This window comes from Flavobacterium cerinum (assembly GCF_024496085.1).
Taxonomy (GTDB): Bacteria; Bacteroidota; Bacteroidia; order Flavobacteriales; family Flavobacteriaceae; genus Flavobacterium; species Flavobacterium cerinum_A.
In genome coordinates, this window is the sequence record NZ_CP101751.1 from 1,153,429 (window position 1) to 1,268,771 (window position 115,343).

At 38.2% G+C, this 115,343-nt stretch carries 104 protein-coding genes, 1 tRNA gene and 1 riboswitch (2 of these 106 only partly in view); of the genes, 58 read left to right on the plus strand and 47 right to left on the minus strand.

Annotated features, from left to right (window positions below; translation table 11 throughout):
* Together NOX80_RS05155 and NOX80_RS05160 are read right to left on the minus strand one after the other, a co-directional pair.
* Positions 1 to 462, minus strand: the 5' end (the start) of a protein-coding gene (locus NOX80_RS05155) for an IS1182 family transposase (RefSeq protein ID WP_256552250.1). Its footprint begins 879 nt before the window's first position; only the first 462 of its 1,341 coding nucleotides appear in the window; the start codon lies at positions 460 to 462; the stop codon falls past the left edge of the window.
* Positions 463 to 579: 117 nt separating this feature from the next.
* On the minus strand, positions 580 to 1,011 hold the full coding sequence (locus NOX80_RS05160) for a tellurite resistance TerB family protein (protein ID WP_256552251.1): 432 nt from the start codon (positions 1,009 to 1,011) through the stop codon (positions 580 to 582).
* Positions 1,012 to 1,160: 149 nt separating this feature from the next.
* On the opposite strand from NOX80_RS05160, the gene NOX80_RS05165 reads away from it, so the two are divergent.
* The 3 genes from NOX80_RS05165 to NOX80_RS05175 all read left to right on the plus strand — a co-directional run bounded on the left by NOX80_RS05165 (position 1,161) and on the right by NOX80_RS05175 (position 3,929).
* Positions 1,161 to 1,754, plus strand: coding sequence for a HupE/UreJ family protein (locus tag NOX80_RS05165; protein ID WP_256552252.1), 594 nt, complete (start codon positions 1,161 to 1,163; stop codon positions 1,752 to 1,754).
* 167 nt (positions 1,755 to 1,921) lie between these two features.
* Entirely contained in the window at positions 1,922 to 2,350 is a 429-nt protein-coding gene (locus NOX80_RS05170) for a deoxycytidylate deaminase (protein WP_256552253.1), read from the plus strand.
* A 1-nt stretch (position 2,351) separates the two neighbouring features.
* On the plus strand, positions 2,352 to 3,929 hold the full coding sequence (locus NOX80_RS05175) for a S41 family peptidase (protein WP_256552254.1): 1,578 nt from the start codon (positions 2,352 to 2,354) through the stop codon (positions 3,927 to 3,929).
* A gap of 21 nt (positions 3,930 to 3,950) precedes the next feature.
* On the opposite strand, the gene NOX80_RS05180 is transcribed toward NOX80_RS05175, so the two are convergent.
* From NOX80_RS05180 to NOX80_RS05190, 3 genes are all read right to left on the minus strand, one after another.
* Positions 3,951 to 4,559, minus strand: coding sequence for an FAD-dependent oxidoreductase (locus tag NOX80_RS05180; protein ID WP_256552255.1), 609 nt, complete (start codon positions 4,557 to 4,559; stop codon positions 3,951 to 3,953).
* 4 nt (positions 4,560 to 4,563) lie between these two features.
* Positions 4,564 to 4,764: a hypothetical protein gene (locus NOX80_RS05185; protein ID WP_256552256.1), complete on the minus strand. Its 201-nt coding sequence runs from the start codon at positions 4,762 to 4,764 to the stop codon at positions 4,564 to 4,566.
* A 61-nt stretch (positions 4,765 to 4,825) separates the two neighbouring features.
* Complete coding sequence (locus NOX80_RS05190) at positions 4,826 to 5,401, minus strand: MarC family protein (protein WP_256552257.1); 576 nt, start codon at positions 5,399 to 5,401, stop codon at positions 4,826 to 4,828.
* A gap of 205 nt (positions 5,402 to 5,606) precedes the next feature.
* Here NOX80_RS05190 and NOX80_RS05195 point away from each other — a divergent pair, with 205 nt between their 5' ends.
* The 6 genes from NOX80_RS05195 (at position 5,607) to NOX80_RS05220 (ending at position 14,790) form a co-directional block, all read left to right on the plus strand.
* Complete coding sequence (locus NOX80_RS05195; protein ID WP_256552258.1) at positions 5,607 to 6,173, plus strand: DUF3109 family protein; 567 nt, start codon at positions 5,607 to 5,609, stop codon at positions 6,171 to 6,173.
* Between the two features lie 231 nt (positions 6,174 to 6,404).
* Positions 6,405 to 7,382 carry a ribonucleotide-diphosphate reductase subunit beta gene (locus NOX80_RS05200; RefSeq protein ID WP_256552259.1) on the plus strand — a complete coding sequence of 326 codons (978 nt, stop codon included), beginning with the start codon at positions 6,405 to 6,407 and terminating at the stop codon, positions 7,380 to 7,382.
* Between the two features lie 95 nt (positions 7,383 to 7,477).
* Positions 7,478 to 9,859 (plus strand): ribonucleoside-diphosphate reductase subunit alpha, encoded by a 2,382-nt coding sequence (locus NOX80_RS05205; protein ID WP_256552260.1) that lies wholly within the window; start codon positions 7,478 to 7,480, stop codon positions 9,857 to 9,859.
* Positions 9,860 to 9,971: 112 nt separating this feature from the next.
* The gene (locus NOX80_RS05210; protein ID WP_256552261.1) at positions 9,972 to 10,682 is read left to right on the plus strand and encodes an AAA family ATPase; all 711 of its coding nucleotides are present in this window, start codon (positions 9,972 to 9,974) and stop codon (positions 10,680 to 10,682) included.
* 31 nt (positions 10,683 to 10,713) lie between these two features.
* A complete protein-coding gene (locus NOX80_RS05215; protein ID WP_256552984.1) occupies positions 10,714 to 12,048 on the plus strand; it encodes a deoxyguanosinetriphosphate triphosphohydrolase in 1,335 nt (444 codons plus the stop codon).
* A gap of 96 nt (positions 12,049 to 12,144) precedes the next feature.
* On the plus strand, positions 12,145 to 14,790 hold the full coding sequence (locus NOX80_RS05220; RefSeq protein ID WP_256552262.1) for a T9SS-dependent M36 family metallopeptidase: 2,646 nt from the start codon (positions 12,145 to 12,147) through the stop codon (positions 14,788 to 14,790).
* A 46-nt stretch (positions 14,791 to 14,836) separates the two neighbouring features.
* On the opposite strand, the gene NOX80_RS05225 is transcribed toward NOX80_RS05220, so the two are convergent.
* Positions 14,837 to 15,787 carry a DUF3078 domain-containing protein gene (locus tag NOX80_RS05225; RefSeq protein ID WP_256552263.1) on the minus strand — a complete coding sequence of 317 codons (951 nt, stop codon included), beginning with the start codon at positions 15,785 to 15,787 and terminating at the stop codon, positions 14,837 to 14,839.
* 47 nt (positions 15,788 to 15,834) lie between these two features.
* Positions 15,835 to 17,604, minus strand: a complete 1,770-nt coding sequence (locus NOX80_RS05230) for a 1-deoxy-D-xylulose-5-phosphate synthase (RefSeq protein ID WP_256552264.1) — start codon at positions 17,602 to 17,604, stop codon at positions 15,835 to 15,837.
* A gap of 38 nt (positions 17,605 to 17,642) precedes the next feature.
* Between NOX80_RS05230 and NOX80_RS05235 the strand changes: the two genes are divergently transcribed.
* Positions 17,643 to 18,083, plus strand: coding sequence for a nucleoside deaminase (locus NOX80_RS05235; RefSeq protein WP_256552265.1), 441 nt, complete (start codon positions 17,643 to 17,645; stop codon positions 18,081 to 18,083).
* A gap of 49 nt (positions 18,084 to 18,132) precedes the next feature.
* Here NOX80_RS05235 and NOX80_RS05240 read toward each other — a convergent pair whose 3' ends face one another.
* Both NOX80_RS05240 and NOX80_RS05245 read right to left on the minus strand, forming a co-directional pair.
* Positions 18,133 to 19,686 (minus strand): Rne/Rng family ribonuclease, encoded by a 1,554-nt coding sequence (locus NOX80_RS05240; RefSeq protein WP_256552266.1) that lies wholly within the window; start codon positions 19,684 to 19,686, stop codon positions 18,133 to 18,135.
* A 345-nt stretch (positions 19,687 to 20,031) separates the two neighbouring features.
* Positions 20,032 to 20,328 carry an HU family DNA-binding protein gene (locus NOX80_RS05245; protein WP_136403768.1) on the minus strand — a complete coding sequence of 99 codons (297 nt, stop codon included), beginning with the start codon at positions 20,326 to 20,328 and terminating at the stop codon, positions 20,032 to 20,034.
* A gap of 132 nt (positions 20,329 to 20,460) precedes the next feature.
* On the opposite strand from NOX80_RS05245, the gene mutY reads away from it, so the two are divergent.
* From mutY to gldD, 4 genes are read left to right on the plus strand one after another with little or no spacing between them, the layout of a single operon-like run.
* On the plus strand, positions 20,461 to 21,510 hold the full coding sequence (mutY, locus tag NOX80_RS05250; RefSeq protein WP_256552267.1) for an A/G-specific adenine glycosylase: 1,050 nt from the start codon (positions 20,461 to 20,463) through the stop codon (positions 21,508 to 21,510).
* 40 nt (positions 21,511 to 21,550) lie between these two features.
* Positions 21,551 to 21,994, plus strand: coding sequence for a single-stranded DNA-binding protein (locus NOX80_RS05255; RefSeq protein WP_256552268.1), 444 nt, complete (start codon positions 21,551 to 21,553; stop codon positions 21,992 to 21,994).
* Between the two features lie 23 nt (positions 21,995 to 22,017).
* Complete coding sequence (gldE, locus tag NOX80_RS05260; RefSeq protein ID WP_256552269.1) at positions 22,018 to 23,316, plus strand: gliding motility-associated protein GldE; 1,299 nt, start codon at positions 22,018 to 22,020, stop codon at positions 23,314 to 23,316.
* Positions 23,309 to 23,881 carry a gliding motility lipoprotein GldD gene (gldD, locus tag NOX80_RS05265; RefSeq protein WP_256552270.1) on the plus strand — a complete coding sequence of 191 codons (573 nt, stop codon included), beginning with the start codon at positions 23,309 to 23,311 and terminating at the stop codon, positions 23,879 to 23,881. Before gldE ends, gldD begins: the two co-directional genes overlap by 8 nt.
* A 46-nt stretch (positions 23,882 to 23,927) precedes the next feature.
* Here gldD and NOX80_RS05270 read toward each other — a convergent pair whose 3' ends face one another.
* Complete coding sequence (locus tag NOX80_RS05270) at positions 23,928 to 24,305, minus strand: heavy-metal-associated domain-containing protein (protein WP_256552271.1); 378 nt, start codon at positions 24,303 to 24,305, stop codon at positions 23,928 to 23,930.
* 118 nt (positions 24,306 to 24,423) lie between these two features.
* On the opposite strand from NOX80_RS05270, the gene NOX80_RS05275 reads away from it, so the two are divergent.
* Positions 24,424 to 25,287, plus strand: a complete 864-nt coding sequence (locus NOX80_RS05275) for a DMT family transporter (protein WP_256552272.1) — start codon at positions 24,424 to 24,426, stop codon at positions 25,285 to 25,287.
* Positions 25,288 to 25,361: 74 nt separating this feature from the next.
* On the opposite strand, the gene NOX80_RS05280 is transcribed toward NOX80_RS05275, so the two are convergent.
* The gene (locus tag NOX80_RS05280) at positions 25,362 to 27,404 is read right to left on the minus strand and encodes a M16 family metallopeptidase (RefSeq protein WP_256552273.1); all 2,043 of its coding nucleotides are present in this window, start codon (positions 27,402 to 27,404) and stop codon (positions 25,362 to 25,364) included.
* Between the two features lie 13 nt (positions 27,405 to 27,417).
* A complete protein-coding gene (locus tag NOX80_RS05285; protein ID WP_256552274.1) occupies positions 27,418 to 28,743 on the minus strand; it encodes a M16 family metallopeptidase in 1,326 nt (441 codons plus the stop codon).
* Between the two features lie 201 nt (positions 28,744 to 28,944).
* Here NOX80_RS05285 and rplU point away from each other — a divergent pair, with 201 nt between their 5' ends.
* Together rplU and rpmA are read left to right on the plus strand one after the other, a co-directional pair.
* Positions 28,945 to 29,307 (plus strand): 50S ribosomal protein L21, encoded by a 363-nt coding sequence (rplU, locus tag NOX80_RS05290; protein ID WP_256552275.1) that lies wholly within the window; start codon positions 28,945 to 28,947, stop codon positions 29,305 to 29,307.
* Positions 29,308 to 29,330: 23 nt separating this feature from the next.
* Positions 29,331 to 29,591 (plus strand): 50S ribosomal protein L27, encoded by a 261-nt coding sequence (gene rpmA, locus NOX80_RS05295; RefSeq protein WP_136403778.1) that lies wholly within the window; start codon positions 29,331 to 29,333, stop codon positions 29,589 to 29,591.
* A gap of 168 nt (positions 29,592 to 29,759) precedes the next feature.
* Here the strand turns inward: rpmA and ahcY are convergent, their stop codons facing one another.
* Positions 29,760 to 31,076 carry an adenosylhomocysteinase gene (gene ahcY / locus NOX80_RS05300; protein WP_256552276.1) on the minus strand — a complete coding sequence of 439 codons (1,317 nt, stop codon included), beginning with the start codon at positions 31,074 to 31,076 and terminating at the stop codon, positions 29,760 to 29,762.
* Between the two features lie 162 nt (positions 31,077 to 31,238).
* Between ahcY and NOX80_RS05305 the strand changes: the two genes are divergently transcribed.
* From NOX80_RS05305 to NOX80_RS05330, 6 genes are all read left to right on the plus strand, one after another.
* Positions 31,239 to 31,880, plus strand: a complete 642-nt coding sequence (locus NOX80_RS05305; RefSeq protein WP_256552277.1) for a 4'-phosphopantetheinyl transferase family protein — start codon at positions 31,239 to 31,241, stop codon at positions 31,878 to 31,880.
* A complete protein-coding gene (locus NOX80_RS05310; RefSeq protein WP_256552278.1) occupies positions 31,881 to 32,600 on the plus strand; it encodes a geranylgeranylglyceryl/heptaprenylglyceryl phosphate synthase in 720 nt (239 codons plus the stop codon).
* Positions 32,601 to 32,602: 2 nt separating this feature from the next.
* Positions 32,603 to 33,226 carry a nicotinamide riboside transporter PnuC gene (gene pnuC / locus NOX80_RS05315; protein WP_256552279.1) on the plus strand — a complete coding sequence of 208 codons (624 nt, stop codon included), beginning with the start codon at positions 32,603 to 32,605 and terminating at the stop codon, positions 33,224 to 33,226.
* Positions 33,187 to 35,274 (plus strand): DUF4301 family protein, encoded by a 2,088-nt coding sequence (locus NOX80_RS05320; RefSeq protein ID WP_256552280.1) that lies wholly within the window; start codon positions 33,187 to 33,189, stop codon positions 35,272 to 35,274. Before pnuC ends, NOX80_RS05320 begins: the two co-directional genes overlap by 40 nt.
* Before the next feature lie 6 nt (positions 35,275 to 35,280).
* The gene (gene arfB / locus NOX80_RS05325; protein ID WP_256552281.1) at positions 35,281 to 35,685 is read left to right on the plus strand and encodes an alternative ribosome rescue aminoacyl-tRNA hydrolase ArfB; all 405 of its coding nucleotides are present in this window, start codon (positions 35,281 to 35,283) and stop codon (positions 35,683 to 35,685) included.
* Between the two features lie 287 nt (positions 35,686 to 35,972).
* The gene (locus NOX80_RS05330; protein WP_256552282.1) at positions 35,973 to 38,177 is read left to right on the plus strand and encodes a TonB-dependent receptor; all 2,205 of its coding nucleotides are present in this window, start codon (positions 35,973 to 35,975) and stop codon (positions 38,175 to 38,177) included.
* Positions 38,178 to 38,250: 73 nt separating this feature from the next.
* Here NOX80_RS05330 and NOX80_RS05335 read toward each other — a convergent pair whose 3' ends face one another.
* Complete coding sequence (locus NOX80_RS05335; protein WP_256552283.1) at positions 38,251 to 38,673, minus strand: Rieske (2Fe-2S) protein; 423 nt, start codon at positions 38,671 to 38,673, stop codon at positions 38,251 to 38,253.
* Positions 38,674 to 38,833: 160 nt separating this feature from the next.
* On the opposite strand from NOX80_RS05335, the gene greA reads away from it, so the two are divergent.
* The 3 genes from greA to NOX80_RS05350 are packed head-to-tail and all read left to right on the plus strand — an operon-like array spanning position 38,834 to position 40,617.
* Entirely contained in the window at positions 38,834 to 39,310 is a 477-nt protein-coding gene (gene greA / locus NOX80_RS05340; protein ID WP_256552284.1) for a transcription elongation factor GreA, read from the plus strand.
* 5 nt (positions 39,311 to 39,315) lie between these two features.
* Positions 39,316 to 39,705 (plus strand): HIT family protein, encoded by a 390-nt coding sequence (locus NOX80_RS05345; RefSeq protein WP_256552285.1) that lies wholly within the window; start codon positions 39,316 to 39,318, stop codon positions 39,703 to 39,705.
* 3 nt (positions 39,706 to 39,708) lie between these two features.
* A complete protein-coding gene (locus NOX80_RS05350; RefSeq protein WP_256552286.1) occupies positions 39,709 to 40,617 on the plus strand; it encodes an SH3 domain-containing protein in 909 nt (302 codons plus the stop codon).
* Here the strand turns inward: NOX80_RS05350 and NOX80_RS05355 are convergent.
* Positions 40,607 to 41,758: a sensor histidine kinase gene (locus tag NOX80_RS05355; RefSeq protein ID WP_256552287.1), complete on the minus strand. Its 1,152-nt coding sequence runs from the start codon at positions 41,756 to 41,758 to the stop codon at positions 40,607 to 40,609. The two genes, NOX80_RS05350 and NOX80_RS05355, sit on opposite strands and share 11 nt — an antisense overlap.
* Before the next feature lie 154 nt (positions 41,759 to 41,912).
* Here NOX80_RS05355 and NOX80_RS05360 point away from each other — a divergent pair, with 154 nt between their 5' ends.
* Genes NOX80_RS05360 through aat form a run of 3 tightly spaced genes read left to right on the plus strand, consistent with a single transcriptional unit; the run spans position 41,913 to position 43,926 of the window.
* Positions 41,913 to 42,788 (plus strand): flavin reductase family protein, encoded by an 876-nt coding sequence (locus tag NOX80_RS05360; protein WP_256552985.1) that lies wholly within the window; start codon positions 41,913 to 41,915, stop codon positions 42,786 to 42,788.
* A 48-nt stretch (positions 42,789 to 42,836) separates the two neighbouring features.
* A complete protein-coding gene (locus NOX80_RS05365; protein WP_256552288.1) occupies positions 42,837 to 43,226 on the plus strand; it encodes a DUF3127 domain-containing protein in 390 nt (129 codons plus the stop codon).
* 49 nt (positions 43,227 to 43,275) lie between these two features.
* Positions 43,276 to 43,926, plus strand: a complete 651-nt coding sequence (aat, locus tag NOX80_RS05370) for a leucyl/phenylalanyl-tRNA--protein transferase (protein ID WP_256552289.1) — start codon at positions 43,276 to 43,278, stop codon at positions 43,924 to 43,926.
* Between the two features lie 22 nt (positions 43,927 to 43,948).
* Here the strand turns inward: aat and NOX80_RS05375 are convergent, their stop codons facing one another.
* The 18 genes from NOX80_RS05375 to NOX80_RS05460 all read right to left on the minus strand — a co-directional run bounded on the left by NOX80_RS05375 (position 43,949) and on the right by NOX80_RS05460 (position 60,580).
* Positions 43,949 to 44,659 (minus strand): HesA/MoeB/ThiF family protein, encoded by a 711-nt coding sequence (locus NOX80_RS05375; RefSeq protein WP_256552290.1) that lies wholly within the window; start codon positions 44,657 to 44,659, stop codon positions 43,949 to 43,951.
* Positions 44,660 to 44,666: 7 nt separating this feature from the next.
* On the minus strand, positions 44,667 to 45,776 hold the full coding sequence (gene thiH, locus NOX80_RS05380; protein ID WP_371926089.1) for a 2-iminoacetate synthase ThiH: 1,110 nt from the start codon (positions 45,774 to 45,776) through the stop codon (positions 44,667 to 44,669).
* Positions 45,777 to 45,792: 16 nt separating this feature from the next.
* A complete protein-coding gene (locus NOX80_RS05385) occupies positions 45,793 to 46,563 on the minus strand; it encodes a thiazole synthase (RefSeq protein WP_256552292.1) in 771 nt (256 codons plus the stop codon).
* Entirely contained in the window at positions 46,550 to 47,182 is a 633-nt protein-coding gene (locus NOX80_RS05390) for a thiamine phosphate synthase (RefSeq protein WP_256552293.1), read from the minus strand. The genes NOX80_RS05385 and NOX80_RS05390 overlap by 14 nt, the downstream gene beginning before the upstream one ends.
* 8 nt (positions 47,183 to 47,190) lie before the next feature.
* On the minus strand, positions 47,191 to 47,793 hold the full coding sequence (locus NOX80_RS05395; RefSeq protein ID WP_256552294.1) for a thiamine phosphate synthase: 603 nt from the start codon (positions 47,791 to 47,793) through the stop codon (positions 47,191 to 47,193).
* 2 nt (positions 47,794 to 47,795) lie between these two features.
* The gene (thiC, locus tag NOX80_RS05400; protein WP_256552295.1) at positions 47,796 to 49,616 is read right to left on the minus strand and encodes a phosphomethylpyrimidine synthase ThiC; all 1,821 of its coding nucleotides are present in this window, start codon (positions 49,614 to 49,616) and stop codon (positions 47,796 to 47,798) included.
* Positions 49,617 to 49,632: 16 nt separating this feature from the next.
* Positions 49,633 to 49,839 carry a sulfur carrier protein ThiS gene (gene thiS / locus NOX80_RS05405; protein WP_256552296.1) on the minus strand — a complete coding sequence of 69 codons (207 nt, stop codon included), beginning with the start codon at positions 49,837 to 49,839 and terminating at the stop codon, positions 49,633 to 49,635.
* Positions 49,840 to 49,888: 49 nt separating this feature from the next.
* Positions 49,889 to 49,987, minus strand: a riboswitch (TPP riboswitch).
* A gap of 66 nt (positions 49,988 to 50,053) precedes the next feature.
* On the minus strand, positions 50,054 to 50,614 hold the full coding sequence (locus NOX80_RS05410) for a DNA-3-methyladenine glycosylase I (protein WP_256552297.1): 561 nt from the start codon (positions 50,612 to 50,614) through the stop codon (positions 50,054 to 50,056).
* Entirely contained in the window at positions 50,604 to 51,269 is a 666-nt protein-coding gene (locus NOX80_RS05415) for a queuosine precursor transporter (protein ID WP_256552298.1), read from the minus strand. The genes NOX80_RS05410 and NOX80_RS05415 overlap by 11 nt, the downstream gene beginning before the upstream one ends.
* 131 nt (positions 51,270 to 51,400) lie before the next feature.
* Positions 51,401 to 52,225 (minus strand): translation elongation factor Ts, encoded by an 825-nt coding sequence (tsf, locus tag NOX80_RS05420; protein WP_256552299.1) that lies wholly within the window; start codon positions 52,223 to 52,225, stop codon positions 51,401 to 51,403.
* Positions 52,226 to 52,330: 105 nt separating this feature from the next.
* Positions 52,331 to 53,098 carry a 30S ribosomal protein S2 gene (gene rpsB / locus NOX80_RS05425; protein WP_256552986.1) on the minus strand — a complete coding sequence of 256 codons (768 nt, stop codon included), beginning with the start codon at positions 53,096 to 53,098 and terminating at the stop codon, positions 52,331 to 52,333.
* 150 nt (positions 53,099 to 53,248) lie between these two features.
* A complete protein-coding gene (rpsI, locus tag NOX80_RS05430) occupies positions 53,249 to 53,635 on the minus strand; it encodes a 30S ribosomal protein S9 (protein WP_256552300.1) in 387 nt (128 codons plus the stop codon).
* Positions 53,635 to 54,090 (minus strand): 50S ribosomal protein L13, encoded by a 456-nt coding sequence (gene rplM / locus NOX80_RS05435; protein WP_256552301.1) that lies wholly within the window; start codon positions 54,088 to 54,090, stop codon positions 53,635 to 53,637. Before rplM ends, rpsI begins: the two co-directional genes overlap by 1 nt.
* 219 nt (positions 54,091 to 54,309) lie before the next feature.
* Positions 54,310 to 55,620, minus strand: coding sequence for a serine hydrolase domain-containing protein (locus NOX80_RS05440; RefSeq protein WP_256552302.1), 1,311 nt, complete (start codon positions 55,618 to 55,620; stop codon positions 54,310 to 54,312).
* 56 nt (positions 55,621 to 55,676) lie between these two features.
* Positions 55,677 to 56,339, minus strand: coding sequence for a methyltransferase (locus tag NOX80_RS05445; RefSeq protein ID WP_256552303.1), 663 nt, complete (start codon positions 56,337 to 56,339; stop codon positions 55,677 to 55,679).
* A complete protein-coding gene (locus tag NOX80_RS05450; RefSeq protein ID WP_256552304.1) occupies positions 56,339 to 57,862 on the minus strand; it encodes a B12-binding domain-containing radical SAM protein in 1,524 nt (507 codons plus the stop codon). The genes NOX80_RS05445 and NOX80_RS05450 overlap by 1 nt, the downstream gene beginning before the upstream one ends.
* Positions 57,849 to 59,024, minus strand: a complete 1,176-nt coding sequence (locus tag NOX80_RS05455; protein WP_256552305.1) for a lipopolysaccharide biosynthesis protein — start codon at positions 59,022 to 59,024, stop codon at positions 57,849 to 57,851. Before NOX80_RS05455 ends, NOX80_RS05450 begins: the two co-directional genes overlap by 14 nt.
* Positions 59,021 to 60,580, minus strand: coding sequence for a glycosyltransferase family 87 protein (locus tag NOX80_RS05460; protein WP_256552306.1), 1,560 nt, complete (start codon positions 60,578 to 60,580; stop codon positions 59,021 to 59,023). Before NOX80_RS05460 ends, NOX80_RS05455 begins: the two co-directional genes overlap by 4 nt.
* A gap of 235 nt (positions 60,581 to 60,815) precedes the next feature.
* Between NOX80_RS05460 and NOX80_RS05465 the strand changes: the two genes are divergently transcribed.
* Positions 60,816 to 61,256, plus strand: coding sequence for a hypothetical protein (locus NOX80_RS05465; protein ID WP_256552307.1), 441 nt, complete (start codon positions 60,816 to 60,818; stop codon positions 61,254 to 61,256).
* A gap of 15 nt (positions 61,257 to 61,271) precedes the next feature.
* Here NOX80_RS05465 and NOX80_RS05470 read toward each other — a convergent pair whose 3' ends face one another.
* The 8 genes from NOX80_RS05470 to polA form a co-directional block, all read right to left on the minus strand.
* Positions 61,272 to 62,018 carry a glycosyltransferase family 2 protein gene (locus NOX80_RS05470; protein WP_256552308.1) on the minus strand — a complete coding sequence of 249 codons (747 nt, stop codon included), beginning with the start codon at positions 62,016 to 62,018 and terminating at the stop codon, positions 61,272 to 61,274.
* Positions 62,019 to 62,020: 2 nt separating this feature from the next.
* Positions 62,021 to 63,139, minus strand: coding sequence for a hypothetical protein (locus NOX80_RS05475; protein WP_256552309.1), 1,119 nt, complete (start codon positions 63,137 to 63,139; stop codon positions 62,021 to 62,023).
* On the minus strand, positions 63,114 to 64,619 hold the full coding sequence (locus tag NOX80_RS05480) for a hypothetical protein (protein ID WP_256552310.1): 1,506 nt from the start codon (positions 64,617 to 64,619) through the stop codon (positions 63,114 to 63,116). The genes NOX80_RS05475 and NOX80_RS05480 overlap by 26 nt, the downstream gene beginning before the upstream one ends.
* 8 nt (positions 64,620 to 64,627) lie before the next feature.
* The gene (locus tag NOX80_RS05485; RefSeq protein WP_256552311.1) at positions 64,628 to 66,013 is read right to left on the minus strand and encodes a B12-binding domain-containing radical SAM protein; all 1,386 of its coding nucleotides are present in this window, start codon (positions 66,011 to 66,013) and stop codon (positions 64,628 to 64,630) included.
* Entirely contained in the window at positions 66,010 to 66,792 is a 783-nt protein-coding gene (locus NOX80_RS05490; RefSeq protein ID WP_256552312.1) for a methyltransferase domain-containing protein, read from the minus strand. The genes NOX80_RS05485 and NOX80_RS05490 overlap by 4 nt, the downstream gene beginning before the upstream one ends.
* Entirely contained in the window at positions 66,789 to 68,246 is a 1,458-nt protein-coding gene (locus NOX80_RS05495; protein ID WP_256552313.1) for a B12-binding domain-containing radical SAM protein, read from the minus strand. Before NOX80_RS05495 ends, NOX80_RS05490 begins: the two co-directional genes overlap by 4 nt.
* On the minus strand, positions 68,239 to 69,147 hold the full coding sequence (locus NOX80_RS05500; RefSeq protein ID WP_256552314.1) for a nucleotidyltransferase domain-containing protein: 909 nt from the start codon (positions 69,145 to 69,147) through the stop codon (positions 68,239 to 68,241). Before NOX80_RS05500 ends, NOX80_RS05495 begins: the two co-directional genes overlap by 8 nt.
* Positions 69,148 to 69,272: 125 nt before the next feature.
* Positions 69,273 to 72,122, minus strand: coding sequence for a DNA polymerase I (gene polA / locus NOX80_RS05505; RefSeq protein WP_256552315.1), 2,850 nt, complete (start codon positions 72,120 to 72,122; stop codon positions 69,273 to 69,275).
* A gap of 135 nt (positions 72,123 to 72,257) precedes the next feature.
* Between polA and NOX80_RS05510 the strand changes: the two genes are divergently transcribed.
* From NOX80_RS05510 to NOX80_RS05520, 3 genes are all read left to right on the plus strand, one after another.
* Positions 72,258 to 72,932: a response regulator transcription factor gene (locus tag NOX80_RS05510; RefSeq protein ID WP_256552316.1), complete on the plus strand. Its 675-nt coding sequence runs from the start codon at positions 72,258 to 72,260 to the stop codon at positions 72,930 to 72,932.
* Positions 72,933 to 72,935: 3 nt separating this feature from the next.
* The gene (locus NOX80_RS05515; protein WP_256552317.1) at positions 72,936 to 74,267 is read left to right on the plus strand and encodes a sensor histidine kinase; all 1,332 of its coding nucleotides are present in this window, start codon (positions 72,936 to 72,938) and stop codon (positions 74,265 to 74,267) included.
* A gap of 99 nt (positions 74,268 to 74,366) precedes the next feature.
* Entirely contained in the window at positions 74,367 to 74,552 is a 186-nt protein-coding gene (locus NOX80_RS05520; protein WP_256552318.1) for a hypothetical protein, read from the plus strand.
* A 63-nt stretch (positions 74,553 to 74,615) separates the two neighbouring features.
* Here NOX80_RS05520 and NOX80_RS05525 read toward each other — a convergent pair whose 3' ends face one another.
* Complete coding sequence (locus NOX80_RS05525; protein WP_256552319.1) at positions 74,616 to 77,216, minus strand: FG-GAP-like repeat-containing protein; 2,601 nt, start codon at positions 77,214 to 77,216, stop codon at positions 74,616 to 74,618.
* A 437-nt stretch (positions 77,217 to 77,653) separates the two neighbouring features.
* Between NOX80_RS05525 and NOX80_RS05530 the strand changes: the two genes are divergently transcribed.
* The 3 genes from NOX80_RS05530 (at position 77,654) to NOX80_RS05540 (ending at position 80,812) form a co-directional block, all read left to right on the plus strand.
* On the plus strand, positions 77,654 to 79,135 hold the full coding sequence (locus NOX80_RS05530; protein ID WP_256552320.1) for a hypothetical protein: 1,482 nt from the start codon (positions 77,654 to 77,656) through the stop codon (positions 79,133 to 79,135).
* Between the two features lie 76 nt (positions 79,136 to 79,211).
* On the plus strand, positions 79,212 to 80,441 hold the full coding sequence (locus NOX80_RS05535) for a metallophosphoesterase (RefSeq protein WP_256552321.1): 1,230 nt from the start codon (positions 79,212 to 79,214) through the stop codon (positions 80,439 to 80,441).
* 74 nt (positions 80,442 to 80,515) lie between these two features.
* On the plus strand, positions 80,516 to 80,812 hold the full coding sequence (locus NOX80_RS05540; protein ID WP_256552322.1) for a thioredoxin family protein: 297 nt from the start codon (positions 80,516 to 80,518) through the stop codon (positions 80,810 to 80,812).
* Here NOX80_RS05540 and NOX80_RS05545 read toward each other — a convergent pair.
* Together NOX80_RS05545 and NOX80_RS05550 are read right to left on the minus strand one after the other, a co-directional pair.
* Positions 80,809 to 81,450: a polysaccharide deacetylase family protein gene (locus NOX80_RS05545; RefSeq protein WP_256552323.1), complete on the minus strand. Its 642-nt coding sequence runs from the start codon at positions 81,448 to 81,450 to the stop codon at positions 80,809 to 80,811. The genes NOX80_RS05540 and NOX80_RS05545 overlap by 4 nt on opposite strands.
* Positions 81,451 to 81,508: 58 nt before the next feature.
* Positions 81,509 to 84,712, minus strand: a complete 3,204-nt coding sequence (locus NOX80_RS05550) for a glycosyltransferase family 117 protein (RefSeq protein ID WP_256552324.1) — start codon at positions 84,710 to 84,712, stop codon at positions 81,509 to 81,511.
* A 166-nt stretch (positions 84,713 to 84,878) separates the two neighbouring features.
* Between NOX80_RS05550 and NOX80_RS05555 the strand changes: the two genes are divergently transcribed.
* The 3 genes from NOX80_RS05555 (at position 84,879) to NOX80_RS05565 (ending at position 86,420) form a co-directional block, all read left to right on the plus strand.
* Positions 84,879 to 84,949 (plus strand) — tRNA-Gln (locus NOX80_RS05555).
* A 176-nt stretch (positions 84,950 to 85,125) separates the two neighbouring features.
* Entirely contained in the window at positions 85,126 to 85,554 is a 429-nt protein-coding gene (locus NOX80_RS05560) for a hypothetical protein (RefSeq protein ID WP_256549711.1), read from the plus strand.
* Between the two features lie 14 nt (positions 85,555 to 85,568).
* A complete protein-coding gene (locus NOX80_RS05565; protein ID WP_256549712.1) occupies positions 85,569 to 86,420 on the plus strand; it encodes an IS3 family transposase in 852 nt (283 codons plus the stop codon).
* A 57-nt stretch (positions 86,421 to 86,477) separates the two neighbouring features.
* Here NOX80_RS05565 and NOX80_RS05570 read toward each other — a convergent pair whose 3' ends face one another.
* Positions 86,478 to 87,302, minus strand: a complete 825-nt coding sequence (locus tag NOX80_RS05570) for a universal stress protein (protein ID WP_256552325.1) — start codon at positions 87,300 to 87,302, stop codon at positions 86,478 to 86,480.
* Between the two features lie 181 nt (positions 87,303 to 87,483).
* Here NOX80_RS05570 and rimP point away from each other — a divergent pair, with 181 nt between their 5' ends.
* From rimP to infB, 3 genes are all read left to right on the plus strand, one after another.
* Positions 87,484 to 87,948: a ribosome assembly cofactor RimP gene (rimP, locus tag NOX80_RS05575; protein ID WP_256552326.1), complete on the plus strand. Its 465-nt coding sequence runs from the start codon at positions 87,484 to 87,486 to the stop codon at positions 87,946 to 87,948.
* Positions 87,949 to 87,961: 13 nt separating this feature from the next.
* Positions 87,962 to 89,206: a transcription termination factor NusA gene (nusA, locus tag NOX80_RS05580; RefSeq protein ID WP_256552327.1), complete on the plus strand. Its 1,245-nt coding sequence runs from the start codon at positions 87,962 to 87,964 to the stop codon at positions 89,204 to 89,206.
* Between the two features lie 62 nt (positions 89,207 to 89,268).
* On the plus strand, positions 89,269 to 92,175 hold the full coding sequence (infB, locus tag NOX80_RS05585; RefSeq protein WP_256552328.1) for a translation initiation factor IF-2: 2,907 nt from the start codon (positions 89,269 to 89,271) through the stop codon (positions 92,173 to 92,175).
* Positions 92,176 to 92,292: 117 nt separating this feature from the next.
* Here the strand turns inward: infB and NOX80_RS05590 are convergent, their stop codons facing one another.
* Positions 92,293 to 92,685 carry an SPOR domain-containing protein gene (locus tag NOX80_RS05590; RefSeq protein ID WP_256552329.1) on the minus strand — a complete coding sequence of 131 codons (393 nt, stop codon included), beginning with the start codon at positions 92,683 to 92,685 and terminating at the stop codon, positions 92,293 to 92,295.
* 216 nt (positions 92,686 to 92,901) lie between these two features.
* Between NOX80_RS05590 and NOX80_RS05595 the strand changes: the two genes are divergently transcribed.
* The 10 genes from NOX80_RS05595 to NOX80_RS05640 all read left to right on the plus strand — a co-directional run bounded on the left by NOX80_RS05595 (position 92,902) and on the right by NOX80_RS05640 (position 108,168).
* A complete protein-coding gene (locus NOX80_RS05595; protein WP_256552330.1) occupies positions 92,902 to 94,179 on the plus strand; it encodes a c-type cytochrome in 1,278 nt (425 codons plus the stop codon).
* A gap of 33 nt (positions 94,180 to 94,212) precedes the next feature.
* Positions 94,213 to 97,269, plus strand: coding sequence for a TAT-variant-translocated molybdopterin oxidoreductase (locus tag NOX80_RS05600; RefSeq protein ID WP_256552331.1), 3,057 nt, complete (start codon positions 94,213 to 94,215; stop codon positions 97,267 to 97,269).
* Between the two features lie 39 nt (positions 97,270 to 97,308).
* Positions 97,309 to 98,715 (plus strand): NrfD/PsrC family molybdoenzyme membrane anchor subunit, encoded by a 1,407-nt coding sequence (nrfD, locus tag NOX80_RS05605; protein ID WP_256552332.1) that lies wholly within the window; start codon positions 97,309 to 97,311, stop codon positions 98,713 to 98,715.
* Positions 98,716 to 98,721: 6 nt separating this feature from the next.
* Complete coding sequence (locus tag NOX80_RS05610) at positions 98,722 to 99,246, plus strand: DUF3341 domain-containing protein (RefSeq protein WP_256552333.1); 525 nt, start codon at positions 98,722 to 98,724, stop codon at positions 99,244 to 99,246.
* Between the two features lie 8 nt (positions 99,247 to 99,254).
* On the plus strand, positions 99,255 to 99,800 hold the full coding sequence (locus NOX80_RS05615; RefSeq protein ID WP_256552334.1) for a c-type cytochrome: 546 nt from the start codon (positions 99,255 to 99,257) through the stop codon (positions 99,798 to 99,800).
* Between the two features lie 28 nt (positions 99,801 to 99,828).
* On the plus strand, positions 99,829 to 101,295 hold the full coding sequence (locus NOX80_RS05620; RefSeq protein ID WP_256552335.1) for a quinol:cytochrome C oxidoreductase: 1,467 nt from the start codon (positions 99,829 to 99,831) through the stop codon (positions 101,293 to 101,295).
* A gap of 19 nt (positions 101,296 to 101,314) precedes the next feature.
* Entirely contained in the window at positions 101,315 to 102,487 is a 1,173-nt protein-coding gene (locus tag NOX80_RS05625; protein WP_256552336.1) for a cytochrome c oxidase subunit II, read from the plus strand.
* A gap of 25 nt (positions 102,488 to 102,512) precedes the next feature.
* Positions 102,513 to 104,309: a cytochrome c oxidase subunit I gene (locus NOX80_RS05630; protein ID WP_256552337.1), complete on the plus strand. Its 1,797-nt coding sequence runs from the start codon at positions 102,513 to 102,515 to the stop codon at positions 104,307 to 104,309.
* Between the two features lie 71 nt (positions 104,310 to 104,380).
* Complete coding sequence (locus tag NOX80_RS05635) at positions 104,381 to 106,249, plus strand: DUF3857 domain-containing protein (protein WP_256552338.1); 1,869 nt, start codon at positions 104,381 to 104,383, stop codon at positions 106,247 to 106,249.
* Positions 106,246 to 108,168, plus strand: coding sequence for a DUF3857 domain-containing protein (locus NOX80_RS05640; protein WP_256552339.1), 1,923 nt, complete (start codon positions 106,246 to 106,248; stop codon positions 108,166 to 108,168). Before NOX80_RS05635 ends, NOX80_RS05640 begins: the two co-directional genes overlap by 4 nt.
* 130 nt (positions 108,169 to 108,298) lie before the next feature.
* On the opposite strand, the gene NOX80_RS05645 is transcribed toward NOX80_RS05640, so the two are convergent.
* The gene (locus NOX80_RS05645) at positions 108,299 to 109,714 is read right to left on the minus strand and encodes an APC family permease (RefSeq protein WP_256552340.1); all 1,416 of its coding nucleotides are present in this window, start codon (positions 109,712 to 109,714) and stop codon (positions 108,299 to 108,301) included.
* 92 nt (positions 109,715 to 109,806) lie between these two features.
* On the opposite strand from NOX80_RS05645, the gene NOX80_RS05650 reads away from it, so the two are divergent.
* The 6 genes from NOX80_RS05650 to ruvA form a co-directional block, all read left to right on the plus strand.
* Positions 109,807 to 110,025, plus strand: a complete 219-nt coding sequence (locus NOX80_RS05650) for a (4Fe-4S)-binding protein (RefSeq protein WP_256552341.1) — start codon at positions 109,807 to 109,809, stop codon at positions 110,023 to 110,025.
* A gap of 1 nt (position 110,026) precedes the next feature.
* On the plus strand, positions 110,027 to 110,311 hold the full coding sequence (locus NOX80_RS05655) for a GNAT family N-acetyltransferase (protein WP_256552342.1): 285 nt from the start codon (positions 110,027 to 110,029) through the stop codon (positions 110,309 to 110,311).
* 42 nt (positions 110,312 to 110,353) lie between these two features.
* Positions 110,354 to 111,376, plus strand: a complete 1,023-nt coding sequence (gene ruvB, locus NOX80_RS05660) for a Holliday junction branch migration DNA helicase RuvB (protein WP_256552343.1) — start codon at positions 110,354 to 110,356, stop codon at positions 111,374 to 111,376.
* A 5-nt stretch (positions 111,377 to 111,381) separates the two neighbouring features.
* Positions 111,382 to 112,308: a tRNA epoxyqueuosine(34) reductase QueG gene (gene queG / locus NOX80_RS05665; RefSeq protein ID WP_256552344.1), complete on the plus strand. Its 927-nt coding sequence runs from the start codon at positions 111,382 to 111,384 to the stop codon at positions 112,306 to 112,308.
* A gap of 164 nt (positions 112,309 to 112,472) precedes the next feature.
* Positions 112,473 to 114,770: an NADP-dependent malic enzyme gene (locus NOX80_RS05670; RefSeq protein WP_256552345.1), complete on the plus strand. Its 2,298-nt coding sequence runs from the start codon at positions 112,473 to 112,475 to the stop codon at positions 114,768 to 114,770.
* 84 nt (positions 114,771 to 114,854) lie between these two features.
* Positions 114,855 to 115,343, plus strand: the 5' portion of a protein-coding gene (gene ruvA / locus NOX80_RS05675) for a Holliday junction branch migration protein RuvA (protein WP_256552346.1). It continues 93 nt past the right edge of the window; the window shows 489 of its 582 coding nt (coding positions 1-489); the start codon lies at positions 114,855 to 114,857; its stop codon lies beyond the right edge, outside the window.

Sequence of the window (115,343 nt, forward strand, 5' to 3'; positions counted from 1 at the left end):
GTTGGCATTGGCTTCTATTTTTGTACCATCGGTAAAAACAGTTTTAAGGCTCACATGTCCCTGGGATTCTAAAAGCAATACAACCTGGGTAAAGATGCTGCGTACCTCATCTTTAAGGCGTTCACTCCTAAAGCGGTTTATAGTATTATGGTCAGGACGGCTCATACCGCTTAACCACATAAAATGGATATTCTGCTTCAAGGCTTCCTCAAGCCTGCGGCTGGAAAAAATATTGCACAAATAACCATAAACCAACACTTTAAGAAGCATGCGGGGATGGTAACTGGAAGTGCCGCCTGGTTTGTAATTCTTAATAAGGCACTCCAAATCAAGACCGTCAATCACATCGGAAACGGTTCTTACTGGATGGTTGAGTTCTATCAGCTCCTCTAAACTCGGAGGAAGTAGAAAATTTTGCTTGGGATTGTAATCTTTAAAGACTACTTTTGATTTATTATACACACCGCAAGTTAACAAACTTGCAAAATATAGGGAGCTCTCGGGCTCCCTTATTTGTATAAAAAAATTGAGGCTGCCTCACTTTTGAGACAGCCCCCTTTTTATTACGGTATAACCGAATTATTTGTTCATGTTTTGCATTTCGTATACAAAAGTGTCTAAATCTACATTTAAAACCAATAACGAAAAGGCTTTGTCAACAATATAAGAAGCATTGCTCGGTGTGAAACCTAATGCTAATACAAAACGCATCAGAATTTCTTTTTGTTTCGGGCCTAATACGTGATCAGCATATACCATACGGGATAAATCATATAAACGCTCTATACGTTGCGTATGTAAATACGGAGGATTGATCGGGTATTTTAACGGATTCTCCAAAATCTCTTCGTACTCTTCTTTTGAAATCTCCAACTGAATAGCCAGTTTGTCTAAGAAGTTTTTTTCTTCCTGAGTCAGGTCACCGTCTGCAAGAGCAACTCTTACAATAGCTGAGAAATGACCTTTATTACGAGCTTTGAATTCGCTATCAAATAATTCTGAAAATGACATATTTTTTTACAATTAATAGTGTTGTGAAGGTACAAATATACTTTATTTCCCATCCTGTTAAAACAAAATGACAGCTTTTGTTGCCGGAGATCATAAATATCAAAAATAATTGTAAGTTTGGATTCCCAAGTCAAATTAAAAGAAATATTATGTCAGAATTTTGGATATACTTTAATATCGGTCTGCGACATGTGCTCGATATCAATGCCTATGATCATGTACTTTTCCTAATCGCCCTTGTGGTTCCTTATGCTTTTAAGGATTGGAAAAGAGTATTGCTGCTTGTAACATTGTTTACTGGAGGTCATACCTTATCGTTACTGCTTTCAGTTTACGGAATTGTATATATCAAAGCAAACCTGGTCGAATTCCTGATTCCGATCACGATTCTGGTAACCGCCTTATTTCATTTGTTTACAGCCGGTAAATCATCCAAAAACGAAAGTGTCAGCTTTGTGGCTTTTGTAACGTTATTTTTTGGGATTATCCACGGATTGGGCTTTTCAAACTACTTTAAAACGATACTACCGGGTGGTGCATCCGAAAAATTACTACCCTTACTGGAATTTGCGTTAGGTATCGAAGCGGCACAAATAATCGTTGTGCTGATCGTATTGATACTGTCGTATATTATTCAGACTTTTTTCCGTTTTTCCAAACGCGATTGGACATTAGTGATGTCAGCTTTTGTAATCGGAGTCGTATTACCGATGATCATCGGTAGCGAAATTTGGAACCGGTAAAAAAAATGCTTACCTTTTCAGTATCAGTAGCGAAACGTTTGCGTATTTTTGTATTCCCTATTCCTGCTGTCCGCTATATCTTGTTGAAAAAACAAGGATGTCGCTGCCATCAGGGCTAAAGGGCTGGCCATTGCTTTTTCGGAATGGTCTGATAAACGATACAATTGATGAAAGAACAAAAACGGAATAAATACGATAAAGCCTATCTGAGAATAGCAAAAGAATGGAGTCAGTTGTCGTATTGCAAAAGAAAACAGGTCGGAGCAATTATTGTAAAAGACCGAATGATCATTTCTGATGGTTACAACGGAACACCATCGGGATTTGAAAATTGCTGCGAAGACGAAGAGGGTTATACAAAATGGTATGTATTGCATGCCGAGGCTAATGCAATTTTAAAAGTAGCGCGGTCAACACAATCCTGTGAAGGCGCTACATTATATATAACCTTGTCGCCTTGTAAAGATTGCAGTAAATTAATTCACCAGTCGGGTATAAAAAGAGTGGTGTATTGCGAAGGCTATAAAGACGAAGCCGGACTGGATTTTCTTAGAAAGGCGGGAGTGGAAGTAGAGTATATTGCTGATTTGGAATAATATGAGAATTAAAAAAATATACTTGCCGGTAATTATCACGACGGCGCTTGCCGTGGGTGTGCTTATTGGAGGTTACCTTAACTTTTCTGCGCCAACGGCAACGTTTTCATCGAATGCCAGTAAAAACAAACTGAATAAACTGCTGGATTTTATCAATAATGAATATGTCGATGAGGTGAATACGGATTCGATTGTTGATATTACGGTTAACGGTATTCTGGAAAAACTGGATCCGCACTCGGTTTATATTGCTAAAAATGAATTGGAGTCGGTAGCGCAAAGTATGAAAGGTGACTTTGTCGGCATCGGAGTTAATTTTTATACCTATAAAGATTCGGTTGCGGTTATTAAACCTATTGCCGGAGGTCCTTCTGAAAAAGCGGGTATCAAAGCCGGTGATCGTATTCTGTTTGCCGGAAATACTAAATTATTCGGTAAAAAAATATCCAATGATACACTTTTCTCTAAACTGAAAGGAGAAAGAGGTTCGAAGGTGGAATTGACCGTATTCCGAAAAACGGAAAACAAGAAGTTTAAAGTTAATGTAACCCGCGATTTGATACCGATTAAAAGTGTAGATGTAGCGCTGATGCTTAATGCTAAAACCGGCTATATTAAAATCAATCGATTTGCTGAAACTACCTTTAAAGAATTCCATCAAGGCTTATCGAAACTAAAAGCAGCCGGAATGCAGGAATTGGTTGTCGATGTTCGTAATAACGGTGGAGGTTATATGGAACGGGCGGTTGAAATTGCCGACGAATTTCTAAAGGATAAAGAACAAATCGTTAAAATTAAAAACCGTAAAGGAGTAGAAGATGTTAGTTATGCTACTTCAAAAGGAAGCTTTGAAAACGGGAAACTGTATATTCTGATTGATGAAAACAGTGCTTCGGCCAGTGAAATTCTGGCGGGTGCGATTCAGGATAATGACCGCGGACTTATTGTGGGCAGACGATCATTCGGAAAAGGATTGGTGCAACGGGAAATGCCTTTAGGCGACGGATCTGCGGTGCGTCTGACTGTGGCGCGTTATTATACGCCATCCGGGCGTTCGATTCAAAAACCGTATAACAAAGGATTGGAAGAGTATTACGGTGAGTTTGAAAAGCGTTTTGAAAACGGTGAATTATATGCTTTTGATAGTATTAAAGTTGCGGATAGCTTAAAGTTTAAAACGAAGAAAGGCAAGATTGTTTATGGCGGCGGTGGAATTATTCCGGATATTTTTGTTCCGATGGAAGGAAAACACGGAGATGAAGCGCTAAATATGATTATGCAATCCGGAATTGTAAGCTATTTTGTTTTCGAAGAATTGGATAACGAAAGACAGCAATTTCAGAAATTAACGATTCCGCAAGTGGAAAATAAAGTCAGAAGTACTGATTTTTATTATGATGGTTTCCGTCGACACTTGTCAAAAAGCGGACTGATTTTTAATCTGGAAAAGCATAAAGATAAAGTGAAACAATATCTGGCGGCTGAATTTGTACGGCAGTTGTTTGACGAACAACATTATTATCAGCTTATTTTAAAAGAAGATCCGATGATCAAATCGTTAATGGAAGCAAAAAAATAAGAGAGCATGAAGCTCTCTTTTTTATTTTCGTATACTGTCGTGTGAATGAGTTTCAATACCGTTGTTCCATAAGGTCAGAATATCGGTTGCAACCGATGCGCCGCTTCCGGAAGCTATAGCAAGTTGACTTCTCCATCCGGCAAGTGTTCCCGCTACATAAATTCCGTTTGTTACCAGGTGGTCGTTATTTCGAAGTTGGATGCGGTTCTTTTCCGGTAATGATTTTCGGTGTGGCTCGATATATTGCTCAAGTCCTTCAATCGAAAAAAGATTAGATGATCCGATAGCGACTACAATATTCTGTGTTTTGTAGGAAGACTTGTTTGTGGTCACGGTAAAGTTGCCTTGTTCGCCTTCAACTTTAATTACTTTTTCATCCGGAATTTGTATAATATGAGGGTAAGTTTGGGCAAGGTGAGCTGTACTTTCTGATAAAATTTCAGAACCCAGTTTGCCTGCCGGTATACCGTAAGCATTATTAAAAAGAGCATCTTGTAACGATGAAGCTTTCTGATGCGTAATGATTCCTATTTTTTTATCGGCTACAAAACTTTTTTTCTGGGCAGAACCTAATATAAGGGCACACGAAAGCCCGGCTACTCCGCCACCAATAATTAACACATCAAACATGGTCTTAGTTTCCTTTTGTTTTTTCTTCGATGGCTTTCGACATCTTGAAGATTAATAAAATACAAACAGCGCATAATGAAGCTACGATTCCTATAAGCGCCACTAAACTGTTGCCTTCAAAAAGATTCGAAAAATCCAATAACGTTACGTTAAAAACAATTAACCCTAACGCGGCAGCGATTAGTATGTATGAGAAAATTTTCATTGTAAATAAAAAAAGAACTACGAGTAGTTAAATTATGGCGGTGAAATTAATAAAAATCCGCTTAAACAAACAGACCTTTAACATTAGCCGCAAATAATTTAACAGCAATAGCTAAAAGAACTACTCCAAAAACCTTTCGGATCACGCCTAGTCCGTTTTTCCCTAGTGTTTTTTCTATTCGGGATGAAGATTTAAGAACAAGATATACAATCAAAATGTTGGCAAGGATGCCGAATATAATATTGATCGTTTGGTATTCGGATCGCAACGATAATAATGTTGTCATCGTTCCGGCACCTGCGATTAAAGGAAATGCAATAGGTACAATTGATGCGGTGTTTGGTGCGTCATCTTTATAAAGTGTTATCCCCAGAATCATTTCCAGTGCCAAAAAGAACAATACAAACGATCCGGCCACGGCAAATGAATTGACGTCAATACCGATCAGTTTCAGGATCTCATCACCTACAAATAGAAATGAAATCATGATGACAGCTGCAACAATTGAAGCTTTCTCAGATTGGATATGGCCTACCTTGTTACGTAAGTCAACAATAATCGGAATGCTTCCGAAAATATCGATAACTGCAAATAATACCATTCCTACCGTAAAAATTTCTTTCCAATCGAATCCCATAGCTTGATTTTTTTAAGACTGCAAAATTATATAAAAATATAACAAAAAATCTAAAAATAGGGTTAATTTTTAACGTAAAAATAAAAATGAAGGTGAAGAATGGCTTTTTGTTGCTTATTTGATAATGTTAGGGGTGTTTAGTTGGTATTTTGAAATCCGTATTAATTTGTACCTTTGTGCCCTTAATCAATGAATTCGAAGTATAATGTTTCAGTTAGGGAAAACCATCGTGTCTGAGGAGATTCTTGAAAAAGAATTTGTGTGTAATTTGTCGGCTTGTAAAGGAGCCTGTTGTGTGGATGGTGATGCCGGTGCGCCACTGGATAAAGATGAGGTAGCAATATTGGAGAAGATATATCCGATAGTAAAACCGTTTTTGCGTCCGGAAGGAGTTGCGTCGATAGAAGAACAAGGAACTTCGATTGTCGGATCGGATGGAGATCTTGAAACACCGTTAATTGACGGAGCCGATTGTGCTTATGTTATTTTTGACGGGTCTACTGCGCTTTGCGGAATCGAACAAGCCTATAATCAGGGATTGGTGGACTGGAAAAAACCGGTTTCGTGTCATTTATATCCGATTCGGGTAAAAGATTTCTCGGATTTTGCAGCCGTTAATTATCATAGATGGCATATTTGTGATGATGCCTGTTCGCTGGGAAAAGAACTTGAAGTCCCGGTGTATAAATTTGTAAAAGAAGCTTTGGTTCGGAAGTTTGGTTCCGACTGGTATGCGGAGCTTGAAAAAGTGGCCGAAGAGCTTAAAAAATAAATCGATTCTGTAGATTTATTTAACTTTTTTGTATTTTATAACTATTTGTTTTTCAGTTAAATATATTTTTTAGCAAAGCTTGAAAGAATTTTCTTCGCTTGTTAAAAACTCGCCTTAATTGTGAATAAGTTTGACGGGTACTGTCTTTCTTTTTCCGATTCAAATGGCAATCTTTGTACTGCAGTCTTTGCAGTAAGAATGTGAAATTAATCCTTTAAAAGTCAATATACTATGTCGGTGATAGAACCAATTTTGCAAGAGAATAAAGACCGTTTTGTAATTTTCCCCATTAAGCACCATGATATCTGGAATTGGTATAAAAAAATGGAAGCTAGCTTTTGGACGGCAGAGGAGATTGATTTACATCAGGATTTAACCGATTGGAATACCAAGTTAAGTGATGATGAAAAATATTTCATTAAACACATTTTGGCTTTTTTTGCGGCTTCCGACGGTATCGTAAATGAGAATCTGGCGGAAAACTTCGTGAATGAAGTACAGTATCCGGAAGCGAAATTCTTTTATGGATTCCAAATTATGATGGAGAATATTCATAGTGAAACCTATTCGCTTTTAATTGATACCTACGTGAAAGACGAAGCAGAAAAGAATGAACTGTTTCATGCTATTGATGTGTTTCCGGCAATTAAGAAAAAAGCGGAATGGGCGTTGCGTTGGATCGAATCCGAATCGTTTGCGGAAAGACTAATCGCTTTTGCCGCTGTAGAAGGGATCTTTTTCTCCGGTGCTTTCTGCTCAATCTTCTGGTTGAAAAAAAGAGGTTTGATGCCGGGACTTACATTCTCCAATGAACTTATCTCAAGAGATGAAGGAGTTCACTGTGATTTTGCAGTACACCTACACAATCATCATTTGATCAATAAAGTGCCGATCGCTAGAATTAAGGAAATTATCACGGATGCGCTGAATATCGAAAGAGAATTTATTACGGAATCACTTCCGGTAAGTTTGATCGGAATGAATGCAACGCTGATGACACAATATCTGGAGTTTGTAGCAGATAGATTGTTGGTTGAATTAGGTTGTGAAAAAGTATATAACGCGAGCAATCCGTTTGATTTTATGGACATGATCTCGCTACAGGGAAAAACCAATTTCTTTGAAAAAAGGGTTTCCGAATATCAAAAAGCAGGTGTCTTAAATAAAGATACCGATTCACAAAAAATCAGCTTCGACGCCGATTTTTAATAGACTGTAAGCTCCTTATTTGTTAGGAGATGGATAAGAAACGGAAAGCGTTTCTACAGTGTTTTTTAAATAACAATTTGTAAATTTTCAATAATATGTATGTAGTAAAAAGAGACGGAAGACGTGAGCCTGTAATGTTTGACAAGATTACAGACCGGGTTAGAATTTTATGCTACGGATTAAACGATTTAGTAGATCCGGTAAAAGTAGCCATGCGTGTTATTGAAGGTTTGTATGATGGTGTGACCACATCAGAACTCGATAACTTAGCTGCCGAAACAGCAGCATCAATGACGGTTTCGCACCCGGATTATGCACAATTAGCAGCCCGAATTGCGGTGTCTAATTTGCATAAGAATACCAAAAAATCATTCTCGGAAACGATGACGGACATGGTTAATTACGTCAACCCGAGAACGAATCAGGAATCACCGTTAATCTCGGATGAGGTTTATGAAGTGATTATGGCAAATGCCGAAAGACTGGATTCTACAATTATCTATAATCGCGATTTTAATTACGATTATTTCGGATTTAAAACGTTGGAGCGTTCGTACTTGTTGCGAATCAACGGGCAAATCGTAGAGCGTCCGCAACATATGTTGATGCGTGTTTCCGTTGGAATCCACCTAAATGATATTGAATCGGCTATCGAGACGTATGAATTAATGTCGAAAAAATTCTTTACGCACGCTACGCCAACATTATTTAATGCCGGAACACCAAAACCGCAAATGTCGTCATGTTTCCTTTTAACGATGCAGGATGATAGTATTGACGGTATTTATGATACATTAAAACAAACGGCCAAAATATCACAGTCGGCCGGAGGAATCGGATTATCAATCCATAATGTTCGTGCAACGGGTTCTTATATCCGTGGAACAAACGGGACTTCTAACGGAATCGTACCGATGTTACGTGTGTTTAACGACACGGCACGTTATGTTGATCAAGGAGGAGGAAAGCGTAAAGGAAGCTTTGCGATTTATGTAGAACCTTGGCATGCTGATATTTTTGATTTTCTGGATCTGAGAAAAAACCACGGTAAAGAAGAAATGCGTGCACGTGATCTTTTTTATGCGATGTGGATGAATGACTTGTTTATGAAACGAGTTCAGGAAGATGCACAGTGGACATTAATGTGTCCGAATGAATGTCCGGGACTTTATGATGTTTACGGAGAGGAATTCGACGCACTATATCTTAGTTATGAAAATGCCGGAAAAGGTAGAAAAACGATAAAAGCACGTGAGCTTTGGGAGAAAATTCTGGAATCACAAATTGAAACGGGAACGCCATACATGCTTTATAAAGATGCAGCGAACCGTAAATCAAACCAGAAAAATCTGGGAACTATCCGTTCGTCTAACTTGTGTACGGAAATCATGGAATATACTTCCGCAGATGAAATTGCGGTATGTAATCTGGCTTCAATATCCCTTCCGATGTTTGTGGAAAACGGAGCGTTTAACCACCAACTGCTTTTTGACGTCACAAAACGCGTAACGCGTAACCTTAATAAGGTAATCGATAGAAATTATTACCCGGTTCAGGAAGCTGAAAACTCGAACATGCGTCACCGTCCGGTTGGACTTGGTGTTCAGGGATTGGCTGATGCTTTTATCCTGTTACGCTTACCGTTTACGGGTGATGCTGCTAAACAACTTAACCAGGAAATTTTCGAAACCATGTATTTTGCAGCTGTAACCGCTTCGATGGAAATGGCTAAAGAAGAAGGACCTTATTCCTCTTTTGAAGGTTCACCGATCTCAAAAGGTGAGTTTCAGTACAATCTTTGGGGATTGAATGATGAGGATTTAAGTGGTCGTTGGGATTGGACTTCATTGCGAAAAGAAGTGATGCAAAACGGAGTGCGTAACTCTTTGTTAATGGCACCGATGCCAACTGCTTCTACTTCTCAGATCTTGGGTAATAATGAAGCTTTTGAACCGTATACATCCAATATCTATACCCGTCGTGTGTTATCCGGTGAGTTTATTGTAGTTAATAAGCACCTTTTACAGGATTTGGTTAATCTGGGATTATGGAACGAGAGTCTGAAACAAGAGATCATGCGTGCTAATGGATCTATTCAGGATATCGATATTATACCACAGGATATTAAAGAACTGTATAAAACGGTTTGGGAGATGAGTATGAAAGATATTATCGACATGTCTCGTCAGAGAGGATACTTTATCGATCAGTCGCAATCGCTTAACTTGTTTATGGAAGGAGCAACTTTTGCAAAACTAACATCAATGCACTTCTATGCATGGCAGTCCGGTTTGAAAACGGGAATGTACTATCTTAGAACGAAGAGTGCTGTTGATGCGATCAAGTTCACATTGGATAACGACAAAAAACAGGAAGTACCGGTTAAACAGGAAGAAATTGCTGTTGATGAATTCCGGGCAATGTTAGAACGTTCCAGAAATGCAGAACCGGACGATTGTGAAATGTGCGGATCTTAATTTTAATAAAATAAATTGAAGAATAAGGAACAGCTGCTTTTTAAGTGGCTGTTCTGTTTTTAAAGAAATTGTATTTGTACATTTGTTCTCACCTTAAATAAAACGGTCTATCTTGAGTACTTTATATTTTACAGACAGAAGTAATGTTAACCTGGATGATGTTGTTTTTAATGAAGCGGTTTCGCAGCAAATCAACCAGTTTTTAAAAGAATATCAATATCGGGAAATCCTGGAACAATATGAATTACCGGTAGTGAACAAGATGCTGTTGCACGGGAAAACCGGATGCGGAAAAACCATGACGGCCAAAGCAATCGCTAAAAGGCTGGATAAAAAAATCATTATCGTAAATCTGGCCAGTATCGTATCGTCTAAGTTGGGTGAAACAGCTAAAAATATCGAAGGATTATTTAAAGAAGTCTTGTACGAAAGTGCCGTGCTGTTTTTTGATGAATTTGATTCACTCGGACAAATTCGGGATTACGACAATAAAGACAGTAGTGAAATGAAACGGGTTGTGAATGCTATTTTACAGCTCATTGATAATTTTCCGAAAAAATCGATATTGATTGCCGCAACTAATCAGATTCAGATGATAGACGAAGCCTTAGTACGCCGTTTTGAATTAAAACTCGAATTTACACTGCCGTCCCGTGAGGTTCTGGATAATTATTATACCGCATTACTGTCAAAATATCCGGAAGAATTCTGTAAACTCGAACGAATATATGACGTGTCATTTGCTGAAGCAAAAAATCACGTTTTTAAAGCGGTTAAGAATAATATCATTCAGGCAGAAATTGAAAAACAACAAAATAATTAATCCCGTTCAGGGGAAAAAATAGAATCCTATGATGCATTGGGAGCAATTATTATCGTTAAAAAGACAAGGAGATACCAGTAAACGTTTGCGTAAAGAACAGGATGATACCCGTTTGGGTTTTGAAGTCGATTATGACCGGATCATCTTTTCTTCCGCATTTCGAAGCCTGCAAGATAAAACGCAGGTTATACCTTTATCGAAAACAGACTTTGTTCATACGCGTTTAACGCACAGTCTTGAAGTTTCGGTTGTGGGACGTTCATTAGGGCGTTTGGTCGGAAAAAGAATTCTTGAAAAATACCCTCATTTAAAAGAAGTGCACGGGTTTCATATGAACGATTTCGGAACTATTGTCGCCGCTGCGGCTTTGGCGCATGATATCGGAAATCCGCCTTTCGGACATTCGGGTGAAAAAGCAATAGGTGAATATTTTAAAACCGGAAAAGGGAGTAAATATAAAGAACTGTTGGCGCCAAAAGAATGGCAGGATCTGATCGATTTTGAAGGTAATGCTAATGGTTTCTCAGTGCTAACCGGTTCACGTCCGGGTAACGAAGGCGGACTACGGATTTCATATGCGACTTTAGGTGCTTTTATGAAATACCCGAAAGAAAGTCTTCCGAAAAAACCGACTCCACATATCGCTGATAAAAAGTTTGGCTTCTTTCAGACGGATAAAGTATTTTTTAATGATGTTGCTGCCGAATTGGGACTTATTCCGAATAAAAAAGGAGATGATATCGGATATGAAAGACATCCGTTGGCATTTTTGGTTGAAGCGGCCGATGATATCTGTTATACTATTATTGACTTTGAAGACGGAATCAACCTGGGATTGGTCGACGAAGATTTTGCATTGGAATATTTGGTCAAACTCGTAACGCATACGATGGATCGAAAGAAATACAATACTTTGGTTACTAAGGAAGATCGGATCAGTTACTTGCGCGCTTTGGCGATCAGTAGTTTGATTAATGATGCGGTTAATGTGTTTCTGGAAAATGAAGCGGAAATATTAAGTGGTACTTTTCATTCGGCGTTGATGGATAAAAGCCGATATAAAGCACAGATGGATGATATTATCAAGATCAGTGTTAAAAATATTTACCAGAGTAATGATGTGATTGAAAAGGAGATTATGGGCTATCAGATCATTAATACATTGTTGGATAAATTCTGTACTGCTTATAATAATAAGTTCGAAGGAGTGGCTACAAATTATGATCAATTGATATTAAAATTGCTTCCGGAGAAGTTTGTAACCGAAAAAATGAGTTTGTATGAAAGACTAATGCATATCTGTCATTTTATTTCAATGCTAACTGACGGGAAAGCCTTACAGATTTTTAACATTATTAAGGGTTAAGTGTGATATAATTGATAAGTTTGCAATAATTTTTTGTTAAGTTGAATAAAATTCTAATTTTGTGAAACTTAAATTGAAAAAAGCTAACTTAAAATTATGAAAAAAACTACCCTGTTGATGTTGTTATTGACAAGTGGTGTTGGATTTGCGCAATCTCAAAATGAGCAGATCCAACGTTATTTGGCCGGTAACCATCAAAAGTTAGGCCTTTCCCGACAAGATGTTGCGGATTGGTTTGTAGAAAGTGAGGCGAGTTCTTCGTCAACCAAGATTAATAACTACTACGTAAAACAACGTTATCAAGGGATTGAAATTTTTAACGCTGTTACTAATTTCTCCATTAAAAATGGTGAAGTGATCAATGTAGGAAACCGTTTTGTCGGTAATGTGGCTGCTAAAGTGAATACGGTAGTACCGGTATTGTCGGTTACAGACGGATTTCTGAAGGCGCAATCGCATTTAAAAGTACCGGCTTTCAGTTCGCAAATCGCTACGAGGATCAGTGACAAAGAATTTAAACTGACTAACGGAACCTTAGCGGATGATCCGGTGAGCGCAGAACTGGTTTTTCAAGAAATGGAAGATCAGTCTTTACGTCTGGCTTGGGATTATACTTTCTATACGTCAGATTATAAACATTTATGGAGTGTTCGTATTGATGCCGTAAACGGTAAAATGCTGGAAAACTTTGATTTGGTGTTAACCTGTAACTTTGGTGATTCAAATCATAAAGAACATAACCATTCGGTAAACTTTACAAGTCAGGCTTACAAAGAAGCCAGCTCATTAGCGCAGGTACAATCCGGTTCTTACCGTGTTTATCCTTACAATGTAGAAAGCCCGAACCACGGAAATCGTGAATTACTGGTAACACCGCATAATGCAGTGGCTTCTCCTTACGGATGGCATGATACTAACGGTGTGGCCGGACCGGAGTTTACTATTACCCGCGGAAATAATGCTTGGGCGAAAGAAGATATCGCCGGAAATAACGGAACAGGAACTAGCCCGAACGGTGGTTTAGGAATGGTTTTCGATTTTCCTTATGGCGGTACAGGTGTTCAGCCGTCAACTTATACCAGTGCTGCTACGACGAACTTATTCTATATGAATAATATCATGCACGATATTATGTATCAGTATGGATTTAATGAAATAAACGGAAACTTCCAGCAAAATAACTACGGAAAAGGAGGAACTGTTACATTTAACGGGGATCCTGTTTTAGCCGATGCACAAGATGGTAGCGGTGTTAACAATGCAAATTTTGCCACACCGGTTGACGGTCAGTCGCCGAGAATGCAAATGTTCTTATGGAATGTAGGACCAAGACCTAATCTTTTCCGTATACATTCTCCGGCTTCTCTTGCTGGGGGCTATTTTGCAGTTGAAAATAATTTTACTGCCGGACATGTAGCTGTGCCGATAGCACCGGCTGCTATTACAGCAGATTTAGCATTATTTGATGACGGTATTCCGGATAATAACGACGGATGTACTGCAGCGATAAACGGAGCGCAGTTAAATGGGAAAATTGTATTGATCAGAAGAGGTTCTTGTGATTTCGTAAATAAAGTAATGTTCGCTCAGAATGCAGGAGCTGTCGGTGTTATTATGATTAATAATTTGGAGGAATACATGGTGATGGGAGGATCAAATGCTGCTATTACGATTCCGGCTATATTAGTCAGTCAGTCAGTTGGAAACGCGTTAATTGCCGCGATGCAATCCGGACCGGTTAATGTTAGTTTGACACATGAAACAGTAAACTTTGTTAATTCAGACGGAGACTTTGATAACGGAGTTATTTCACATGAATACGGTCATGGAATTTCATCGCGTTTAACAGGTGGACCTGCTAATGCATCTTGTTTGACTAGTACTGAACAAATGGGAGAAGGATGGTCTGATTTCTTTGCTTATTTATTGCAGATTAAAGCAGGAGATTCTCCTGTAACAGGAAAAGGAATTGCTACTTTCTTAGCAAATCAGCCTACATCAGGTGTTGGAATCCGTCAGTACAAATATTCAACCGATATGGGAATAAACCCGCTTACATATGGTGATACGAACGGTTTGACTTATGTAGATGCTAACGGAAATACACGAATTGATGTGCATGCTGTTGGAACTGTTTGGGCTACGATGCTTTGGGATTTAACTTGGGCTTATATCAATAAATATGGCTATGATCCGAATATTTATACAGGAACGGGAGGAAATAATAAAGTTCTTAGGTTGATCATCGATGCATTAAAATTACAACCGTGTAACCCTTCGTTTGTTTCCGGAAGAGATGCGATTATCGCTGCTGATCAGGCTACAACCGGCGGACAGGATTTTTGTATTATCTGGGATGTTTTTGCAAGAAGAGGTCTTGGGGTTAATGCTTCTGCCGGAATGAATAGCGGAGTATCTGCGATTAATGACCAGGTGGAAGATTTTACAACACCGCCACAAGGTGCAAACTGTACAATGGCTGTTGATTATTTTCAGAATGAAGAAATGATCAAAGTATATCCGAATCCGTCTAACGGACAGTTTAATGTATTTATCGGAAACTATTCCGGAAAAGTTTCATTACAGGTATACGATATCAACGGAAGAAATGTTTACAACCAGAAAGTAGAAGACTTTAACATTGAAAGAACAATTAATCTTAAAGGGCTGCAATCAGGAATGTACATTCTTAAAATTGAAGGTGATAATTTAAATTATACTAAAAAGGTAATATTAAATTAATGCTATATAACAAAAAAAAGGTTCCGAAAGGAACCTTTTTTTTGTTTTAAAATGTGTAACTCAAACCAACGCCTAAGAGTTGTTTGAACTGTATTTTCGGCCCCTGAGTAACCTGTACGCCATCAATCTCTTTTTTAGATTTGATGTCATCGTCATAAACCAGATGGGTTCCGATATTGGCTTTTACATATTCATTTACGACTAAGTCTAACTGCAATTGCCAGTCTACATCAATATTCCCGAAATTATTCAGATAATCGGTATAAAGACTTAACCGGTGATCCAGAAACATATTCTTATAAATTTCGTTTTTCCACTGATTCGTAACCAAAATACCAACTTCTGTACGTGATTTTTTACCGTGTCGAACCAGATTCCCGTTTTCATCATAAACCGCTTTGTCAACTCCGAAAGCACCCTGATCGGCCAGACGTTCATCAAGTACCAAAGTAGTCTTTTGGGTTAACGGTGAAAAATAGGCGTTTAGCTTTTGTTCCTTATTGGAATACTCGGCACCGACTCCCAGAAATAAATAAGCGGGTGCAAAGGCTTTTGAAATAGCCAGATCGGTATTCGGGTAAGCATAACCACTGGTGAACTGTGTGTTAAAGTTCAACTTCGCACTATGATACCAGTTTGAGATACTATCATGACGATATCCGATAGTAGAATTCAATTGAATAGCATCGTCTGTTTTACGAAGCTCGCGCTCTTCTTGTTTATTAACGCCATAGCGAACGATTAATTCGTTTTTCCACATTAGATTGCCCTTTGTGTAGTTTCGTAAAAAAGCGCCCTTTAAAAGCCCTGAAATGGAGTTGTTTCCTCCGACACTCCAATTGATAAATGCAATTTGGCTGAAATCGAGTCCTACGCTGTTTTTCTTGTGCCAGTAGGATGTTGTGTCGGGAACTGTAGTTCTTACTACGTCTTGTGCATTACTTTTTTGAACGAATAGAATAAAAAGTAATCCGAATAGATACGGAGTAATCTTCATGATAAATTTAGTTTTTAATTTTTTTTAGTTTGACAAAAGTGGTTAAATCAGTAACTTGAAAAAAAAGTTACAAGACTATTAACGTCAATTTTGCATTTTTCTTGTTGCTCAAGAACTGTGCCGTGCTCAATGAATTCATCTGGAATGCCCAGTATTTTAACAGTTAATGACCGGTAATGACCTGATACGAATGAAGCAATAGTACTTCCGAAGCCTCCGTTAATCGTTCCGTCTTCAATTGTGATCAGGCTTTCATGTGTACTACAGATGGTGTTCAATAGTGTTATGTCTAATGGTTTTATAAACGGGAAATGATAATGAGAGAATAATTCGGAATTACCGGTTTGTTCTAATGCCTTTATTACATTGTTACCGATAGTTCCGGTTGATAAAATGGCTATTTTGCTTCCTGAAGCGAGTGTTTTTGCTTTTCCGATTTCAATTTTTTCAAAAGGAAGTTGCCAGTTAAGCTGATACCCTCTTCCTCGCGGGTAACGAATGGCTATCGGATGATCAAGACCTAATTGTGCGGTATACATACCGTTTCGAAGTTCCGTTTCGTTTAACGGAGCAAATAGAATAAGGTTTGGAATACAGTTGAGGTAGGCGATGTCAAATACACCCTGATGTGTTGCACCGTCTTCACCCACTAAACCGGCTCTGTCCAAACAGAATATAACCGGTAAATTCTGTAAGGCTACATCGTGAATCACCTGGTCGTAAGCGCGTTGCAGAAAAGTGGAATAAATATTGCAAAATACAATCATTCCTTGTGTAGCCATACCGGCGGCAAGCGTTACGGCATGTTGTTCGGCTATACCGACATCAAAAGCTCGTGACGGTATTGCATCCATCATAAATTTAAGAGAAGAACCTGTTGGCATAGCCGGAGTTATTCCGATGATGCGTTCGTTTTCTCGCGCCAGTTCGACTAGTGTTAAACCGAATACATCCTGAAACTTTGGTGGAAGATTTTCGTCCGGTTTCGTTAAAATTTCTCCGGTTGTTTTGTCAAATTTTCCGGGTGCATGATACCGTACCTGATCTTTTTCGGCAGGTTCAAGACCTTTACCTTTTGTTGTAGTTATATGAAGGAATTTTGGTCCTTTTTTATCTTTTAGTCGGGTTAGTTCTTTGATTAATAATGAAATATCATGACCGTCAACCGGGCCTGAATATTCAAAATTTAACGAACTGATCATATTGTTGTCACGGGGATTTCGTCCGTCTTTTACAGCGGTTAAATAGTCTTTCAGTGCGCCAACGCTCGGGTCGATACCTATCGCATTGTCGTTTAGAATAACCAGTAAATTGGAATCGGTTACACCGGCATGATTTAAACCTTCAAATGCCATTCCGGATGCAATGGAAGCATCGCCAACTACAGCAATATGATGTCTTTCGGGAAATCCTTTTAATTGCGAAGCGATTGCCATTCCTAAAGCGGCAGAAATTGCAGTTGACGAATGGCCTACGCCAAAGGTGTCATAGGAACTTTCACTTCGGTTGGGAAAACCGGAAATTCCGTTTAATTGCCGGTTGGTGTGAAATACAGCGGCTCTTTCAGTTAGGATTTTATGACCATATGCCTGATGTCCGACATCCCAAACCAGTAAATCATCCGGAGTGTTAAAAACATAGTGAAGGGCAATAGTTAATTCGACTACGCCCAGACTAGCGCCCAAATGTCCTCCTTTTGTAGCTACAATGTCAATGATAAAATCACGTAATTCCTGAGCTAAAGCAGGAAGCTGCTCAGCCGGTAATTTGCGTAAATCAGTGGGAGATAGTATGTTTGATAAGAGTTTCGCTGACATAGTGCAAAGGTACAATTTGAAATTGTATTTTTGTTTCTATGGAAAACATTTTCACGGACGAATATTTTATGAAGAAAGCACTCCATGAAGCGGAGATTGCTTTTGAAAAAGGAGAAATTCCTGTTGGAGCGGTAGTAGTAATCGATAACCGGGTAATTGCGCGGAGTCATAATCTGACGGAGTTGCTAAACGATGTAACGGCACATGCTGAAATGCAGGCAATAACGGCCGCAGCGAATTTTCTTGGCGGGAAATACCTGAAAGATTGTACGCTTTATGTGACATTGGAGCCGTGTCAGATGTGTGCCGGAGCGCTTTATTGGAGCCAGGTTTCAAAAGTGGTTTTTGGAGCCGGAGATGATCATAGGGGGTATCGTAAAATGGGAGCACAGTTGCATCCGAAAACAATTGTGGTTAACGGGGTTATGGAAAATGAATGTGCTGCTTTGATGAAAACCTTTTTTCAGAAAAGACGATAAGTTACGGGTATAAAAAAACCGCTCCGTTTCACAACGAGCGGTTTTGAATTTATTTGATTTCACTTCCTTCTTTATCGAAAAAGTGATATTCTAAGTACGTGTAAGCGTCACGAGGTATAACTTTCACCCATTTTTTATGTTCAAAAAACCATTTTGAACGTAATGATGGAAAACCTTTAGTTATATACGCAGCCACAAAAGGATGCGCATTCAGGACCACTTTTTTATGATCCTTAAAAATTCTTTCTAGATCAGCCGATATTTTATCAATAATAAGAATAGGAGCTTCAATTTCCCCGTTTTCATTGTTCGGGTTTTCTTCTCTTGTTTTGATATTTACTTCTGGTCTGACTCTTTGTCTAGTAATTTGAATTAATCCAAATTTGCTAGGAGGCAAGATTTTATGTTTTGCTTTGTCATCGCTCATTTCCTCGCGTAAGAAATCATAGAGTACTTTACGGTTATCAGGATTTGACATATCGATAAAATCGACAACAATAATACCGCCCATATCTCTTAATCGTAATTGTCGGGCTATTTCGGCCGCAGCAATCAGATTCACTTCAAGGGCTGTGTCTTCCTGGTTTTGCGCTTTGTTGGAGCGGTTACCGCTGTTAACGTCAATTACGTGTAAAGCTTCGGTGTGTTCTATGATTAAATAAGCTCCTTTGCTCATAGAAACCGTTCTTCCAAATGACGTTTTGATTTGTCGCTCTATATTGTATTTCTCAAAAAGAGGTAATTCTCTCGATTGATAATGCTTAACAATAGATACTTTAGCAGGAGCTATTTCTTGCAAATACTCCTTCGTTTGATAATACAGATCCTCATCATCAATATGAATACCGGTAAAGGTATCATTAAATACATCTCGTAATATGGATGACGCTCTGTTGAGTTCACCTAATATTTTTGAAGGATGATGAGCTGTGGGGATTCGCTTACACATTGCTGTCCATTTGTCCAGCAAGTTTTGTAAGTCTTTGTCAAGTTCAGCTACTTTTTTGCCTTCTGCTACTGTTCTGACAATAACACCAAATCCTTTTGGTTTGATAGATTGAACCAAACGTTTCAGTCGGTCTTTTTCTTCTTTTGATTCAATCTTTTGTGAGATGGAAATCCGGTCCGAAAAAGGAACTAAAACTACATATCGTCCGGCCAGAGAAAGTTCTGAACTTATTCGGGGGCCTTTTGTGGATATGGGTTCTTTAACTACTTGAACTAAAATTGATTGATTGGCACTTAACACGTCGGAAATAGCGCCGTCTTTATCAATTTCAGGTTCAAAAGGAAAGTTTTTTAGGGAGAAATCTTTTATTTTACCTGCGCTTACAAGTTTAATGAATTTCATCAGAGAAGATAGATTCGGGCCTAAATCATGATAATGTAAAAAGGCATCTTTTTCGAAACCTACATTTACAAAGGCCGCATTCAATCCTGCAACGGGTTTTCGGATTTTGGCAATAAAAATATCACCTACCTGAAAACCGCTTTTTTCACCTTCTTCCCGATGCAATTCAATTAGTTTTCCATCTTTTAATAAGGCAAAATCTACCGCTTCTGAACTGGATCGGATAATTAATTCCTTGTTCACTTGGTACATTTTTATCCGTACATTAATAGTGAATACCCAAATACGGGTTATTAGTGTACAGATGGATTAAACATTAAATTTACAGGTTTTACCCGGGAAATCATAGCGTCCGGAAGTCAAATGCAGGAACTACACTATTAAATTGTAGTAAAAAACTTTCTGATTTGATCCGGTTTTTATGATTTCAATTTCAATGAACTTTAAACTTTAAAAAGAAAAAAGTAGTTTTAAACTACTTTTTCTTCTTATGACGGTTAGCTCTCGCTCTTTTTTTACGTTTGTGAGTTGCTACCTTATGTCTTTTTCTTTTTTTACCACTTGGCATAAATTGTAGTGTTTAGAGTGATTAATAAATTAGTTAACTTTTACTTCAGTATTCGTTTTCACGCCATCAACAAAAACTTTTGCTGGTTTGAAAGCCGGGATGTTGTGGGCAGGAATCTTAATTGTAGTGTTTTTAGAGATATTTCTACCAGTTTTTTCTGCTCTGGTTTTGATGATAAAGCTACCAAAACCTCTTAAGTATACGTTGTCACCAGTTTCTAATGAGTTTTTTACTTCGTCCATAAAAGACTCAACTGTTGCTTGTACATCTCCTTTTTCTAGACCCAATTTTTCGGAAATTTTCGCTACGATGTCTGCTTTCGTCATTTTCTTTCGTATTTATATTGATGTGTAATTTTTTGAGTTTGCAAATATAGCAATTAAAAATACAATATTTCAACCTTAATCAATTAAAATTTAATTACATAAAGTTTTATTTTTGTCTCTTAATTTTTTATAATGAATTTTTCTAACTCGTTAATCCAGTGGTATTTGCAGTCTAAGCGCGATTTGCCATGGCGAAAAACGACCAATCCTTACCTTATATGGCTGTCTGAAATCATGTTGCAACAAACGCGAGTTGCGCAGGGTTTGCCGTATTTTTTAACATTTGTTGATGCTTTTCCAACCGTATTCGATCTGGCTCAGGCTGACGAAGAAAAAGTTTTGAAACTTTGGCAGGGATTAGGGTATTATTCGAGGGCTCGCAACCTTCATGCTACAGCTCAGTATATTGCTTTTGAAAGAAATGGTGAATTCCCTGAAAATTATGACGGCCTTTTAAAGTTAAAAGGAGTAGGGGAATATACCGCTGCTGCCATTGCTTCGATTGCTTATGGTGAGCCGGTGCCGGTGGTGGATGGAAATGTGTTTCGGGTTTTGGCGCGTTATTTTGATGTGGAAACGGATATTTCGCTCCCTGTTGCTAAAAAGGAGTTTTGGGCATTGGCGGCAGAATTGTTGCCGGTTGATAAAGCTTCGTTGTTTAATCAGGCTATGATGGAATTCGGAGCGCTGCAATGTGTGCCTAAAAATCCGGATTGTACTATATGTGTGCTGAATGATGGCTGTGCGGCACTTCAGAAAAAGAAAATAGCAAGTCTTCCGGTTAAACTGAAAAAAACGAAAGTTACAAACCGATATCTGAATTATATTATATTGAAAGATGTTGAAGGAAGGACGAAAGTACAGAAACGAGAGGATAAAGGAATCTGGTATGGCTTATATGAATTTCCGCTGATCGAAACGAAGTTGGATGCTGCTCAGGAATTGTTACCGGAACTGATTGTACGGCTTGATGGGATTGCGGAGAAAAGCAAGTTGGAAAATGTGCGGCTTTTAAACAGGGAAGTGGTTGTGCATAAATTGTCGCATCAGCATTTGCATATTCATTTCTGGGAATTGAAAATCGATAAAAAGTTACCGGATGGACTATCTTTTGATGAAATTGAAAAGCTTCCGTTTCCGATTGTGATATATAATTTTATCACAGAGTATGTGAAAAAATAAATAGAATTAGTATATTTGAGATAATAAATAGGTACGAGCCATGAACGGAACGGTAAATAAAGTTATGTTGATCGGGCATTTAGGAGATGATGTCAAAATGCATTATTTCGAAGGAGGAAATTGCATCGGGCGTTTTCCTTTGGCAACTAACGAAGTCTATATTAACAAGACTACAAACGAAAGAATCACCTCTACAGAATGGCATAATCTTGTTGTGCGGAACAAAGCCGCTGAGATTTGCGAAAAATACCTTTCAAAAGGGGATAAGATTTATGTGGAAGGCCGTATTAAATCCAGACAATGGCAAGCCGAAGACGGAACAACAAAGTATACCACAGAAATTCAGGTTACTGAGTTTACCTTTTTAACGACCAAAAAGGAAATTGAAAATAATAAACAAGGTTTTCCTCCTTCAGGCGATACTCCTAAACCTTCTTTTGAATCGCCGGGCGCATCAATGCAAAATGATGATATGCCGTTTTAATTGTTTAACTAATTTTATTTGATTTGGACCCAGGCCCCGTCAGTTTAATAAGTACAATAGATTTTAACCTTATTTTTTTAATAATAGGAATACTTTTCCTGTTACTTTGTTCTGCACTGATATCCGGTGCGGAAACTGCGCTCTTCTCACTTAGCAAAAAAGACGTTGAAAGTCTGGAAACATTCGACAATGTCAGAGGGAAACAAATCAGAAGATTACTGGAAGCACCTAAAAAGTTGTCAATGACTTTTTTAGTGGCTAATAACTTTTCTAATATTGCAGTTGTTGTGCTTTTCTCATATCTCGGTGAAAGAATTTTCTCCGAGTCAATGGCGATCAGTACAAAAATCCTACTCGAAATTGCACTTGTAACGCTATTGATTCTTTTCTTCGGAGAAGTATTGCCTAAAATGTATGCTACCCGAAACAATATCAAATTTGCCAAAGGTGTTAGTCAATTGGTTGTTTTTTTGGATAAATTGTTGACTCCGGTTAGCATTCCGTTGCGAAAAATTATTATTTACCTGCATAAAAAAATGGGTAGAGAAAAAGAGAATTTTTCCGTGGATCAATTATCGCAGGCACTGGAAATGACAGACTATGGCGATACAACAAAAGAAGAGCAGAAAATACTGGAAGGAATCGTGAATTTCGGAAATACCGAAGCCCGACAAGTTATGAGTCCGAGAATAGATGTATTTGCATTGGATATTGAAGACTCGTTTTCAGAAGTACTTAGCGAGATTGTAGAAAAGGGATACTCGCGAATTCCTGTTTTTAGAGAACATATCGATCATATTGAAGGTGTTTTATTTGTGAAGGATTTATTGCCTTACATTGATCAGTCAGATTTTGAATGGCAAAAACTACTTCGTGAGCCTTTCTTTGTTCCGGAGAATAAAAAACTGGATAACCTGTTGAAGGAATTTCAGGGAATGAAAAATCATTTGGCTATTGTGGTTGATGAATATGGGGGAACTTCCGGAGTGATCTCATTGGAAGATATCCTGGAGGAAATTGTAGGCGATATCAGTGATGAGTTTGATGATGAAAATATTGTCTATTCGCAGATTGATACTAAAAACTTTTTATTTGAAGGTAAAATTAGTTTAAAGGATTTTTATCGGATAGCTCCGGTAAAAGAAGAGGTTTTTGAAGCTAATAAAGGCGAGTCGGAAACACTGGCCGGATTTATTTTAGAAATTTCGGGAAATTTTCCGAAAAAGCATCAGAAAATAAATTTTGCAGATTGTATATTTACGGTCGAATCGGTGGATAAACGCCGGGTCAAACAAATTAAAGTAACCTTACTTGATGAATAGCCTATTTAGAAATATAACTTTTGCATTGTTAACCGGAGCGGGATTACTGTTTACAGCTTGTAAAGGAGATGTAGTGCCTAAACCGAAAGCGCATTTACGATTGGATTATCCTAAGCCGGAATATATGCCGTTTATGGATGGTTGTGCTTTTACTTTTGATGTTAACCAACGGGTTACAATTACCAAAAAAGGGGAATGTGGTTTTGATATCACGTATCCGAATATGAAAGGAACGATTTATATTGATTATAAGCCGGTAAATAATAATATAGATGTTTTACTGCGTGATGCACAAAAACTGACATATGAACATGTGGTTAAGGCCGATGATATTCAGGAGCAGCCGTTTGTAAATCCAAGAGATAAAGTATATGGAATGTTTTATCAGGTTGGAGGAAATGCGGCTACGAATGCTCAGTTTTATCTGACTGACAGTACCCGGCATTTTGTTGTGGGATCGGTTTACTTTTATACCAAACCTAATTTTGATTCGATACTCCCGGCCGCAAGTTATATTAAAAACGATATGCGGAAGATTATGGAGACATTACAGTGGAAAAAATAAAAAAGCGAACCGTTTGGTTCGCTTTTTTATTGTGACAAGCAGTTTGTTACGCTTTGTTAGCTTCTGATTTCATATGAGAAACTTTATATGTTTTTCCGTCAGCTACACCTTCAACAGTTTGTGTTAATGTAGTTGCTGTTTGCTTGTTTGCATCGAATTCCACAGTAGCCGTTTTGGTTTCAAAATCAACTTTAGCCGATGTTACACCGTCAAGACGTCCCAATTTGTTTTCGATTGTCGCAGCACAACCCATCGCACAGGTCATTCCTTCGATAGTAAAGCTGGCTGTTTCCATTTTAGCAGCAACTTCTTTAGTGTTTTCTGTTGCAACAGTGCCTTCAGTAGTATTCTTCTCTTCTTTTTTACAGCTTACTAATGCGAAAGTTGCAAATGTCAGTACGGCTATTTTTTTAGTGATATTCATAGCGGATGTTTTTTTTTGTTATTAAAAAGCTCTTTTGTAGCGCGTTACAAAATTATAAAAAAATGCACGTTTTCCCGTTTTATTGTTAGACTTTTACGTCTTAAAAAAATACTAAAAAATGACAAAACAGATCAAGTGGATATTGTTAGTCGGGCTTTCTTTAATCTGGGGTAGTTCGTTTATCCTGATCAAGAAGGGACTGATTGGATTAACGCCTTTCCAATTGGGAGGATTAAGGATTTTATTTGCAGCCTTTTTTTTGCTGATCGTTGGCTTTCGAAGTCTTACCAAAATACCGTCGGAGAAATGGAAGTATATAGTTTTAACGGCATTCGTGGGGACTTTTATGCCGGTATTTCTGTTTGCGTTTGCTCAAACGGAAATCAGTAGTGCAACCAGTGCAATTTTAAATTCCCTGACACCTTTAAATACCTTGCTGTTAGGTGCATTTGTATTTGGATTAGAATTTCAACGCAGACAGTTTTTTGGTGTGTTGATCGGGTTGATCGGATGCGTTGTCCTGATTTATTCCGGAGCGAAGAATAACCCGGGACAGAATTATTATTTTGCGATTCTGGTTGTGATTGCCGCAGTTTGCTATGCGATGAATGTAAATTTGATCAAAAAATACCTTTCGGATGTAAATTCACTGAGTATTACAACCGGTAATTTTTTGGTGCTGATGATTCCGGCTTTTGCGGTATTGTTTTGTACCGATTTCTTTCAGGTGATGGATAAAGTTGAGGTGAGGGAATCAGCTATGTATATTGCTGTTTTGGGAGTATTGGGTACCGGTATTGCTAATATTGTGTTCTTTCGGCTAATTCAAATGTCGTCTCCTATTTTTGCTTCTTCGGTAACCTATCTGATTCCGGTTGTTGCTTTTGTTTGGGGCGTATTGGATCATGAAAAGATGGAATTGTTTCAGATAGTCGGAGCGGTGATTATCTTAATCGGAGTTTATTTTTCAGCTCGTAAATAATAAGAGTTATAAAAAAGAAAAGGGGCTGACTCAATTTTGAGAACAGCCCCTTTTTAGTATAGGAAAGCTATTGATTATTGAAAATCAGCAGCGGTTACTCCTTCGTTGATTTTTACGTCAGATGTAGTAAAATCAAGATCCATACCTACATTCATAATCGTTTTGTAAGGAACTTTTATTCCTTTTACTTCTTTATAATCGCTGTAAGAAACCATTTGTGTCATTTTTTGACCACCTCTTTCCATGGTTTTAGATTCGCCGATTTTTAAACCGGTTTTTACATCGTAATATAAAGTCGATTTACCGTTTTCAATAGCGTAAGCATCACTTCCGTTGATGTTTTCGATCGCTTTGATTTTAAGGTCGGTTCTTTTAGCATAAGCTAATTCCGGGAACGCGGCAGCACTTTCTTTTTTCTCTTTGAATTCCTCTGCTGTGTAATCTTTACGCTGTCCTTGTTGAACGGCATAAGCTGATTTGTCATTTATAACCTGTTTAGACATTGACATTCCGGCTACTTTCATTTCCATTAACGATTTGTTATCGGAAGTGTGTTTGCTGATTAATTCTAAAGTTTGTCCCTGAATTGATGCAGTAGCAGTTGTTGCAATCGATTTTACTCCGGCTACAACTTTTTCTCCTCCGATTGCTTTGATATAGTTGTCAAAAACCGTTTTTGCGGTAACTCCGGCAGGAATAGGTTTGTTCACAGTTGGTTTTTCAGCAGGATTTCCGTATTTGTCAAAATAGAAAATAGGAATTTTTAAAGATTCTAATCCTGGTAATACATCAGCTGCTTTTCCAACTACAACTACTCGGGTGTTGTCAGCTAAGAAATATTTGTTCGCTGCATTACGGATATCTTCCGGTGTTACAGCGCTGATGTTTTTGATATAGTTTTCGTAAAAATCCTCAGGTAAATTTTGTGTAGCAGTGTTTACAGCATAACGTGCAATAGTTGTCGGTTTTTCAATTTGCATTACAAAGTTTCCGATGTATTTCGCTTTAGCATTTTTTAGATCTTCAGCAGAAACCAAGTCGGTTTTAATGCGTTTTAATTCGTTGAAAAATTCTACAACAGCACTATCAGTAACAGCATTTCTGACAGAAGCGGAAGAACGGAATTTAGTTACGTATTTTCCTGCTCCGATAGAAGAATAAGCGCCGTAAGTCCATCCGTGTTTTTCACGTAAGTTAAGGAATAGTCTTCCTTCACCACCACCACCAAGAATCTGGTTAGCTAATAATGTAGCGAAGTAGTCTTTATCCGTCATTTTAAGATTAACGGTGTTTACAAGAGCAATTTCTGATTGTACTGCGTTTGGCATGTCTACAAAGTTGATTTGAGAATACTGAACGTTTTTAGGATCAGAATAAGTCAATTGCGGAGCGATCGCTTTTTTCCATGAACCGAAAAGTTTTTCAACTGTCTTCTTTGTTTCTTTTAAGCTTACATCTCCGATAACAACAAGGTAGGCATTACCCGGAACAAAATAGGTATTGTAGTTTAGGATAACATCGTTAAGCGTTACTTTGTTGATGCTTTCTTCACTTAAATATTCTCCGCTTGGGTGAGTTTTTCCGAATGCAAGAACATCTTCTACTCTTGAAGCAACAGCGGTAACACTTTTCTCCTGAGATTTGATTCCCTCTAATAATTTAGCTTTCTCTTTGTCGAATTCCACTTGTGTGAATACAGGGTGTAATGCACCATCGGCCATTAATTCCAGGATTCTGCCGGCATATTTGGATAATCCGCTTGCGCTGGCTCCGTTTGAAGAGAAATTGATGTTAGCACCTAAAAAGTCTACTTCTTCGTTAAAAGCATCTTTAGCGATTTTTTGAGTGCCTTTTCCGATCATGCTGCTGGTTAAATCAGCAACACCTTTTTTGTCGCCTTCAGCATAAGGTGGATTGTCTAATGTTAATGTGTAGGAAACTCTCGGTAATTTATGGTTTTCTACTACCATTACTTTTAATCCGTTTTTCAAAGTAAAGGTTTCCGGCTTTTTAACATTAATTGTTGGCGCCGGCCCCGGTTTTGGTTGAGGTCTGTCTTGTGCTTGCATAGTAATCGATAAAAACAAGCTCGCTGCTATATATATAAATTTTTTCATGATGAATGGCTGCTTAGTTTTGTGCTTTGTCTTTTGCTGGAGTATAATCTAAAATCAAACGTTGGTTCGGATTCAAATATTTCTTGGCCACATCTCTGATTTCTTCACGGGTAATGGAACGGTAAATGTCAATTTCTGTATTAATTAAGTTAACATCACCATAAAGCAGGTAGTAAGAAGCCAGGTTTTCGGCAACACCTTCCAGATTGGAATTGCTGTTTACGTTTTGGTTCTCGAATTTGTTCTGTAATTTTTGGAAATCTTTTTCAGAAATTAATTCTGTTTGTAATTTGGTGATTTCTTCATCCATACCTTTAATAAGGTCAGCAGGAGTATTCGGGCTTAAAGGTAAACCATAGATAAAGTATACACCGTAATCTTCCTGGCTGTAGTTGAAAGCACCGATTTGTAATGCCATCTTTTTCTCGTCGACCATCTTTTTGTACAATCTTGAGCTTTTTCCGTCAGATAAGATAGAAGAAATCATATCCAGTACTCGTGCATCGCGTGTTTTCATAGATGGTGTTCTGTAAGCAGTAACTGCCATCGGGATTTGGATGTTCGGATCTTCGTAAGTAGCGTGAATCGTTTGTGTGATCGGAGCTTCCTCGAATTTCTCACGATTAATTGGAGTTCCTTTTTGGATCGGACCGAAATAACGTTGGATCCAATCTTTCGCCTGAGCAGAATCAAAATCACCGGCAACAACTAAAACAGCATTGTTAGGAATGTAGAATTTTTTGTTGAAAGCTTGAAATTCCTGAAGTGTAGCGGCATCAAGGTGTTCCATTGAACCGATAGGAGCCCAACGGTACGGGTGATTTTTAAAGATGTTCTTTTTAACTTCTGTAAATAAATTACCGTATGGCTGATTGTCTACACGTAACCTTTTTTCTTCTTTAACAACTTCGTTTTGAGTGTCTACACCGATCTGATTGATCACCGGGTGCATTAATCTTTCCGATTCCATCCATAAAGCCAGTTCCAGGTTGTTGGAAGGGAAAACCTCATAGTAATACGTTCTGTCATCAGACGTGTTGGCATTGTTGTTTCCACCGTTGGCTGTTACGATTTTGAACCACTCACCACGAGCGATGTTTTTGGTCCCTTCGAATAAAAGGTGTTCGAAGAAGTGAGCGAATCCCGTTCTGTTCGGGTTTTCATCTTTGGCACCTACGTGGTACATTACAGAAGTAACCACTACCGGAGCCGAAGGATCTTTGTGTAAAATCACATGAAGTCCGTTGTCTAAATTGTATTCTTCAAACGCTACTTTCTGCGCCGAAGCTACGCTGCCAAGCATCAGAAGTGAACTCAAAGCCATTAAAGATTTTTTCATAAAAATTAGTAATTTATTTTTGATAACGATATAGGTGTGCAATTTCGGGAAAATGTTACATTTAATTGATTTGTTTTGTGGAAAATATGCGACTTTTTATTGTCAAAATAATACGTTTCTGTAAAATTAAAGGTATATGGTTGTTTCATAAAGAATTAGTTGTATATTTGCACTCTTAAAAATTAATCAAACATTATTGTTATGTACGCAATCGTAGAGATAGCAGGGCAACAATTCAAAGTAAGCAAAGACCTGAAGGTTTATGTTCACCGTTTGGCTTCTGAAGAAGGAACTAAAGTTACTTTTGACAAAGTTCTTTTATTAGATGACAACGGAAATGTAACTTTAGGCGCCCCAGCTGTAGAAGGTGCTTCAGTAGAAGCCAAAGTGTTAAAACACTTAAAAGGTGATAAAGTTATCGTTTTCAAAAAGAAAAGAAGAAAAGGATACAAAAAGAAAAATGGTCACAGACAATCTTTAACTCAAATTGTAATCGAAGGTATCGTTGCAGGTGGAGCTACAAAGAAAAAAGCGACTAAAAAAGCGGAAGCTACAGAAGAATAATTAACATTAAAAACTAATACGTCATGGCTCACAAGAAAGGTGTCGGTAGTTCCAAGAATGGTAGAGAATCAGAATCGAAACGTTTAGGTGTTAAGATTTTTGGTGGTCAAGCTGCAATTGCTGGAAACATTATCGTAAGACAAAGAGGTTCTAAGCACAATCCGGGAGAAAACGTTTACATGGGTAAAGATCATACTTTACATGCAAAAGTTGACGGAGTGGTGAAGTTCCAGAAAAAAGGTGATAACAAATCTTTCGTTTCTGTAATTCCATTCGAAGCATAAGAATTAACTTCTTACAAAAGAAAATACGAAAAGCCCGTTTCTTAGAAACGGGCTTTTTTGTTGGTATTGCTCTGAAGGACAAATCCAAAATAAACTTGTCAGGTTGGATAAGGTAAAAAAAATGACCTCAAAAAGTTGAGGTCATTTTCGTACAGAATATTTTGGGGATTAATATCTGTAGTATTCCGGTTTGAAAGGTCCTGCAACTTCAACACCGATATAAGCTGCTTGTTCAGCGTTTAAAGTTTCCAGCTCAACTCCTAATTTTGCAAGGTGTAAAGCCGCCACTTTTTCATCAAGGTGTTTTGGTAACATGTAAACCTGATTTTCATATTTGTCACTGTGTTTCCATAATTCGATCTGAGCCAAGGTCTGGTTCGTGAAAGAATTACTCATTACAAAGCTTGGGTGACCTGTAGCGCATCCTAAGTTTACTAAACGTCCTTCTGCTAAGATAATGATGTCTACTCCGTTGATTGTATATTTGTCAACCTGAGGTTTGATTTCAATTTTAGAAGCACCGTGGTTTTTGTTTAACCATGCCATGTCGATTTCGTTGTCAAAGTGACCGATGTTACATACGATGGTCTTGTCTTTCATTTTTTCGAAATGTTTTCCGATAACGATATCTTTATTTCCGGTTGTGGTAATGATGATGTCGGCATTAGCTACAACAGTGTCTAATTTTTTTACTTCATAACCGTCCATTGCAGCTTGTAAAGCACAAATCGGGTCAATTTCAGTAACGGTTACAATAGAACCGGCTCCGCGGAAAGAAGCAGCAGTACCTTTTCCAACATCACCATATCCGCAAACTACAACTCTTTTTCCGGCTAACATAACGTCTGTAGCACGACGGATAGCATCCACAGCACTTTCTTTACATCCGTATTTGTTGTCGAATTTCGATTTAGTAACCGAATCGTTTACGTTGATAGCAGGCATTGGTAATGTTCCGTTTTTAACTCTTTCGTATAAACGGTGTACACCTGTAGTTGTTTCTTCTGACAATCCTTTGATTCCGGGGATTAATTCCGGATAACGGTCAATTACCATATTGGTTAAATCACCACCGTCATCTAAGATCATGTTTAACGGTTGTCTGTCTTCTCCGAAGAATAAGGTCTGCTCAATACACCAGTCAAACTCTTCTTCGTTAAGTCCTTTCCAGGCATAAACCTGTACTCCGGTTGCTGCGATTGCTGCTGCAGCCTGATCCTGAGTAGAGAAAATATTACAAGAACTCCAGGTAACTTCAGCTCCTAAAGCGATTAGTGTTTCAATTAAAACCGCAGTTTGGATTGTCATGTGAAGACATCCTGCAATACGAGCACCTTTTAAAGGCTGCTCCTCTTTATATTCTGCGCGAAGTGCCATTAATCCTGGCATTTCAGCTTCCGCTAATTCAATCTCTTTTCTTCCCCAGGCAGCCAGAGAAATATCTTTCACTTTGTAAGCCACGAAAGGCAATGTTTTTGTGCTCATCTGCTATATTATTTGTAATTACAAAAAATTTAGTGCAAATTTACGGAATTAGTTTTTAAAATTGAAAGGATGACAGGATATTTCGTATTCGCTTAAAAAGCTAACAATTTTGTTATCAGGTAAATAAAAAATAATAGGTTCCATGTCTAAACCTTCGCGATAATGCCCCTTTATAAAACAATAGTAATAGCTCCCGATACCCGGGTTTTAATCTGGAAAATTACGGAGTCACTGGATGAATTATTCCGGGATAAACCGTTAAAAGCTTCTAGTCTGGCAAGGGTTAAAGGGATGAAATCGGAACAGCATCAGAGAGGATTTCTCAGTGTTCGAAACTTATTTGAAGTTTTGGGATATACCGATCTGGACTTATACTATGATGCATTTGGGAAACCGCATCTTAGTGATGGAAAAAATATCTCAATAACGCATTCCTATGATTTTTCGGCAATTATTGTCGGGTCGTATAATGTAGGTATTGATATGGAGTTGCAACGGGAAAAGATCAGCAAGATTGCAGATAAATTTATCGACCCGGAATTTGCTTTTCTGGATAAAACCGCACCGGATTATATTCGGAAGTTAACGGTAATTTGGGGAGCAAAAGAAGCTAAATATAAGATGTGTAATTCCAGAAGCCTTAGTTTTAAAGATAATATGACGGTAAACCCGTTTACAATGGAAGAGAAAAAAGGAACGGCGACTGTAGAAAAAGATAATTTTAAAAAGGAATTCGAATTTTATTTCGAAGAAATTGAAGACTTTACATTGGTCTATGCCTTAGAACAAGATAAATGTGGTTAGATGGGGGAGATTTACAAACAGATAATAACGGCAAAACAACAAGGAAAGCGATTGCTGGCTATTTTACTCGATCCGGATAAAGTCGAAATAGACGAATTGGAAGTACTGGTAGAAAAAATCGCGTTGTCTGAAGCTACTCATATATTTATCGGAGGAAGTCTGTTGTTTGCTAACCGACAGGATACGATTATTACCCTGCTTAAGAATAAATTGACATTGCCGGTATTGTTATTTCCGGGTAGTGCTTCTCATATAACCGATCTGGCTGACGGCATATTGTTTTTGTCCCTTATTTCCGGGAGAAATCCGGATTACCTGATCGGACAGCAGGTTCAGGCAGCTCCGTTACTTAAAAAATCAAAATTAGAAGTGGTATCAACCGGTTATATGTTGGTAGAAAGCGGTAAACAAACAACGGTTTCCTATATCAGCGGAACAACACCAATCCCAAATGATAAGCCGGAGATTGCTTTGGCAACGGCTTTGGCCAGTGAAATGATCGGTCATAAAATGATCTATCTTGAGGCAGGAAGCGGTGCTTTACATCCGGTTCCGTTGGACATGATACGAATGGTTTCGCAAAATATCGATATCCCGCTTATTGTTGGAGGCGGAATACGCTCTAAAGCCTGGATGGATCAGGTGTATGAAGCCGGTGCGACGCTGGTGGTAATCGGAACGGCATTCGAAAAGAATAATGATTTTTTCTCTGATTTGTAATTATGGTAGAGTTTTTTCTAAACGCCTATAAAAATGCTTCGGTACTGCAAATTGTATTGGAATTTATAGCCTTTGTATTTGGAATTGCGAGTGTTTGGTATGCCAAAAAAGAAAATATTTGGGTGTATCCTACCGGACTGATTGCGACTACGATAACGGTCTATTTGCTGTTTCAGGCGGGCTATTTGGGCGATATGATGATTAATCTGTATTTCTCTGTTATGAGTATTTACGGTTGGTATAACTGGGCACGAAAAAGAACAAACGTTGATCAATTGGCTATATCGCGAACAACGTTAACAGAAAAAATTATCGGATTTGTATTGTTTTTCATAACAATTATTATAATTTTCGCAATCTATAATCTCTTTGATTATGAGATAAAACACGAAAACTATGTTGATATAGTGGCGTCAGGGCTATTTTTTACCGGAATGTGGTATATGGCCAATAAAAAAATTGAAAACTGGACGCTCTGGATAATCGGCGACATTATTGCAGTACCGCTTTATGCATATAGGGGGCTAGGGATGTTGTCGTTACAGTATTTAATATTTACAATATTGGCAATATCGGCCTACTTAGAATGGAGAAAGATCTTAAACAGCGATACTCAAAAGTTATAAAAATAACCATGTACGGCCCTGAAAGTACAGGGAAAACAACCTTGTCGAAACAATTGGCCGAACACTTTAAAACCATTTGGATTCCGGAATTTGCAAGGGAATATCTACAACAGAAATGGGATCAGAAACAGGAAATCTGCGATGAGCATGATATGCTTCCGATTGCAATCGGACAGATGAAGTTGGAAAATGAAGCAGTACAAATTGCAAATAAATTGTTGTTCTGTGATACCAATCTTATGGTAACCAAAGTGTTCTCGGAAATCTATTACGGATTTTGTGATGAACTACTGGATGATGCAGCACGGGAACACAATTATGATCTGTTTTTTCTTACGGATGTCGATGTACCTTGGGAGAAAGACGATTTGAGAGATCGCCCTGAAAAGAGAAAAGAAACCTTCGAGATTTTTGAAAAAGCCTTAATTGAAAATAATAAGCCCTATATCATTCTTTCAGGCAATCAGGCGGAACGCTATGAGAAGGCGGTTAAAGCAGTCGAGATGTTACTGAAAGCTAAAAAACTCGGATTTACTTCTGCCGATTTTTTACAGATGTGGCACAGAGGAACAAATATCGAGGATATCGAACGACAATTGACGTTCTTTAATGAGGGTATTGCCAAAATTAATCTTCATAAAATTGCAACGGTTCAGGATGGCATTTGGCATTTTGATCAGGAAAAAGAACAGGAATTGGTGGCCTATTTTGAAGCGCGTAAAGAGCGCTTCTCTATAGAAAAACTGGTTCCGGCTTCAGGAGCGGCCAGTAGAATGTTTAAGTTTTTGGTAGATTTTCTAAATGAATTTAAATTACATGAAGAAACGATCAATGCTTATGTGAACCGGAAAAAAGCATCTGAATTATCTGTGTTTTTGGTTGGAATAGAAAAATTTCCTTTCTATAATTCGGTATTGGAGGAAACAAAATTACAATACGATGGATTTGATCAGTTTTCTCAGGATGAAAAATATTTCCGTTTTATTGAAACGATGTTGTCTCCTGCTAAATTTGATTTTCTAAATAAACCAAAGGGCGTTTTGCCTTTTCATCAGGAAAAAGAAGCGATAACAACACCGATTTATAAGCATCTTAAAGAAGCGGAAGCCTATACTAATGTTAATGGAAAGGCGCATATCCATTTTACGGTATCAGAAGAACATCTGGAAAATTTTCAGGAAGTAGTTTCGAATATTAAAAATAATGTGGAAGTGTCCTATTCGTTTCAGCATAAAGCAACGGATACCTTAGCGGTTAATCTGGATAATATACCGTTCCGATTGGAAGATGATTCGCTTTTCTTTCGTCCGGGAGGACACGGAGCATTAATCCAGAATTTAAATAGATTGAAGAGTGATATTGTGTTTGTTAAAAATATCGACAATGTGTGCTTTAATCATTTTGATGGAATTGTTTATTATAAAAAATTATTAGGCGGTTTATTGATCAGTCTTCAGGAAGAAATTTTTGAAAGTCTGAAGACGATAGAAGCTACAAATGATCCGGGAACACTTCAGAAAATTATCACTTTTGTAACGGAGAAGCTGAATATTGTATTGCCCCGAAATTTTTCAAAATATACATTTGAAAATCAGAAAAGCCAGTTGTTTCAATTGCTAAACCGACCGATACGAATTTGTGGTATGGTGAAGAATGAAGGAGAACCGGGCGGCGGACCATTTTGGGTAACGGGTGAAGAAGGGATGCATTCACTGCAAATCGTCGAATCGTCTCAGGTGGATATGCAAAATAAAAAACAGGCACAGATTCTTAATGTGTCGACTCATTTCAATCCGGTTGATCTGGTTTGCGGTTTAAAAGATTATAAAGGGCAGAAGTTTAAGCTGGACGATTTTGTAGATCATAATACCGGTTTTATAGTACAGAAAACCAAAGGATGTGAAGATATAAAAGCCTATGAATTACCGGGCTTGTGGAATGGAGCAATGTCTAACTGGATCACGGTTTTTGTAGAAGTTCCGCTTTTAACGTTTAATCCGGTAAAAACGGTTAATGATTTACTAAAACCGGCACATCAGCCGCGATAAAATCAAATGAAAAAAGAGATTCTTTTTAGTGAGTTGCGCTATAAAGCTGTTAGAAGTAGCGGAGCAGGAGGGCAGCATGTGAATAAAGTAGCGACTAAAATTCAGCTATTGTTCGATGTGGCTAATTCAGCGGCGTTTACGGAAGAAGAAAAAAGTACCGTAATAAATAAACTGGCTAACCGATTAACGAAAGACGGTGTGTTGCTGCTCAGTTGCGGTGAAAGCAGAAGTCAGTTAAAGAATAAAGAAATCGTAACAGCTCGTTTTCTAATGCTGTTACAACAGGCAATGCAAGTGGATAAAGAACGAAAAGCGACCAAAATTCCACATGCAGCCGTTAAAAAACGTATTCAAAATAAAAGAGTTCAGGCGCAGAAAAAAGAATCGCGGAGAAAACCTAATGTCGATTAAATTGGGAATTCTGTAACCGAATGGAACTTTACTTTGTTGTTTTTAGGATTTTTTCAGTCAAAGTAAATTTTATCTGATTTCTTTTTATAATTTTGTCCTGTCTCAAAGGGGTGCTTATCGCCGGATCTAATCGGGCAATCGAGCTGAGATCATACCCAATGAACCTGGAACAGGTAATGCTGTTTAGGGAAAAAGACATCCGGATTGCAATGCATTCGTGTATGTCGTGGAACATCATTTTTTATTAATCAAGAATAATTACCCCTTTTATTCGTAAAACTTTACGAATGAAAACAGTATTACAATCCGTTGTGGCGTTAGTCTGCCTTCAGCCGGTTATGCTTTTCGCGCAGGAAAAAACCGTTCAGGACACAACTAAAACCAAACAACTGGACGAAGTATTGGTATCGGCAGTACGTGCAGCCGATAAAACTCCGGTTACGTTTAGTAATGTCGGAAAGAAACAATTATCAGAACGAAATCTGGGACAGGATATTCCGGTTCTGATGAATTACCTGCCTTCTGTGGTAACTACTACCGATGCCGGAAATGGTGTCGGCTATACCGGAATCCGGGTGAGAGGTAGCGATGCAACCCGTGTGAATGTGACGATCAACGGTATTCCGTATAACGATTCGGAATCGCAGGGAACTTTTTGGGTGAACATGCCGGATTTTGTTTCCTCTGTAGAAAGTCTTCAGTTACAGCGAGGTGTCGGTACATCAACAAACGGTGCCGGTGCTTTCGGAGCAAGTTTAAATATGCTTACGGATAGCTATTCGGAAAAAGGATATGGAGAAATTGCGAATTCTTTCGGAAGTTTCAACACCCGAAAACATACGGTAAAATTTAGTTCCGGTTTGTTAGGAGATAAGTTCGAATTGGCCGGACGATTGTCTAAAATCAATTCTGATGGTTATATCGATCGCGCTTCTTCAGATCTGAAATCATATTTTCTTCAGGGAACTTATGTCGGAAAGTCGACATTAATTAAAGCGTTGGTTTTTGGTGGATCGGAAAAAACATACCAGTCGTGGAACGGTTTGGATGGTGCAGATTTAAAAGATTTAGGACTGGATGAAAATATGTTGGATAACAATCCGAGGTTTAATGTTTCCGGTTTGTATTTTGATGATAACGGCCAGGTGAAATTCTACGATAATCAAACGGATAATTTTAATCAGGATCATTATCAATTGCACTGGAATGAGAAATGGAGTAATAATTGGTCAACTAATGTTGCATTGCATTATACGAAAGGAAAAGGTTATTACGAAAGTTATAAAAGAAGCGGGAAATTCTCGGAGTTCGGATTGACACCTTTTGTGGAAGGCGGACAAACGATTTCCAGATCGGATTTAATCAATCAGAAATGGCTGGATAACGATTTCTACGGATTTACCTTTTCATCAAATTACAAAGCGGATAATCTGGATGTAATTGTGGGTGGTGGAGCCAATAAGTTTGAAGGCGGACATTTTGGAAAGTTGCTATGGGTGAAAGAAAAAGCGGCTTATGATTACGGTCAGCTTTTTTATGACGACAAAGGAATTAAAACGGATATGAACGTATTCGCGAAAGCGACTTATGATGTTGCAAAAGGATTAAGTCTGTTCGGCGATTTGCAATACCGAAACGTAAACTACAAGGCAAATGCTGTCAAAACGGGATTAGTGGATGATACGTTCCGTTTTTTTAATCCGAAAGCAGGGGTGAATTATGTGCTGAATCCTAAAAACAGTTTCTATTTTTCTTATGCGAAAGCCAGTCGTGAACCTAATCGTAATGACTACGAAGGAAATGTTCCGAAGCCGGAAAAAATGGATGACTATGAGTTGGGATGGCGTTATGCTTCCCGAGTGGCAAAGCTGAATCTGAATGCTTATTACATGAAATATAAGGATCAGTTGGTGTTAACAGGAGCATTAAATGATGTGGGAGAATCCAAAAGAATTAATGTTGATAATAGCTACCGTGTCGGATTGGAATTAGATGCGACGATCTTTATCTCGGAGAAATGGTTGATCCGTCAGAATGCAACGATCAGTCAGAATAAAATTGTAGACTTTACAGCAAATAAAGATGGTGAAATGCATAATTTCGGAACAACGAACATCGCGTTCTCTCCTGATTTTATTGCCGGAAATGCGATTACATGGTTGCCGATGAAAAATCTGCAAGTGAGCTTACTGTCGAAATTTGTTGGTAATCAATATATGGGGAATGTGGACGCTGAAAAATCGATCTTAAAATCGTATTCAGTTTCCGACTTTAATATTATTTACGAAATCAAGCCGAAAAAAATCTTTAAATCAATCGTGATTACCGGATTGGTAAATAATATTTTCAATACAAAATACCAGTCTAACGGCTTCTTCTATACGTATGATGATGATTGGTCAAATCCGAACCAGGTTACGACAATCGAAGGTGTGGGGTATTATCCGCAGGCACGAATTAACTTTATGGGTGGTTTAACACTGAAATTTTAATAGTATAACCTGTCAGATTTAAGAACCTGATGAGGTAATAAAATAGAAAAGGCTGTCTTCAGACAGCCTTTTTTTAATTGTATACTCTAAGCATATCACCGGTTTGTTCTACACGGTATTGCTTCATCGGATATTGTCCGTCACCTATTCCGGTGTATAAACTGTATTTTTTATTGTCGCAGGAACATACGGCATTAATACCTTCTACTTCCATCGTTGAACAGTCACTTAAGGACTGATTAGGACATGCGCGGTCAAAAGCCACGATTCCGGTTCCGGTTTTAAATAGAATAATTCCTCGTATCCCGGCAGCCGGTCCTGAGACATAAGCATAACCGTTTGTAAATCGAAGCGAGCTATAAGCCGGAAGGTTAATGTTGATCGTCATCGAAACCGGATAATTTGGAAGATAAGGGTTATTGTTGTTAACCACACTGTCTTTGCTGCAGCTCCCGATCAAAGCCGTTAAAAACAATAAAAGGATGTATTTTTTCATATAAAATCTGGTAAAACAATTGAAAAACAAATTTAAATTAATTAACTTTGACTTGTGCTATTAAGCATTAATTAAAAACGAAATAAATAAAAAATATATCTTTGTAGACGTAAATCCCGTTTCCGATGGGATTTTTTCTATTTATATAAACGACGAAAATATGAGTAAAGTATCTTATTATACTGCGGAAGGATTAAAGAAATTAAGGGATGAACTGGATCAGTTAAAGAGTGTGGAACGTCCTCGTGCATCACAGGCTATTGCCGAAGCAAGAGATAAAGGAGATTTGTCTGAAAATGCAGAATACGATGCAGCTAAAGAAGCTCAGGGGCTTTTGGAGTTGAAAATTGCTAAAATGGAAGAGGTTTTGGCAAATGCACGTTTAATTGACGAATCACAACTGGATGTTTCGAAAGTATTGGTATTGTCGACGGTAAAAATCAAAAACCAAACCAACGGAATGGAATTGAAATATACTTTGGTAGCTGAAAGTGAAGCTGATTTAAAAACGGGTAAAATCTCAGTTACTTCTCCGATCGGAAAAGGACTTTTAGGAAAATCGGTAGGTGAAATTGCAGAAATCCAGGTGCCAAACGGAACATTAAAATTCGAAATTTTAGAAATCTCAAGAGACTAAATACGATGAGCTCCATTTTTACTAAAATCATAAACGGTGAAATCCCTTGCTATAAAGTAGCGGAGGATGATAATTTCCTGGCATTTCTGGATATTAATCCGAATGCGAAAGGCCATACATTGTGTATTCCGAAAAAGGAAATCAATAAGATTTTCGATATGGAAGAAGAGCATTATCTTGAATTAATGCGTTTCTCCAGAAAAATTGCCAAAGCACTTGAAAAAACAGTTGCTTGTAAAAGAATCGGAATGGCTGTTGTAGGATTGGAAGTGCCACATGTTCACGTTCATTTAATTCCATTACAGGATATGGATGATATGCGTTTTCAACGAAAAACCAGTTTAACACCACAACAGTTTGAAGAGTTGGCGCAAGCTATTGCGGGTAATCTTTAATGAATGAAGCAACTATTTTTTATTTTTCTTTTCCTGATTTCCGGATGTGTATTTGCTCAGGATAATCATAGTGTTTACTGGATTTACGGTAAAAATATCGGTTTTTCTGAAGAGGATAACACGATAGAAAAAGAAGGAATTGTGGGAGTAAAAAATTGTTATGTCCGCGATTTACCGTCTACCTCCGGAAAACTTGTAGATTCCTTACAACTGGGTAATAAAGTAATGGTAAAAAAACGTACCGGCGCTGTCCAGAAAATTAAAGGAATTAATATGGACTGGGTGGAGATTCAATATCGATCCGGAAACGAAACCAAAAAAGGATATTTGTGGTTGGGTTTTCTGGCACTCGATTTTAAAGAATCCGAAGGACTTACTTTTATGACGGTTCTGGAGCGTATCAATACCCGTAAAGAAGAAGATTATGAAAAGCAGGAATTTGTTCTTGCTGCTAAAGTCTTAGATAAGTCGAATGTCCTTTTGGATAGTAAGGAAATCCGAAAAAATATTACGGAGAGTTATTACTACCGACAAGAACTTATGGGGAATTTCGGGCTTCAGAATATTCAAAAGCTATATAGAATTAGTTTTAGTGGTGAAGCTTGTGGTATTCCCACCTATTTCTTTTATTTCGGATGGACCGGAACAAAACTATTACTGATGCCGGAAAAAATGGCAGTAAGTGATGCCGGTGTCTATTATTATTCCGAAAATTTTATTTTCCCGAACGAACCCGGTGGAAAACAAGGCTTTATCTATAAAGTTATAGAAGAAGCGGAAGAGCAGGAAAGTACAAATGATAACGAATCCGTTATGCTCGAAAAATCATGGAAAGAAACCTATAGTTGGGACGGAGAACAGGCCAAACTAATTAAGAAAAGCCTGTTACGTCAGGAATTGGTTAAACAATAGCCTTTTTAAAAGTGATTTGCATCGTGGTGCCTTTTCCGATCTCGGAATGCGCCACTTTTATTTTTCCGTTGTGATATTCCTCTACAATTCTCTTGGTAAGCGATAAACCAAGTCCCCAACCTCTTTTTTTAGTTGTAAACCCGGGATCGAATATACTGTTAAATTGCTTTTTAGGAATGCCACTTCCGGTATCACTCACTTTAATCTTTACAAACCGTTCGGTATCTTCGATTGTGATGTTTAATTTTCCTTTACCCTTCATCGCATCGATTGCGTTTTTTACGAGATTTTCGATTGTCCAACTATGTAAAATCGGATTCATCATAATATGAATCGGATAATCCGGAGCGTGGAAAGTAAACTCAACCTGTTTAGAAGTTCGGGCTTGTAAATATTCAAAAGACTGTTCGGTTTCCTGTATCAGGTCGTGATCTTCCAAAACCGGTTCGGAGCCGATTTTAGAAAAACGGTCGGTAATAGTTTGTAAACGATTAATATCCTTTTCAATTTCAGATACCGTAGTTTCGTCAACATTGTCGGCTTTCATGATTTCTAACCATCCGATTAGTGATGATAAAGGAGTTCCGATCTGATGAGCGGTTTCTTTAGCCATACCGGCCCAAAGTTTATTTTGCGTTGCCATTTTGCTGGCCCGGTAAAAACTGAAAATCATACCGCTAAAAAACAATCCGATTAATACCAAAGCAATCGGATAGAACTTCAACTTGGTCAGTAACGACGAATTGCCGTAATACAAATATTGATTCTGACCGCCTAAATTCATTATAATAGGTTGGTTCTCGGATCGCAATTTATTTAGAAAAGCTCTTGATCGTGCTGAATCGCCACTGATTTCTTTTTCGACATTAATCATGTTTAGAATACTGTCTTTATCAGTCGTCTGGATAATCGGGATAGTTGTATTATTACTCAGAATCTGAAACGGAAGTTCTACTTCTGTATTCTCATCGGCATTGTTTAGGGTTTTGGTCGCCGTAGCCCAAAGTTCCATCTTTAAACGTTCCTCTTCCTTAAACTTCTGAAAAAAAGTATAAGTATTCCATAATATAAAAACCAGAATATTAAAGGAGCCCAGTATAATGACCCAGCGGATGAGGTTACGTCTTTCGGAAAGATTCATGCGTACAGTATTTGCGTTAAAAATAAGGAAAAGATATAAGGGAGCAAAAAGAAGAACGGGAAATGCGAATGAGTTCTAAATTTTCAGGATTAAGTCGCTAATTTGTATTTTTCATTCGGGCTAAAAAAGTATATTTGTGAAAATTTTTAGAACCATGCTTAGTGTCGATCCAAAGGAGTTAAATCCGATGAAATTACAAGCGTATCTGCAAGGTGCTGTTGGCCCGAGACCGATTGCTTTTGCCAGTACAATTGACGAAGACGGAAACCCGAATTTATCACCGTTCAGCTTTTTTAATGTATTTAGTTCGAATCCGCCGATATTGATTTTTTCACCGGCAAGAAGAGTACGTAACAATACGGTAAAGCATACTTTAATCAATGCAGAGCAAACGAAAGAAGTGGTGATCAATATTGTCAATTATCCGATTGTACAACAAGCCTCTTTATCCAGTACCGAGTATGGTGACGGAGTAAATGAATTTCTAAAGTCCGGTTTGACAATGGTGCCGTCAGATGTTGTAAAACCATATCGTGTTGGCGAAAGCCCGGTACAATTTGAATGCAAAGTAAACGATATTGTAAAACTAGGAACGGAAGGCGGAGCCGGAAATCTGATCATTTGTGAAGTGGTGAAAATTCATATCGATGAAGCCATATTAGATGAAAACGGAACAATCGATCAGTATAAAATTGATTTGGTTTCCCGTATGGGCGGAAATTGGTATTCAAGAGCCAATATGGGACTTTTTGAAGTAGAAAAGCCATTAACGACATTAGGAGTTGGAGTGGATGCTATTCCTGATTTTATCAAAGAGAGTCCGGTATTCGATGGTAATGATTTGGGGAAATTAGGTAATGTGGAAGCATTGCCAACCGAAGAAGAGATTGCTATCTTTGTAAAAGAAAATTTTGCGGTTAAAGCGGTTATCAGTGCCGATGACGAAACCAAGAAACACCGGAAAGCAAAAGAACATCTGGATAATAATGAAGTGCTGACCGCCTGGAAAGTGCTTTTATCAAAACAATAAAACGGGTTTATTATAAGCCTCACTATATAAACAATTAATTTTTTTACTATGGAAGTTACAGGGAAAATAAAAGTGATTAACGGAACACAGCAAATCAGTGCCAGTTTTAAAAAGAGAGAGTTAGTTGTAACTACAGAAGAGCAATATCCACAACATATTATGGTTGAGTTTACTCAGGATAAATGTGAATTACTGGATAGTTATAAAGTAGGAGAGCAAGTTAAAGTATCGATAAACCTGAGAGGAAGAGAATGGGTTAACCCACAGGGAGAAGCTAAATATTTCAATACCATTCAGGGATGGAGAATTGAAAGAATGCAGGCAGAAGCTCCGGCAGGTGGCGGATATGCACAACAAATGCCTCCGGTACCGGCTGCAGATGCTTTTGAACCGGCTTCAAGCTTTAACGAAGAAGAGCACGACGATTTACCGTTCTAATCTCATAATAAAATCCTGATTATACGATCAGGATTTATTTTTTTAACCCATGTATTTTTTAACAAGAGAACTTTATTTTCCTCCGGTATCGGAAACGGATTATTCCGGTATATTGGCTGTTGGCGGTGATTTGTCAACGGAAAGGTTATTGTTGGCTTATAACTCCGGAATATTTCCCTGGTTTGAAGACGGTGAACCGATTACCTGGTGGGCACCGGATCCGAGAATGGTGTTGCTTTTCGATGAATTGGTTATTTCTAAAAGCATGCGCAACATTCTAAACCGGAATATTTTTACTGTAACCTTCAATAAGGATTTTCGCAGTGTGATTTCCAATTGTCAGACAATAAAGCGTGAAGGGCAAAACGGTACCTGGATTACTGATGATATGATTGAAGCCTATTGTACGCTTCATGAACTTGGTCATGCGCAATCCGTTGAGGTTTGGCAGGACGATCAGCTTGTCGGCGGATTATATGGCGTGGATCTGGGCCATATTTTTTGTGGCGAAAGTATGTTTTCTAAAGTGTCGAATGCTTCGAAAGTAGCGTTTATTAAGCTTGTCGAATATCTGAAAACGAATAACTATCTGTTACTGGATTGCCAGGTTTATAACGAACATCTGGAAAGCCTCGGGGCATTTGAAGTCGACAGAGAAAGTTTTATGAAAGTATTGAATAAAACACCTGACAGGTTTTAAACATCTGTCAGGCGTATTTATATCAGAAGTTCAGTTTCGTAAACTGCCACGATAGCGTATTAAAAAGTACCAGTTCGTTATGTAAAACCGGTAGTCCTATAATTAGTTTTAGCGTTTCATGTGCCATCATAGTTCCGATGATTCCCGGTAAAGTTCCCATAACGCCATTTAAACTGCAATTAGGTACGTCTTCGGGATTGGGTGGTTCGGGAAATAAGTCCCGTAATTGCTTGCCTTTGTTGTGATTGAAAACAGCAATTTGTCCTTCAAATTTTAAAATACTGCCGTAAATCAAAGGTTTTTTAAGATTGACACAAGTGTCGTTTACCAGATAACGAGTAGTAAAGTTATCACAACCGTCTATAATCACATCAAAATCCTGAATAACGGAAGCGGCGTTGTTAGCGGTTAGCTTTTCATTATAGGTTATGACTTTAATTTCCGGATTGAGTTGCCGGGTAATGTTAGTTGCAATCATCGCTTTCGGCTGATTTAAATCAGCTTCCCGGTATAAAATCTGACGGTGTAGGTTGTGTATTTCCACAAGATCAAAGTCAACTATGCCGATAGTACCAATACCGGCTGTAGCGAGATATTGGAGTATCGGACAACCCAAACCTCCGGCTCCTATTATTAAAACTTTTGCCTCTTTTAATTTTTGCTGACCGGATTCACCGATTTCGGGTAGCATCATCTGTCGGTTATAACGTAAAAAATCCTGTATTGTAATCATCGTATCATTATCTGTAGCTATTGTCCCAGTCTTTCCAGACAGGTTCGTATCCTTTATTACTAATAATTGCGGCTATCACATCGGCCGGACGTTCGTCGCTGGTTTCAAATTGTTCCAACGATTGCGGATCTACAACATAACCGCCGGGATTGGTTTTGGAACTGGCACTCATACTGGTGATACCAATCGGTATGATATTATCCCGGAATTTTTCATTTTCACGTGTAGAGATCGAAAGCTCAAGATCTTCATTCCAAAGTCGGTAAGCGCAAATAAGCTGTGTCAGATCGCGGTCATCCATAATGAAATTCGGTTCGATTATACCTTCGGCCGGACGTAATCGGGGAAAAGAAACGGAAAATTTACTTTTCCAGTACGTGCGTTGTAAATAATCAAGATGTAAGGCATTAAAAAAACTATCGGTACGCCAGTCTTCCAAACCTAAAAGAACACCTAGTCCGATTTTATGAATACCGGCCAAACCGATTCGGTCCGGCGTTTCCAGTCGGAAATCAAAATTGGACTTTTTACCTTTCGGATGATACTGTTTGTAAACATCCCGATGGTAGGTCTCCTGATAAACCAAAACGGAATATACACCGGCTTCATGCAATTGTTTGTATTCCGATTCTGATAACGGTTGTACTTCAACAGAGATATTTGAAAAATCATGCTGTATCTGATCAATTGCTTTTAGGAAATAATCAATGTTTACAGTATAATTGGCTTCACCGGTTACTAATAATACATGATCAAATCCCATGTTTTTTAAAGCAGCGGTTTCATGAGTGATTTCATCACGAGTCAGTGTGCGTCGTTTTAACTTATTGTCGAAACTAAAACCACAGTAGGTACATATATTCTGACATTCGTTGCTTAAATACATTGGAGCGTACATCTGAATGGTTTTTCCGAAGCGCTTTTTGGTCAGTGAATGACTTATTTGTGCCATCTGCTCCAAAAAAGGTTGTGCGGCCGGAGCGAGTAAGACAATAAAATCGTCCAGGTTTCGCTTGTTTTTGGCTAACGAATGTGCTACCTGTTCCGTTGTTGTTCCGTAAATTCTGGATTGAATGGTATTCCAGTCATAGTGCTCAAAAATGGATTGAAAAGACATGTTCATATGGCATTATTTATTCGTGTAAAAAAGAAGTCAAAGGACTGGATGCTATGGCGTTTTTGGTAATCGGTGCGAGTTGTGCTTCGTAAGCTTTTCGTCCTGCAATGACAGCTTCTTTAAAAGCTTCGGCCATTAATTGCGGATTTCCGGCTACCGCAATTGCAGTATTAACCAGAACGGCATCGGCTCCCAGTTCCATCGCTTTTGCAGCATCCGATGGCGCTCCGATTCCGGCATCGACAATCACCGGAACAGTACTCTGTTCGATAATAATCTCCAGAAAGTCCTGTGTTTTTAATCCTTTATTACTTCCGATCGGTGCTCCTAACGGCATTACAGCTGCCGTTCCGACTTCTTCCAGTCTTTTGCATAAAACCGGATCAGCGTGAATATAAGGCAGGATTATAAAACCTAATTTGGCGAGTTCTTCGGTTGCTTTTAATGTTTCAATAGGATCGGGTAACAGGTATTTAGGATCGGGATGGATTTCCAGCTTTAGCCAGTTGGTTTCCATTGCTTCACGGGCCAGTTGAGCGGCAAGAATAGCTTCTTTTGCATTCCGTGCTCCGGATGTATTGGGTAAAAGATGGATGTGATCGTGATTTAGAGCAGTTAAAATAGTGTCCGCTTTTGAATTTAGTTCAACACGTTTTAATGCTACCGTTACCAGTTCACTTTCTGAAGCAAGGATGGCGGATTCCATCTGAGCGGATGAACCGAATTTACCGGTTCCGAGAAATAAACGGGAACGGAACGTTTTATCTGCAATTTTAAGAGGATTCATATAGTTTTTGATTGAGTTGTGTTAGTAGTTGTTTTTGGTTGGAATTATTAGTAATCATACCGGATACGGCTATACCGTGTATCCCGGTTTCAAGTAGAGAATCAATGTCATTAAGAGTAATTCCGCCTATCGCGTAAACCGGAATTGTATAGTCCAGGTCATTTAATAGTTGCATTATAGTGAAGTAACCGTTATGACCCAGAATCGGACTTAACTGCTGTTTGGTGTCGGTAAACCGGAACGGACCTAAGCCGATATAATCACATTTTTCATGATAGCGTTGAAAGACATCTTGTAGTGTATTTGCCGTTCCGCCTATGATTTTTTCTTTTCCCAGGATTAGCCGCGCTTTTGATATGGCCATATCATCCAATCCCAAGTGAACACCGTCGGCATTGATCTCCTTTGCAAGAGCCACATCATCGTTGATAATCAATGTGGCATTGTGTTTTTTACAGCTTTTTTTTGCTGATTCTGCCAGAAGATATCGCTCTTTTTCAGTTCCGTTTTTAAAGCGAACCTGAATCCACTTGCCGCCATTATGCAATACGGATTCAATATGGAAAAGTTGTTCGTTTAGGGTATTCCCCTGTGATATATACTGAAGTTTATTGTGCATACGATTTTTTATTTCAGATTCTTAACGGTGTTAAATTCATCACGGCATTTTTGGAAACTCAATACCGGATCATCACTGTTCCATATCGCGCCTAAAAGTGCGATGTTATCAAAGCCTTTTTTTAGCACTGGTCTGATGTTTGAAGCATCAATTCCGCCTAAAGCGACTAGTTGAGTGTTGTAATTTGTTCGGTTTGCCAAGCTCGTTAAGATGTTTTTTTCTGATTGATAACCGGGTTTGGATATACTTTCAAAAACAGGACTCAAAAAAGCATATTGGTAACGATCGGATAAGTTGTTGTATTCCTCAATAGTATGTGTTCCGGTGGAGTAACACCTGAGAGGTTTTGAAAGCCTGTCAGGTGTGAAAAATATGCGATCTTGCTTGCGAACATGCATGCGGTTAATTCCGAATGCTGTTGTGAGTTCATGATGTTGATGTAATACCAGTTTATCTCGGAACGAAACAGGAAGCCGATCGAGATAATGTTGCATTTCGATTACCGAAAAACCCGGTTTTCGGATATGCAAAAGAGATAAGCCGCCTTGAAACATTTCGGAAATGCAATCAAATTCGTTTGTTACGATATCGGGACTGGTTATTACAATCATGACTACAGGTAAATCTCTTTTCCGCTTTCAATAAACTCTTCCGACTTCTCTAACATTCCTTTTTCCGCAACTTCACGTATTTCCTGTGATATTTTCATAGAGCAGAATTTCGGACCGCACATTGAACAAAAATGCGCTACTTTGGCACCGTCTGCCGGTAAGGTTTCATCGTGGAATTCTCTCGCCGTGTCGGGATCTAAAGCCAGATTGAACTGATCTTCCCAACGGAATTCGAATCGGGCTTTACTTAATGCATTGTCGCGGTATTGTGCGCCGGGATGTCCCTTCGCAAGATCGGCAGCATGAGCCGCAATCTTATAAGTTATCACACCGTCTTTTACGTCTTTTTTATTAGGTAAGCCTAAGTGTTCTTTTGGCGTTACATAGCAAAGCATTGCTGTACCGTACCATCCGATCATGGCTGCACCGATCGCTGAGGTAATATGATCGTAACCGGGAGCAATATCCGTTGTTAAAGGACCTAATGTGTAAAACGGTGCTTCGGCACAATGTTCCAGTTGTTTGTCCATGTTTTCTTTGATCATGTGCATTGGTACATGTCCCGGACCTTCAATAAAGACTTGCACATCATGTTTCCAGGCAATTTTGGTGAGCTCGCCCAGTGTTTCCAGTTCGGCAAATTGGGCAGCATCATTAGCATCGGCAATTGATCCCGGTCGCAAACCGTCTCCAAGTGAAAAAGCAACGTCATAAGCTTTCATGATTTCACAGATCTCCTCAAAATGCGTGTATAAGAAGTTTTCTTTATGATGAAAAAGACACCATTTGGCCATGATTGACCCACCTCGGGATACGATTCCGGTTACACGATTGGCTGTTAGGTGTATATAGCGTAGTAAAACACCGGCATGAATTGTAAAATAAGATACACCTTGTTCGGCTTGCTCAATTAGGGTATCTCTGAAAATTTCCCAAGTCAGATTTTCGGCTACTCCTTTTACTTTTTCTAATGCCTGATAAATCGGTACGGTACCAATCGGAACAGGTGAGTTGCGAATTATCCATTCACGGGTTTCGTGTATGTTTTTTCCGGTTGATAAATCCATGATAGTATCAGCTCCCCAACGACATGCCCATACGGCTTTTTCTACTTCTTCTTCAATGCTGGATGTAACGGCGCTGTTTCCGATATTGGCGTTAATCTTTACCAGGAAGTTTCGACCAACGATCATCGGTTCGCTTTCCGGATGGTTGATGTTATTCGGAATAATAGCTCGTCCGGCTGCAACTTCGCTTCTGACAAACTCCGGGGTAATGTATTTTTTCGGCGTATTAGCACCGAAGCTATTACCGGAATGTTGTTGTTGCATGGCCTGAGTTTGTTCGGCAAGTTGGTCGATACGTTGGTTCTCGCGGATGGCGATATATTCCATTTCGGGTGTGATGATTCCCTTTTTAGCATAATGGAGTTGCGTTACATTGGCTCCGTCTTTTGCACGCTTGGGTTTGTGGAGGTATTCGAATCGTAAATGATCCAGATTAGGGTTATTGAGACGTTCTTTTCCGTAGTCTGAGCTTATGTTGTCCAATGTTTCAACATCTTCACGGTCCAGAATCCATTGTTCGCGTATTCGTGATAATCCTTTTCGTACATCAATAGCTACATCCGGATCGGTATAAGGTCCGCTTGTGTCATAAACGGTTACAGGAGGATTGTGTTCTCTACCGCCATTGGCCAGTTTCGTGTCATGTAAAGCTATTTCGCGCATGGCGACTTTTATCGGATGTATTGTGCCCGATACGTAAATTTTTTTTGAATTCGGGAAAGGGGTTCTCGAAATACTGTGTTTGTTTTCGTTCATTTTATGTAGGGTTGGTTTATCCTCCTTGAGTGGCGGAAATAATCAGAATTTGATCGTTTTGCGTAATGTAACGAGCGTTCCATTCGGTTTTAGGAATAACCGAATTGTTAATGGCAAGCGCAATGCCGTTTTGCTTGTTTGGGAGTTCCCGATCGAGTAGCGCCTGAACCGTAAAACCGGAATCAGGTACTGTACTAATCTGATTGTTGATTGTGATTTCCATTCCTTAAAGTTGTTATATAGGTACGCACTTTAGGAATGGCTACATAATATGAAGTCATCTCACTTTTCCCTCCGCCAGTATGAACTGGATCAGGTTCAAAGGGTAAAATCTCAGCCTATATTGTATATAGACACCCCTAAAGTGAAACAAATGTAGTATTTAATTTTAGAAATCTGTTTGTGGAATTAGTATTTAACATTCCTAACGGATTATGCTAATTTCTTTTCCAGCAGTTTTCGATATGATCGTCTACCATGCCGGTTGCTTGCATATGCGCGTACACAACTGTTGATCCTACAAATTTAAAGCCTCTTTTCTTAAGGTCTTTACTGATCTGATCGGATAGTGGAGTAGTGGCCGGAATGTCCTTTAATGTTTTGTGAGTATTGATTATCGGTCCGCCACCGGTGAATCCCCAGATGTATTCGGAGAAACTGCCGAATTCCTGTTGCACCAGCATAAAAGCCTGAGCATTTGAAACGGCTGCACGTACTTTTAGTTTGTTGCGAATAATCCCCGGATTTTCGAGTAATTCCTGGATTTTATCTTCATTGTATTGTGCTACAATTTTGTAATCGAATTGGTCGAATGCCTCACGGAAGTTTTCTCTTTTTCGAAGTATGGTGATCCAGCTTAATCCGGCCTGAAAGGTTTCCAGAATAAGGAATTCGAATAACTTTTGATCTTCATAAACGGGAACGCCCCATTCTTCATCGTGGTATTTTTCGTATAGCGCATCGTTTTTGCACCATCCGCATCGTTCTTTAGTCTCCATCGGATATCGGGTCTTCTGATAAATATTTTTCAATAATATAATGTCCTAGATAAATCATCGGTGTTAAACAAATAGCAATGATCAACTTGAAAGTATAGCCGGTTGTGGCCATATTAATGTATTCTGCGGTTGTGATTTTGCCTGTCATCCAAAAGGCGATACCGGAAACGATAAAACTGTCGAATAATTGAGAAATTACAGTAGAGCCGGTACTTCTAAGCCAGATCATTTTTTTTCCGGTTTTATTTCGAAGGAACCAGAATATGGACACATCGATTAATTGGGAAACTAAAAAAGCGATAATACTGGCAATCATAATCCATACGCCCTGCCCGAATACAGTTTTAAATTGTTCATCGGTTACAGTACTGATGCCTTTTGCAGCGGGAATTTGTATCGCAACAAAAAGAATGAGTAAGCAGTAAGCAATTAGTCCGGCAGTGATAAACGATAACTTTTTAACGCCGTCACGTCCGAAATGCTCATTGATGAGGTCGGTTGTGATAAATACGACCGGCCACGGAATAATTCCGATACTCATGATAAAAGGGCCTATCTGGATCAGTTTTCCGCCGGTTAATTCGGCTACAACGGCATTGGCTATAAAGATTCCGGCTAATATGATATAAACCAGGTCTCTTTTGGTTTTAAACATTTGGGATAGTATTATTTTGTGATTCCCAAAGTTAATGATTTTGAAGATTGGATGGAGATAAAAATAAAACCCCGGTCATTGACCAGGGTTTTAAAGCCGAATAGGCTATATGTTTTTTCCTGTTGCAGGAATTATGCTAAAGCAGCTCTTTTGAAACCAGTAACTGTTAATGCTCCGTCTACAGATTTTACATATTCTGCAACGCTCATTTTAGGTTCTTTGATATAATCCTGGTTGATTAAAGTATTGTCTTTGAAGAAACGAGCTAATTTTCCTTTAGCGATGTTGTCTAACATAGCCTCAGCTTTTCCTTCCTGACGTAATAAATCTTTAGCGATTTCGATTTCTTTTTCGATGATAGCAGCATCAACACCTTCTTCGTTTAATGCGATAGGAGCCATAGCAGCTGCTTGCATTGCTACGTTTCTTGAAGCTTCTTCAGCACCGTCAACGTTAGCAGATAAAGATACTAATGTAGCGATTTTGTTACCAGCGTGGATGTAAGATCCAACGAAAGCACCTTCTAAACGCTCAAAAGCACCGATTTCGATTTTCTCACCGATAACTCCTGTTTGCTCGATCAATTTGTCAGCAACAGTAATTCCGTTGAAATCAGAAGCTAAAAATTCTTCTTTAGTAGCATAGTTTAACGCCTGGTTAGCTAAGTCTGTAGCTAATTTTACGAAACCTTCATTTTTACCTACGAAGTCAGTCTCACAGTTTAATGAGATAACAACACCAGCAGTTTTGTCAGCGTTAACAATAGCAATAGCAGCTCCTTCAGTAGATTCTCTATCTGAACGGTTAGCAGCAACTTTCTGACCTTTTTTACGTAGGTTTTCGATTGCTAAATCAAAATCTCCATCAGCTTCAACTAAAGCTTTTTTACAATCCATCATACCGGCACCGGTAATTTGTCTTAATTTATTTACGTCTGCAGCAGTAATATTTGCCATTTTGAAAGTGTTTTATTTTTAGGTTAAAAAAATGAAGTCGTTATGTTGATAGTCGCTACAAAAGTAAGCATCCACCAGCACAACGACTTTATCATAATGTTATTTTTATTCTTCAGATGAAGTTGTTGTAGCTTCTGTTTGAGCAGCTGCTACTTCTCCGGCTGGTTGCTCTTCTTTGTCAGATTTTCTGTCAGAAAGTCCTTCAATGATAGCACCGCTTACTAAAGATAAAACTTTGTCGATTGATTTTGAAGCATCATCGTTAGCCGGGATAACATAATCAACCTGACGTGGGTCAGAGTTGGTATCTACCATAGCAAAAACTGGAATGTTTAATTTTTGTGCTTCTTTTACAGCGATATGTTCCGCTTTGATATCCACTACAAACAACGCAGCTGGTAATCGGGTCATGTCAGCAATAGAACCTAAGTTTTTCTCAAGTTTTGCACGAAGACGATCTACCTGTAAACGTTCTTTTTTAGATAATGTCATGAAAGTACCGTCTTTCTTCATTTTATCAATAGAAGCCATTTTTTTAACAGCTTTACGGATAGTTACGAAGTTAGTCAACATACCACCTGGCCATCTTTCAGTGATGAATGGCATGTTAGCAGCTGTAGCTTTTTCAGCAACGATATCTTTTGCTTGTTTTTTGGTAGCTACGAAAAGTACTTTTCTACCGGATGCAGCGATCTTTTTCAAAGCCTCATTAGCTTCTTCGATCTTAGCTGCAGTTTTATATAGATTGATAATGTGAATACCATTACGCTCCATATAGATGTAAGGAGCCATGTTTGGATCCCATTTTCTAGTCATGTGTCCGAAGTGAACACCTGCTTCTAGTAATTCTTTAACTTCTACTTTGTTTGCCATTTTGTAATAGTTTACGTTCTGTTGTATTAGCAATGGGGAAGTAGCGATTTATCAATTTGATATTCTGGTCTTCGCCATTTAGATGCTAAACTAATTCCTACCTCGGCAGGAGAGCAACAAAAACTTAGTTTTTTTAATAAAAAATAAATATTAACGTTTAGAGAATTGGAATCTCTTACGAGCTTTCTTCTGACCGAATTTCTTACGCTCAACCATACGAGGATCTCTTGTTAGTAATCCTTCTGGTTTTAAGATAGCTCTGTTCTCAACTTCTACTTCACACATAGCTCTTGCAATAGCCATACGTACAGCTTCTGCCTGACCTGTTGTTCCTCCACCGTATACATTTACTTTGATGTCAAAATTAGCAGCGTTTTCAGTCATTGCTAACGGTTGCATCACTTTGTACTGTAATGTAGCAGTTGGGAAGTAAGTTGTAAATTCTCTTTTGTTTACCGTGATGTTTCCAGTTCCTTCTGTAACATATACACGAGCAACAGCGGTTTTTCTTCTACCGATTTTGTGAATAACTCCCATTACTTTAGATCGTTTAAGTTAACGGTTTTAGGTTGTTGTGCATCATGTTTGTGCTCAGAACCTACATATACATTTAAATTGCGGAATAATTGTGCTCCTAATTTGTTTTTAGGCAACATTCCTTTTACAGCTTTCTCTACTAATAATGCAGGGTTTTTTTGTTGCATTACTTTAGCAGATAAACTTCTTTGACCACCTGGGTAACCTGTGTGACGGATATAAGTTTTATCCTCCAGTTTGTTACCAGTTAGGTTGATTTTTTCTGCGTTGATAACAATTACGTTATCTCCACAGTCCACGTGCGGTGTATAACTAGTCTTGTATTTACCTCTTAATAGCATGGCTACTTTTGAAGCAAAACGCCCTAAGTTATGACCTTCAGCATCTACAACGATCCACTCTTTTTGAGCAGTTGCCTTGTTAGCTGATACTGTCTTGTAGCTTAAATTGTTCACAATAATTTATTTTAATTAAACATTCCATCCCCAATAAAGGGGTTGCAAAAGTACAAATATTTATTTTAAATACAAATGTCTGCTCAATAATATTTTATTGATTGATAATCAGTTGTGTTATTGTTCATTTTGTAACGATTTAAGTGGTTCGTTATGAAACAATCTTCCTTTTTTTGACGTTTCAATCAATTGTGCCGGTTGTAAATCCGTATTTTGAGCCTATTCTTTGGAGAAATTGAGTTTGCTGTCGCCTTGTTTTAAAAGTAAACCGTTGTTTTTAAAGGTGATTTCTATTCCGGCCGCGTCAAAAGTAAACTCTGTCGGACTTAAAGCTTTTAGCGGAAATGCGCCTTGTCCTGTAGCTTGTCCTGTTAATTCTCCGTTTTCGAGTTTAATTGTAAGTTGTAACGGTACCTGTTTGGAACTGTATACCCCTTCATAGCTTTTCAGTAGCTTTTGATCGACTGCTACGGTTTTCAGATTCGGAAAACGATACGGTATTTTATAATAAATACTCAGGATGCCCATTAGAATTTCATTTTCATTATAATTGTTTCCGTTCACGATAAGGGAAACAGCGATTTTATCACTGGGATGATAAGCGACCATGGATCGGAAATCTTCAATGATTCCGTTATGTCCTAAAAAACGTTTGTCGCTAAACGGAAACTGTAAAAGTCCTTTGCCATAGCCTTTCTCCACTGTGGTCATTTGTGCTAATGATGCAGGCTTGATAATTTTTCCGGTAAAAAGTGCATTGATAAAGGTGGTCAGATCGGAAGCTGTCGATACCAAAGCACCGGCTGCATTGGCTACGCTTAAATCCCAGGAGTCGGTTCTGTTCCATTTGTTGTTACTAAAGCTATAGGAAAAAGCTTCATTCTTACCCGGAGCACCCTTTTTTGGATAATACGTGTTTTTTAAACCGATTTTATTTGTTATTCGAGTTGCTACATTGTCACCATAATTCTTTCCGGTGATCGATTCGATGATATAGCCTAATAACAGGTAATTGGAATTACTGTATTCTGCTCTGGTATCGGGTTCGAAAGTCGGTTGCAATGCTGCTATCCGTTTTAACATGTCGCGTTTGGTTTGCGGCTTTGTTTTATAGGTCTGAAAAGTGTTGTCAGTATAATTGGCAATTCCGCTTTTGTGGTTTAACATCATTCCGATGGTAATGGAACCGGCATTTGGTATCTCCGAATAAAACTTGGATAATTTGGTTTCTAATGTCAGCTTTTTTTCTTCAATTAATTGAAAAATGATCGAAGCAGTAAATGTTTTCGTTATGGATCCGATTCTGTATTTTGTGTCGGCATCAGCAGGTATATTGTTTTCTACATCCGCAAATCCGTAATTCTTTTCAAAAACTGTATTTCCGTTTTCCTGAAGACTTACTGCTCCCATAAATTTGTTGTTATCATACAAGTAAGTCAACAAACTGTCTATTTTGTTGAAACGTGTTTTTTCCTGAGCAACAATTGAAAATGAAAGGAATAAAAATAAAAATAGGATGTTTTTTTTCATGAATTCAAATGTTAGATACTATTGGTAGTATTAATTCCCGAAAGGTACCAATAAATTTATTTTTTTTCAATGATAAAAATAGTGTTCTGTTCGCCGAATACCCGTTCGGAATGAATACTTGTCATTTTGAGATCATTTCGGGTGGCGATTGCACGGATGGAAGTAAGATCACAATCTTCTGAGAGGATCATATACGTTTTGTTGATTGCCGACAAATATTCCGGAAGTTGATGAAAAAGGCGTTCGAAATAATCAAAGTTCTCACCGCAAAACCAGGCTTTCTCTGCTGTATTTTGTGGGTTTTTAGGATAATAAGGCGGATTTATAATGATATAATCGAATGTCCGGTTTTTAAATTCGCTGAAAAGATCGGAATATACGATCGATAGGGAAACATGATTGGCAACGGCATTTTGTTGTAATGCTTCAAGTGCTGTTTCGTTAATGTCGGAAGCGATGACTTGTGCTTCTTTTTGTGCTGCCAGTATGGAGATAATACCGCAACCGCAACCCAGTTCGAGAAAACTTTTGTTTTGCAAAGGCAACGGTTCGATAAATTGCAATAACAATTTGGTGCTGATTGTAATGAAAGGAGGAAATACGCCCGGTTCAACCCGAACACTGATGTTTTTATAACGGTATTTCCGAGGTTTTGATAAGTATAATGCGCTGCCTTTTTTTAGTAGCGGACTGATAATTCGTTGGATTAGCTTTCTCATTACTCGGAATAAAATCCTTCAATTTCAGGTTGGCGGTATCTCCAGATTTTATGCAATGCCTTAATTTCATAAGGATATTGATAAAAACCGGTTTTATAACGCAATCCCGATAGGGTTTGTAATACAGTCCTTTTAAGTCCCCTTATTCTGAAATCGGATACAGTGGGATAGTAGCCGTTTAAAACGGTTTCAAAATTTTTGATGGTATCGATCATATAAGGTTTTAACCACGGTGTGATCGGATTTTTGCGTAAGTCAAAGTTCTCCCAACTCGGTGAAATCCAATCTTCCAGATGTTCCGGAAATGAAAAACCGGCATCCAGTATTTGCTGGTATAATTCGGAACCTTCCGTTGGTACCGGGCTGTATAAATAAATGATAATTTCGGCTTTCGGATTGATTGTTTTAATCTCACGAATAAAATTAATATCCCATACAATCTGATCGTAAACTTCTTTTTCAGTAGCCGCGGGCATACCTAATACAAACGAAAGTTCGGGTACGATATCGACGTTTTTCATTCGCAATACAAAGTCTTTGATCATTTGTCCGGACTGTGTACCGCCTTTGTTCATTTGTTTTAGGATATTGTCGTTTCCGGTTTCGGCGCCTAAAAAAATCATTTTGCAACCGGCTTTGCGCATCAGTCGGAGTTCATCGTCTGAATACATATTGATCGTGTCAATCCGACCTTCGCCCCAATAACTGATATTGTCATTTAAGATCAGTTCCGAAAATTCCAGAACTCTCTTTTTTGAAGTGAAAAAATTGTTGTCGTGGAATTCGATAGCATCGATATTGTACTTTTTCTTGAAATAGTGCACATCTTCATAAATTCTTTTGGCCGACATGCCTTTCCATCGGGCATTATAAATCGGTACAACGGCACAAAAGGAACAGGAAAAAGGACAACCCATGCTGGAATGATAGGAAAGTGTTTTACTTCCCATAAAAGTTTTGGCCAGGTAATTTCGAACCGGGTAAAACTGGTTTAGGTATTCGTACGGAAATTTAGGAAGTGTATCCTGATCCAGTAACGCTTCGGTTGGTGTTTTGGTAATGGTATTGTCCGGTTTTTTATAAATCAGATTTTTGATCAATACGATTTGCTCCGGTTCGTTGTTTTCTAAAGCATTTAAAAGTGCCGGAAATGTATTGTCACCGGGACCATTGATGATATAATCCACATAACCGGAATTCAATGCCACTTTATATTGATTGGAAGCAAAGTAACCGCCCCATATAGTAATGGTTTCCGGATATTGCTCTTTTATTTTTTTTGTAAACGGAATAGCTTGTTTGAGTTGCGGACCGGGCATTACAGTAGATCCGAAATAACCGAATTCGCCCGTCGCCAGATATTTTTCGATGGTTTGCCACGGATCAGTTTCCAGATTACCGTCAACAAATACATAATCGTAAATGCCGTGAATCGAAGCGCCTACCTGTAAGATGGAGTTCGGAATCCGATGCTTACTGTTAGCACTTCTGGGATTGAATAATATGACTTTATTCTTTTTCAAATTTTAATAATGAAGGTTTAACTGTAAGTATTAACTGAACCAATTGCGCTATAGCTGAACCGAATAAGGCCCCGCTCATTCCATAGTTTAAATATACTAATATTGTCGATATAATAGTATTGATCAAAGTTCCTGTCAATAAAATTTTTATCACGGTTTTTTCCCGATGATTTTTAAAGAGTTCTACGATCTTAATTCCATAGACAAATGACGGATAAACATAAAAAAATGCAATGCTGTAAAACCAGAAAGAGAATTGTGTTTTCAGGTAAAAAACAGTTATCAGATGAATGAAAAGTAATCCGATCGGGACTAGAAATAATCCCAATAAAGAGAGCTGCTTCTGAATTTTAGCAACGGTAGTTTTGTTGTTCCGGTAAATATTCTTTGTAAACGGAGCATAAATAAATGCGGCAACCGACATGGCAAAAACCAGTAAACTATTTAGTACCTGATAATTGGCAACAATGGTTCGGTTTTCAAAATAATCGATTATATAAACATCGATTTTTGAGGTGAAAAAACCCAATATCGATAATACAAAAAACGGAAATGCCTGCTTAAAATAAGAGGTGTCCGTTTTCATGTTTTCGGCCGACAGGTATTTCTGGAATAATAGGAAGTAACCGGTTCCGCGGATAAACTGGTAAAAACTATAATTGACCAACAGGGAATAAATTCCGAAATCGTCTTTCAACAGATAAAAAGGGAGTAGGAAAACGAAGAAGCTGGCTGTTTCAATCAGGATAGAAGCGTTGAACTTTTTTTCATAAATAACCAATGCTTCGGTCGAGTGGTTGAAATAACGCCCCAATATCCAGATAAAAATGTAAAATGTATACGAAAGCGGAAACAGCAAAAGACTTCCAATCGTAAATAAAAATACTAGCGGTAAACGGGAGTATAAGATACGGGAATAGTTCTTTTTGATTTTATTCGGCAGCAGGCTAAACAAGCGTAACATATATTCTTTATTGCCCCAGTTGATGACCTGAACGGCAAACAATGTGTACAATAAGATGGAAACAAAGCTGCCCCAGATTTCTTTCTGCGAAAAATGGATTACCAGAAAAGGAATGGCCATGCCAAATACCGATACAATAAGCTGACGTATTGTATTACCGGAAATGTGGGCGATTCTGTTGCGGTTTTTTGTTCTCAATGAATGGTGCTTTTTCGTAACGTATAAAACCCGATACCACGATCGTAATCCGACAAATACAACAAGGTTTGCCGATCTAATACGATTGCTTTTCGCTTATGATCTGATCCGAAAGTTTGCTGTTTGTTGTTGTAAAATATTTGGTTGTTTTGAATAAGGGCTTCCGATTGTTTTACTTCCGGAAGAGGAATGGTTGCGGAATGTTCTCCGTTTTCATCCCGAAAAAAATAACGAAGCTGATCATCGGAAACGGTATAATCATAAATGAGGATGGGACTGTCTTTTGGAAGAATAGGCGTGCTGTTGTCTTTGGTTTGAAGATAAAAGCCACTGATGCCAATCAAAACGGAAAATACCGGAATCCAGATGCTTTTTTTCCACGGAATGCTGTTGCGAATACTGCTGAGATACCACACTGAAAATGCAATAACAAATGCCATTCGCAGATAGGAAACCGGAAAAGTCTTTGTGATCAGTATCGATATTGGGATATTACAGCTTATAAAGAGCAATAACAGAACCATTGTTTTTGCGGGTAATGATCCGGGTTGTTTGACCAGATAAAGAAACGGGAATAACAACAGGATAAAGGTGTACGTACTCCCATAAGGCGACACGAGTATTGCAGCTATAATCCAATAGGAAAAAGCAAATAGTTTATTTTGATCATTCTTAGTGATGCAATAACCGATAAAAAGTAAGCTCAGTTTAAATGCTGTTAACAGTGTTTTAAAAAGCAATGGACTGTCGAATACCGGGTTTTGATTTTCAATCGGATCAAAAATAAAAAGACGTTTAAGGAACATATGAACCGATTGGTAATTGTCGACAAAAGCGGTGGCAATTTCACCGTTGGAAGCTTTTGGAAAAACGTCCCGTAAAAAGAAAATCCATATTTCAATTCCGTTTGTCAAAACGGATAACAGTGTAAAACCGAAACAAAAACCGATAAGTAATAAAGCGGCTTTATAATTTTTTCGGAAGAGAAGAAAAAGAATAAGAATAGCCGGAAATATTTTAATCAGTATAGCAAGGCTCCAAAATAATGCCATTGGCGTGAAGCGTTTTCTTTCGTAAGCGAGCCAGCCTTCGGCCAACAGGAAAAAGAGTAGAAAATACAATTGTCCGAACAACAGGTTGTTTTTTATCGGTATAAAAAAGAGAACGGGAAGGACAATCAGGTAAACGGGCTTGATCGTATAAAAGCGGAAAATCCGACTCAAACTGTATAGAAATAAAACGCAACTGATGAGGTTAAAAACAAGTTTGGCTGTAAATGGGTTTACAAAATGAAACGGATAGAAAAGCAGCGTCAAAAACGGTGTGTTCGGTGCAAAACTGGTAAAAACGGAAGTGTAACCTAGCGTAGCAATCTCCCGGTTAAAAATATCGGGAAAATACAAATCCGATGTAAAATGACCTTCTGAAAAAAAATACCCGCCAAAATAGTAATTCGCAAAATCATGCAAAACAAAACCGGTTGCCTGATAGACGTAAAAACCGCACAGCGCAATTATCGGGAACAAAGGATAATAGGTTTTAAACAGTTGTTTCATAGCTTGAAAATAAAGCAAGGTTTTGAAAGGTATCTTTCAAAGATACGTGAAAACAGCTAATTCGGATACATAACTGCGTTATAGGTTGAACGAAGAAAAAGGATTCCGTGTTTTTTCAATTTTATATTGATAAAAGTATTATTTTTTCCATTTCAAAACTGAAAGAAAAATAATGCTTTTTTAGTATTGCTGGTTTTATTGAATTAATATTGTTTTTAGAATTAATAAAAAAATTATGAACGAAAATTTACTACAGCATACCGAAAAACCCGCAGTGTTGGTATTTTATCTGTCGGAATTCTTTGAAATGTATGGAATGTCGGTTTCAAACGTATCACAAACGGTTTATGATTCCCCTTTCTATATTTATGACCGATCACTCAAAGGGAAAGGGCCGAAATTTGTGGATGAAATAGACATCAGCGATGAAGATTTTCAGGCCGGTTTTGCGATACTTAGTACCATTTGGACCGAATATGTGGCGCCATCGGATACGCCCGGTTTTTCCCGTATTTTTAAAATAACGACAGATGCTGATAGTGATGATTTCTACGTAGAGTCGACTTACGGTTTTGCTCCCGGCTATGATATGAATGCTGCAATTGAGACGATCACGAAGCAAAATTTCGACGTAATCCGATGGGATGAATTTTGGGACGAGGATTTTGAAGAATGATGTCGGAACCGTTTTTTACAATCCGGAAAACAGCTTAAATGAAAACAATCTTGTTTTTTGCAGTGCATAACTCAAAGAGACGCGTAAAACACCCAATCCGTAAACAATACTGCGTTGCAGGTTGATGGAAGAAGCGTCTTCAAAATAATGCGTCGGACAAGATACTTCACCGATACGCGCGTTCTGATAACAACATTGCGCGAGAATTTCATTATCAAATACAAAATCGTCGGAATTGTTTTCAAAAGGAATCTGCTGTAAAACCGAAGCTTTAAAACAACGGTAACCGGTATGGTATTCCGATAATTTCTGGTTCATCATCAGATTCTGAAAAAAGGTCAACAGCCGGTTGGCAATATATTTATAAACCGGCATTCCGTTTTGTAAAGCGCCTTTTCCTAATATTCGGGAACCTAATACAACATCGTATAAATCCGTCACCACCATATTGATCATGGAAGGAATCAGTTTCGGTGTGTATTGGTAATCCGGGTGTAGCATAATGATGATATCCGCATTTAGCTCCAATGCTTTTTTATAGCAGCTTTTCTGATTCGCACCATAACCCTTATTCCGATCGTGTGCAATGATATGACGGATTCCTAGTTTTTGTGCAACGGAAATGGTATCGTCTTTACTGAAATCATCGGTTAGGATAACATCATCCACCAGATCAAAAGGAATTTCGTTATAGGTTCTTTCGATCGTTTTTCCGGCATTGTAAGCAGGAAGTACAACTATTATTTTTTGATTGTTTACCATGGTTAATTCAGATGATTGACTTCGGTTTGTGACTGTTCCCGTACATGATCCGAAACGGTTAAACCCTGAAACGGTGCGCGTGATTCGATATCTTTTCGATGATAAAGATTACCTAAAAAGGGAAATTCATCATAAATGTGTGTCGGTAATCCGGCCAGTCGGTTTTGAACATCAGCCAAAGGAAGATTCCATTCCCGACTTAAACGTTCGGCGGAAGGTTCCATAAACGAAATGTACAATAATTCGGTTAGGGTATGCTGTTGTGTTTGCGAAAAATCGACACCTATTGGAAGGTTGTTTTTTAAGGTGTTATGCGAAGTCCGGAAATCCAAAAGCCGATCCCGGAAATCAGTATACGGCAGGAAACCGTTGTGATTATTCTGAACGGTAAACAACGGCTGAATGGACGATTCATGGCACCACATGCATTTAGCAGGTTTGCCGGCATTGGAATGGGTTGCGTCGGCATTGTTTTTTCGGATACCATTAGCATCAAAAATACCAAATCGAAGTTGTCCGTTTTCCATAAGTTCTATTGTCTCATATTCGAAAACAGTTCCGTCTGCCGGATTAATCTCGGTCGATAAAAACAGTTGATTCAGACCGTTTGGTTCGGAAAACCGGATAATGCGATGTTCTAATGATACTCCGGAATTATCGACATAGCCTTTTTCGGGTTTTAAAGTATATTGATTCATCAGGACATCCAATTGTTCCGGTACGCCGGTAAGCGCATAATAGTGTTCGGAAGCACCTAAAAGTAAGGTTACATAACGTCCTAAATCGATTGTACCCTGTGATTGATATTCCTGTGAGTTTTTTATTTTATCGTGTAACCGATTCAATTGTAATTGTGCTTTTTCGGATAAACCGACAGCTTTCGCGTTAATATAAATCCGATCTCCGTTACTGTAAACACCCGATACATCAGCGGGTAATTTTGCTCCGATATAAGATAAAGCCCATTTTAATCCGATCAATGATTGGTGAATGTCATCATTATCATACGCCTTATTCCATTTTAAAACAACGGAATTATCTTCCTTTACGACCAGATCGGAATAGGAATCGTTAACACAGGCGGTAAGTATCAGACTAAAAACGAGCAATAGTTTTTTCATGCGGTATTGATTTTGCCGAATTGCGGATAACCCGGTAAATATAATAATTGGTATTGCGTACAATACAAGGTTCTAAATGAGTCAGTTTTTTTAAAAGGATAGTAGGATTAGTAGGCTGAGCAAGATTTCGTGCGGATAAAAACAGAAAATCGGCGGTTTTCTGGCTATGCGCTTCCAGTAAAGCAATCAGTTGTTCGTCGGACAGATCGGTTTTACACTGTAATCCCCAGTTACAAAATCCTTGCTGACTATCGGTACAGAGGAAAAAGGGACGTTGTTTCAGATAAGGAGCGATAATGGTACCTTCACAGAATAGAGTAACCGTTTCCAGATCAGACAAACGATGTTGTGTGAGATAGGCGGCAACCTGTTTTCCGGATGAAAACGGTTTTTGGTAATCATAGTAATAAGCCAGTAATCCGCTACAGAATTGAATGAATAACAAAGCGTAAATACTGATTTTTCGGGCAAAATCCACATTGATGTTATTCCGACCAAAACGTACATGATGATGGTCAATCCATAGAGCAGCTATAATAATGATATAGTTGATACCGTAATAACGGGTAGCGCCCAATTGCGTGATAAAGAAAAAACACTGAACACCAAACAGAGCGGTGTAAGTAAAAATAAGTGTGGTTTTTCGTTTGTAAAACAATAATAGCGGAAGCGCATAAAGCAGTAACCCGATGATAGCCGATAATGGTTTACTAAGATTAACCAAAAGATTGGAATTCCAAAAATGAATAGTCCTGAAATCCGGAATGTTAATCAGTCCTTTAAAAAGAGAAATAAAACCTTTACTAAAACGTTCGTGTATTGGTATTTCCTGTATTTGTCCGAAAAAAGAACTGTTTATAGAAGGCCATAATTGTATGAGCAGTAGCGCAAAACCTAAAATAAAAATTGTAAAACCGAGTGAATACCGCAACATCCTTTTTTTGTTTTCATATACGAAAGTGAGCATCAGAGCAAGACTGATTACTGTAAACATCAGGTGAATATTAGCAGAAAGCACCAGAAACAAGGCATAAAGAGGGAATTTTTTTCTTCGCTGATCGTATAAACCTAAAGCCAGAAAGAGGAATAATAATCCCAATATATAATTCCTGCTGATGAGGTTGTATTCAAACAACATAAAATATCCGAAAACAAATAACACTTTAAAGAGTGATGAAAAAGGGGATTTGCGAAGAAAAATACCGACAGTAAGAGTGGATAAAACAATATGAAGCAGTTGCATCCAGAAAGGATTATCGGTAATTCGGGTTAACAGAAACAGCAGGATATTCCAAAGCATCGGATGGCCTTCGTGTTGCATGTTGGTTAGTAATTCGGAAAAAGAATGACTATCGAGAGCCAGTAACCAGTGATGCGCTTCATCAAGCCAGAGTTCATGATGCAGTATGCCCAACAAGCTCATCGCAAAATAGAGCAATACGATAAAAACGAAATTTTTATTTTCAACTGCGTTTATCATGTGTCAATTTATTTACTAATCAACATCAGACCACTGGCCAGAATAGATTTGGTTTTTAACTTTACTATTTTCAGCAAATCCCGGTTGTCCGTTTTGATTCGTTCGCGGTAAAATTCTACTTCATTGACCACTTTACTAACCGCATAATCGTAAAACTTACGGGAATAGGTTCTTTTAAAATCGATCTGACGATCTGTTGAGGTTTCCCAATCCGGTTTTATTGTGATTTTGCTTTCTACTTCATCATATAATGAGGTTCCTTTAATCGGATAAGCAACTGTAATGGTATATTCTGTCGGGTTGGCTTCTTTTAAATATTGTATCGTTTTGTTAATGTCGTCTTCGTTCTCACCCGGATAGCCCACCATAATAAATGTTCCGGTTTCAATTCCCAAGGCGTTTGTTTTCTGAATGGCTTGCTTTACGACTGTTACGTCTACACGGCGATCCATCAGGTCGATAATTTTTTGGGAACCGCTTTCAGCACCGATCCAAATCCGATAACATCCGGCTTCTTTTAAAAGTTGCAGGATGGCATCGTTAAGTCTTTCAGCACGTGTGATACATTCAAACGGAATTTGTGCATTTTGTTCCAGAACTTCTTTGTGGAACTCTGTCAGCCATTTATGACTTACCGTAAATACATCGTCTACAAACCAGATCGTATCCGGTTGATATTGTTTTTTTAATAATGCCATTTCTGCGGCTACCTGTTGGGCCGGTCTCCTACGGTAACTCTGTCCGTATACGGCTGTGCTACACCATTTGCAAGTATAAGGACATCCGCGCTGTGTAGAGATAGTCATCGAGCTTTTACCATGGTTCACTTTCCAGGTTTGCAGGTATTTTTCGATCGGAACGGCGCTGCGATTGGGTAACGGAAGCTCGTCAAGTTCTCTAAACTTTGTTCGTGCGGGTGTTTTGATCAGTTTGCCGTTTTCTAAAAAAGCAATACCGTCAACAGTAGTATGATCTTCTTTTTGAATCAGAGCCCGGTACAATTGATAGGTGGTCTCTTCACCTTCACCGATAATGATAAAATCGGCTCCGGTATTCAGGTAATTGTCACAGTTATAAGTAACATCCGGTCCGCCGAGTATAATTTTCGGAAAACCGTAATGGCTATCTGATTTTAATATTTTAATTAACCGAATCACCTCGATTTTGGTCATCAGATTCGTATATATTGCAATGACTTCCGGCTTCATTTCGGCAATAAATGCCAATTGTTCCTTTTGGGAATAAAACGTACTGTCGTAGACTTCATTCGGAATGTTCCGTTCCAGTAAATAAGCTGAAATATAGAGCAGACCCAATGGCGGATAAGGCTTCATGATCTTGAGCTCTTTCGGATCGTCCGAAATATAATATCCGTGTGTCAGCAGTATACTCATCTCTTTTTTAATGCAATAAAATAATGGTCGGAGTAACGCGAAAGGAATCGAATATTTCGAATTTTATTTTCAAGGAATTCCAGGATTGCAGCCAAACGCTTTTTATCCTTTAAGAAAGGTTCCAGATAAGAGGGCGGTATAAAAAAACCAACAGGGGCTATTCGGGTAACGGTAAAATAGCGTTGTGCCATCCGTTGTATGGCTGCCGGATTGTAATAATAAGTCGGAATAGCTTCACCGTCAATAGTAACGATTACTTTTTGTTGTTTTCTTCGGAATATTTCACGCCATTTTCCTTTGGCTAAAAAATAAACCTGCTCCCATATAGTGTGCTTCGGCATGATTACTAAAAGTAATTGTCCGTTATTTGACAGAAGTTGTCCTGAATTTAGAAAGAAAGCTTCCAGTTCGGTTTCGGAAAGACAATTTAATCCGCCGAAATCAGAAAAAATAACATCAAAATTAGTATCAGGGAAAACAGCGGTAAGGGTATTGATATCGGCCTGACGAAATGTAATCTTTCCGTCCGGATCTTTTTTTCGGGCTACGGAAATCATCTGTTCTGATAAATCGGTAGCGGTTACCTGGTAGCCTTTTTCGGACAGCCAAATCGCATCTTCTCCGGTACCACAGTTAATTTCCAGAATATGATTAACCGGGTTGCTGTTCAGGCAATCCGTTAAATGAGTATAGACTATATCGCGTTGCAATTTGCCAATTACCGTGTGGGTAAAAGTTTGATCATAAACCGGAGCTACTATGTCAAACGGTGCGTTCATGATTGTTGTAATTCTTTTATTTTATAACGGTCGATCTGAACACTGGGTATATAATAACCCAGTTTTGCGATTGCTTTTAGTTTGTTTCCGCTGACCGGTTCCCGAAACAGATTGCGGAGAAAATAAATTCCCTGACTGATACGATATTCTTTATGAACCAGTCGTTGCAGTTTTCGGTAATAGGCCGACGAATAGGTGCCGTGAAACATCATGTCCAGATCGTCTGAATCAGTCCAATTCGATTTTAATTGTAAATCTTCTTTCACCTTATCGTAAAACTTGGTGCCGGGTAGCGGATACGAAACCGATATCCCGATATTATCCGGAAGCAATTCTTTTACCATAGCAATGGTTTTTTGAATATCTTCCTGATTTTCTGTAAGATAACCAAATTGAAGGAAAAAGGCAACTCTTACGTTTTTCTTTTTTAAAAGACGGGTAGCTTCATAAATCTGTGCAACCGTTGTGCCTTTATCCATCGCATCCAGAATTTTTTGCGAGGCACTTTCGGCACCAACCCATACTTCTTCGAGTCCGGAATGCGCCAGTACTGCAATAGTGTCTTCTTTTAGCAGTAAGTCGACCCGGCTTTGAATATAATAACGAATGGATAACTGCTGATCGTCTAACAATTGACCGAATTCCTGAACCCAGTTGGGTTTTAATCCGAAAATATCATCACACATCCAAAAACGGGATACGCCGAATGTAGTTTTCAGATAGGCGATTTGTTGGACAATATAGGCAGGAGAATGGGCATTATAACGATTTCCGTATATCGGTTTGGCACACCAGTTACATTTATACGGGCAACCGCGTGTTGTAGCAATATTAAGTGTAAACGGATAAGGACTTTTTTCCCAGATCGTTTTGTATGATTCGATATCAACCAAATCCCAGGCCGGTAAAGGAAGATCATCCAGGTTTTGAATAACGTTTCGCTTCGGATTGACCTGTATTTGTTGTGTTTCCGGATCAGTATAGATGATCCCGTTTATTCCGTTAACCGGATTTTTATTTTCTAATGTATGAATAAGTTCCAGCAGACTTTCTTCGCCTTCGCCTTTCAGGATATAATTCGCTCCTTTTTCAAGATATTTGGAATAATGATCGGTAGAATCGGAGCTGCAAACAATAACGGTGCAATTATGCTGTTTTCCGATGGCGATCATCTCAAAACAGGCTTCCCGCATTTTGGTCAGACACATTTTGGTCAGATAATTAAACCCGTCATCATAAATGATCAGATAACGAGGTTTTTGAGTAGTTAATTTTGCCGTAATTGTTTTCGGGCTATCCAACAGGTTGGTGTCGAATAAGTCTACAGTATATCCGTTTTCGCGTAATAAAGCCGCAGCATAAAGGGTTCCCAAAGGCGGAAAAGGCGTATGATTGTTCCACTGCTTCGGATCAAGTCTGTAATAATAAGAGTGCGAAAAAAGGATATCAGACATGTTCTTTAGTTAACTGTATACGGTGTGTGGCGTACAAAGCTTCGTATTTCCGGTTCAAAGCATCTATGATCTTTTTCTGGAAATTGGAAGGATGATGTTTCGATACTCTTTTTGAAGATTTGAAAGCAATTGAAAATTCGGAAGCCAGCTTTTTCTCGAATTTTAGTTTCCAAAACCGAAAAGTAGTTGAAAAGGTCAGTTTTTCTATCTGTTTACCAAAAGCACCGGATAAAAAACGTTCCAGTGTTTCGATACTTTTTTTCTTGCTAATGGGTTTAACGGTCGCAATATCTGTCATTATTTTATTCGGAAAAAAGGAGCGAACCCATTGATTGCTTTTATAAAAAGCATCCAGTTTTTCTTTTCCGTATAACGGAATTAAAGTTACGATTTCTGTAGCGGTAAAACGGTTTTTTTCTTCAATTTCAAGATTGTCGGCCGTAATAAAATAATTCATACAGAAATATTTCCTCGAATTAAAAAGAAACAGCTTTTTATAAAGAATCAGGAAAGCCCGGCAGGTCCATAAATGTCCGGGTTTGGTGATGATAAAATAATCGACATCACTATCCTGATCAAAGTAACCTTTAGATAAAGATCCGGATATAGCTACTCCTTCTACAAAAGGAAACCACGAACTAATAAAACGCGCTTTTTCCCGTGCTTTTTCGAGAGCTTTTATGGCATTCTTGTTACCGGTTTCTCTGCGATTAATATGTTCGCTGGTCAGATCAATATGATAATAGCAATCGGTTTTGGTAATAATGCCTTGCTGTAAAGCGGATTCTATTTCGAGATCAAAATCCGTTCTGTTCTCGTGTTCGGAGAAAGAATAGAGTTCGTCTAATTTTAAAGGATGATTAAAAATAGAGAAATAAAGAATCGGCTTTAATATCTTCAAAACAAAAGATTTTGCTATTAATAAAAGGTCAGCTTGGACATTTTAAAATTAGCAAAATCTTTGAATTGATATTAAAATTTTAAAATTATGATACTAAAAAGTATAACAAATTGTTTTTTAAATGATTAGTGAGCTTGAAGCCAGTCTTTTCCGTGACCGAGCTCCACTTCTAATGGCACATCCAGCTTAAAAGCCTGCTCCATTTCGTATTTCACCATCGGTTGAATTTTTTCCAACTCGCTGTTGTGAACATCAAAAACAAGCTCATCGTGTACCTGTAGTAACATTTTACTTTTCCAGTTTTCGGATAACATACGTTTATGAATATTAATCATTGCAATTTTAATGATGTCGGCAGCACTTCCCTGAATAGGAGCGTTAACCGCATTTCGTTCTGCTGCACCTCGTACTACTGCATTAGCCGAATTGATATCTTTCAGATAACGACGGCGCCCCAAAACGGTTTGTACATAACCGTGTTCGCGTGCAAATTCCATCTGTTCCTGAATATAGGCTTTTAATCGCGGATAAGTCTGATAGTAGGTGTCGATTAATTCTTTACTCTCTGATCGGCTTAACGAGGTCTGATTGCTCAACCCGAAAGCAGAAACCCCGTAAATGATTCCGAAGTTTACTGTTTTAGCATGGCTACGTTGTTCGCGGGTTACGGCTTCCAACGGAACATTAAATACTTTGGCTGCTGTAGAAGCGTGAATGTCTTCGTTATTCTGGAATGACTTAATCATATTCGGTTCACCGCTTAATGCTGCAATGATACGAAGTTCAATCTGAGAGTAATCGGCAGAAAGTAACGTGTAGTTTTCATCACGGGCGATAAAGGCTTTACGAATCTGACGTCCTCTTTCGGTACGAATCGGAATATTTTGCAGGTTCGGATTATTGGAACTCAATCGGCCGGTAGCGGCTACTGTTTGCATATAATCCGTGTGAACCCGTTGTGTTACTTTATCAACCTGAGTCGGTAAGGCATCGATATACGTGTTTTTTAACTTAACCAACTGACGCCAGTCCAAAATGCTTTGTACAATTTCATGCTCGTTGGCCAGATAGCTTAACACTTCTTCACCGGTAGCATATTGTCCGGTTTTTGTCTTTTTTTGTTTTGCTCCTCCGATTTTTAATTTCTCAAAAAGGATGTCTCCTAATTGTTTCGGTGAGGCAAGATTGAATTTTTCTCCTGCAATTTCGTAAATTTTGTCTTCAAAAGTTTTGATCTCGCTGTCCATATCTTTGGATAACGATTTCAGAAAATCAACATCTAAACGAATGCCTTCCCGTTCCATATCGGCCAAAACCGTTACTAATGGGATCTCGATATCTTCAAATAATTTTTTGGTACCGGTATTGTCCAGTTTTTGGGAGAATAATTCCTTTAATTGTAGCGTTATGTCTGCATCTTCAACAGCATATTCTTTGATGTCTTCCAAAGCAACATCCCGCATTGACTTCTGGTTTTTTCCTTTTTTACCGATTAAGGTTTCAATCGGTTTAGGTGAATATTTTAAGTAGGTTTCCGACAAAACATCCATATTGTGACGCATATCCGGATTGATCAGGTAATGCGCAATCATCGTATCAAAAAGTTTACCTTTTACCGTGATTCCGTAATTAGCCAGTACTTTCAGGTCGTATTTCAGGTTTTGCCCGATCTTCAGGATGGTTTCATTTTGAAAGAAAGGAAGGAGTTTTTCAAGTAAAACTTTGGCTTCTTCCTGACTTTCCGGAAACGGAACATAAAACCCTTTTCCTTTTTCAAATGAAAACGCAATTCCAACCAGTTCCGCATGCAATGCATCCAGTCCGGTCGTTTCGGTGTCAAAACAAACTTCCTGTTGTTGAAGCAGGTTTTGCACTAATAATCGGATTCCAAGATCACCCTGTACGATCTGATAGTTATGTGCTGTATTTTCTAAAGTGTCATAAAAACCGTTATGTGTGGCGGTTTCTGATTGTGCTTCTTCTCCGAAAAGCGAAAACTGGTCCTCGTTTTTGGCAGTTTTTCGGGTTTTGGAAACTGTTGAAGCAGAAGGTTCAAGGTTATTGGTGTTGATTTCGTCAAATTCGGCTCCGCCGGAGAAAAGTTTATCGAACTGCTCTTTCATTCTACGGAATTCCAATTCCTGGAAGATGGCTTCCGTCTTCTCAACATCCGGTCGGGATAATTCAAAGTCTTTTGCATCAAACTGTACCGGACAATCCAATAATATAGTGGCCAGCGTTTTGGATAAAAGTCCCTTTTCGACATTCGCCTCAATGTTTTCTTTCATTTTTCCTTTTAGCTCGTGTGTGTTGGCTAAAAGGTTTTCCATCGAACCGTATTCTTTTAATAATTTTTTTGCCGTCTTTTCACCTACACCCGGTAGTCCCGGGATATTATCGACAGCATCTCCCATCATTCCCAAAAAGTCGATAACCTGTTCCGGACGTTCGATTTCGAATTTTTCCAAAACCTGCGGTACGCCCCAGATTTCAATATCATTTCCCATACGTGCCGGACGATACATAAAAATATTATCGGATACCAATTGCGCAAAATCCTTATCCGGAGTTACCATATAAACGGTATATCCTTCTTTTTCGGCCTGTTTGGCCAAAGTCCCGATAAGATCATCGGCTTCATAACCGGGTAATTCCATAATCGGAATATGCATGGCTCTCAGAATTTCCTGAATATAAGGAACGGCAATTTTTATAGCTTCCGGTGTTTCATCGCGATTGGCTTTGTATTCCGGGTATAACTGGTTTCTGAGATCACTGCCGCCTTTATCGAAAGCAACAGCCAGATAACCGGGTTTTTCTCTTTTAATAACATCCATCAGGGAATTCATAAAACCCATTACTGCGGAAGTATCTAATCCTTTGGAATTGATTCGGGGGTTTTTAATAAATGCATAATACCCGCGAAAAATCAATGCATAGGCATCAAGGAGAAAAAGGCGTTTTTGTTGTGACATGATATCTGATATTTGAATGTAAAAATAAGGAATCCGATATTGATACGACTTAAATTCGGACGGAAAATTATGCTCCGTTACGTCGGATGATTGTGTTTATTCTGTAAATTTAGTTGATTTTTATCCGGTTACGCTATGAATATTATTATCGTTGAGGATCATGACGAATTGGCCCGGGAAATGGAAACGTTCCTTTCCGGCTCGGGTTATCGATGTAAAGTGAAAAGAAGTTGCCGGGAAACTTTGGAAGAAATCGACCGGAATACATACGATTTGATGTTGCTGGATCTCGGATTACCGGATGGTGACGGACTGGATTTGTTAAATGCCGTTCGGAGAGAACAAAATAAAATGGGCGTAATTGTTATAACGGCAAGAGGGGAACTGGACGACCGGATCAACGGATTTCAACTGGGAGCCGACGATTATCTGACAAAACCTTTTGCCTTAACGGAATTGGGAGCCCGGATTTTTGCCGTGATTCGAAGGATGCATGGTTTTGTTGTGAATGAACTCCGAATTCATGGTTTTACGATTCAGTTGCAGGACTATAAAGTGACGTATGGTGACAAAGCGGTCGGACTTACCAAAAAGGAGTTTGATGTTTTTCAGTATTTGGTTCTTAATAAAAATAGGGTGGTGACCCGTTTACAATTAACTGAACATATATGGGGTGATGTTCTGGAATTAAATTCCGATTCTAATTTTATAGATGTACATGTTCGTAACCTGAGAAAAAAACTGGAACTGCATGAAAAACTGGATTGGTTTGAAACGGTTCGGAATGTCGGTTATCGTATAAACGAATAAGAGATGAAATTCAAACATCAGGTTGCCGTTTTTAGTATTCTTACCCGAATTGTATTGATCGTGGTACTTTGGTTTGTATTACCTGTATTGGTCGAAAAAGTTGTTTTTCGGCATATTACTACCAGCTTGTTGGAAAAGCGGGAAAAATTTATCCGTCATCTCGATAAGGATGAGATCAATGAATTTCTGTCGAATAATGATTTGGACGATACCTACGCCAGTTTCTCGAAATTGCACAGTGAATTTTTACAGTTATCAAGGCTGCCGGACGATAAAGTAACGGAGTTTAAAACCGTTTTTGTGACGGAGCCCAGAATTATTGAGGACGAAGAAAACGAATACCGGATTTTACAGTACTCTTTTAAATATGAAGGAAAATCCTATTTGTTAGAAATCGGGAATAATCTGGCGCAGGTTAAGGATTTGTATTTTGTGATCCGTTTTTTTACCGTTGCCGTTTTGATCGGTTTGATACTATTGACTTTTTTGTTGGAAGCTTTTTATATTGATTATCTGCTTCGCCCGTTCTATAAAATAATTGACCGTAAGATACGACACATTGATGATCCGGAAACGTATAATAACGATACGATAAAGACCCATTCGGACGATTTTAAAGAATTGGATCAGGCATTGGATCAGATGATGGACAGAATGCTGGATGTGTTGCAAAAAGAAAAACAGTTTATCGCTAATGTATCACATGAACTATTAACGCCGATTGCGATTTTGAGAAGTCGGTTTGAGAATCTGTTGCAAAATGAATCGATTGACAATGACGGATTGGAAAAGATTGTCAGTTCACTAAAAACACTCGATAATCTGAAAAAGATTATCAATAATTTACTGTTGATTTCAAAAGTCGAAAACCATAAGTTTCAGGCTGATGAAACGATCGTGTTACAGGAATTACTAAATGAGTTGTTGGGGGAACTGGACGATAGAATTAAAGATAAAGAAATCACGGTTATATCAGAACTGAAACAGCAATACATTTTTAAAGGAAACCGAACACTGATGCATATTTTATTGTTTAATTTATTGGTGAATGCCTTAAAGTATAACAAAGAAGGCGGAAGCATCATTTTTACAGACGGATTCGAAGAAGGAAAATATTGGTTGGCCGTAACTGATACCGGAAAAGGTATTCCGGCAGATATGACAGCTACACTCTTCGATCGTTTTACACGAATCAATTTACAGGTCGAAGGGCAAGGACTAGGTTTGGCTATTGCTAATAGTATTGCGCGCTTTCACAATTGTAATATTACAGTTCGTTCTGTTGAAAATGCCGGAAGTACTTTTACAGTTCATTTTAAATTGCCGGAAAAGTGAATTAAATGTTAAAAAAAGAAAAAGGGCTAAATCTTCATTTTGTCTTCATTTTCAGAGAATAACTTTGACTCATAAATTAATCATTAAAACTTTGAAATCATGAAAAAATTAATGTTAGTTGCTGTGATGGTAGTGTCTACAGCAATGGCTTTCGCTCAAACAGAACCTGCAAAAACTGTTAAAACAAAAAAACATGAACATCATGCTAAAACAGAGGTAAAAGCAGAAGCAAAAAAAGGGGATGCCAAAATGGACAACCAAAAAATGAAAACCGAAAAAAAATAGTTGAAAAATAACAAGAGGCCGGTGATCTACCGGCCTCTTTTATTTCAGATGTTTCCTTACACCTTATTGTTTTACGATTTTTTGAGAGTAAGTTTCTCCGTTTTCGCTTTGTATTTGTATAATATAAATACCGTTAGCCATATTACTCATGTCGATTGTATTCGATTGAGTTGTTATTACTTGTTGACCTAATGCATTAAATAATTTTACTTTGATATCCGTTTGTTCTATTGCAATATTTACTATTGAACGTGTCGGATTCGGATAAACGTTGAATTTTGATTTCTGATTGTTATTTAAGCTTAATGTTGTACCAACTTTCATACAACGAACAGAAGCACCTTGTCCGCGTGGTCCTCCGGCAGAAGGATTGGTTATCGCATTACTGAAATAAAAGTTTTTTGCTCCGCTGGAACTCGTAGTACGGCTCCAGTAATAACCACGTTGTCCGGTAAAGTTAAAGCTTCCGGTAGTATCTCTGTTTCCGCCTACGGTTAATTTCAGATTACTGTCGAATGCTTTTGCCGGTGATGTAATCAATTCTTTCTCTACGATTGATTCCCAATCGGTCTGACTCGGCATTTTCCATCCTTCTCCTAAAGCACGACATGGATCACAACCATCTGTACTGGTTACCTCTGCGGGTGTAGCAGTACTCCAGGTATCGGTTAATTGATTTCCGTTCCACCATGCAGGAGTAGAAACATAATAATTCGGATTTCCGGCACCAATACCGGTTGGATTATTGTTTACCGGTGAAGTCGCTGTGGTTGAAGTACGTAACTGATGTCCGTCATCCCAACGTCCCCACTGGAATAAATCACCAAATGCGGTTTGATCGGTTGATGAGGTTGCAATAGCAGCACTACCTAAGTTTTGCTGAATCCAGATATTTCTGTCGGCTCCTCTAACGGTAGTATAAGTAACCGTTTGACCACGATACGTGAAAGTTACGCATCCTGTAGAACCGATAGCTTCTCCGGGTTCCTGATTGCATCCGCTGCTTGCTACGATTGTAAGAGAATAATCTTCTGTTTGACCGGCTCTTAAAGTCGTATCACAAGCATCATTAATACTGTTCGGCGCATTCGGATTGCTTAACGCTGCAACATTGGTATTCTTAATGATTCGCATTTTAGTTGCGCCGGCCGAGGCATTGGCCGGAATAGTGATATTGGCTGTAATTGTAGTTGCATTGGCCGGATTTGCAGGTGCTAATTGACCAATGTAGAAACTTTCTCCCGGATCATTAAAATTACCGTTTCGGTTTAAATCGATATATACCATTACATCACTAGGGAATGAACTGGATGGTCCTTTTACCGAAATCGGATAGGTTTGTCCTTGTGCTACTGTAGTGCTGATTGCAGTAAAATCTTCATAAACAGGCGTTGCTCCCGATTGAAACGGTGATGTATTATTGATTGTTCCGAAAGTTACATTGGTAATCATGTTACTGTCGGCATTATATTGATAAGCCGGAATACAGTTTTGTACGGAATTATTTGTGTATAATAGGGCTGTAGCAACATCATTTTCCTTATAGCCCATAAGGAAGATATCGGTGTCACCATCATTGTCATAATCAAAAACAAGTGCACGGGACATCGTAACGGGTGTTAATAAATTTGAATTTTCAACATCAATTGAGAAACCACCCGTACCGTTGTTTCGGTATAGTAACGCTTTGTTATCACCATCGGCATTAGATCCTAACGACAGGATATCCAGATGTCCGTCATTGTTGTAATCAACAAAACGAGAGCTGCCGTAATAAGTACCTATAAATTCAGCACCTGTTGGTATAAAATGAGCTGCCCCGTCATTTATATAAGCAGTAAGAACCGGTTCAAATGAGTCACTCATTCCGGATATTAATACATCCTGATGACCGTCACCATTGATGTCGGCTGTGTCAATTGACGAAAAATAAACATTTTGTAAACCGCTGTTGTGTCCGATGAATTCACCGTTCCCTTGATTTAAATAAAATTTAGTTTCCGGAACATAAGCATTGGTGTATCCTGTTACTAAAATGTCCGGAAGACCATCAGAATTGGCATCAAAGACTTTTACAGCGCTAAAGTAAGTTCCGGCAAGCTGAGCTGAAGAAATAGTAAATGTACCGGTATTGCCGGTTTGAAGGTAAATATTCGTCACTTTATCTCCGCTGTCCAACATTCCGTTAACCAGGATGTCCATATGACCATCCTTGTCAAAGTCGGCAATTTCAATAGCCCCGTAAATAGTAGGTTGGATATTGTCTACCGTAACTTTATTAAACGTATTGTTTCCGTTTCCGTAATAAATTTCGAAAACTTGTTCATCGGTATCGGTTCTGTTACCGGTAATAGCAAAATCAAGATGACCATCATTGTTCAGGTCTCCGGTTCCTATAGCGGAGTACATGATCTGAGTAAATGGAGTTGAGTTGACTTGTGTGTATATTCCGTCTTGAATTTGGTACAAAGCGGTATGACCGTCATAGCCCGGTAGTGCACCGGACACCAGAATTTCTTTCTTTCCATCGCCATTAAAGTCGGCTGCGACACAATCACCATAAAAAGCCCCGGTAAAAACGGAGTTACTTGGCGTAAGTAATTGTGCATTACAGTCTACCTGTGCTATAGAAAACAGAGTAAATAGTAAGTATATTTTCTTCATAATAGGTTTGAATAATTTATCAGCAAATATATTTATTTAGATTAAATAAAAATAAATGATTGTTTTTTTTGAATTTATTTGAAGTTTTTAGGAGCTGATGTTTGTGAATGCTGAAAAAATTAACGGAGGAATTATGATTGAAAAAAAAATAGCGATAATAATTTTAGAATGTTGAGATGCTTTGTTTAAAAATAACAACTATGGTATTTAGTGTTATTTTTTAAAGTGTCTGCGTTTTTTGATGGTGTAATAAGCACTGTAATAAGTGACTGCGTTTTTTGATAATTTATCGTAAGTGTTTAAGTTTTAAGAATAATTATTTTTTAATGTTAAATCTGTGTTTTTTTATATGTTAAAGTGGGTTTTTGGTGTTGTTTTTTAGGTGTGCTTGTATTAAATTCAGTTGCAATAAACAACTATCCCAAATTTATCTAGACATGAAAAGAATAACTATTACATTCTTTAGAAGTTTCCTGTTTCTTATATTATGCTTGAATGCGACTTTAAGTAATGCTCAGGTAGGAATAGGAACCACTACGCCAAATGCAAGCTCGCTTTTGGATTTGACCTCTACTTCAAAAGGGCTTTTAACGCCCAGGATGACAACGGCTCAAAGAACTGCTATAACAACTCCTGCAAATGGATTATTGGTGTATGATACGGATAATAAAGCCTACTATTATTATGACTTACCAACAACGACCTGGATTAAAATGCTGAGTGATACAGACCGAAGGCTAAATTTTAAAAGAATTAAATCGACAGATGTGCTGGCGACTGTTCTGGCAGATGAAGCTACTGCCGGCGGTGGAACTACCTATAAGCTAAATGCCAATACACTGTATGAAATTAATGGTGTGATCACATTGGATAAACCAATCGAACTGAACGGAGCTTATTTGGCCGGTTTGGATACAAATGATGACAGGATTGTCCGTACGGGAACGATGTTTACCGGCGCTACAGGCGGGAGTATACGGAACTTGACACTGTCGGCAACAGTAAGAGTTTTTGATCTGAACGGAACAACAAGTCAGAATCTGGTTTTTCGTGATTGTGTGGTTGTAAGCTCCGGAGCTGTGGGTGATATTAAAAATTTCGGTCTGGTATTTTTAAGTATTGTTCAGTTTGTTGGAAATACAACCGGGATTGCCTATGAAAATATTAACCAGCTTTTAATTAGCAATGTGGGTTGGCATGATACCAATTCCGGAACCTTCGAGACTTTTAGAGGTACATTTAATATGTTACAGCGAGCAGGTGGCTTTAGCGTGGTAAATTCCGGAAAAACGGGAATCGATGTGTCATCTAATCCTACAATAACAGGTGATGCGCTTTTAAAAGATGTGGTGTTTTATACAACAGGAACTGCAGGAACTTATGTAAAACGATATACAACGGGTAGTTATACCGGTTTTAATTTCGATAATCGATGGGTGGTGAACAGCTCCGGAATTCCGGTGGAAGGTGATGCGGTTTCAACCGGAAATATTTTCTACGACAGAACATTGACACAATCGGCGACTCCTCTGCCATCAACAACAGGAGTGAAACTGGATATACCGAATACGGCGAATAATAATCTGTATCGCTTTACTTCGTCCAATAACAGGCTGATCTATCAGGGACGAAAATCAAGAATATTTACCGTAAATGCTGCTGTCTCGTTTGGTGATATTACAGGATCTACCAATACTACTTATGTCTTTTATATTATGAAAATTCCCGCAGCCGGAGGAACTTCTGCAGTAACCGCTTCGGAAACTTTTATCGATACCAATGCGGGTTATGTACAGTCTTTTCCGGTTCAGGGAACAGTGATGCTGGACAGTGGTGATTCGATAGAGATATGGGTAAAACGACTTAATGGAGGGAATCAACCTTTTACAGTAAAGTCGTTCAGTGTTTCAATCCGATAAGCTATAGTTAAATTATTGCTAATGGAAATCCGTCGGTATGTGCTTTCTTTGTTACTTTGTCTATTAATTTAATGCGATGCGATTAGTTTTTATAGGCGTAATTTTATTGTTGGTGGAGTTGTATGCTTTTCAGGCATTTCGAACCATAACCAAAGAAAGATGGATATTGATAACGTACCAGGTAGTTAGCCTGGCAATATTTATTTATCTGATTTATTCCTTTTCGCAATTTGACCGAAGTGTAGGACAAACAAAACAAACGTTGTTTACAATGGGATTACTGTTAATAACACTAATCCCAAAACTGCTTATTGCTATTATTTTATTAGCAGAGGATGTTTACCGTTTATTTGCTACTACGATTAATTATTTTACTCAAGCGGATAATATCAAAGAAGCCATCCCGGAAAGGCGGAAGTTTGTAAGCCAGGTCGCACTTATGGTGGCTTTAATTCCTTTTACATCATTGTTATACGGAATGACAAAAGGAAAATATAATTTTAAAGTAATACGACAAACAATATTCTTCCCGGATCTTCCGGATAGTTTTGACGGAACGACCATTACTCAGATTTCGGATGTTCACAGCGGAAGTTTTGATGATCCGGAGAAGATCAGTTATGCGATTGATCTGATTAATGAACAAAAATCGGATATTATTCTGTTTACCGGCGATATTGTGAATACGCATGCCGATGAGATGCATCCGTGGGTGGATACATTTCGTAAAATTGATACACCGGCATTAGGTAAATATTCTGTTTTGGGGAATCATGACTACGGTGAATATATCGACTGGCCTTCGGAAAAAGCAAAAGAAGACAATTTTAAGGCGATTAAAGATTTGCACCGACAAATTGATTTTAAGCTGTTGCTGAACGAGCATGTAAAAATTAAAAAGGGAACAGATGAAATTGCGTTGGTAGGTGTGGAAAACTGGGGCGTTAAATTCAGGCAAGCGGGCGATTTACATAAAGCTTCGGAGGGATTGAGTCAAAAGGACTTTAAAATTCTGATGAGTCATGATCCGTCACATTGGGATGCTGAAGTGAAAAAACACGACAAACATTTTCATCTTACGCTGAGCGGGCATACACATGGCTTGCAGTTTGGAATTGAGATTCCGGGGCTAATTAAATGGAGTCCAATAGAATACGTATACAAACAATGGGCGGGACTTTACGAAGAAATGGGGAAATATATTTATGTGAACCGCGGATTCGGATTTCATGCTTATCCGGGCCGTGTCGGAATATGGCCGGAAATTACAGTTATCGAACTAAAAAAAGGCGAAAAAGTAGCGTAATTCGTTAAAAATGCTACATTTGTATAGATAATTGATCGTATAAAGCTTATTTAAAGATTTTAAACTTGAAAGCTATGTCAAAATTTGGAGAACTTATCAATGCACAAGTACCGGTATTGATCGATTTTTACACTGATTGGAGCGAACCTTCCGTTTCCATGCATCCGGTTATTAGGGATGTTGCGGCTGCGTTAGGAGATAAAGCGAAAGTGATAAAAATTGATGTGGATAAAAACCAGGAACTGGCTGAAGCACTTCGAATAAAAGGTTTGCCGACATTAATGATTTATAAAGAAGGGCAAATGGTATGGCGTCAATCCGGTGAACTGGATGCGAATACAATAATAGCGCTTGTTCAGGAACAATACTAAGGTAATACGTCAAATCGGAAGCCACGTTCTTTTAAACCTTGGATGGCTTTCGGTAATGCGTGTTCAAGGTTTTGAAATGCTTTCTGGCTATCGTGAAATACGATGATACTTCCCTGACGGGCATTTTGAATTACGTTTTGAATACACTCTTCCGGTGTGACGGTTTTGTCATAATCCATACTAATTACATCCCACATAATAATTTGATAGCCTTGCTTCCGTAGTAAACGGGATTGTAATGGCTTTATTTTGCCGTAAGGCGGACGAAATAGTCTGGTGTTTATTTTGCCTTCTGAATGTTTTATAATGGCTTCTTCGCAGCCTTTTGTATTGCGAATGTACTCGTCATTATTTGTTTTCCATCCTTTTAAATGGTTGTAGGTGTGATTGCCGATACGGTGTCCGTGTGCAATTACTTTTTTAAAAATATCCGGATGTTTGTCGATATTGTTTCCGATGCAGAAAAATGTAGCCGGAATAGCATGGCTGTCCAGAATGTTTAATACCCATTCCGTGATTTCAGGAGTCGGACCGTCATCAAAAGTAAGGTATATGGTGTTTTGGGTATTGGGAATATCCCATACCTGATTAAAAAATATCCTTTTGACAATGTTATTGGTTTTTACCCAGAAGCTCATTTATAATCTGTTATAAAAAAGAATATGCCCATGAATCACGGGCATATCTTGTTTTTTATTATTCCATATCTCTACCGAATCGTTCAAACATTTTGTTATAGCTGTTGAACTTCGTTTTATTCGTGTTGAAGAAATCTTTGTCGTATCGCTTCATGATATCTAGTAGCGCACGATAACGTTCAATATCGGTTACGATATCAACATACATATCGTTTTGTTCTGTCGCTTTTAATCCTTTGTAATACGTCAGGTTTTCCTGGTATTTTTTAGAAAGCTTATTCAGGATATCACGTGCTTTTGCTTGTTCGCCTACTTCATAATAACCGGATGCAAACGGTTCTACGAACGTATAGAATCCGAATTGATCGATAGGCATTTTTTTCATAGCCAAATCAATAATGTTTTTAGCCTTGTCTTTTTTGCCTTCTTCAATTAATTTTTCTGTCAGACGAGCCAGATTTGTACGGTATGAAATACTGTTTTTACGGGTTTCAGGATCGTGATAAACTCTCGGATCACCACTATTGCCCCAATCCCATGACATTACAATTTTGTACATTTTTTCTGTGTCGATATAACCCATATCTAATGGACTGCCATCTTTTGGAAGTGGTGTTTTTACCGGAATTAGTTTGTATACCATTCCATCCAATTCCAGGTAATCTTTCATCCAGATATAATCATCATCGCCAAAGCTTCCTCCGGTAAAGTAAATCGGACGTTTCCAATTGTTGTTGTAAACGATATCCAACATCATTAAACGGTGAATGTATAAGGCACTTCCTTTGATCTCAAGGTCAATGTTAGCTACAATCGAATCATTTAAGGCTGGCGTAACAACTTTATTTTTGATTACAGTTTCTTTGTTTACCGGAATGGTAATCTTATTTGTCGGATAGAAATGGATCTTCTGACCGCTTCTCGGGATCGTAAACAAGGTTCTCTCATCATCACTCTTAATGAAATCGATAAATTGTTTGATATCGATTCGCTCTTTGGTTAACTCCTGGAAGAACATATAATCGCGTTTTCCTTTTACATACTGGTCGTGTGTAAATGAAATCGGTAACGGATCAGAATCATATGCTTTTGATTTCATCTGATCGATATACCAGTCTTGCGTTAATAACTGTGTATTTACAATTCTTACGTCAGTTCGGTAACCTTCAATCTCCTGGGCGTACCAAAGCGGGAAGGTATCGTTATCTCCGATAGTAAATAAAATAGCATTCGGTTCGCAGGAATCCAGATACGCTTTAGCCATTGCAACAGCAGTGTAACGATTAGAACGATCATGGTCATCCCAGTTTTCTTTGGCCATTAATACCGGAGCTGCCAGTAGACAAGCTGTGATAACAACCGGGCCGGCTATTTTCGGTTGTAAATATTTTTTAATTCCGTCATAAATTGCATAAACACCGAATCCAAGCCACATGGCGAAAATATAGAACGATCCTACCAATGCATAATCTCGTTCACGTGGTTCAAAAGGACGTTCGTTTAGGAATACTTTTAAGGCTAAACTGGTAAACAGGAATAATACCAATAAAACATAAAAGCTTTTCAGGTCTTTTTTAGCGTGGAAAACCATTCCGATAATTCCTAAAATAAAAGGCAGGAAGAAATAAGTATTACGAGCCTTGTTGTTAAGTACATCAGACGGTAAGTTGTCTTGCGATCCTAAACGGATTTCATCGATAAATTTGATACCGCTGATCCAGTTTCCGTTTTGTGTGTCGTATTTACCTTGTATGTCGTTTTGACGACCGGTAAAGTTCCACATAAGGTAACGCCAGTACATATAACCAAACTGATATTCGAACATGAATTTCATGTTCTCTGCAAAAGATGGTTTTTCTATGATCAGGTATTCACCATATGATTTTAGGAATTTATCATATTCTTCTAATCCTATCTTTCCGCTGCTGAATGCATTACGGAATTCCGAAACAATCTGTACTAATTCATCCTCGTGTGAATATTCCGGATTAATAGTGAATTTTACAGGACTGGTAAATGTCATATAGTTTACCGCATTATCGGTACTCCACATTCTCGGAAGAAAGCCTTTTTGATCGTCACTGGTATTTTGACGGGCATTAACGTAATTGTTTACGATTTTATAAGTACCGGTTTTGTAATCCCGTTCGTAGTTTGGTTTTTCATCCTGATACGGATTCTCTTCATCCAATCCTACATAACCTTCTGTGAAAAGCGGTCCGTAGAATGTTTTTTGTTCACCGTACTGTTCACGGTTATAGTAAGCTAACACCTCGGCAGCATCCGAAGGTCTGTTTTCGTTGATAACAACATTTGCATTGGCACGAATCGGTAACATCAACCAGGTTGAGAAACCAATTAATACGAAAAGTACACAAAGAAGTAAAGTGTTATATAGTGGTTTTTCTTTTTTGCGGGTATAACGTAAACCGAAATAAAAGAAAAGAACAATCAATAAAGCGGCAAATATGGTTCCGGAGTTAAACGGCAATCCTAATGAATTCACCATAAAGATTTCCATTTTTCCGAAAAAGGCAAGGGTGTAAGGTAATAAGAACTTGAAAACGAAAAACAGAATCACAACAATGATAATGTTGGCGATGATAAAGTTTTTAACGGTAACGGTTTTGTAGTTCTTAAAATAATAAAGTAATCCTAATGACGGAATCGTTAATAAAGCCATAAAGTGAACTCCGAATGATAAACCGATCATTAAGGAGATTAATAAAAGCCAACGATTACCACGCGGTTTGTGCATGTCTTCTTCCCAGCGCAATCCAAGCCAGAATAATACGGCAATAAATAAAGAAGCCATGGCGTATACTTCGGCTTCAGTAGCACTAAACCAGAAACTATCGGAAAAAGTAAAAGCTAATGAGCCTACAAATGCACTTCCTAGTACAACAATAGCATTGCTTGCATTGAATTCGGAATAGCTGGAAACAATTTTTTTCAATATTAGGGTCATCGACCAAAACATAAATAAAATGGTGAAGGCACTTGAGAATACCGACATCATATTTACCATCAAGGCAACTTTATGCGGTCCTGTTGCAAACATTGCAAAGAAAGCTCCGATCATCTGGAATAAAGGGGCTCCCGGCGGGTGACCTACTTCCAGTTTAGCTGAAGTTGCAATATATTCACCACAATCCCAGAAACTTAATGACGGTTCTACGGTGAGTGAATAAGTGATTAAGGCGATTGCAAATGTGAACCATCCTAAGATCGTGTTCCACTTTTTGAAATTAAATGTTACCATATAATACCAGTGTATTTTTTTGTGTATTAAATCTTTTACAAAGAAACTATTTTTTTGGAGAAAGAGGACTGAAAATATTTTTTTAATATTTTTTTATCAAAAGCTTGCATTGTAAAAAAATTGTCCTACATTTGCACTCGGAAATCAGAAATGATGCCGGTTTTAGTGACCCATGGTGTAATGGTAACACAGCTGATTTTGGTTCAGTCGTTCTAGGTTCGAGTCCTAGTGGGTCAACAAAAGTCTCTCAATTTTGAGGGACTTTTTTTATTGTGTAAATTGAGTTTTAAAAGAATTAGTTGGCGATTTTTTCGGTCAAAGAGTATAAGAAAAAAACCTCTCGGAAACGGAGAGGTTTTTTATTTGGTGTTGTTGTCTCGTCCTGAAATAACGATACAAAAAAAAGCGTTATTATGGAAAAACAAACCACTTATGTTAAACGTACCCAAAAAGACTACTCCTTAAGTTTAAAGATTCAGATTACAAAGGAAATTGAATCGGGAGAATTGTCAACTTATGCAGCCCAGAAGAAATATGGTATCCAGGCACGGTCCACAGTTGTGAATTGGCTCAGAAAATATGGTAACTTTGATTGGGAGAACCAAACACCATCAAATATGCCAAAGACACCAGAACAACGAATTATGGAGCTTGAAGCCAAGGTAAAACTTTTGGAAAAGCAGAAAGCTCAGCTTGAAAAACAAAACCATATTTCTGATTCTAAAGCTATTATTTTTGATATGATGATAGACCTTGCGGAAAAGGAATACAATATCGATATTCGAAAAAACTTACCTCCCGGACAATCCAATCCTTTAGTCAAAAAAGGCAGGAAAACATAAGTTTTACCTGTGGTTTGTTCGGGATAAACAGGCAGGTTTATTATCGAAGTATTAAGCGCGCTAAATTCAGAAGAACCTTGGCAGAACAGGTTGTAACACTTGTAAAAGAGCAACGTATAGCTCAACCTCGGTTAGGAACACGTAAACTGTATCATATTCTTATAACTGAACTTAAAGCATTAAAAGTAGGCCGAGATAAGTTTTTTTCTATTTTAAAAGCTAATCATTTATTGATACACCCCAAAAGGAGTTATCATCTTACCACATGGTCACACCATCGTTTTAGAAAACATCCTAACTTGATAAAAGAGCTGGATATTACAAGCCCGGAACAAGTGTGGGTATCAGATATCACCTATATTGGAAAACGAGAAAAGCCTTGTTATCTGAGTTTAATAACTGATGCCTATTCAAAAAAGATAATGGGATATGATGTATCTGATTCTCTCAGTACACAAGGCTGTATCAGAGCCTTAAAAATGGCTCGTAAGAATAGGATATTTAAGTCTGAATCATTGATACATCATTCAGACAGGGGAATACAATATTGTTCGGATGAGTATCAGTATTTATTAAAGAAATACAGTCTAAAATGCAGTATGACACAAAACTCAGATCCGTATGAAAACGCAGTGGCTGAAAGAATAAACGGAATATTAAAACAAGAGTTTAGAATTGATACCTATCATCTTGAACTATATTTAATGAAGAAACTCATAGATGAGATTATTAAAAAATATAACCAGATTAGACCACATTGGTCAAACTATATGCTAACACCTAATCAAATGCATTTACAAAGAAGTATTAAAATAAAAACTTATAAAACAAAAAACAGAAGTAACTCGGAAGCTACTTCTGTCTAAAAAAGCTATTTTTACTAGTATTAATCCTGTATCGTTATTTTAGGACTAGTCATGTTCTTATATTTTGAAAGTTACAACGGCGCGTTTGGCATGATTTACTAAATCTTCGCTGATGCTTCCGTTAAAGAAGTGAGCAAGTCCTTTTCTGCCGTGTGTGCTGATACCGATCAGGTCGGCATTAACGCTTTTAGCAAAGTGTAAAATTCCTTTTTCTACGTTTACATCGTTATAGATATGTGTGGAGTAGTTGCTGATGTCAAAAGAGGCGATAAAGTCGGCTATCATTTTTTCGGCAACTGAAGTTGATTTAAAGTTGTTGGGGGTGTTAACCATTAATAAGTGAATTTTAGCATTGAATTCATTGGCGAATTCTACTACTTTTCGGAATGGTTTTTTGGCTTCATCAGTAAAGTCGGAAGCAAATACGAAATTATTAACCTCGAAATTGTCGGCGTCTTTTTTGATTACCAGTACAGGGATTTCAGAATGGCGTACTACTTTTTCAGTATTGGATCCGATGAACATTTCCTTAAAGCCGTTAGCGCCGTGAGAACCCATAATGATCAGGTCGATTTCATTTTTTCCGGTGATATCAAGAATACCGTCAAAAGCTTTTTCAAGTTTGATGATTTGGGTAACGCTGATTCCGGATAATATAGAAGAATTGGCAATTTCGTCAAGTTTTTCTTCAGCCTTTCTTTTGAAGAAGATGATTTCCGGAATATCATGTCCGCTTCCAATAGCATCACTTCCTTCCTGAGGTAATTCAAGCATGTGGAGTAAAACGATTTCTCCGTTGTTTTTTCTGGCAATTTGAGCCGCTACTTTAAGGGCGTATTCTGCGTGATCGGAAAAATCGGTCGGGACTAAAATTTTTTTCATAATAATGGATGTGTGTTTTTTGGTGTTTTATTTGTTATAAATGTCATTTATAAAGATAGGAAATTAAATTACAATACACAATTGATTTTCAATAATTAAAAAAAATATACTATATTTGCGCCGTTATTTATTAATGAACTAAATAATGAGGGGGCAGTAGGTCCCCTCTTTTTATACTAATATGGCATTTAAAGATAAAGTTAGCGCGTTGCTGGATGAGGGGTTGTCTCAAAAGCCGTCTCTTTTTTTAATTGATTTAACAATTACCGATACTTACAAAATTATTGTAACTTTAGACGGTGATAACGGTGTGAATCTTCAGGATTGTATTGATATCAGCCGGGCTATAGAGCATAATCTGGATCGGGAAGAACAGGATTTTTCACTGGAAGTGGCTTCGGCAGGAGCAACCAGTCCGTTGAAAATCCCGAGACAATACAAAAAGAATATCGGAAGAAAACTGAAAGTAACAACCGCAACCGAGAAAATCGAAGCGGAACTAACAGATGCCAATGATGAATTTGTTGTTTTGGAATGGAAAGCCAGAGAACCAAAGCAAATTGGTAAAGGGAAAGAAACAGTACAGAAAAAAGTAGAAATCCCTTATTCGGATATCAAGGAAGCAATTGTTATAATAACATTTTAAATAAAAAGTTTGCATGGAAAATATTGCATTAATCGAATCGTTTTCAGAATTTAAAGACGATAAACTAATCGACAGAGTTACCTTAATGGCAATTTTAGAAGATGTGTTTAGAAATGCATTGAAGAAGAAATATGGTTCGGATGATAACTTCGATATTATTATAAATCCTGACAAAGGGGATATGGAGATCTGGAGAAACCGTGTGGTGGTAGCCGATGGTGAAGTGGAAGATCCTAACTCGGAAATTTCATTGTCAGAGGCTCGTAAAATTGAGCCGGATTTCGAAGTGGGTGAAGAAGTGTCGGAAGAAGTAAAATTAATTCAATTAGGAAGAAGAGCTATTTTAGCATTGCGTCAAAATCTGATTTCTAAAATTCACGAACACGATAATACCAATCTTTATAAGCAATTTAAAGATTTAATTGGCGATATTTACACGGCAGAAGTGCACCACGTTCGTCCGAAAGCTGTTATCCTTGTGGATGATGAAGGAAATGAAATCGTGTTGCCTAAAGAAAAACAGATTCCGTCTGATTTCTTCCGTAAGGGAGATAACGTACGCGGAATCATTGAAAATGTGGAGTTGAAAGGAAACAAACCACAGATCATCATGTCCAGAACATCTGAAAAATTCCTGGAGAAATTATTCGAACAGGAAATTCCGGAAGTTTTCGACGGATTGATCACTGTGAAAAAAGTGGTGCGTATTCCGGGTGAAAAAGCAAAAGTTGCTGTTGATTCGTATGATGACAGAATTGATCCGGTTGGAGCGTGTGTCGGAATGAAAGGATCACGTATTCATGGAATCGTTCGTGAATTAGGTAATGAAAATATTGATGTAATCAATTATACGGCTAATACGCAATTGTATATTACCAGAGCGTTGAGTCCTGCAAAAGTATCTTCTGTTAAAATTGATGAAGAGAACAAATCGGCTGAAGTGTTCCTGAAACTGGAGGAGGTTTCTAAAGCAATCGGTCGTGGCGGACATAATATTAAATTAGCCGGACAGTTAACCGGATATGAATTGGATGTGATCCGTGAAGGAAATGCTCCGGAAGAAGAGGATGATGTTGAATTAACAGAGTTCTCTGATGAGATCGAAGGATGGGTTATCGAGGAGTTTGCTAAAATCGGATTGGATACGGCGAGAAGTATCTTAAATCAGGATGTGGCCGATTTAGTGAGAAGAACTGACCTTGAAGAAGAAACTATTTTGGAAGTTGTCCGAATCTTAAAAGAAGAATTCGAAGATTAAATACAGGAATAGCACAAACTAACAACAACACACACGCATTACGATAATATTAAAAAGATTATATGTCTGAAGAAAGAGTAATAAGAATAAACAAGGTTTTAAGGGAATTAAACATTTCTCTGGATAGGGCTGTGGACTATTTGAAAGAAAAAGGATATACAATTGAATCCAGTCCGAACGCTAAAATTTCTAATGAGGAATATTCTATCTTGTGCGGTCAATTCTCTGCTGATAAAGGAAAAAAAGTGGCTTCTTTGGAGGTGAGTGAGGAAAAGAAAAAGGAAAAAGAAGCGTTGCGGGTGGAAAGAGAGCGAGAGATGGAAGAAAAACGCAAAGAGGAAGAAAAACAACGTCAGGATGTAATTAAAGCGAAAGTCTCGTTATCGGGGCCGAAAGCTGTTGGTAAAATTGACCTGAACCCTAAAAAAACGGAATCTGTTACCGAAAAACCTTCTTCAGAGGTAGAGGAAATTATACCGGCTCCGGAAGTGAAACCGGTCGTGGAGGAAAAAGTTGTTGAGAAAACACCTGAAGTTACTCCGGATCCTGTTCCGGCAGCTGCACCGGTAGCAGCTCCTGTTGTGGCAGAAGAGCCTAAAGAGGTGGTTCCTGAGAAAAAAGTGGAAAAACAACCGGCTCCTGTTAAAACAGAGGCAGCGGCTGAACCGGCGACTGGGGAAGAAGTGCGTATTGAAACACAATACCAAAAATTGTCAGGTACTACTTTTACCGGACAAATGATTGACCTTTCACAGTTTGAAAAGCCGAAAAAGAAAAAAGAAGAGTTCAAAAAAGACAACAATAAACCGAATACTGGAAATAATTCCAATAATGCCGGTCAGGGTCAGAATTCGAATAATAACAACAATAATAACGCTAAGAACAAGAGAAAGCGTATTCCGCCTAAACCGGGTACTCCTGGAGGTCAACAGGGAGGAAACAATCCGCAACAAGGTGGTAATAATAACAATCGCCAGGGTGGAGGAAATAATCCTAAATTCGGGAATAATAAACCGGGATTCCAGAAAGGAAACCGTCCGGCTATTGTTTCTAAAGTAGAGCCGACAGAGGAAGAGGTTAAAAACCAAATCAAAGAAACTTTGGAAAGACTTCAAGGTAAAGGAAGTAAATCCAAAGCGGCAAAATACAGAAGAGATAAAAGAGAATCACACCGTCAGAAATCGGATGATGAGCAAAGAGCGATCGAAGAAGGAAGCAAAGTACTTAAAGTAACGGAATTCGTTACCGTAGGTGAAATTGCAACCATGATGGATGTGCCGATTACTAAAGTTATCGGAACTTGTATGTCGTTGGGTATCATGGTAACGATGAACCAACGTCTTGATGCTGAAACATTATCGATTGTTGCAGATGAGTTTGGTTATGAAGTAGAATTTATTACTACTGATATCGAAGAAACCATCGAAGTAGTGGAAGATAGACCGGAAGATATGGAATTCCGTGCGCCGATTGTAACAGTAATGGGTCACGTTGACCACGGTAAAACATCTTTACTGGATTACATTCGTAAAACGAATGTAATTGCAGGAGAGTCCGGAGGTATTACACAGCACATCGGAGCGTACGGAGTGAAATTAGATAACGGTCAGCGTATTGCATTCTTAGATACACCGGGTCACGAGGCGTTTACAGCGATGCGTGCACGTGGTGCGCAGGTTACCGATATTGTTATTATCGTAATCGCTGCCGATGATGATATCATGCCGCAAACAAAAGAGGCGATTAGTCACGCGCAGGCTGCTGGAGTACCATTGATTTTTGCAATCAATAAAGTGGATAAGCCAACAGCGAATCCTGAGAAAATTAAAGAAAAATTAGCAGGTATGAACCTTCTTGTTGAAGACTGGGGTGGTAAATACCAATCACATGATATTTCGGCTAAAACCGGATTAGGAGTTAAAGAGTTACTTGAAAAAGTATTACTTGAGGCTGAAATCCTGGATCTTAAAGCAAATCCTAATAAACCGGCTGTTGGAACGGTAGTAGAAGCATTCCTGGATAAAGGACGCGGATATGTGTCGACAGTATTGGTTCAGGCGGGTACATTACGTATCGGAGATTATGTATTGGCTGGTAAACATCATGGTAAAGTGAAAGCGATGCATGATGAAAGAGGGCATAACATTAAAGAAGCAGGACCTTCTACACCAATCTCAATCTTAGGTTTAGACGGTGCGCCGACTGCGGGTGATAAATTTAGTGTATTTGAAGACGAGCGTGAAGCAAAACAAATTGCAGCAAAACGTACGCAATTGTTACGTGAGCAGTCAGTTCGTACTCAGAAACACATTACACTTGCTGAAATCGGACGTCGTATCGCTTTAGGACAGTTTAAAGAATTAAATATTATCCTTAAAGGGGACGTGGATGGATCTGTGGAAGCATTATCAGATTCCTTCTCTAAATTGTCAACTGAAGAAATCCAAATCCGTATCATTCATAAAGGAGTTGGTGCGATTACAGAATCGGATGTATTGTTAGCTTCGGCTTCTGATGCGATTATTATCGGATTTAACGTTCGTCCTTCAGGAAGTGCAAAACAGTTGGCTGATAAAGAAGAAATCGATATCCGTAACTACTCAATCATTTACGATGCTATCGACGACTTGAAAGATGCAATGGAAGGTATGTTGTCACCGGAAATGAAAGAAGAAATTACCGGTACAGCTGAAATTCGTGAGACGTTCAAAATTTCGAAAGTGGGTACAATTGCCGGATGTATGGTTACAGATGGGAAAATCTTCAGAAACTCGAAAATCCGTCTTATTCGCGAAGGTGTGGTAATTTACACTGGAGAATTAGCGACATTGAAACGTTTCAAAGATGATGTAAAAGAAGTTTCGAAAGGGTATGATTGTGGTATTCAGATCAAGAACTACAATGATATTAAAGAATATGACCTTATCGAAGGTTTCCAGGAAGTGGAAGTGAAGAAGAAACTGAAATAATAAAATGCCTGACAGATTTTCAGAGTCTGTCAGGTGTAAAAAAAAAGAAAAGCCCTGCAATTTTGCAGGGCTTTTCTTTTTTAAAACCGGTTTTTTTAGGCAATCGGTTTTGTTTTTTTATTGTTTGTTAGGCTTTATCAGTAAAGCGTTCGGATATTTTTTCTTGATGTCTGTTAAGTTTTTTTCGGCCTCGATACGTGTTTTAAAAGAGCCTACCCAGACTTTATATGTTGGATTGTTATATACGATCGTTCCGTCCGTATTTTTGAATTCTTTTCGGAAATTTACCAGTGTTTTTTTGGCTTCATCATTAGTCCCGTAAAAAATTTGAATTTTATACCGATCGTTAACAGTTATGGAACTGTTTATTTTTCTTTTTTCATTTAGGAGTTGCTCGAATTTTGGATCTTGATCAATGTTAATTTTTTGGCTTTGACCGTGAATGATTGGGCTTAAAAATAAAGCAATTAGAGGTAGAAAATGGTTTTTGTTTATGGATAAGATTCTCATAATGAAGTATGTTTGCTGCAAAAATACGATTATTCCGCTAAAACCAGTGATGGCGGTTTATTTAGAATGGGTATAAATTACAATTAAGACAAATTTAAGGTTTTTTGAATAGTACATAAGTCGTATTTTTGTCGGAGTTTATAAATAAGGTATTTCTTTGCTCCGGTACAGTTCCAGACAAAATCATGCCAAATTTAGTTGATAATCATTTTAACTATGAAAAAAGTGGGTAACCATAAATCGTTTTCAAAGATTTTATTGTTCAGTTTAGCATTTGTGCTATCTTTTTCTTTTACCTCAAACGCTCAGGATGCAGCTGCAGGTAAAGCGCTTTTTAATTCTAATTGTGCCGCTTGTCACAAGTTGGATGCAGCAATGACGGGGCCTGCGCTTCGTGGTGTTACAGAACGACATGATACGGCTTGGTTGCACAAGTGGATTAAAAACAGTTCCGATTTAATTAAATCCGGTGATGCCAAAGCAATTAAGGTATTTGAGGAGAATGACAAGAAAGTAATGACTGCTTTCCCTCAATTGTCTGATGCGGATATCGATAATATCCTGGCGTATACATCACAGCCGAAAGAAGAGCCTAAAGCTGCGGCGGCAGGTGTTCCGGGAGCCGGAGGTGCTGCGCAGGAAGGCGGAGTTTCTAATAATCTGGTACTTGGGGTTTTAGCTGTTGTGTTGGGTATGTTGGTAGCGATGTTGTTATTCGTGAAAAATGTACTGAATAAAATTGCAAAAGCGAATGGTATTGAAGCACCGGTAAAAGAAAAGTCATTACCAATCTGGATTGCTTTCGCAAGAAATCAGTTCTTAGTGTTAGTGTCTGTTATCGTGATGCTTTTGGTAGGAGCGTATTTTATCTATGGTTACTTAATGCAAGTTGGTGTAGATCAAGGGTATGAGCCGATTCAGCCGATTCACTTCTCACATAAAATTCACGCTGGTGATAATGGTATTGATTGTAAATACTGTCACTCTTCTGCAAGAGTTAGTAAAACTTCCGGTATTCCTTCGTTGAATGTTTGTATGAACTGTCATAAAAATATCAATGAATTCCAGGGAGATGCTGATTCTACTTATGTAGAGCATACTAAAGAATTCTACTCTGCTGAAATCCAGAAACTATACGATGCTGTAGGATGGGATAAAACAGCTCAAAAATATACAGGAAAAGTGAAACCTGTTAAGTGGGTTCGTGTTCATAATCTTCCTGATTTTGTATACTTCAACCACTCGCAACACGTATCTGTTGCAGGATTAGAGTGTCAGAAATGTCACGGTCCGGTTGAGACAATGGAAATTATGAGACAACATTCTCCGTTAACTATGGGATGGTGTGTGAACTGTCACAGAGAAACCAATGTTAATGTGGAAGGTAACGAATACTACAAGAAAATCCACGAAGAACTTTCTAAAAAATATGGTGTAGATAAGTTGACTGCTGCACAAATGGGAGGTTTAGAGTGTGGTAAATGTCACTATTAATAAATAAATTTAAGAAGCTAATATCTATATACAATGGCATCAAACAAAAAATACTGGAAAAGTGTTGAAGAACTAAACGAAAATAGTTCTATTGTTGAGACGCTAAGAAACAATGAGTTTGTTGAAGAAATTCCTACTGATGAATTTCTTGGGGATAAGGAAGCCTTATCAACATCATCAACTACTCGTCGTGACTTTTTGAAATACGTAGGATTCTCTACAGCAGCAGCTTCTTTAGCTGCGTGTGAAGGTCCTGTTATCAAGTCTATTCCTTATGTAGTTCAACCTGAAGAGATCATTCCGGGAGTTGCTGATTTTTATGCAACAACTATTGCTGATGGTTTCGATTTTGCAAATATCTTAATCAAAACGCGTGAAGGTCGTCCGATCAAGGTTGAAAATAATAACTTACCGAATTCAATAACCGGAGCAAATGCAAGAGTTCACGCTTCTGTATTATCGCTTTACGACAGTCTTCGTTTAAAACAATCGAAAATTGAAAATAAAGATGCTACTTGGTCTGAAGTTGATACTAAAGTAAGAGCAGCTTTAGCTGATGCAAAAGCAAAAGGGGGTCAGATCGTTCTTTTAACCGGAACTATGGCCAGTCCTTCTACTGATAAGCTGATTGCTGACTTTATCGCTAAAAACCCAACAGCTAAACATGTTGTGTATGATGCGGTTTCTAGTTCTGATGCTCTTGATGCTTTCCAAATGGTATATGGAGAAAGAGCTTTACCAGATTATGATTTCTCAAAAGCTGATGTTATTGTTTCTGTTGGTGCTGATATCTTAGGAGATTGGCAAGGTGGCGGATACGATGCTGGATATGCTAAGGGACGTATTCCTAAAAACGGGAAAATGTCAAAACATATCCAAATTGAATCTATCATGTCACTTGCGGGTGCAAACGCTGATAAGCGTATTCCGATGACAGTTACAGAGCAAAAACATGCTTTAGTAAAAATATATAATGTAATTACAGGTGCTTCTGTTTCTGCTCCGAAAGTAGCAAACGAAGAAGCGGTAATTAAAGCAGCACAGCAATTAAAAGCAGCTGCTGGAAAAGGAGTTTTAGTTTCAGGTCTTGATGATGTTAATGCACAATTGTTAGTGTTGGCAATCAACAGAGCTTTAAGTTCTGAAGCTTTCAATCCGACTACACCTCGTTTAACCCGTAAAGGGGATGCGAAAGCTGTAGCGCAATTGGTGAAAGATATGAAAGCGGGTGCAGTTCATACGTTAATTATGAACGGTGTGAATCCGGTTTATACTTTGCCAAATGCTGCTGACTTCTTAGAAGGTCTTAATAAAGTGAAATTATCAGTTGCTTTCTCTTTGAAAGAAGATGAAACAGCTTTAAAATCTAAAGTGGCGGTTGCGACACCACACTACTTAGAGTCTTGGGGTGATGTTGCCATCGTTAAAGGACACTACAGTATCACGCAGCCAACTATCCGTCCGTTATTTGATACAAAACAATTCCAGGATGCATTATTAACTTGGACAGGAAATCCGGCTTCTTACTATGATTTCCTTAAAGCTCACGGTACATCAGTTATCGCAGGTGGTGCAACTTGGAATAAATTAGTTCACGATGGTTTCTATGTAACACCGGTTACAGCAGTTGCCGGAGGTGCTAATGCAGATTTTGCTTCAGCTGCTACTACTTTAGCTCAGGCTAAAAATGCAGGTGGACTGGAATTAGTATTGTATACTAAAACAGGTATGGGTGACGGTCAGCAGGCTAACAACCCTTGGTTACAGGAATTCCCGGATCCGATTACACGTGTGTCATGGGATAACTATGTAACCGTTTCTAAAAAAGACGCTGAAAAACTTGGATTAGTTAACTACAATGTAGCAAACGGAGGATTAAACGGTAGCTACTCAACAATCGAAGTAGGCGGAGCTAAATTAGAAAATGTTCCGGTTATCATTCAGCCAGGTCAGGCGGTTGGTACAATCGGTATCGCTTTAGGTTACGGTCGTAAAGAAGCGATGAAACAAGAAATGCAGGTTGGAGTTAATGCGTATACACTTTACGCTAACTTAAAATCAGACCAACCGGTTAAAGTTTCAAAAGCAAGCGGTGATCACGAATTCGCTTGTGTACAGTTACAAAAAACATTAATGGGTAGAGGAGATATCATTAAAGAAACTACCCTTGAAATCTTCAATACTAAAGATGCAGCGGAATGGAATGTAATGCCGATGGTATCTTTAGATCACAAAGAAACTCCAGTTACTAAAGTAGATATTTGGGATTCTTTCGATCGTTCAGTGGGTCACCACTTTAATTTATCGATCGACTTGAATGCTTGTACAGGTTGTGGTGCTTGTGTGATTGCATGTCACGCAGAAAACAACGTACCTGTAGTTGGTAAATCTGAGGTTAGAAGAAGCCGTGATATGCACTGGTTGCGTATTGACCGTTACTATTCTTCTCAGGATACTTTCAAAGGAGATGTTGAATTAAAAGAAGGAGCTTCCGGATTAATGAACTCGATCGATACTTTCACGGGTATGGAAGATCCGTCAGAAAATCCACAGGTTGCTTTCCAGCCGGTAATGTGTCAGCACTGTAACCACGCTCCGTGTGAAACAGTATGTCCGGTAGCGGCAACTTCTCACGGTCGTCAGGGACAAAACCACATGGCTTACAACCGTTGTGTGGGTACGCGTTACTGTGCAAACAACTGTCCGTATAAAGTACGTCGTTTCAACTGGTTCTTGTACAACAAAAACAGTGAATTCGATTACCACATGAATGATGATTTAGGACGTATGGTGTTAAATCCGGATGTTAACGTTCGTTCAAGAGGGGTTATGGAGAAATGTTCATTATGTATCCAGATGACTCAGGCTACTATTCTAAAAGCGAAACGCGAAGGAAGAGCAGTAGGTAAAGACGAGTTCGACGTAGCATGTTCTGCGGCTTGTTCAAGCGGAGCAATGATCTTCGGTGACGTAAATGATAAAGAAAGTCAGGTAGCTAAATTAGTAGAGGATGACAGAATGTATCACTTACTGGAACACATCGGAACAAAACCAAATGTATTCTATCACGTAAAAGTTAGAAATACCTAAATAAGTAAAATAATTAATTAAGAATCAATATAAAGGATTATGTCGTCTCATTACGAAGCACCCATTAGAAAACCTTTGGTTATAGGTGATAAAACTTATCACGATGTAACAGTAGATGTTGCCAGACCTGTTGAAGGAAAAGCAAACAAACTATGGTGGATAGTATTCTCTATCGCGTTAACCGCATTCCTTTGGGGTGTTGGTTGTATGGCTTACACCATTTCTACCGGTATCGGAACATGGGGATTAAATAAAACAGTTGGTTGGGCTTGGGATATTACCAACTTTGTATGGTGGGTAGGTATCGGACACGCCGGAACACTAATTTCAGCCGTACTATTATTATTCCGCCAAAAATGGAGAATGGCGATTAACCGTTCTGCAGAAGCGATGACTATCTTCTCGGTAGTTCAGGCAGGTTTATTTCCAATTATTCACATGGGTCGTCCATGGTTAGGTTACTGGGTATTACCTATTCCAAACCAGTTCGGTTCGCTTTGGGTTAACTTTAACTCACCCTTACTTTGGGACGTATTCGCGATCTCTACGTATTTATCAGTATCATTAGTTTTCTGGTGGACTGGTTTACTACCGGATTTCGCAATGCTACGTGACCGTGCTGTTACGCCTTTTACAAAAAGAGTTTATTCAATCCTTTCTTTCGGATGGAGCGGTAGAGCAAAAGACTGGCAGCGTTTTGAAGAGGTATCTTTAGTATTAGCCGGTTTGGCAACACCTCTTGTACTTTCAGTACACACGATTGTATCCTTTGACTTTGCTACTTCGGTTATTCCGGGATGGCATACGACCATCTTACCGCCGTACTTCGTTGCGGGTGCGATCTTCTCCGGATTCGCAATGGTAAACACACTTTTGATCATTATGAGAAAAGTGTCTAATCTTGAAGAATATATTACTGTACAGCATATCGAGTTGATGAACATTGTAGTTATGATTACAGGTTCGATCGTAGGTATCGCTTATATAACTGAGTTATTTGTAGCTTGGTATTCAGGAGTAGAATACGAACAATATGCTTTCTTAAACAGAGCAACAGGTCCTTACTGGTGGTCATACTGGTTGATGATGACTTGTAACGTATTCTCACCACAGTTCATGTGGTTCAAAAAACTTAGAACAAGTATCATGTTCTCATTCATTATCTCAATCGTGGTAAATATCGGTATGTGGTTTGAGCGTTTCGTAATTATCGTAACATCATTACACCGTGATTACTTACCATCTTCTTGGACAATGTTCCAGCCGACATTTGTTGATGCTGGTATCTATATCGGTACAATCGGATTCTTCTTCGTATTATTCTTATTATATTCAAGAAGCTTCCCTGTAATTGCTCAGGCAGAGGTTAAGACAATCTTAAAAACTTCCGGAGATAATTACAAGAGACAAAGAGAACAAGAAGGACACAATTCACATAATCATTAATAGATCATGAGTAATAAAGTTATACATGCTATATACAATGATGATGACATCTTAATGGATGCTGTAAAAGCAACCCGTGCGGCACATCATCATATTGAAGAAGTTTACACGCCATTCCCGGTTCACGGGTTGGACAAAGCAATGGGATTAGCACCTACAAGAATTGCAATTGCTTCTTTCCTTTACGGTTTAGTTGGTTTATCTGTTGCTGCATCATTAATGAACTATGTAATGATTGTAGACTGGCCACAGGATATCGGTGGAAAACCAAGTTTCAGCTTTATTGATAATATGCCGGCTTTCGTGCCTATTATGTTTGAGTTGACCGTATTCTTTGCCGCTCACTTAATGGTAATTACTTTCTATCTTAGAAGTAAATTATGGCCGTTCAAAGCAGCTGAAAACCCGGATGTAAGAACTACAGACGATCACTTCTTAATGGAAGTGGCACTTCATGGAAACGAAGAAGATTTAATTTCTTTCTTCAAGAATACAGGTGCTGTAGAAGTTAAAGTAATTGATAAGCATTAATTGAAGATATGAAAGCCTTATATAAAATAGTAGCATTAGTAGGTGTATCGGTTGTTACGACATCATGTTTTAACAAATCGAAACCGAACTATCAGTTCTTTCCAAATATGTATGAGTCTGTAGCATACGAAACGTATTCTCAGTCAGGTGCATTCAAAAATGGTAAAGAAGGTCAGTTACCTGCAAAAGGATCTATACCTAGAGGTTTCGAGCCATACGCATACGAAAACTCAACAGCAGGCTATGAATTAGCTAAAGCCAATTTAAAATCTCCGTTGGATTCTACTAAAATTGATTCCAAAAAAGGTACCGAGTTGTTTAATATTTACTGTGCAATTTGCCACGGTGAAGCAGGTGATGGAAAAGGAAAACTGGTTAAGAGAGAAAAATTCTTAGGTGTACCAAGTTATGCTGACAGACAGATTACGGAAGGAAGTGTTTTCCACGTAATTACTTATGGATTAAACTCCATGGGTTCTCACGCCAACCAATTAAGCCAGGAAGAACGCTGGCAGGTTGTGGATCACGTGATGAAATTAAAAGCAGGATTATAATTGTAGAACACATTTGAAAGTATTAGATATGTACACATTTTCAAGCAAATTAAAAACTTTTGCATTCGTCCTGATGGCTTTAGGGCTTGTGGGGATTGTATTTGGTTTTTTAACTGCACCTAAGACCATCGAAGACGTAGAGAAAATTTTAGCGGATAGTCATCATGGCGGACATCATACAGAAGCCGTGGCGCACGAGTCTCATGACGAACATGCTGCAACAGCTGCTCATCATGAAGAAGCTAAAACGGAAACTGTAGTTGCCGATTCATTAAAAACTGAGAATGATACTGTAGCAGCAGCAGCGCCTGTAGCAGCAGATCATCACGATAATCACAAAGTTGAAGCGGCACACGGACATGATCATGCAGATGCGCACGCTGAACATCAGGAACACCTGGAACACGTTTTACACCAGTTGCAAAACAAACCATGGGCTGCATTATATGTAGCTTGTATCTTCTTTATGTTGATCTCTGTTGGAGTATTGGCGTTCTACGCTATCCAATGGGCAGCTCAGGCAGGTTGGTCTCCGGTATTATTCCGAGTTATGGAAGGTATCACCAGCTATTTATTGCCAGGTTCTATCATTTTCTTCATCTTGTTGGTAGCAAGCGGAATGCATTTAAACCACTTATTCGTTTGGATGGATCCGGAAGTTGTAAAACATGATGAGTTAATCCAGGGAAAACAAGGTTTCTTAAATGTACCTTTCTTCTTGATCAGAGCTGCTATTTTCTTAGCCGGTTGGAATTTATACCGTTATTTCTCAAGAAAAAATTCCCTTGCACAAGACAATGCTAATGATGATGCTTTCTACAAAAAGAACTTCAAATTGGCAGCAGGATTCTTAGTATTCTTTATCGTTACTGAATCGATTGCTTCTTGGGACTGGATCATGTCAGTTGATCCACACTGGTACAGTACATTATTCGGATGGTACGTATTCGCCAGCTTCTTCGTAAGCGGTATTACGACAATCGCTTTTGTTACTTTGTACTTAAAATCAAAAGGATATTTAGAGCACGTAAATACAAGCCATATTCACGATTTAGCGAAATTCATGTTCGGTATTTCAATTTTCTGGACGTACTTATGGTTCTCACAATTCATGTTAATGTGGTATTCAAATATCCCGGAAGAGGTAACTTACTTCATTACGCGAATTGAAAATTATAAATTACCATTCTTCGGAATGCTGGCCCTTAACTTTGTATTCCCTGTATTAATCTTAGTTAATACTGAATTCAAACGTTTGAGCTGGGTTGTAGTTATGGCTGGTTTACTAATCTTAACTGGACACTATATTGACTTCTTTAACATGATTATGCCGGCTACGGTTGGTGATCAGTGGTTCATCGGAGTATCTGAGATCGGTTCATTAATGTTCTTCTTCGGACTGTTTATCTTTGTAGTATTTACAGCTTTAACAAAAGCGCCGCTACTTGCAAAACGCAATCCGCTAATCGAAGAGAGTAAACATTTTCATTATTAATATTTAAAGTAATAAACAAATGACAGGTTTATTGATACTTATAGTTGTAGTTTTATTAGGGGTTGCTATTTGGCAATTAACTAAGATATTCGATTTAACCCAAATCGGTCAGGCATCTGCTGAGAAATCAGAGATTGCTACCGAGAAAGACAATAATGTGAATGGTTACTTAATGTTTGGGTTTTTAGGGTTTATTTATATATTCACTATTTACTCATTATTAAAATGGGGACATTTAGTACTGGGAACTCCTGCCTCTGAACACGGTAAGGATTACGATAATCTGATGATGATTTCAATGGTATTGATTTTCTTCGTTCAGACAATCACTCAGGCATTATTGCATTACTTTGCATTCAAATACAGAGGTCAAAAAGATACAAAAGCATTATACTTCGCAGATAACGATAAATTAGAGTTTATCTGGACGATCATTCCGGTAATTGTTTTAGCAGGTTTAATCCTTTACGGATTATATGCATGGACAAATATCATGTTCGTAGATGAAGAAGAAGATGTGATTTATGTAGAATTATACGCAAAACAATTTAGCTGGGAAGCGCGTTACGGTGGTGAAGACAACTCTTTAGGTAAAGCTAACGTACGTTTTATCGAAGGTATTAACACAGTTGGTGTGGATATGTCTGATCCGAATGCGCAAGATGATAAAGTAGTTAATGAATTACACTTGCCTGTTGGTAAAAAAGTGGTATTCAAGATCCGTTCTCAGGACGTACTACACTCAGCTTATATGCCACACTTTAGAGCACAAATGAACTGTGTTCCGGGTATGGTAACGCAATTTGCTTTCACTCCGACAGTAACAACAGACCAGATGCGTCAGGATCCTGCAATTGTTGAGAAAGTAGCAAACATTAATAAAATTAGAGCAAAGAAAAGCGCAGAGCTTACTGCCAAAGGTGAAACTGCTTTAGATCCGTATACTTTTGATTACTTACTTTTATGTAACAAAATTTGTGGTCCATCTCACTACAACATGCAAATGAAAATCGTTGTTGAGAGCGAGGCAGATTATAAAAAATGGTTAAAAGAAAAACCTACTTTAGCTAGTGCTATTAAAGATGCAAACAAAACAGAAGCTCCGGCTCCTGCAGCAACTGAAGCAAAAGCTCCGGCAGCAGCTCCGGTAGCCGATACAACTAAAGTTTTGGCACAAGTAGTAAAAAAATAATTGCTTTTAATATAAATTAAAAAATATGTCAGCAGTAGGACACGATAACGAACACGATCACGGTCACGAACACCACCATAAAGATACTTTTATCACAAAGTACATCTTTAGTATCGATCACAAGATGATTGCAAAACAATACCTAATCACAGGTATTGTAATGGGGATCATCGGTATTGTAATGTCTCTTTTGTTCCGTATGCAAATTGCATGGCCGGAAGAGTCTTTTAAAATCTTTAATATTCTTTTAGGAGATAAATTTGCTCCGGGTGGCGTAATGCGAAATGATATTTATTTAGCATTAGTTACCATTCACGGTACCATCATGGTATTCTTTGTATTGACTGCCGGATTAAGCGGTACTTTCAGTAACCTTTTAATTCCGCTTCAGATTGGAGCAAGAGATATGGCTTCCGGATTTATGAACATGGTTTCATACTGGTTGTTCTTCGTATCTTCTGTTATCATGATCATTTCTTTATTTGTTGAATCCGGACCGGCTTCTGCAGGTTGGACGATCTATCCTCCGTTAAGTGCATTACCGCAAGCGATCCCGGGATCTGGAACAGGTATGACACTTTGGTTAGTATCAATGGCGATTTTCATTGCATCTTCATTAATGGGATCATTGAACTACGTGGTAACAGTGATCAACCTTAGAACTAAAGGGATGTCTATGACACGTTTACCATTAACAATCTGGGCTTTCTTTATCACAGCTGTTATCGGTATCGTATCATTCCCGGTATTATTATCTGCCGCTTTATTATTAATCTTTGACAGAAGCTTCGGAACATCGTTCTTCTTATCAGATATCTTTATTTCAGGAGAAGTATTACATTACCAGGGAGGTTCTCCGGTATTGTTCGAACACTTATTCTGGTTCTTAGGTCACCCTGAGGTTTATATCGTAATCTTACCGGCGATGGGTATCACATCTGAGATTATCGCTACTAATGCACGTAAACCAATTTTCGGTTACCGTGCGATGATTACTTCGATCTTAGCAATTGCATTCTTATCAACAATCGTTTGGGGTCACCACATGTTCGTATCAGGTATGAATCCTTTCTTAGGATCTGTATTTACCTTTACAACATTATTAATTGCAATTCCTTCAGCTGTAAAAGCGTTCAACTATATTACAACGCTTTGGAAAGGTAATCTTCAGTTAAACCCTGCAATGTTATTCTGTATCGGATTCGTATCTACATTCATTACAGGAGGTTTAACAGGGATCATTCTTGGAGATAGTACATTAGATATCAACGTTCACGATACGTATTTCGTTATTGCTCACTTCCACCTTGTAATGGGTATCTCTGCTCTTTACGGAATGTTTGCCGGAATCTACCATTGGTTCCCTAAAATGTTCGGAAGAATGATGAACAAAAACTTAGGTTATATCCACTTCTGGGTAACTGCAGTTTGTGCGTACGGAGTATTCTTCCCAATGCACTTTATCGGAATGGCTGGTTTACCAAGACGTTACTATACAAACACCGCTTTCCCTTTATTTGATGATTTAGCAGATGTTAACGTACTAATCACAATGTTCGCTTTAATCGGAGCTGCATTCCAGTTAGTATTCTTATGGAATTTCTTCTATAGCATCTTCAAAGGTCAAAGAGCAACGCAAAACCCGTGGAGATCAAACACATTAGAGTGGACTACTCCGGTTGAGCATATTCACGGAAACTGGCCAGGTGAAATTCCTGAAGTTTACAGATGGTCTTATGACTATAGCAAACCAGGACATGATGAAGACTTTGTTCCTCAAAATGTACCGATGAAACCGGGTGAAGAACAATTACACCACTAAAATCTCAATTTAATATAAATTAATAAAAGCCTTCCCATTCGGGAAGGCTTTTATATGTAATCTGATTTCGAATGAAGCAAAAATTACTTTGTGTGTTATTTCTTTTACTTTCGTTAAATTTTTGGGGACAGAATACCAAATCAAAATATGTCTATTATAATGAGTATGTAACAATTAAGAATGATCGAAAGCTAAAAGTAGAAAATACAGTTTCTTATAGTAAGTTTTTGGCTAAAGCTAAGGAAAGACAGCATACTGTAGAAAGTGTCTCATATGATTCTTTTAGTGAGATCAATGGACTGACAGCTAACACTACGGTTGTGGCAACGAATAAGAATTATTCTAATAGCGAATCTGTCACTTCTGATGTATTTCTGGACAATATTTTTCATAGCGATTATAAAAAGAAAACAATTCATTTTGTTAATGTTCAGGATAATTCACTGTTAAACCTCAAGTATAAAAAAGAATATTTCGAACCGAAATTATTAGATGGTTTTTATTTCCAAAACACGATGGAAGTGGAATCGGCTAAATTAACGATCAAATGTCCGAAATCGGTTGAAATCGGATATAGCTTGTTTGGATATGATCGAGATAAAATCGTATTCAATAAAGTAGAAGAAGGTGATGCTATAATCTATACTTGGGAAATGAAAAATATTCCGGCTTTTGAAAGGGAAGAAGACATGCCGGGAACCTCATATGTAGTGCCACACATCGTTTATTATATCAACAATTTCACAATTAACGGTGCAAAACAGCAGATGCTGGGAAATACGGATAATTTGTATAGTTGGTATCGATCTTTGGTTAAAGACATTAATAAATCGAATCAGTCGGAAGTAAAAGCAAAAGCAGAAGAATTGACCAAAGGGATAACATCCGATTATGATAAAGCCAAAGCAATTTTCAATTGGGTACAGGAAAATCTGCATTATGTAGCTTATGAAAACGGTATGGGAGGTTTTGTTCCTAGAGATGCAGCATTAGTTTTTACGCGTAAGTATGGAGATTGTAAAGATATGGCCAATATTACGAATGAAATGTTGCGTTACGCCGGACTTAAATCACATTTGACCTGGATCGGCACCCGTCAGCGAAATTATACCTACAAAGAGTTGCCGTCACCTTTAGTGGATAATCATATGATTACCTGTTTGGAATTGAACGGAAAGAAGTACTTTCTGGATGCCACGGGAAAATACAGTCAGTTTCCGATGCCTACAGATATGATTCAGGGGAAAGAAGCATTAATCGGATTAGGGGATAGCTATGTTATCGAAAAAATACCGGTTGTCGCTAAAAATGATAATAGAATAAATGTGAACGCGGATTTAAAAATAACGGATAATACAATAACAGGAAAAATTAAAGCCGACTTTAACGGATTTAATAAAATGCGTTTAGCCGGATTGCTCGGAAATCATTATCAAAAGGAAAATGAAATCTGGAAATATTCTTTGGTTGCAACCAATACTAAAGCTGAAATTGAAATTGTCAATACTTCAATCAAACCGTATGATTTAACACCGGCTCAGGCCGAATATAATCTGAAACTGGATAATTGGGGTAAAAATATAGATGGAAAGCTGATCGTAAAACCGATTTTGTTTTTCCCGCTAAAAAATGCGCTGATTGATGTCGATAAACGTAAATATCCGATTGAAAACGATTTTGAACAACTGTATGCGATCACCTACAATATCGAAATTCCGGAAGGTTATCAAGTCGAATATCTTCCTAAAAATAACAAACAGGAAAACGAATTGCTAGGTTTCGAAATTAGCTATACACAACAAAAGAATAGACTAATCATAAAACAAGAAGTATACTCAAACGTGTTATTAGTAGAAAAAGAAAACTTCCGGAAGTGGAACGATATTGTGAATCAGTTAATTAATCAATACAATCAATCAATAATTCTGAAGAAAGCATGAAAAAATTAATGCTACAACTGCTTTTGTTGTTTATGGTTTTCCAGGTAGATGCTCAGAAAATCAAAGATTACGCATGGGATGAAAAACCTACATTCGATAAAATACCGGATGAATTTAAAGAGTCTCCGGCGATAGTTTTAAAAGATAACCGTTGGGTTCATATGCGCGTGGGTGGCTATAGTTATACATCATTTATAATGAAGCACCTTGCGGTGAAAATTAATAAAAAAGATGTAATCAATCAGTATAATAAAGTGCGTGCAGTTAATGGATTAACACGAAAAGTACGTGATTTCCATGCCCGAATTATAAAACCGGACGGAACAATAAATGTATTGTCGGAAGATAAAATCATAGAAACAGAAGAGAATAAAATTAAATCATTGGCATTTGAAGGTGTTGAAGAAGGAGATATTTTAGAATATTATTATATTCTGAAGGAAATACCGATTACCGCCGATTATGAAATCTTCCAATATGAAGTACCGTTGTTAAGTGCAGAATTTAAACTTAGCGCAAGCCAGGGAGTACGCTTTCTGTATAATGAAAGCGATCTGTTTTCGATAACGAAAGACGATAATAGCTATTTGTTTACCGCAAAAAATGTCCCGGCTTATAAATATGAAAAGGATGCAAAGAACACAGCGTTAATCAATAAAGTTATCTATGAAGCGACTTCTTCGTTGTCTTCCAGCCAGTGGAGTCTCTTTTTTAGTATGGCTTTTAAAAAATTTAACTATACACAGATATCCAAAGGGAAGTCAAAAGACTTCTTAAAAGATTTAAAGTTAAATGATGCTACTAAGAGTACTGATGAACGATTAACGATTCTGGATAATTATATTAAAGATAACTTTGAATTCAGACAATCCGGAGAAAAATCTAAAATTAAAGAATTGGCATCCGGAAAGCAAAAGCTGAGTAGTATGGAAATGCTGTCGCTTTATGGATTGACATTACAGCAGATGAAAATTCCGTTTAAGTTGGTTTTTGGAGTAGACCGTTTTGTAGGAAATGTAGATCCTAAAACCTTTTATAGTGTAGTACCGCATAAGATTTTGTTTTACATACCGGAAACGAACAAGTATATTACGCCGTTGGAAGATTATATCAATTACGGATCCGTTACGGAATATGAATTACAGGATACCGGTGGTGTAGTCTATGATTTTAGTAATCCTGATAAACCGGTATTTAAATCAGAAATACATCAGTTCCCGGTAACAGATGCTGATTTTACTAAAAAAAATACAGAAACAGTAATCGTATTAAATAGTGATGGTCAAAATGCCAGTCTGGAAAAAAAAGTTATGGCAAGTGGCTATTTGGGTCAGGCATCAAGAGGATATGTGAAAGATTTAAAAGGAAATGATGAAAAAGAAGAACTTGAAAAGTTTGTTAAATATATCGCTTTGGATGGAATGGAAGTCAAACTGAACGGTTATGATTTTAAAGCAGAGGAATTTTTGAATAATTATACGAATACCCCTTTTGAGATCAACCTAAAAGCGGAAACGATAGCTGATTTTACAGAAAATGCAGGAAACTATCTGATGGTTAATCTTGGAAAGGTAATCGGAAAACAGAATAATCTGTATCAGGAAACAACCCGGAAAAAACCGATAGCAACAAATTATGCTAAAAAATACCACCATAAAATTATGTTTAATATTCCGAAGGGATATACAGTAGAGAGCTATAAGGATTTTATACTGAGTAAGGAATTAAAACGAGAAGGTAAAACGATATGTGCTTTTAATTCGAAAGCAGCGGTTGTGGGGAATCAACTGGTTGTTGAAATTGAAGAGATTTATAGCGATATCAATTACCCGGTTACAGAATATCCGAACTATAGAGAGGTAATAAATGCCGCAGCCGATTTTAATAAAGCTGCCTTGGTGTTAAAACCGGCTGGATAATAACGAAATTCCGTACAAACGAAAGATGATATTTGTACAGACAAACGGATACAAAATTAATAATAAAAAGGGGCTGACTCACTTTTGAGACAGCCCCTTTTTTAAAAACCTGAGCTTTGCTCTTTGTTCTTTATTCTTTCCTCTCTTTCTGTTTCGTAAGATAGTAAACCGGTATTCCGGCCAGCATAATAAGTACGCCCCAACCACATGTACTGGTTCTGTCGATTAACAAAGCAATACATATAGCCGATGCTACAATAATATATAAAGCCGGTAATACAGGATAAGCAAAAGCTTTGTACGGTCTTGGAGCGTCCGGCATTTTTTTACGCAAAATAAAAATACCGTAGATCGTTAGTATATAGAAAATAATTACAATAATCATTACGTAATCCAAAAGGTCGCCGTATTTTCCGGTTAAGCATAAAAAGGAAGCCCATATACATTGGATCCATAAACCCCATCCGGGAACACTTGCTTTATTTAAATCAGCCGCTTTTTTAAAGAATAAACCATCTTTTGCCATAGTATAATACACGCGGGAACCCGCCATAATAAGTCCGTTGTTACAACCAAAAGTCGAGATCATAATCATAACAGCTATAACAATAGTTCCGGTTGCGCCGAAAATATGCTGCGATGCGGCTACGGCAACTCGTTCTGATGGTGCAAATGCTATCTCATTCAGTGGCATTACAGCAACATACATAACATTAGCCAGAATATAGATCACACTAACGATTAAGGTGCCTAAAAATAAACTTAACCCGACATTGCGTTCCGGATTCTTGATTTCACCGGAAATAAAAGTAACACCGTTCCAGGCATCACTCGAAAATAAAGAGCCAACCATCGAAGCGGCAATTGCAGAAAGTAATGTATATCCGGAAATGGCAACCCAGGAATTAGTGTCTTTATTAAAGGATTGCGCATTCCAGGCATCGGCCCAGTTGGCATTCCAGATATCGGCCTTTGCCGCCAGAATAAACCCAAAAATGATTAACCCGAAGAGGGATGCGATTTTGGTAATAGTAAAGATGGTCTGAATGTATTTTCCGTGTTTCACACCCCGACTATTAATATAACTCAGGAAAATAATTGTGGCTATCGAAACCAATTGAGCCGCGTTCAATTGAAATGAACCGATTTCCAGCAGGATATTCGTCTCACTTACAGCCGGTATCAAATACGCGGTAAATTTAGAAAAGGCCACACCAACAGCGGCGATAGTTCCGGTTTGTATAACGGAAAAGAAACTCCACCCGTAAAGAAAGGCGATCAGTTTATTATACGATTCTTTCAGATAAATATATTGTCCTCCGGCATGGGGGAACATCGCACTTAGTTCACCGTAACTTACAGCAGCGGTAATAGTAATAAGAGCAGATACGATCCAGATTGCGATTAACCATCCGGCACTACCGATATTCTGAGTGATTCCGGCGCTTACAATAAAAATCCCGGAACCGATCATCGACCCGACAACCAGCATCGTCCCGTCCAATAAACCCAATTCCCGTTTTAAAGTTGGTGTTTCTTTTTGCATGTGTAATTTTAATTTATTGGGACTAAAGATATGAAAAATGCGTTTTGTTGTGCTTTTTTTTGTAACTTTCATAAAGACAAAAACAAGGTGTTATGGAAAGTGCAAAAGAATATACCAATGGGGAAATTACAGTGGTATGGCAGCAACATTTATGCGAACATTCCGGAAATTGCGTCCGCGGACTTCCTGAAGTGTTCCGGCCGAAAGTCAAACCCTGGATCGAAGTACGAAAAGCAAGCTCGGATGAGATTATAAACCAAATCAAAAAATGCCCTTCGGGTGCCTTATCGTTTTACTATAATAAAAAATAAAATGGAAGATCATTTAAAGCTAGTCAATAATGAAGAAAAAAGCCGCTTCGAATTGGAAGTGGAAAGTTATATTGCTTTTATTGACTATAAAATAAAGGATAAAAAAATATACCTGATCCATACGGAAGTTCCCGCTGAATTGGGTGGAAAAGGTATCGGTAATGCTATTGTGCTGAAAACATTGCATTATATCAAAGACAATGGTTATTCTCTGGTGCCGCTTTGTCCTTTTGTGGCTGCATATATCAAAAGACATACGGAATGGAATACCCTTGTAGCGCACTAAGAATTACCTTGATAGCAGCCAAACATTTCCTATCTTTGCCGAATGAATGAGCATTTAGATCCGACCAACCAAAGATATAATTCAGAGGAACTTGATTTAGAAAAAAAATTAAGACCACTGTCTTTTGACGATTTTACCGGACAGGACCAGGTACTGGAAAACCTAAAGGTATTTGTACAGGCTGCCAATTTGAGAGGTGAAGCACTGGATCATACTTTGTTTCACGGACCTCCCGGACTGGGAAAAACTACGTTGGCGAATATATTGGCAAATGAATTGGATGTTAATATCAAAATTACTTCCGGTCCGGTTCTGGATAAACCGGGCGATCTGGCGGGTTTGCTAACCAATCTGGACGAACGGGATGTTTTGTTTATTGATGAAATCCATCGTTTAAGTCCGATTGTGGAGGAATACCTCTATTCGGCGATGGAAGATTTTAAAATCGATATCATGATCGAAAGCGGACCGAATGCAAGAACGGTTCAAATCAACCTGAGTCCGTTTACATTAGTAGGAGCAACAACCCGTTCAGGATTATTGACGGCTCCGATGCGGGCGCGTTTCGGTATCCAAAGCCGATTACAATATTATAACACCGAATTGTTAACGACCATCGTACAGCGAAGCGCTTCAATCTTACGAATGCCGATTACGATGGAAGCAGCTATAGAAATTGCCGGAAGAAGCAGAGGAACACCGCGTATCGCTAATGCATTATTACGTCGTGTTCGTGATTTCGCTCAGATAAAAGGAAATGGAAAAATCGATATCGAAATTGCCCGTTTTTCACTAAAAGCACTTCATGTAGATGCAAATGGTTTGGATGAAATGGATAATAAAATCCTGAATACAATTATCGATAAATTCAAAGGCGGACCGGTTGGTTTGTCAACATTGGCAACGGCTGTATCCGAAAGCGGAGAGACAATTGAGGAAGTGTACGAACCATTCCTGATTCAGGAAGGGTTTATTATCCGAACACCGCGAGGTCGTGAAGTAACCGAAAAGGCCTATCGCCATCTTGGAAAAACACAGCCGGGTGTACAAGGAGGATTGTTTTAATAATCATGCTTAACAATAAAGAAAAATATACACAATTGATCAAAACCGAAGCCAAACGCCTCGGTTTTTTGTCATGTGGGATTTCCCGGGCGGGCTTTTTGGAAGAAGAAGCGCCGCGTCTTGAAAAATGGCTTAACAGTCAGATGAACGGAAAAATGGGATACATGGAAAACCATTTCGATAAACGGTTAGATCCGACTTTATTGATTGATGAAGCAAAAAGTGTGATATCGTTAACGCTCAACTATTATCCGGAAATAAAACAAAATATAGGAAGCTATAAAATTTCCAAATATGCTTACGGCCAGGATTATCATTATGTAATCAAGGAAAAGTTAAAAGAGTTGTTGTTTTTTATTCAAAATGAAATTGGTGAAGTTTCCGGGAGAGCTTTTGTCGATTCGGCTCCGGTATTGGATAAAGCCTGGGCTGCCAAAAGTGGTTTGGGATGGATCGGTAAAAACAGTAACCTGCTTTCGAAACAAGTGGGCTCTTTTTTCTTTATTGCGGAATTGATTGTGGATCTGGACCTGGAATACGACAATGCCACTACAGATCATTGCGGAAAATGTACGGCCTGTATTGATGCTTGTCCTACGGAAGCAATAGTGGCTCCGTATGTTGTAGACGGAAGTAAATGTATCTCCTACTTCACGATCGAATTAAAAGAAAATATACCCTCCGATGTAAAAGGAAAATTTGATGATTGGATGTTTGGTTGTGATGTTTGTCAGGATGTATGTCCCTGGAATCGTTTTTCAAAACCACATCAGGAACCGCTGTTAAAGCCGAATGAATCGATTCTGTCGTTTTCTAAAAAAGATTGGGAGGAGATAACCGATGAAACTTTCCGTAAAGTTTTTAAAGATTCTGCAGTTAAACGAACAAAGTACGAAGGATTAGTTCGTAATCTCAAATTCTTGAAAGAATAATTCTAAATAATGATTTTTCATATCTTTTTGTAAATCAGATGTTTGTTTCTTTTTGCCTTTTTTGAAATGATAATAAAGCATATTGTTTTTGAAATATTCGCTGTTAAAAGTTTCTAAAATTATGTGCATACCGTTATCTTTGTCAGTTAGTAAAATAAAAAACTATGCATAAAGACAGCAAAAGAAGAGAGGCTTTATTATATCATGCTAAACCTACACCGGGAAAAATTCAGGTAGTACCTACTAAAAAATATGCTACACAGAGAGATCTGGCATTGGCTTATTCCCCAGGAGTTGCAGAGCCATGTTTGGAGATTGAGAAAGATGTAAACAATGTATATAAATATACTGCCAAAGGAAATTTGGTAGCAGTAATTTCAAACGGTACGGCGGTATTGGGTCTGGGTGATATCGGACCGGAAGCATCCAAACCGGTAATGGAAGGAAAAGGTCTTTTGTTTAAAATCTTTGCCGATATCGATGTGTTCGATATTGAAGTTGATACTAAAGACGTAGATAAGTTTATTGAAACAGTAAAAAATATTGCACCGACTTTCGGTGGGATTAACCTTGAGGATATCAAAGCACCGGAATCTTTTGAAATCGAAAGACGTCTGGTTGAAGAGTTGAATATCCCGGTAATGCACGATGATCAGCACGGAACGGCGATCATTTCTGCGGCAGCGTTATTAAATGCTGTAGAATTGGCCGGTAAAAAAATGGAGGACGTGAAAATGGTAATCTCCGGCGCCGGATCAGCAGCCATTGCTTGTGCAAACCTATACGTTTCTTTTGGCGTTAGACAAGAGAATATTGTAATGTTTAACAGTAAAGGAGCATTGCGTAAAGGCGATCCAAGGGTTTCGGAAATGCAGGCAAAATATGCTACTGATAAAGAATATGCATCTCTTGGTGATGCAATGTTAGGAGCAGATGTATTTATCGGATTGTCTTCCGGTGATATCGTAACTCCGGATATGTTATTAGGAATGGCTGATAATCCGATTGTTTTTGCAATGGCCAATCCGCGCCCGGAAATCAATTACGATGTGGCTATTGCAACCCGTAAAGATATTATTATGGCAACCGGTCGTTCTGACCATCCTAATCAGGTTAACAACGTATTGGGATTCCCGTTTATTTTTAGAGGTGCTTTAGACGTTCGTGCGACTAAAATTAATGAAGAAATGAAAAAGGCTGCGGTAGTGGCTTTGGCAAAACTAGCCAAAGAATCAGTGCCGGAGCAGGTTAATATTGCTTATGGTGAAACCAAATTGATTTTTGGTAGAGATTATATTATCCCAAAACCGTTTGACCCGAGATTGATCGCCGAAGTACCGCCTGCGGTAGCTAAAGCTGCAATGGAATCAGGAGTGGCAACAGCACCGATTACCGACTGGGATAAATACCGTGAGGAATTATTGGAGCGTATGGGAGCGGACAATAAGATGTTGCGTTTACTACTTAACCGCGCAAAAACAGACCCTAAAAGAGTCATCTTTGCTGAGGCAGATCACCTGGATGTATTAAAAGCAGCACAGATCGTTTCGGAAGAAGGTATCGGACAGCCGATCTTATTAGGTAACCGTGAAACGATTTTAGAATTAAAAGAAGAAATCGGATTCGATGAAGAAGTATTGATTATTGATCCGAAAACAAAAGACGAGGAAGAGCGTAGAAACCGCTTTGCCGAAGTATACTGGAAAAGCCGCCAAAGAAGAGGAACTACATTGTTAGATGCTCAAAAATGGATGCGCGAGCGTAACTATTTCGCTGCTATGATGATTAATGAAGGAGAAGCAGATGCTTTAGTTACCGGTTACTCAAGAAGCTATCCGACTGTGGTAAAACCAATGTTGGAACTAATCGATAAAGGACATGGTGTTTCGAGAGTAGCTACAACAAACTTAATGATGACCAAACGTGGTCCGTTATTTTTGGCTGATACGGCAATTAATCCGAATCCGTCGGCAGAAGATCTGGCGAAAATCGCATTAATGACAGCAAAAACCGTTAAAATGTTCGGCATGGAACCGGTAATTGCAATGGTTTCCTTCTCGAATTTCGGATCCTCTAAAAATGAAGGAGCGTCTAAAGTACGTGAAGCAGTTGCTTACCTGCATAAAAATCATCCGGATTTAGTTGTAGACGGTGAAATTCAAACCGATTTTGCATTGAACTCTGAGATGTTGAAAAGTAAATTCCCGTTCTCAAAACTGGCAAACAAAAAAGTGAATACACTTATTTTTCCTAACTTGGACGCGGCTAATATCACGTATAAGCTGATAAAAGAATTGTATAAATCGGTGTCAATCGGACCAATTATGTTAGGTTTGGATAAACCCGTACATATTTTCCAATTAGGAGCAAGTGTTGAAGAGATGGTGAATATGGCTGCTGTAGCAGTTGTAGATGCTCAGGAAAAGGAAAAAAGATTAAAACAACAGGTTGCGAAGAAATAATTAGACAAAATTGTCACTTTGCACTATAAAATTAGGATAGTAAAAGATTTTTCTTATTTTTGGTAACAACGAATTCGGTACGTTATGATTGCACACATAAAAGGTAGACTGGTTGAAAAGTCTCCGACTGAAGTAATTATAGATTGTAATGGTGTAGGATATCAGATTAATATCTCGCTCCATACGTTTTCATTACTACCCGATTCTGAAAATATTAAGTTGTATACTTTCCTACAGATAAAAGAAGATGCACATACCCTTTTCGGCTTTGTTGAAAAAGCCGAAAGGGAATTGTTCAAATTGTTGATCTCAGTTTCCGGTATCGGAGCCGGAACCGCAAGAACAATGTTGTCGTCTATTCCTCCACAACAAATCATTCATGCTATAGCAAGTAACGATGTTGCTACGGTTCAGTCTATCAAAGGAATAGGGGTGAAAACAGCACAACGTGTTATTTTGGACCTGAAAGATAAGGTGCTCAAAATTTATAATTTAGAGGAAGTTTCAGCAGTAGAAAGCAATACAAATAAAAATGAAGCGTTATCAGCTTTGGAGGTTTTGGGATTTGTCCGG

Coding starts and splice junctions, on each gene's coding strand:
- NOX80_RS05445 (WP_256552303.1), bottom strand. CDS start 56,339: ATGAGAAAGCTAATCCAACGAATTATCAGTCCGCTACTAAAAAAAGGC.
- NOX80_RS05385 (WP_256552292.1), bottom strand. CDS start 46,563: ATGAATCCTCTTAAAATTGCAGATAAAACGTTCCGTTCCCGTTTATTT.
- thiH (WP_371926089.1), bottom strand. CDS start 45,776: ATGTCTTTTCAATCCATTTTTGAGCACTATGACTGGAATACCATTCAA.
- queG (WP_256552344.1), top strand. CDS start 111,382: ATGCTTAACAATAAAGAAAAATATACACAATTGATCAAAACCGAAGCC.
- NOX80_RS05330 (WP_256552282.1), top strand. CDS start 35,973: ATGAAAACAGTATTACAATCCGTTGTGGCGTTAGTCTGCCTTCAGCCG.
- NOX80_RS05645 (WP_256552340.1), bottom strand. CDS start 109,714: ATGCAAAAAGAAACACCAACTTTAAAACGGGAATTGGGTTTATTGGAC.
- NOX80_RS05190 (WP_256552257.1), bottom strand. CDS start 5,401: ATGGGATTCGATTGGAAAGAAATTTTTACGGTAGGAATGGTATTATTT.
- NOX80_RS05530 (WP_256552320.1), top strand. CDS start 77,654: ATGAAAAGAATAACTATTACATTCTTTAGAAGTTTCCTGTTTCTTATA.
- NOX80_RS05650 (WP_256552341.1), top strand. CDS start 109,807: ATGGAAAGTGCAAAAGAATATACCAATGGGGAAATTACAGTGGTATGG.
- thiC (WP_256552295.1), bottom strand. CDS start 49,616: ATGAACGAAAACAAACACAGTATTTCGAGAACCCCTTTCCCGAATTCA.
- NOX80_RS05175 (WP_256552254.1), top strand. CDS start 2,352: ATGAGAATTAAAAAAATATACTTGCCGGTAATTATCACGACGGCGCTT.
- nusA (WP_256552327.1), top strand. CDS start 87,962: ATGGAAAATATTGCATTAATCGAATCGTTTTCAGAATTTAAAGACGAT.
- NOX80_RS05245 (WP_136403768.1), bottom strand. CDS start 20,328: ATGACGAAAGCAGACATCGTAGCGAAAATTTCCGAAAAATTGGGTCTA.
- NOX80_RS05180 (WP_256552255.1), bottom strand. CDS start 4,559: ATGTTTGATGTGTTAATTATTGGTGGCGGAGTAGCCGGGCTTTCGTGT.
- NOX80_RS05520 (WP_256552318.1), top strand. CDS start 74,367: ATGAAAAAATTAATGTTAGTTGCTGTGATGGTAGTGTCTACAGCAATG.
- ahcY (WP_256552276.1), bottom strand. CDS start 31,076: ATGAGCACAAAAACATTGCCTTTCGTGGCTTACAAAGTGAAAGATATT.
- pnuC (WP_256552279.1), top strand. CDS start 32,603: ATGGTAGAGTTTTTTCTAAACGCCTATAAAAATGCTTCGGTACTGCAA.
- greA (WP_256552284.1), top strand. CDS start 38,834: ATGAGTAAAGTATCTTATTATACTGCGGAAGGATTAAAGAAATTAAGG.
- NOX80_RS05545 (WP_256552323.1), bottom strand. CDS start 81,450: ATGAGCTTCTGGGTAAAAACCAATAACATTGTCAAAAGGATATTTTTT.
- NOX80_RS05160 (WP_256552251.1), bottom strand. CDS start 1,011: ATGTCATTTTCAGAATTATTTGATAGCGAATTCAAAGCTCGTAATAAA.
- NOX80_RS05170 (WP_256552253.1), top strand. CDS start 1,922: ATGAAAGAACAAAAACGGAATAAATACGATAAAGCCTATCTGAGAATA.
- NOX80_RS05485 (WP_256552311.1), bottom strand. CDS start 66,013: ATGAGTATACTGCTGACACACGGATATTATATTTCGGACGATCCGAAA.
- NOX80_RS05195 (WP_256552258.1), top strand. CDS start 5,607: ATGTTTCAGTTAGGGAAAACCATCGTGTCTGAGGAGATTCTTGAAAAA.
- NOX80_RS05635 (WP_256552338.1), top strand. CDS start 104,381: ATGAAGCAAAAATTACTTTGTGTGTTATTTCTTTTACTTTCGTTAAAT.
- ruvB (WP_256552343.1), top strand. CDS start 110,354: ATGAATGAGCATTTAGATCCGACCAACCAAAGATATAATTCAGAGGAA.
- NOX80_RS05630 (WP_256552337.1), top strand. CDS start 102,513: ATGTCAGCAGTAGGACACGATAACGAACACGATCACGGTCACGAACAC.
- rpsI (WP_256552300.1), bottom strand. CDS start 53,635: ATGGGAGTTATTCACAAAATCGGTAGAAGAAAAACCGCTGTTGCTCGT.
- NOX80_RS05540 (WP_256552322.1), top strand. CDS start 80,516: ATGTCAAAATTTGGAGAACTTATCAATGCACAAGTACCGGTATTGATC.
- NOX80_RS05200 (WP_256552259.1), top strand. CDS start 6,405: ATGTCGGTGATAGAACCAATTTTGCAAGAGAATAAAGACCGTTTTGTA.
- gldD (WP_256552270.1), top strand. CDS start 23,309: ATGAATAGCCTATTTAGAAATATAACTTTTGCATTGTTAACCGGAGCG.
- rplU (WP_256552275.1), top strand. CDS start 28,945: ATGTACGCAATCGTAGAGATAGCAGGGCAACAATTCAAAGTAAGCAAA.
- NOX80_RS05320 (WP_256552280.1), top strand. CDS start 33,187: ATGGAGAAAGATCTTAAACAGCGATACTCAAAAGTTATAAAAATAACC.
- tsf (WP_256552299.1), bottom strand. CDS start 52,225: ATGGCAAATATTACTGCTGCAGACGTAAATAAATTAAGACAAATTACC.
- NOX80_RS05475 (WP_256552309.1), bottom strand. CDS start 63,139: ATGAAAAAACTATTGCTCGTTTTTAGTCTGATACTTACCGCCTGTGTT.
- NOX80_RS05390 (WP_256552293.1), bottom strand. CDS start 47,182: ATGCACAATAAACTTCAGTATATATCACAGGGGAATACCCTAAACGAA.
- polA (WP_256552315.1), bottom strand. CDS start 72,122: ATGTCACAACAAAAACGCCTTTTTCTCCTTGATGCCTATGCATTGATT.
- NOX80_RS05640 (WP_256552339.1), top strand. CDS start 106,246: ATGAAAAAATTAATGCTACAACTGCTTTTGTTGTTTATGGTTTTCCAG.
- NOX80_RS05510 (WP_256552316.1), top strand. CDS start 72,258: ATGAATATTATTATCGTTGAGGATCATGACGAATTGGCCCGGGAAATG.
- NOX80_RS05275 (WP_256552272.1), top strand. CDS start 24,424: ATGACAAAACAGATCAAGTGGATATTGTTAGTCGGGCTTTCTTTAATC.
- NOX80_RS05255 (WP_256552268.1), top strand. CDS start 21,551: ATGAACGGAACGGTAAATAAAGTTATGTTGATCGGGCATTTAGGAGAT.
- NOX80_RS05235 (WP_256552265.1), top strand. CDS start 17,643: ATGGAAAACATTTTCACGGACGAATATTTTATGAAGAAAGCACTCCAT.
- NOX80_RS05535 (WP_256552321.1), top strand. CDS start 79,212: ATGCGATTAGTTTTTATAGGCGTAATTTTATTGTTGGTGGAGTTGTAT.
- nrfD (WP_256552332.1), top strand. CDS start 97,309: ATGTCGTCTCATTACGAAGCACCCATTAGAAAACCTTTGGTTATAGGT.
- NOX80_RS05335 (WP_256552283.1), bottom strand. CDS start 38,673: ATGAAAAAATACATCCTTTTATTGTTTTTAACGGCTTTGATCGGGAGC.
- NOX80_RS05345 (WP_256552285.1), top strand. CDS start 39,316: ATGAGCTCCATTTTTACTAAAATCATAAACGGTGAAATCCCTTGCTAT.
- NOX80_RS05285 (WP_256552274.1), bottom strand. CDS start 28,743: ATGAAAAAATCTTTAATGGCTTTGAGTTCACTTCTGATGCTTGGCAGC.
- NOX80_RS05305 (WP_256552277.1), top strand. CDS start 31,239: ATGCCCCTTTATAAAACAATAGTAATAGCTCCCGATACCCGGGTTTTA.
- NOX80_RS05440 (WP_256552302.1), bottom strand. CDS start 55,620: ATGAAAAAAAACATCCTATTTTTATTTTTATTCCTTTCATTTTCAATT.
- NOX80_RS05270 (WP_256552271.1), bottom strand. CDS start 24,305: ATGAATATCACTAAAAAAATAGCCGTACTGACATTTGCAACTTTCGCA.
- NOX80_RS05280 (WP_256552273.1), bottom strand. CDS start 27,404: ATGAAAAAATTTATATATATAGCAGCGAGCTTGTTTTTATCGATTACT.
- NOX80_RS05625 (WP_256552336.1), top strand. CDS start 101,315: ATGACAGGTTTATTGATACTTATAGTTGTAGTTTTATTAGGGGTTGCT.
- NOX80_RS05670 (WP_256552345.1), top strand. CDS start 112,473: ATGCATAAAGACAGCAAAAGAAGAGAGGCTTTATTATATCATGCTAAA.
- NOX80_RS05360 (WP_256552985.1), top strand. CDS start 41,913: ATGCTTAGTGTCGATCCAAAGGAGTTAAATCCGATGAAATTACAAGCG.
- NOX80_RS05465 (WP_256552307.1), top strand. CDS start 60,816: ATGAACGAAAATTTACTACAGCATACCGAAAAACCCGCAGTGTTGGTA.
- NOX80_RS05610 (WP_256552333.1), top strand. CDS start 98,722: ATGAGTAATAAAGTTATACATGCTATATACAATGATGATGACATCTTA.
- NOX80_RS05215 (WP_256552984.1), top strand. CDS start 10,714: ATGCATTGGGAGCAATTATTATCGTTAAAAAGACAAGGAGATACCAGT.
- arfB (WP_256552281.1), top strand. CDS start 35,281: ATGAAAAAAGAGATTCTTTTTAGTGAGTTGCGCTATAAAGCTGTTAGA.
- mutY (WP_256552267.1), top strand. CDS start 20,461: ATGAATTTTTCTAACTCGTTAATCCAGTGGTATTTGCAGTCTAAGCGC.
- NOX80_RS05410 (WP_256552297.1), bottom strand. CDS start 50,614: ATGGAGACTAAAGAACGATGCGGATGGTGCAAAAACGATGCGCTATAC.
- NOX80_RS05230 (WP_256552264.1), bottom strand. CDS start 17,604: ATGTCAGCGAAACTCTTATCAAACATACTATCTCCCACTGATTTACGC.
- NOX80_RS05495 (WP_256552313.1), bottom strand. CDS start 68,246: ATGTCTGATATCCTTTTTTCGCACTCTTATTATTACAGACTTGATCCG.
- NOX80_RS05470 (WP_256552308.1), bottom strand. CDS start 62,018: ATGGTAAACAATCAAAAAATAATAGTTGTACTTCCTGCTTACAATGCC.
- NOX80_RS05460 (WP_256552306.1), bottom strand. CDS start 60,580: ATGAAACAACTGTTTAAAACCTATTATCCTTTGTTCCCGATAATTGCG.
- NOX80_RS05525 (WP_256552319.1), bottom strand. CDS start 77,216: ATGAAGAAAATATACTTACTATTTACTCTGTTTTCTATAGCACAGGTA.
- NOX80_RS05375 (WP_256552290.1), bottom strand. CDS start 44,659: ATGATTACAATACAGGATTTTTTACGTTATAACCGACAGATGATGCTA.
- NOX80_RS05205 (WP_256552260.1), top strand. CDS start 7,478: ATGTATGTAGTAAAAAGAGACGGAAGACGTGAGCCTGTAATGTTTGAC.
- NOX80_RS05655 (WP_256552342.1), top strand. CDS start 110,027: ATGGAAGATCATTTAAAGCTAGTCAATAATGAAGAAAAAAGCCGCTTC.
- NOX80_RS05225 (WP_256552263.1), bottom strand. CDS start 15,787: ATGAAGATTACTCCGTATCTATTCGGATTACTTTTTATTCTATTCGTT.
- NOX80_RS05415 (WP_256552298.1), bottom strand. CDS start 51,269: ATGTTTAAAACCAAAAGAGACCTGGTTTATATCATATTAGCCGGAATC.
- NOX80_RS05600 (WP_256552331.1), top strand. CDS start 94,213: ATGGCATCAAACAAAAAATACTGGAAAAGTGTTGAAGAACTAAACGAA.
- NOX80_RS05185 (WP_256552256.1), bottom strand. CDS start 4,764: ATGAAAATTTTCTCATACATACTAATCGCTGCCGCGTTAGGGTTAATT.
- rpsB (WP_256552986.1), bottom strand. CDS start 53,098: ATGGCAAACAAAGTAGAAGTTAAAGAATTACTAGAAGCAGGTGTTCAC.
- NOX80_RS05220 (WP_256552262.1), top strand. CDS start 12,145: ATGAAAAAAACTACCCTGTTGATGTTGTTATTGACAAGTGGTGTTGGA.
- NOX80_RS05395 (WP_256552294.1), bottom strand. CDS start 47,793: ATGATTGTAATAACCAGTCCCGATATCGTAACAAACGAATTTGATTGC.
- NOX80_RS05595 (WP_256552330.1), top strand. CDS start 92,902: ATGAAAAAAGTGGGTAACCATAAATCGTTTTCAAAGATTTTATTGTTC.
- NOX80_RS05240 (WP_256552266.1), bottom strand. CDS start 19,686: ATGTACCAAGTGAACAAGGAATTAATTATCCGATCCAGTTCAGAAGCG.
- NOX80_RS05570 (WP_256552325.1), bottom strand. CDS start 87,302: ATGAAAAAAATTTTAGTCCCGACCGATTTTTCCGATCACGCAGAATAC.
- NOX80_RS05310 (WP_256552278.1), top strand. CDS start 31,881: ATGGGGGAGATTTACAAACAGATAATAACGGCAAAACAACAAGGAAAG.
- NOX80_RS05350 (WP_256552286.1), top strand. CDS start 39,709: ATGAAGCAACTATTTTTTATTTTTCTTTTCCTGATTTCCGGATGTGTA.
- NOX80_RS05355 (WP_256552287.1), bottom strand. CDS start 41,758: ATGAATCTTTCCGAAAGACGTAACCTCATCCGCTGGGTCATTATACTG.
- NOX80_RS05365 (WP_256552288.1), top strand. CDS start 42,837: ATGGAAGTTACAGGGAAAATAAAAGTGATTAACGGAACACAGCAAATC.
- NOX80_RS05480 (WP_256552310.1), bottom strand. CDS start 64,619: ATGATAAACGCAGTTGAAAATAAAAATTTCGTTTTTATCGTATTGCTC.
- aat (WP_256552289.1), top strand. CDS start 43,276: ATGTATTTTTTAACAAGAGAACTTTATTTTCCTCCGGTATCGGAAACG.
- NOX80_RS05550 (WP_256552324.1), bottom strand. CDS start 84,712: ATGGTAACATTTAATTTCAAAAAGTGGAACACGATCTTAGGATGGTTC.
- rimP (WP_256552326.1), top strand. CDS start 87,484: ATGGCATTTAAAGATAAAGTTAGCGCGTTGCTGGATGAGGGGTTGTCT.
- NOX80_RS05490 (WP_256552312.1), bottom strand. CDS start 66,792: ATGAACGCACCGTTTGACATAGTAGCTCCGGTTTATGATCAAACTTTT.
- NOX80_RS05515 (WP_256552317.1), top strand. CDS start 72,936: ATGAAATTCAAACATCAGGTTGCCGTTTTTAGTATTCTTACCCGAATT.
- thiS (WP_256552296.1), bottom strand. CDS start 49,839: ATGGAAATCACAATCAACAATCAGATTAGTACAGTACCTGATTCCGGT.
- NOX80_RS05620 (WP_256552335.1), top strand. CDS start 99,829: ATGTACACATTTTCAAGCAAATTAAAAACTTTTGCATTCGTCCTGATG.
- infB (WP_256552328.1), top strand. CDS start 89,269: ATGTCTGAAGAAAGAGTAATAAGAATAAACAAGGTTTTAAGGGAATTA.
- NOX80_RS05165 (WP_256552252.1), top strand. CDS start 1,161: ATGTCAGAATTTTGGATATACTTTAATATCGGTCTGCGACATGTGCTC.
- NOX80_RS05615 (WP_256552334.1), top strand. CDS start 99,255: ATGAAAGCCTTATATAAAATAGTAGCATTAGTAGGTGTATCGGTTGTT.
- NOX80_RS05560 (WP_256549711.1), top strand. CDS start 85,126: ATGGAAAAACAAACCACTTATGTTAAACGTACCCAAAAAGACTACTCC.
- rpmA (WP_136403778.1), top strand. CDS start 29,331: ATGGCTCACAAGAAAGGTGTCGGTAGTTCCAAGAATGGTAGAGAATCA.
- NOX80_RS05590 (WP_256552329.1), bottom strand. CDS start 92,685: ATGAGAATCTTATCCATAAACAAAAACCATTTTCTACCTCTAATTGCT.